Origin of the sequence: Pseudomonas sp. Teo4, from assembly GCF_034387475.1 — a bacterium.
Taxonomy (GTDB): Bacteria; Pseudomonadota; Gammaproteobacteria; order Pseudomonadales; family Pseudomonadaceae; genus Aquipseudomonas.
Genome location: NZ_JAXCIL010000002.1, coordinates 115,344 through 227,557 on the forward strand (window position 1 = coordinate 115,344; position 112,214 = coordinate 227,557).

The 112,214-nt window shown below is 61.3% G+C and carries 106 protein-coding genes, 2 tRNA genes and 1 riboswitch (2 of these 109 cut by a window edge); of the genes, 51 read left to right on the top strand and 57 right to left on the bottom strand.

The annotated features are described in order from the left end of the window. From PspTeo4_RS16885 to PspTeo4_RS16895, 3 genes are all read right to left on the bottom strand, one after another. Positions 1-439, bottom strand: partial view of an NADH:flavin oxidoreductase gene (locus PspTeo4_RS16885; protein ID WP_322365019.1) — the start only. The gene continues 665 nt to the left of window position 1, outside the view; the window shows 439 of its 1,104 coding nt (coding positions 1-439); the start codon lies at positions 437-439; the stop codon falls past the left edge of the window. Between the two features lie 151 nt (positions 440-590). Continuing rightward, a complete protein-coding gene (locus PspTeo4_RS16890; protein ID WP_322365020.1) occupies positions 591-1,073 on the bottom strand; it encodes a glutathione peroxidase in 483 nt (160 codons plus the stop codon). Between the two features lie 145 nt (positions 1,074-1,218). Then, the gene (locus PspTeo4_RS16895) at positions 1,219-1,704 is read right to left on the bottom strand and encodes a peptidylprolyl isomerase (RefSeq protein WP_322365021.1); all 486 of its coding nucleotides are present in this window, start codon (positions 1,702-1,704) and stop codon (positions 1,219-1,221) included. A 14-nt stretch (positions 1,705-1,718) separates the two neighbouring features. Between PspTeo4_RS16895 and PspTeo4_RS16900 the strand changes: the two genes are divergently transcribed. Both PspTeo4_RS16900 and pta read left to right on the top strand, forming a co-directional pair. After that, entirely contained in the window at positions 1,719-2,006 is a 288-nt protein-coding gene (locus tag PspTeo4_RS16900) for a DUF3565 domain-containing protein (RefSeq protein WP_322365022.1), read from the top strand. Positions 2,007-2,037: 31 nt separating this feature from the next. After that, the gene (pta, locus tag PspTeo4_RS16905) at positions 2,038-4,125 is read left to right on the top strand and encodes a phosphate acetyltransferase (protein ID WP_322365023.1); all 2,088 of its coding nucleotides are present in this window, start codon (positions 2,038-2,040) and stop codon (positions 4,123-4,125) included. 126 nt (positions 4,126-4,251) lie between these two features. Here the strand turns inward: pta and PspTeo4_RS16910 are convergent, their stop codons facing one another. The 8 genes from PspTeo4_RS16910 to PspTeo4_RS16945 form a co-directional block, all read right to left on the bottom strand. Then, the gene (locus PspTeo4_RS16910; RefSeq protein ID WP_322365024.1) at positions 4,252-4,971 is read right to left on the bottom strand and encodes an OmpA family protein; all 720 of its coding nucleotides are present in this window, start codon (positions 4,969-4,971) and stop codon (positions 4,252-4,254) included. A gap of 109 nt (positions 4,972-5,080) precedes the next feature. Beyond that, the gene (locus PspTeo4_RS16915) at positions 5,081-5,722 is read right to left on the bottom strand and encodes an MBL fold metallo-hydrolase (protein WP_322365025.1); all 642 of its coding nucleotides are present in this window, start codon (positions 5,720-5,722) and stop codon (positions 5,081-5,083) included. A 342-nt stretch (positions 5,723-6,064) separates the two neighbouring features. Next, on the bottom strand, positions 6,065-6,757 hold the full coding sequence (locus tag PspTeo4_RS16920) for a HAMP domain-containing sensor histidine kinase (RefSeq protein ID WP_322365026.1): 693 nt from the start codon (positions 6,755-6,757) through the stop codon (positions 6,065-6,067). Further along, positions 6,754-8,361, bottom strand: coding sequence for a response regulator (locus PspTeo4_RS16925; RefSeq protein WP_322366880.1), 1,608 nt, complete (start codon positions 8,359-8,361; stop codon positions 6,754-6,756). Before PspTeo4_RS16925 ends, PspTeo4_RS16920 begins: the two co-directional genes overlap by 4 nt. Positions 8,362-8,523: 162 nt before the next feature. Continuing rightward, positions 8,524-11,241, bottom strand: coding sequence for a LuxR C-terminal-related transcriptional regulator (locus tag PspTeo4_RS16930; protein ID WP_322365027.1), 2,718 nt, complete (start codon positions 11,239-11,241; stop codon positions 8,524-8,526). A 260-nt stretch (positions 11,242-11,501) separates the two neighbouring features. Further along, positions 11,502-12,866: a DUF1329 domain-containing protein gene (locus PspTeo4_RS16935; RefSeq protein WP_322365028.1), complete on the bottom strand. Its 1,365-nt coding sequence runs from the start codon at positions 12,864-12,866 to the stop codon at positions 11,502-11,504. Positions 12,867-12,883: 17 nt separating this feature from the next. Then, the gene (locus PspTeo4_RS16940; RefSeq protein ID WP_322365029.1) at positions 12,884-14,821 is read right to left on the bottom strand and encodes a DUF1302 domain-containing protein; all 1,938 of its coding nucleotides are present in this window, start codon (positions 14,819-14,821) and stop codon (positions 12,884-12,886) included. A 331-nt stretch (positions 14,822-15,152) separates the two neighbouring features. Next, positions 15,153-16,835 (bottom strand): fatty acid--CoA ligase, encoded by a 1,683-nt coding sequence (locus tag PspTeo4_RS16945; RefSeq protein ID WP_322365030.1) that lies wholly within the window; start codon positions 16,833-16,835, stop codon positions 15,153-15,155. Between the two features lie 158 nt (positions 16,836-16,993). On the opposite strand from PspTeo4_RS16945, the gene PspTeo4_RS16950 reads away from it, so the two are divergent. From PspTeo4_RS16950 to PspTeo4_RS16960, 3 genes are all read left to right on the top strand, one after another. Beyond that, complete coding sequence (locus tag PspTeo4_RS16950) at positions 16,994-17,959, top strand: 2-hydroxyacid dehydrogenase (RefSeq protein ID WP_322365031.1); 966 nt, start codon at positions 16,994-16,996, stop codon at positions 17,957-17,959. Positions 17,960-18,011: 52 nt separating this feature from the next. After that, positions 18,012-19,010, top strand: a complete 999-nt coding sequence (locus PspTeo4_RS16955; protein ID WP_322365032.1) for a class I SAM-dependent methyltransferase — start codon at positions 18,012-18,014, stop codon at positions 19,008-19,010. A 39-nt stretch (positions 19,011-19,049) separates the two neighbouring features. Then, positions 19,050-19,169, top strand: a riboswitch (yybP-ykoY riboswitch). 91 nt (positions 19,170-19,260) lie between these two features. Then, the gene (locus tag PspTeo4_RS16960; RefSeq protein ID WP_196172254.1) at positions 19,261-19,842 is read left to right on the top strand and encodes a TMEM165/GDT1 family protein; all 582 of its coding nucleotides are present in this window, start codon (positions 19,261-19,263) and stop codon (positions 19,840-19,842) included. A 329-nt stretch (positions 19,843-20,171) separates the two neighbouring features. Here PspTeo4_RS16960 and PspTeo4_RS16965 read toward each other — a convergent pair whose 3' ends face one another. From PspTeo4_RS16965 to PspTeo4_RS16980, 4 genes are all read right to left on the bottom strand, one after another. Then, positions 20,172-20,987, bottom strand: coding sequence for a M48 family metallopeptidase (locus PspTeo4_RS16965; protein ID WP_322365033.1), 816 nt, complete (start codon positions 20,985-20,987; stop codon positions 20,172-20,174). A 74-nt stretch (positions 20,988-21,061) separates the two neighbouring features. Next, the gene (locus PspTeo4_RS16970) at positions 21,062-21,682 is read right to left on the bottom strand and encodes an SOS response-associated peptidase (RefSeq protein WP_322365034.1); all 621 of its coding nucleotides are present in this window, start codon (positions 21,680-21,682) and stop codon (positions 21,062-21,064) included. A 15-nt stretch (positions 21,683-21,697) separates the two neighbouring features. Continuing rightward, entirely contained in the window at positions 21,698-21,958 is a 261-nt protein-coding gene (locus tag PspTeo4_RS16975; protein ID WP_322365035.1) for a putative signal transducing protein, read from the bottom strand. Continuing rightward, positions 21,958-22,143, bottom strand: coding sequence for a CPXCG motif-containing cysteine-rich protein (locus PspTeo4_RS16980; protein WP_322365036.1), 186 nt, complete (start codon positions 22,141-22,143; stop codon positions 21,958-21,960). Before PspTeo4_RS16980 ends, PspTeo4_RS16975 begins: the two co-directional genes overlap by 1 nt. A 122-nt stretch (positions 22,144-22,265) precedes the next feature. Between PspTeo4_RS16980 and PspTeo4_RS16985 the strand changes: the two genes are divergently transcribed. After that, positions 22,266-23,435, top strand: coding sequence for a 1-acyl-sn-glycerol-3-phosphate acyltransferase (locus PspTeo4_RS16985; RefSeq protein ID WP_322365037.1), 1,170 nt, complete (start codon positions 22,266-22,268; stop codon positions 23,433-23,435). Between the two features lie 77 nt (positions 23,436-23,512). On the opposite strand, the gene PspTeo4_RS16990 is transcribed toward PspTeo4_RS16985, so the two are convergent. Beyond that, the gene (locus PspTeo4_RS16990) at positions 23,513-23,773 is read right to left on the bottom strand and encodes a hypothetical protein (protein WP_322365038.1); all 261 of its coding nucleotides are present in this window, start codon (positions 23,771-23,773) and stop codon (positions 23,513-23,515) included. 205 nt (positions 23,774-23,978) lie between these two features. Continuing rightward, entirely contained in the window at positions 23,979-24,563 is a 585-nt protein-coding gene (locus PspTeo4_RS16995) for a YajG family lipoprotein (protein ID WP_322365040.1), read from the bottom strand. A gap of 145 nt (positions 24,564-24,708) precedes the next feature. Here PspTeo4_RS16995 and PspTeo4_RS17000 point away from each other — a divergent pair, with 145 nt between their 5' ends. Then, a complete protein-coding gene (locus tag PspTeo4_RS17000; RefSeq protein WP_322365042.1) occupies positions 24,709-24,942 on the top strand; it encodes a hypothetical protein in 234 nt (77 codons plus the stop codon). Positions 24,943-25,545: 603 nt separating this feature from the next. Next, positions 25,546-27,051, top strand: a complete 1,506-nt coding sequence (gene mqo / locus PspTeo4_RS17005; protein WP_322365043.1) for a malate dehydrogenase (quinone) — start codon at positions 25,546-25,548, stop codon at positions 27,049-27,051. Positions 27,052-27,201: 150 nt separating this feature from the next. Here mqo and PspTeo4_RS17010 read toward each other — a convergent pair whose 3' ends face one another. The 4 genes from PspTeo4_RS17010 to PspTeo4_RS17025 form a co-directional block, all read right to left on the bottom strand. Next, positions 27,202-27,492 (bottom strand): PA4642 family protein, encoded by a 291-nt coding sequence (locus PspTeo4_RS17010; RefSeq protein WP_322365045.1) that lies wholly within the window; start codon positions 27,490-27,492, stop codon positions 27,202-27,204. Positions 27,493-27,560: 68 nt separating this feature from the next. After that, positions 27,561-28,031, bottom strand: coding sequence for a hypothetical protein (locus PspTeo4_RS17015; RefSeq protein WP_322365047.1), 471 nt, complete (start codon positions 28,029-28,031; stop codon positions 27,561-27,563). Positions 28,032-28,170: 139 nt separating this feature from the next. Next, positions 28,171-28,644, bottom strand: a complete 474-nt coding sequence (locus PspTeo4_RS17020; RefSeq protein ID WP_322365049.1) for a WbuC family cupin fold metalloprotein — start codon at positions 28,642-28,644, stop codon at positions 28,171-28,173. A gap of 2 nt (positions 28,645-28,646) precedes the next feature. Continuing rightward, positions 28,647-29,204 carry a hypoxanthine-guanine phosphoribosyltransferase gene (locus PspTeo4_RS17025; protein ID WP_322365051.1) on the bottom strand — a complete coding sequence of 186 codons (558 nt, stop codon included), beginning with the start codon at positions 29,202-29,204 and terminating at the stop codon, positions 28,647-28,649. Between the two features lie 162 nt (positions 29,205-29,366). Between PspTeo4_RS17025 and upp the strand changes: the two genes are divergently transcribed. Further along, positions 29,367-30,005, top strand: coding sequence for a uracil phosphoribosyltransferase (upp, locus tag PspTeo4_RS17030; protein ID WP_023382340.1), 639 nt, complete (start codon positions 29,367-29,369; stop codon positions 30,003-30,005). Between the two features lie 2 nt (positions 30,006-30,007). After that, a complete protein-coding gene (locus tag PspTeo4_RS17035) occupies positions 30,008-31,282 on the top strand; it encodes a uracil-xanthine permease family protein (RefSeq protein ID WP_322365054.1) in 1,275 nt (424 codons plus the stop codon). Between the two features lie 121 nt (positions 31,283-31,403). Here PspTeo4_RS17035 and hemH read toward each other — a convergent pair whose 3' ends face one another. After that, complete coding sequence (hemH, locus tag PspTeo4_RS17040) at positions 31,404-32,417, bottom strand: ferrochelatase (protein ID WP_322365056.1); 1,014 nt, start codon at positions 32,415-32,417, stop codon at positions 31,404-31,406. Between the two features lie 13 nt (positions 32,418-32,430). Next, on the bottom strand, positions 32,431-33,336 hold the full coding sequence (locus PspTeo4_RS17045) for a TIGR01777 family oxidoreductase (RefSeq protein WP_322365058.1): 906 nt from the start codon (positions 33,334-33,336) through the stop codon (positions 32,431-32,433). A 199-nt stretch (positions 33,337-33,535) separates the two neighbouring features. On the opposite strand from PspTeo4_RS17045, the gene PspTeo4_RS17050 reads away from it, so the two are divergent. The 5 genes from PspTeo4_RS17050 (at position 33,536) to PspTeo4_RS17070 (ending at position 38,614) form a co-directional block, all read left to right on the top strand. Further along, the gene (locus PspTeo4_RS17050; protein ID WP_322365060.1) at positions 33,536-34,522 is read left to right on the top strand and encodes an NAD(P)/FAD-dependent oxidoreductase; all 987 of its coding nucleotides are present in this window, start codon (positions 33,536-33,538) and stop codon (positions 34,520-34,522) included. Between the two features lie 106 nt (positions 34,523-34,628). After that, the gene (locus PspTeo4_RS17055; RefSeq protein WP_322365062.1) at positions 34,629-35,597 is read left to right on the top strand and encodes a DUF523 and DUF1722 domain-containing protein; all 969 of its coding nucleotides are present in this window, start codon (positions 34,629-34,631) and stop codon (positions 35,595-35,597) included. Then, positions 35,587-36,483 (top strand): MerR family transcriptional regulator, encoded by an 897-nt coding sequence (locus PspTeo4_RS17060; RefSeq protein WP_322365064.1) that lies wholly within the window; start codon positions 35,587-35,589, stop codon positions 36,481-36,483. The genes PspTeo4_RS17055 and PspTeo4_RS17060 overlap by 11 nt, the downstream gene beginning before the upstream one ends. Next, the gene (phrB, locus tag PspTeo4_RS17065; RefSeq protein WP_322365066.1) at positions 36,474-37,916 is read left to right on the top strand and encodes a deoxyribodipyrimidine photo-lyase; all 1,443 of its coding nucleotides are present in this window, start codon (positions 36,474-36,476) and stop codon (positions 37,914-37,916) included. Before PspTeo4_RS17060 ends, phrB begins: the two co-directional genes overlap by 10 nt. Then, on the top strand, positions 37,913-38,614 hold the full coding sequence (locus PspTeo4_RS17070; protein WP_322365068.1) for an SDR family oxidoreductase: 702 nt from the start codon (positions 37,913-37,915) through the stop codon (positions 38,612-38,614). Before phrB ends, PspTeo4_RS17070 begins: the two co-directional genes overlap by 4 nt. 59 nt (positions 38,615-38,673) lie before the next feature. On the opposite strand, the gene PspTeo4_RS17075 is transcribed toward PspTeo4_RS17070, so the two are convergent. From PspTeo4_RS17075 to hemA, 6 genes are all read right to left on the bottom strand, one after another. Then, a complete protein-coding gene (locus PspTeo4_RS17075; RefSeq protein ID WP_416196959.1) occupies positions 38,674-39,201 on the bottom strand; it encodes an acyloxyacyl hydrolase in 528 nt (175 codons plus the stop codon). A gap of 97 nt (positions 39,202-39,298) precedes the next feature. Beyond that, on the bottom strand, positions 39,299-40,096 hold the full coding sequence (gene murI / locus PspTeo4_RS17080) for a glutamate racemase (protein WP_322365072.1): 798 nt from the start codon (positions 40,094-40,096) through the stop codon (positions 39,299-39,301). Continuing rightward, positions 40,089-40,844, bottom strand: a complete 756-nt coding sequence (locus tag PspTeo4_RS17085) for a molybdopterin-synthase adenylyltransferase MoeB (protein ID WP_322365074.1) — start codon at positions 40,842-40,844, stop codon at positions 40,089-40,091. Before PspTeo4_RS17085 ends, murI begins: the two co-directional genes overlap by 8 nt. Next, the gene (prmC, locus tag PspTeo4_RS17090; RefSeq protein WP_322365076.1) at positions 40,838-41,668 is read right to left on the bottom strand and encodes a peptide chain release factor N(5)-glutamine methyltransferase; all 831 of its coding nucleotides are present in this window, start codon (positions 41,666-41,668) and stop codon (positions 40,838-40,840) included. The genes PspTeo4_RS17085 and prmC overlap by 7 nt, the downstream gene beginning before the upstream one ends. After that, positions 41,668-42,750: a peptide chain release factor 1 gene (gene prfA, locus PspTeo4_RS17095; protein ID WP_322365079.1), complete on the bottom strand. Its 1,083-nt coding sequence runs from the start codon at positions 42,748-42,750 to the stop codon at positions 41,668-41,670. The genes prmC and prfA overlap by 1 nt, the downstream gene beginning before the upstream one ends. Beyond that, positions 42,747-44,024, bottom strand: a complete 1,278-nt coding sequence (hemA, locus tag PspTeo4_RS17100) for a glutamyl-tRNA reductase (protein WP_322365080.1) — start codon at positions 44,022-44,024, stop codon at positions 42,747-42,749. The genes prfA and hemA overlap by 4 nt, the downstream gene beginning before the upstream one ends. A gap of 187 nt (positions 44,025-44,211) precedes the next feature. On the opposite strand from hemA, the gene PspTeo4_RS17105 reads away from it, so the two are divergent. The 14 genes from PspTeo4_RS17105 (at position 44,212) to PspTeo4_RS17170 (ending at position 57,636) form a co-directional block, all read left to right on the top strand. Beyond that, positions 44,212-45,933, top strand: coding sequence for a tetratricopeptide repeat protein (locus PspTeo4_RS17105; RefSeq protein WP_322365082.1), 1,722 nt, complete (start codon positions 44,212-44,214; stop codon positions 45,931-45,933). A 4-nt stretch (positions 45,934-45,937) separates the two neighbouring features. Continuing rightward, positions 45,938-46,555: a lipoprotein insertase outer membrane protein LolB gene (lolB, locus tag PspTeo4_RS17110; RefSeq protein ID WP_322365084.1), complete on the top strand. Its 618-nt coding sequence runs from the start codon at positions 45,938-45,940 to the stop codon at positions 46,553-46,555. A gap of 4 nt (positions 46,556-46,559) precedes the next feature. Next, positions 46,560-47,420: a 4-(cytidine 5'-diphospho)-2-C-methyl-D-erythritol kinase gene (gene ispE / locus PspTeo4_RS17115; protein ID WP_322365086.1), complete on the top strand. Its 861-nt coding sequence runs from the start codon at positions 46,560-46,562 to the stop codon at positions 47,418-47,420. Between the two features lie 19 nt (positions 47,421-47,439). Then, positions 47,440-47,514, top strand: a tRNA-Gln gene (locus PspTeo4_RS17120). A gap of 47 nt (positions 47,515-47,561) precedes the next feature. Next, positions 47,562-48,503 carry a ribose-phosphate pyrophosphokinase gene (locus PspTeo4_RS17125; RefSeq protein ID WP_003247410.1) on the top strand — a complete coding sequence of 314 codons (942 nt, stop codon included), beginning with the start codon at positions 47,562-47,564 and terminating at the stop codon, positions 48,501-48,503. 121 nt (positions 48,504-48,624) lie between these two features. Further along, a complete protein-coding gene (locus PspTeo4_RS17130) occupies positions 48,625-49,218 on the top strand; it encodes a 50S ribosomal protein L25/general stress protein Ctc (protein ID WP_322365088.1) in 594 nt (197 codons plus the stop codon). A gap of 78 nt (positions 49,219-49,296) precedes the next feature. Beyond that, positions 49,297-49,881, top strand: a complete 585-nt coding sequence (pth, locus tag PspTeo4_RS17135; protein ID WP_322365090.1) for an aminoacyl-tRNA hydrolase — start codon at positions 49,297-49,299, stop codon at positions 49,879-49,881. Positions 49,882-49,903: 22 nt separating this feature from the next. Beyond that, positions 49,904-51,004 (top strand): redox-regulated ATPase YchF, encoded by a 1,101-nt coding sequence (gene ychF, locus PspTeo4_RS17140; RefSeq protein WP_322365092.1) that lies wholly within the window; start codon positions 49,904-49,906, stop codon positions 51,002-51,004. 408 nt (positions 51,005-51,412) lie between these two features. After that, entirely contained in the window at positions 51,413-52,585 is a 1,173-nt protein-coding gene (locus PspTeo4_RS17145; RefSeq protein WP_322365094.1) for a hypothetical protein, read from the top strand. Between the two features lie 22 nt (positions 52,586-52,607). Next, complete coding sequence (locus tag PspTeo4_RS17150) at positions 52,608-53,171, top strand: adenylyl-sulfate kinase (RefSeq protein ID WP_322365096.1); 564 nt, start codon at positions 52,608-52,610, stop codon at positions 53,169-53,171. After that, positions 53,168-53,917 (top strand): class I SAM-dependent methyltransferase, encoded by a 750-nt coding sequence (locus tag PspTeo4_RS17155; protein ID WP_322365098.1) that lies wholly within the window; start codon positions 53,168-53,170, stop codon positions 53,915-53,917. Before PspTeo4_RS17150 ends, PspTeo4_RS17155 begins: the two co-directional genes overlap by 4 nt. 5 nt (positions 53,918-53,922) lie before the next feature. Further along, positions 53,923-56,238 (top strand): PEP-utilizing enzyme, encoded by a 2,316-nt coding sequence (locus tag PspTeo4_RS17160; protein WP_322365100.1) that lies wholly within the window; start codon positions 53,923-53,925, stop codon positions 56,236-56,238. After that, the gene (locus PspTeo4_RS17165; protein WP_322365102.1) at positions 56,235-56,852 is read left to right on the top strand and encodes a gamma-glutamyl-gamma-aminobutyrate hydrolase family protein; all 618 of its coding nucleotides are present in this window, start codon (positions 56,235-56,237) and stop codon (positions 56,850-56,852) included. Before PspTeo4_RS17160 ends, PspTeo4_RS17165 begins: the two co-directional genes overlap by 4 nt. Before the next feature lie 70 nt (positions 56,853-56,922). Then, positions 56,923-57,636 carry a phosphocholine cytidylyltransferase family protein gene (locus tag PspTeo4_RS17170; protein WP_322365103.1) on the top strand — a complete coding sequence of 238 codons (714 nt, stop codon included), beginning with the start codon at positions 56,923-56,925 and terminating at the stop codon, positions 57,634-57,636. 100 nt (positions 57,637-57,736) lie between these two features. On the opposite strand, the gene PspTeo4_RS17175 is transcribed toward PspTeo4_RS17170, so the two are convergent. Further along, positions 57,737-59,152, bottom strand: coding sequence for a DUF726 domain-containing protein (locus PspTeo4_RS17175; RefSeq protein WP_322365104.1), 1,416 nt, complete (start codon positions 59,150-59,152; stop codon positions 57,737-57,739). A gap of 27 nt (positions 59,153-59,179) precedes the next feature. Continuing rightward, positions 59,180-59,896 carry a hypothetical protein gene (locus tag PspTeo4_RS17180; protein WP_322365105.1) on the bottom strand — a complete coding sequence of 239 codons (717 nt, stop codon included), beginning with the start codon at positions 59,894-59,896 and terminating at the stop codon, positions 59,180-59,182. A gap of 263 nt (positions 59,897-60,159) precedes the next feature. Between PspTeo4_RS17180 and PspTeo4_RS17185 the strand changes: the two genes are divergently transcribed. Further along, the gene (locus PspTeo4_RS17185) at positions 60,160-62,571 is read left to right on the top strand and encodes a TonB-dependent siderophore receptor (RefSeq protein WP_322365106.1); all 2,412 of its coding nucleotides are present in this window, start codon (positions 60,160-60,162) and stop codon (positions 62,569-62,571) included. Positions 62,572-62,765: 194 nt separating this feature from the next. Then, positions 62,766-64,487, top strand: coding sequence for a SulP family inorganic anion transporter (locus PspTeo4_RS17190; protein ID WP_322365107.1), 1,722 nt, complete (start codon positions 62,766-62,768; stop codon positions 64,485-64,487). Between the two features lie 78 nt (positions 64,488-64,565). Here PspTeo4_RS17190 and PspTeo4_RS17195 read toward each other — a convergent pair whose 3' ends face one another. The 6 genes from PspTeo4_RS17195 to ppk2 form a co-directional block, all read right to left on the bottom strand. Further along, on the bottom strand, positions 64,566-65,591 hold the full coding sequence (locus PspTeo4_RS17195; RefSeq protein ID WP_322365108.1) for a DUF2955 domain-containing protein: 1,026 nt from the start codon (positions 65,589-65,591) through the stop codon (positions 64,566-64,568). After that, complete coding sequence (locus PspTeo4_RS17200; protein WP_322365109.1) at positions 65,581-66,684, bottom strand: HlyD family secretion protein; 1,104 nt, start codon at positions 66,682-66,684, stop codon at positions 65,581-65,583. The genes PspTeo4_RS17195 and PspTeo4_RS17200 overlap by 11 nt, the downstream gene beginning before the upstream one ends. Beyond that, positions 66,681-68,195, bottom strand: a complete 1,515-nt coding sequence (locus PspTeo4_RS17205) for a TolC family protein (RefSeq protein ID WP_322365110.1) — start codon at positions 68,193-68,195, stop codon at positions 66,681-66,683. Before PspTeo4_RS17205 ends, PspTeo4_RS17200 begins: the two co-directional genes overlap by 4 nt. Positions 68,196-68,207: 12 nt before the next feature. Then, positions 68,208-69,305, bottom strand: coding sequence for an AI-2E family transporter (locus tag PspTeo4_RS17210; protein WP_322365111.1), 1,098 nt, complete (start codon positions 69,303-69,305; stop codon positions 68,208-68,210). 82 nt (positions 69,306-69,387) lie between these two features. Next, on the bottom strand, positions 69,388-71,121 hold the full coding sequence (locus PspTeo4_RS17220) for a monovalent cation:proton antiporter-2 (CPA2) family protein (protein WP_416196960.1): 1,734 nt from the start codon (positions 71,119-71,121) through the stop codon (positions 69,388-69,390). Positions 71,122-71,220: 99 nt separating this feature from the next. After that, a complete protein-coding gene (gene ppk2 / locus PspTeo4_RS17225; RefSeq protein WP_322365112.1) occupies positions 71,221-72,039 on the bottom strand; it encodes a polyphosphate kinase 2 in 819 nt (272 codons plus the stop codon). Between the two features lie 552 nt (positions 72,040-72,591). Between ppk2 and PspTeo4_RS17230 the strand changes: the two genes are divergently transcribed. The 5 genes from PspTeo4_RS17230 to PspTeo4_RS17250 all read left to right on the top strand — a co-directional run bounded on the left by PspTeo4_RS17230 (position 72,592) and on the right by PspTeo4_RS17250 (position 77,172). Next, positions 72,592-72,795: a hypothetical protein gene (locus PspTeo4_RS17230; RefSeq protein ID WP_322365113.1), complete on the top strand. Its 204-nt coding sequence runs from the start codon at positions 72,592-72,594 to the stop codon at positions 72,793-72,795. A gap of 68 nt (positions 72,796-72,863) precedes the next feature. Next, positions 72,864-73,730 (top strand): McbB family protein, encoded by an 867-nt coding sequence (locus PspTeo4_RS17235; RefSeq protein ID WP_322365114.1) that lies wholly within the window; start codon positions 72,864-72,866, stop codon positions 73,728-73,730. Beyond that, on the top strand, positions 73,727-74,518 hold the full coding sequence (locus tag PspTeo4_RS17240; RefSeq protein ID WP_322365115.1) for a SagB/ThcOx family dehydrogenase: 792 nt from the start codon (positions 73,727-73,729) through the stop codon (positions 74,516-74,518). The genes PspTeo4_RS17235 and PspTeo4_RS17240 overlap by 4 nt, the downstream gene beginning before the upstream one ends. Before the next feature lie 3 nt (positions 74,519-74,521). Then, entirely contained in the window at positions 74,522-75,715 is a 1,194-nt protein-coding gene (locus PspTeo4_RS17245) for a YcaO-like family protein (protein WP_322365116.1), read from the top strand. A 749-nt stretch (positions 75,716-76,464) separates the two neighbouring features. Beyond that, entirely contained in the window at positions 76,465-77,172 is a 708-nt protein-coding gene (locus PspTeo4_RS17250; RefSeq protein WP_322365117.1) for an ATP-binding cassette domain-containing protein, read from the top strand. A 119-nt stretch (positions 77,173-77,291) separates the two neighbouring features. On the opposite strand, the gene ycaC is transcribed toward PspTeo4_RS17250, so the two are convergent. Further along, the gene (ycaC, locus tag PspTeo4_RS17255; protein WP_322365118.1) at positions 77,292-77,912 is read right to left on the bottom strand and encodes an isochorismate family cysteine hydrolase YcaC; all 621 of its coding nucleotides are present in this window, start codon (positions 77,910-77,912) and stop codon (positions 77,292-77,294) included. 339 nt (positions 77,913-78,251) lie between these two features. Further along, positions 78,252-79,271 carry a transporter gene (locus tag PspTeo4_RS17260; protein ID WP_322365119.1) on the bottom strand — a complete coding sequence of 340 codons (1,020 nt, stop codon included), beginning with the start codon at positions 79,269-79,271 and terminating at the stop codon, positions 78,252-78,254. Between the two features lie 227 nt (positions 79,272-79,498). On the opposite strand from PspTeo4_RS17260, the gene PspTeo4_RS17265 reads away from it, so the two are divergent. The 3 genes from PspTeo4_RS17265 to PspTeo4_RS17275 all read left to right on the top strand — a co-directional run bounded on the left by PspTeo4_RS17265 (position 79,499) and on the right by PspTeo4_RS17275 (position 82,927). Continuing rightward, on the top strand, positions 79,499-79,888 hold the full coding sequence (locus PspTeo4_RS17265) for a YybH family protein (protein ID WP_322365120.1): 390 nt from the start codon (positions 79,499-79,501) through the stop codon (positions 79,886-79,888). A gap of 95 nt (positions 79,889-79,983) precedes the next feature. Next, complete coding sequence (locus PspTeo4_RS17270; protein ID WP_322365121.1) at positions 79,984-81,483, top strand: purine-cytosine permease family protein; 1,500 nt, start codon at positions 79,984-79,986, stop codon at positions 81,481-81,483. Between the two features lie 13 nt (positions 81,484-81,496). After that, positions 81,497-82,927: an aldehyde dehydrogenase family protein gene (locus PspTeo4_RS17275; protein ID WP_322365122.1), complete on the top strand. Its 1,431-nt coding sequence runs from the start codon at positions 81,497-81,499 to the stop codon at positions 82,925-82,927. A gap of 131 nt (positions 82,928-83,058) precedes the next feature. Here PspTeo4_RS17275 and PspTeo4_RS17280 read toward each other — a convergent pair whose 3' ends face one another. Both PspTeo4_RS17280 and PspTeo4_RS17285 read right to left on the bottom strand, forming a co-directional pair. Beyond that, on the bottom strand, positions 83,059-83,580 hold the full coding sequence (locus tag PspTeo4_RS17280; protein ID WP_322365123.1) for a hypothetical protein: 522 nt from the start codon (positions 83,578-83,580) through the stop codon (positions 83,059-83,061). After that, positions 83,538-83,828 carry a DUF1778 domain-containing protein gene (locus tag PspTeo4_RS17285; protein ID WP_322365124.1) on the bottom strand — a complete coding sequence of 97 codons (291 nt, stop codon included), beginning with the start codon at positions 83,826-83,828 and terminating at the stop codon, positions 83,538-83,540. The genes PspTeo4_RS17280 and PspTeo4_RS17285 overlap by 43 nt, the downstream gene beginning before the upstream one ends. Before the next feature lie 222 nt (positions 83,829-84,050). Between PspTeo4_RS17285 and PspTeo4_RS17290 the strand changes: the two genes are divergently transcribed. Then, the gene (locus PspTeo4_RS17290) at positions 84,051-85,268 is read left to right on the top strand and encodes a DUF3422 domain-containing protein (protein WP_322365125.1); all 1,218 of its coding nucleotides are present in this window, start codon (positions 84,051-84,053) and stop codon (positions 85,266-85,268) included. Positions 85,269-85,466: 198 nt separating this feature from the next. On the opposite strand, the gene PspTeo4_RS17295 is transcribed toward PspTeo4_RS17290, so the two are convergent. From PspTeo4_RS17295 to PspTeo4_RS17305, 3 genes are all read right to left on the bottom strand, one after another. Next, positions 85,467-87,869, bottom strand: a complete 2,403-nt coding sequence (locus PspTeo4_RS17295) for a DUF3772 domain-containing protein (protein WP_322365126.1) — start codon at positions 87,867-87,869, stop codon at positions 85,467-85,469. A 56-nt stretch (positions 87,870-87,925) separates the two neighbouring features. Continuing rightward, positions 87,926-88,984, bottom strand: coding sequence for a bifunctional DNA-binding transcriptional regulator/O6-methylguanine-DNA methyltransferase Ada (ada, locus tag PspTeo4_RS17300; RefSeq protein WP_322365127.1), 1,059 nt, complete (start codon positions 88,982-88,984; stop codon positions 87,926-87,928). Between the two features lie 262 nt (positions 88,985-89,246). Next, positions 89,247-89,873 carry a DNA-3-methyladenine glycosylase gene (locus PspTeo4_RS17305; protein WP_322365128.1) on the bottom strand — a complete coding sequence of 209 codons (627 nt, stop codon included), beginning with the start codon at positions 89,871-89,873 and terminating at the stop codon, positions 89,247-89,249. A gap of 174 nt (positions 89,874-90,047) precedes the next feature. On the opposite strand from PspTeo4_RS17305, the gene PspTeo4_RS17310 reads away from it, so the two are divergent. Together PspTeo4_RS17310 and PspTeo4_RS17315 are read left to right on the top strand one after the other, a co-directional pair. Continuing rightward, positions 90,048-90,563, top strand: coding sequence for a sigma-70 family RNA polymerase sigma factor (locus PspTeo4_RS17310; protein ID WP_322365129.1), 516 nt, complete (start codon positions 90,048-90,050; stop codon positions 90,561-90,563). After that, on the top strand, positions 90,550-91,506 hold the full coding sequence (locus PspTeo4_RS17315) for a FecR domain-containing protein (protein WP_322365130.1): 957 nt from the start codon (positions 90,550-90,552) through the stop codon (positions 91,504-91,506). Before PspTeo4_RS17310 ends, PspTeo4_RS17315 begins: the two co-directional genes overlap by 14 nt. A 6-nt stretch (positions 91,507-91,512) precedes the next feature. On the opposite strand, the gene PspTeo4_RS17320 is transcribed toward PspTeo4_RS17315, so the two are convergent. The 3 genes from PspTeo4_RS17320 to PspTeo4_RS17330 all read right to left on the bottom strand — a co-directional run bounded on the left by PspTeo4_RS17320 (position 91,513) and on the right by PspTeo4_RS17330 (position 94,294). Further along, complete coding sequence (locus PspTeo4_RS17320; RefSeq protein ID WP_322365132.1) at positions 91,513-92,673, bottom strand: MFS transporter; 1,161 nt, start codon at positions 92,671-92,673, stop codon at positions 91,513-91,515. Between the two features lie 84 nt (positions 92,674-92,757). Further along, entirely contained in the window at positions 92,758-92,901 is a 144-nt protein-coding gene (locus tag PspTeo4_RS17325) for a hypothetical protein (RefSeq protein WP_176512188.1), read from the bottom strand. 178 nt (positions 92,902-93,079) lie between these two features. Continuing rightward, the gene (locus PspTeo4_RS17330; RefSeq protein WP_322365135.1) at positions 93,080-94,294 is read right to left on the bottom strand and encodes an MFS transporter; all 1,215 of its coding nucleotides are present in this window, start codon (positions 94,292-94,294) and stop codon (positions 93,080-93,082) included. A 181-nt stretch (positions 94,295-94,475) separates the two neighbouring features. Here PspTeo4_RS17330 and PspTeo4_RS17335 point away from each other — a divergent pair, with 181 nt between their 5' ends. Continuing rightward, a complete protein-coding gene (locus PspTeo4_RS17335; RefSeq protein WP_322365137.1) occupies positions 94,476-95,408 on the top strand; it encodes a FecR family protein in 933 nt (310 codons plus the stop codon). 95 nt (positions 95,409-95,503) lie between these two features. Beyond that, positions 95,504-95,580: transfer RNA gene (locus PspTeo4_RS17340), tRNA-Met, on the top strand. A 61-nt stretch (positions 95,581-95,641) separates the two neighbouring features. Here the strand turns inward: PspTeo4_RS17340 and PspTeo4_RS17345 are convergent. Continuing rightward, positions 95,642-96,253 carry a LysE family translocator gene (locus PspTeo4_RS17345; RefSeq protein ID WP_322365139.1) on the bottom strand — a complete coding sequence of 204 codons (612 nt, stop codon included), beginning with the start codon at positions 96,251-96,253 and terminating at the stop codon, positions 95,642-95,644. 317 nt (positions 96,254-96,570) lie between these two features. Here PspTeo4_RS17345 and PspTeo4_RS17350 point away from each other — a divergent pair. Together PspTeo4_RS17350 and PspTeo4_RS17355 are read left to right on the top strand one after the other, a co-directional pair. Next, a protein-coding gene (locus PspTeo4_RS17350) for an IS3 family transposase (RefSeq protein WP_322362364.1) occupies positions 96,571-97,928 on the top strand; the annotation gives its coding sequence in 2 pieces (ribosomal slippage) (positions 96,571-97,039 and positions 97,039-97,928; 1,359 coding nt in all). A 102-nt stretch (positions 97,929-98,030) separates the two neighbouring features. Continuing rightward, entirely contained in the window at positions 98,031-98,936 is a 906-nt protein-coding gene (locus PspTeo4_RS17355; protein ID WP_322365141.1) for a LysR family transcriptional regulator, read from the top strand. On the opposite strand, the gene PspTeo4_RS17360 is transcribed toward PspTeo4_RS17355, so the two are convergent. From PspTeo4_RS17360 to PspTeo4_RS17375, 4 genes are all read right to left on the bottom strand, one after another. Then, positions 98,876-99,451, bottom strand: a complete 576-nt coding sequence (locus PspTeo4_RS17360; RefSeq protein ID WP_322366882.1) for a D-Ala-D-Ala carboxypeptidase family metallohydrolase — start codon at positions 99,449-99,451, stop codon at positions 98,876-98,878. The genes PspTeo4_RS17355 and PspTeo4_RS17360 overlap by 61 nt on opposite strands. 109 nt (positions 99,452-99,560) lie before the next feature. Further along, positions 99,561-100,199, bottom strand: coding sequence for a carbonate dehydratase (gene can, locus PspTeo4_RS17365; protein ID WP_322365142.1), 639 nt, complete (start codon positions 100,197-100,199; stop codon positions 99,561-99,563). 52 nt (positions 100,200-100,251) lie between these two features. After that, positions 100,252-100,707 (bottom strand): ribosomal protein S18-alanine N-acetyltransferase, encoded by a 456-nt coding sequence (rimI, locus tag PspTeo4_RS17370; RefSeq protein WP_322365144.1) that lies wholly within the window; start codon positions 100,705-100,707, stop codon positions 100,252-100,254. Then, positions 100,704-101,492: an energy transducer TonB gene (locus tag PspTeo4_RS17375; protein WP_322365146.1), complete on the bottom strand. Its 789-nt coding sequence runs from the start codon at positions 101,490-101,492 to the stop codon at positions 100,704-100,706. The genes rimI and PspTeo4_RS17375 overlap by 4 nt, the downstream gene beginning before the upstream one ends. 429 nt (positions 101,493-101,921) lie before the next feature. On the opposite strand from PspTeo4_RS17375, the gene mksB reads away from it, so the two are divergent. Genes mksB through mksF form a run of 3 tightly spaced genes read left to right on the top strand, consistent with a single transcriptional unit; the run spans position 101,922 to position 106,724 of the window. Beyond that, on the top strand, positions 101,922-103,199 hold the full coding sequence (gene mksB, locus PspTeo4_RS17380; protein ID WP_322365147.1) for an Mks condensin complex protein MksB: 1,278 nt from the start codon (positions 101,922-101,924) through the stop codon (positions 103,197-103,199). Next, the gene (gene mksE / locus PspTeo4_RS17385; protein WP_322365148.1) at positions 103,189-103,896 is read left to right on the top strand and encodes an Mks condensin complex protein MksE; all 708 of its coding nucleotides are present in this window, start codon (positions 103,189-103,191) and stop codon (positions 103,894-103,896) included. Before mksB ends, mksE begins: the two co-directional genes overlap by 11 nt. Next, entirely contained in the window at positions 103,893-106,724 is a 2,832-nt protein-coding gene (gene mksF / locus PspTeo4_RS17390) for an Mks condensin complex protein MksF (protein WP_322365149.1), read from the top strand. Before mksE ends, mksF begins: the two co-directional genes overlap by 4 nt. Before the next feature lie 128 nt (positions 106,725-106,852). Here mksF and PspTeo4_RS17395 read toward each other — a convergent pair whose 3' ends face one another. From PspTeo4_RS17395 to rplU, 5 genes are all read right to left on the bottom strand, one after another. Next, positions 106,853-107,314: a CreA family protein gene (locus PspTeo4_RS17395; protein ID WP_416196961.1), complete on the bottom strand. Its 462-nt coding sequence runs from the start codon at positions 107,312-107,314 to the stop codon at positions 106,853-106,855. Further along, positions 107,311-108,429: a glutamate 5-kinase gene (gene proB, locus PspTeo4_RS17400; RefSeq protein ID WP_322365150.1), complete on the bottom strand. Its 1,119-nt coding sequence runs from the start codon at positions 108,427-108,429 to the stop codon at positions 107,311-107,313. Before proB ends, PspTeo4_RS17395 begins: the two co-directional genes overlap by 4 nt. A gap of 87 nt (positions 108,430-108,516) precedes the next feature. Beyond that, positions 108,517-109,743 (bottom strand): Obg family GTPase CgtA, encoded by a 1,227-nt coding sequence (cgtA, locus tag PspTeo4_RS17405; RefSeq protein ID WP_322365151.1) that lies wholly within the window; start codon positions 109,741-109,743, stop codon positions 108,517-108,519. A gap of 189 nt (positions 109,744-109,932) precedes the next feature. Further along, positions 109,933-110,190: a 50S ribosomal protein L27 gene (gene rpmA, locus PspTeo4_RS17410; RefSeq protein WP_023382395.1), complete on the bottom strand. Its 258-nt coding sequence runs from the start codon at positions 110,188-110,190 to the stop codon at positions 109,933-109,935. A gap of 37 nt (positions 110,191-110,227) precedes the next feature. Next, entirely contained in the window at positions 110,228-110,542 is a 315-nt protein-coding gene (gene rplU, locus PspTeo4_RS17415; RefSeq protein WP_003247466.1) for a 50S ribosomal protein L21, read from the bottom strand. Positions 110,543-110,787: 245 nt separating this feature from the next. Between rplU and PspTeo4_RS17420 the strand changes: the two genes are divergently transcribed. Further along, positions 110,788-111,756: a polyprenyl synthetase family protein gene (locus tag PspTeo4_RS17420; RefSeq protein ID WP_322365152.1), complete on the top strand. Its 969-nt coding sequence runs from the start codon at positions 110,788-110,790 to the stop codon at positions 111,754-111,756. Positions 111,757-111,937: 181 nt separating this feature from the next. Further along, on the top strand, positions 111,938-112,214 hold the 5' portion of the coding sequence (locus PspTeo4_RS17425; RefSeq protein ID WP_322365153.1) for a zinc ribbon domain-containing protein YjdM. The gene runs 65 nt beyond the window's last position; the window shows 277 of its 342 coding nt (coding positions 1-277); it begins with the start codon at positions 111,938-111,940; the stop codon falls past the right edge of the window.

A 112,214-nucleotide genomic window follows, 5' to 3' on the forward strand; every position in this document is an offset into this window, starting at 1 on the left:
CCTCGCGGATGTCATCGTGGCTCATGCCGTGGACCAGCACCTGGCCGTCCTTGACCTTCTCGCTCGGGCCATAGCCAGGCACGCTGGCATCCGGTTCGGTGCCCAGACGGCGCACCGCACCCACGTGCCAGAGCTGCGGCACGATGCGCCCGCCTTCGGCGTGCACCGCGTCGACGACCTGCTTCCAGCCCGCCAGGGCATCCACACCATAGAATCGCGGAACGTTGGGGTAGCCATTGGCCGCCCGATGGCCAACCGTGGTGCCCTCGGTGATGATCAGGCCCACACCTGCAGCGGCACGGCGCCGGTAGTAATCGACGACGCCGTCGTGAGGAACGCCACCTGGGCAGAAGGTGCGGGTCATGGGGGCCATGACGACACGGGTCGGCAACTCGAGCGCGCCGAGGGTGAAGGGTTGGAACAGTGGGTTGGTGGGCATGGGGCGCGTCCGTCTGGGGAGGAATTGCGCCTGAGGTTAGGGGGAGCGGGAAGACTGGCCCAGCATTATTGATCTGGGTGATTCTGGGGTATCGCTTGCAAGCCGGCCTCTACGTTTTTTGTAGGAGCCGGCTTGCCGGCGATAAGAAACTTCAAACCAGCGCTTTCTCGATGGCTTGCACTACCGATGGATCATCCGGCGCGGTACGTGGAGCGAAACGGGCCAACACCCGTCCATCCTTGCCCACCAGGAACTTCTCGAAGTTCCAGGTAATGTCGCCAGGGAACTCGGCGCCCTCACCCGCCAACAGGCGATACAGCGAATGCCGTTGCGGCCCGTTCACTTCAAGCTTGCCACCCAAGGGGAAGCTGACACCGTAGTTCAGGCTGCAGAACTCCTGAATCTCCTTTTCGCTGCCCGGTTCCTGGCCGGCAAACTGGTTGCACGGCAGCCCAAGCACGTTGAAACCTTTGTCCTTGTAGTCCTGGTAAAGATTCTCCAGGGCTTTGTATTGCGGCGTCAGACCACATTTGGAGGCAACATTGACCACCAACACCACCTGGCCCTTGAACGGGGCCAGGGGCAGGTCCTCGCCGTTCAACGCCTTCAACGTCAGGTCGTGAAATGCACTCATGATGAATCCCCTCTCAGGTTCCTGGTTGCCGCTGGGGCGAATCCCGCCCACTAAAAAGGCGCTCGTTCAAGCCGTCCACCTTCCATTCGGAAGGCCAGTCGGCTTGCCCGAGCGCCTGGCGACTTTCTGAGCTTAGCGCAGAAAATCAGTGGTGATGGCCACCTTCACCGTGGATGTGACGGTGAGCGATTTCTTCGTCGCTGGCATCACGCACGGTAACGACCTTGACCTTGAAGTTCAGGCGCTGGCCAGCCAGTGGGTGGTTGCCGTCGACGGTGACGTCGTCGCCGTCGATGTCGCGGATGGTGACGATCTGCATCTGGCCGTCCGGCGCCGAAGCGTGGAACTGCATGCCGACTTCCAGCTCGTCAACGCCTTCGAACATGCTGCGGTTCAGGGTGCTGACCAGCTCGGCCAGGTATTCGCCGTAGGCTTCTTCCGGCTCGATGGCAACTTCCAGCTCGTCGCCGGCTTGCTTGCCTTCCAGGGCTTTTTCCAGGCCCGGGATGATGTTGGCGGCGCCGTGCAGGTACACCAGCGGTGCACCGCCGACGGAGCTGTCGATGACCTCACCGGCGTCGTTGGTCAGGGTATATTCGATGGAGACAGCCTTGTTGGCGGCGATCAGCATGGGGGCAAGACCTTTTGCAAAAGTATGTAGAGGCCACAAGTGTAACCAAGGCACCGTCCGAATGCGAACGCACGGCGGACGAGGGGCGGCCCATCAGTCGGATCACCGGCTTCCACCAGGACGAAGAAGGCCACTGGGTGGTCGAGTTGTCCTGTGGCCACACCCAGCACCTGCGCCACCAACCGCCGTGGCAGGCACGCCCCTGGGTGCTCGACGCCGAACAGCGCCAGCAGCGCATCGGCCAGGCTTTCGCATGCGGCTGGTGCGCACAAGGGGCCGATAGCGCTACCCTTGGCCGTTGATTCCTTGCACCGCTTATTTCGAGAAGCACGCATGCAGACATTTTTCATTGCGCCGACCGACTTCGGCGTAGGCCTGACCTCCATCAGCCTGGGCCTGGTGCGCACGCTGGAGCGCGCAGGCCTGAAGGTGGGCTTCTTCAAGCCCATCGCCCAGCCTCACCCAGGTGATACCGGCCCCGAACGCTCCAGCGAGCTGGTGGCCCGCACCCACGGCATCAAGCCGCCCGTGCCGCTGAGCCTGGCCCATGTGGAACGCATGCTCGGCGACGGCCAGCTGGACGAGCTGCTGGAAGAGATCATCCGCCTTTACCAACAAGCCTGCGTCGGCAATGACGTGGTGGTGGTCGAAGGCATGGTGCCGACCCGCCACGCCAGCTACGCGGCACGGGTCAATCTGCACCTGGCCAAGAGCCTGGATGCCGAAGTGATCCTGGTTTCGGCACCGGAAAACGAAGTGCTCAGCGAGCTGTCCGGCCGTGTCGAATTGCAGGCCCAGCTGTTCGGCGGCCCGCGCGATCCGAAGGTGCTTGGGGTGATCCTCAACAAGGTGCGCACCGACGAGAGCATGGCCGACTTCGCCACCCGCCTGCGCGAGCATTCGCCCTTGCTGCGCGGCAATGACTTCCGCCTGCTCGGTTGCATTCCCTTCCAGCCCGAGCTCAATGCCCCGCGCACCCGCGACGTGGCCGAGCTGTTGGGTGCGCAGGTGCTCAACGCCGGCGATTACGAACAGCGGCGCATGAACAAGATCATCATCTGCGCCCGCACGGTGGCCAACACCGTGCCCTTGCTGACACCCGGCACTCTGGTGGTGACACCGGGCGATCGCGACGACATCATCCTCGCCGTGAGCTTGGCAGCGATCAACGGCGTGCCCCTGGCCGGGCTGCTGTTGACCAGTGACAGCAAGCCCGACGCTCGCATCCTCGGGCTGTGCCGAGGTGCTCTGCAAGCCGGCCTGCCGATTCTGTCGGTCAGCACCGGTTCATACGACACCGCCAACCAGCTCAATTCGCTGAACCGCGAAATCCCGGTAGACGACCGCGAGCGCGCCGAGTTCATCACCGACTTCGTGGCCAGCCACCTCGACGCCAGCTGGCTGCACCAGCGTTGCGGCACGCCACGTGAGCTGCGTCTGTCACCAGCGGTGTTCCGCTACCAGCTGATCCAACGCGCCCAGCAGGCCAACAAGCGCATCGTTCTGCCTGAAGGGGCCGAACCGTTGCTGGTCCAAGCGGCCGCCATCTGCCAGGCACGCGGTATCGCCCGCTGCGTGCTGCTGGCCAAGCCCGAGGAAGTCGAAGCCGTGGCTCGGGCCCAGGGCATCACCCTGCCGGCAGACCTGGAGATTCTCGACCCGGAACAGATTCGCGGCCGCTACGTCGAACCGATGGTCGACCTGCGCAAGAGCAAGAACCTCAATGCCCCCATGGCCGAGCAGCAACTGGAAGACCCGGTGGTGATCGGCACCATGATGCTGGCCCTGGATGAAGTCGACGGCCTGGTTTCTGGCCTGGTGCACTCAACTGCCAACACCATCCGCCCGGCCCTGCAGTTGATCAAGACCGCGCCGGGGGCCAGCCTGGTTTCTTCGGTGTACTTCATGCTGTTCCCAGAGCAAGTGCTGGTATACGGCGACTGCGTGATGAACCCGCACCCCAGCGCCAGCGAGCTGGCCGAAATTGCCCGGCAGAGCGCCGAATCGGCACAGGCCTTCGGCATCGCGCCACGGGTGGCGATGATCAGCTATTCGAGCGACTCGGCGAGCGATGATGAGGTGGACAAGGTGCGTGAAGCGACGCGCCTTGCGCAAAGCGTGGAGCATGACCTGCTGATTGACGGGCCGCTGCAGTATGACGCCGCAGCCAACCCCGAGATCGCCCGCCAGCTGGCGCCGGACAGTGCGGTGGCCGGGCGTGCCACGGTGTTCGTGTTCCCTGACCTGAATACCGGCAACACCACCCACAAGGCGGTGCAGCGCAGCACCGACGGGGTGAGCCTGGGGCCGATGCTGCAAGGGTTGCGCAAGCCGGTGAACGACTTGCCGCGAGGTGCACAGGTGGACGATATCGTGCACACCATCGCCTTGACGGCGATTCAGGCCAGCAACGTCCGCTGAATGTGTCGGGGCCGCTTTTGCGGCCCAATCGCCGGCAAGCCGGCTCCCACAGGTACTGCGGCGATCTTTGGCACCTGTGGGAGCCGGCTTGCCGGCGATTGGGCTGCAAGGCAGCCCCAAATTCAGTTAGGGATACTGCTGAACCTGGCCTTGCTGGTCATACTGCTGGCCAGGAATCGGCTTCAGGTTCACCTCTACACGACGGTTCTGCGCCCGACCATTGGCATCGGCGTTGCTGGCGATCGGCTGGTCCGGGCCCATGCCACGTACCGTGACGCGCGATGCATCGACACCCTGCGAGGTCAGGTAGCTGCTGACTGCCTGGGCGCGACGCTGGGACAGGTCCATGTTGTGCTGGCGGCTGCCGGTGCTGTCGGTGAAGCCGACCACTTCGATGGTGTTCTGATTGAACTGCTTGAACGAGCCGGCCAGGTTGTTCAGCGGCGAGTAGAAGCTAGGCGCGATGTTCGCCGAATCGGTAGCGAAGGTGATGTTGCCTGGCATGATCAGCTTGATCTGGTCACCCTGACGCTGCACTTCGACGCCGGTATTGGCCATTTGCGCACGCAGCGCAGCTTCTTGCTTGTCGGCGTAGTAGCCATAGCCCGCGGCAGCGGCACCGACGGCAGCGGCGCCAATCAGTGCACCTTTGCCACGGTTGTTGTGGTCGATGGCGGCACCGGCGATGGCACCAGCCAATGCACCCAGGCCGCCGTATTTGGCGGTTTTGCTCATCCCGGTGGAGCCCTGCGCCTGACCCTGGCTGTCATAGGGGTTCTGGTTGGCACAGCCGGCCATCAGGGCCGCGGCGGTTGCGACGATAATCAGACGACGCATGGTGAACATGGACAAGCTCCTACTGAAATTCATGTGTACGGCAGAGCGCGAATGGATCTTCGCCAGCCTTGGATGGGTAATTTACGGAAAAATTCCATGAAAGGCTTTTCATACAGACTCACGCCCGCACGAAAGGGTTCTCGCGCATCTCGTCGCCAAGGCGGGTATCAGGGCCGTGGCCGGTCACCACAATGGCTTCTTCATCCAGGCGATACAGCCGCTCCTTGATCGAGCGCACGATAGCCCGCTGGTCGCCACCCCACAAATCGGTGCGGCCAATTCCACGGCGGAACAGCGTGTCGCCGGCCACCAGCAGCTTGGCCTCGGCAAACCAGAAACTCATCGAGCCGGGCGTGTGCCCTGGGGTGTGCAAGGCAACTCCACAGCCGCAGGCCAGCTCTTCGTCGTCACCCAGCCAGCGGTCCGGCGATGGCACCGGCGTGTAGGGCACACCGAACATCTGGCACTGCATTTCCAGGTTGTCCCACAGTGGCTGGTCGTCCTTGTGCAGGTGCAAGGTTGCGCCGGTCAACTCCTTGAGCTTGCCCGAGGCAAGGAAGTGGTCGAAGTGCGCGTGGGTGTGGATGATGCTCACCAACGTCAGGCCGTGGGCCTGCAGGCGGGCGAGAATCTTGTCCGGGTCACCGCCTGGGTCGACCACGATGGCTTTCTTGGTGACGGGGTCGCCGATCAGGGTGCAGTTGCACTGCAAGGGGCCGACGGGGAAGGTTTCGCGGATGAGGGTGGTTTGGGGATGCATCTTGGTTACCGGTGCAAATCGAGACTAGAGCCTACCATCAGTTTTGCGGTGAGGCGCAGATCGAGCGCCGCCCGCGCGGCGCATCGCGAGCAAGGCTCGCTCCTACGCTTGTTCCGGGCCAATTATTTCAGTGAGATTCGCGCGCGACCGCTTGGGTGCATGGCGCAATAACACGTCTTACAAACAAGGCGGTCGCGCGGGTCTGCCACTGGCGTTACTGGCCAAAAACAAACGTAGGAGCGAGCCTTGCTCGCGATGCGCCGCGCGGGCGGCGCTCGATCTCCCAGGCGCTAAAAATCCACCAGCATCCCCCAACGGCCCCAACGCAACTCCCAACCAGCCTCAAGGCAAATACAACCTGAACAACCCTCCCCCAAGCGCCCCGCCATTGGCAATCTCGATCCGCCCACGCACGCCATTGCGTTCATGCAACGCCGCAATCCTGGCCGCGAAGTACAGGCCGAGCCCGGTGCTGCCACTTTGCGCATCGATCCCCTGCACATAGTCCAGTTGCCGTTCGAGCATGCGTGGCGGATAACCCGCACCGTCATCGTTGACACTGATCACCAGCTGCTCGCCCTCTTCCTCGATACTGATCAGCAGGGCGTGACCGGCATATCGGATGGCGTTGGTAAGCACATTGGCCACCACCGTGGCGACCAGTTCACGGTCGAAGAAGCCCAACGGGCTTTCACTTTCGATACGCCAGGTGGCGAGGATATCGCGGTGCTTGAGCACCTCTTCGTGAGCGGCGAGCTGGGCTTCGATGAAGTCGTCCAGCTCGTGGTAGTCCGGGCACACCGGCAACTGGTTGACGCCCAGTTTGTAAAGACCCAGCAGTTGCACCAGCATGCCGTTGAGATGACGAAACTCGTGCTCCATCACCCCTTGCTCGGTGCCACCGCGCAGCTCTTCAGGCAGGCGCGCCAGCCACTGGTCGTGCGCCTGAATCAACGCTGAAAGCGAATTCTTGACGTCATGCACGGTGGAGGCGATCACCGAAGAGAAATCCAGCCCCTGATTGTCCTGACTCATGCGCCGAAAATCCGGATGTGCAGTTTGCGGTAGCGGTCGTAACGGCTGTCACTGGCCGGGATGCCGGCCACGCTGCTCAGGCAACTGCGGCACTCTTGCATGATGACGGGCGACGGGTTCTCGCCGCCGATGCGCAACAATGCCTGGGCGGTGTTCAGCGCGATACTGATGTTTTTCGGCTGCAAGCCCAGGGCCTTGCGGAACATATCGAGCGCCTCGTTCAATTGGCCGCCCTGGTAGCTGCGCACCCCTTGACGATTGAGGTCGACAGCCTCGGTGACGGCGCCGAGTACCGTTGGGTCGTCGGTCAGCTTGGCGACACTTTGCATGACCTTGGGGTCGTCCCCGTAGGTTTCCACGCAGCCCTTGAGGATCGCGCCGCCCGCAGCCTCCTGACCAAGCGATTGCAACTGCTTGGCCACGGTAAGGGCAGCCTCCACCGAGAAGAACTGCTCCATCTTGTCCAGACGCTGCATGGCTTGTTCGGTCAGTTTGGCGGCGGTTTCGGCATCACCTGCCTGCTGCAGGCTGGCGGCCTTCATCAGGCGGGCACGCACCTGCAGGCCCTGGTCCTCGACGTTCTCCTTGGCCACCTCGCTGAGCACCGTGTTGATCTCGACGCGGGTGCGGGCATCCAGGCCGAAACCTGTGTTCTTGCTCATCAACGCCTGGACCAGGCCGAGGTTGCTTTCGGCATCCTTGTAGCGCGAACTCTGGCCCTGATTCACCGCGTGACGGTAGGCCTTGGAAGCGCTTTCAAAATCTTCGTTGCCCAGTGCCAGCTTGCCCAGTGCAGCCTGGCGCCTTACCGCGAGCGGCGACAGGCGCACCGCTTCTTCCAGCATGTGCTGGGCGCGCTTGGTCTCTCCTTGGGCCACCAGCACCTCGGCCATGCCATCGTACAGCGCCGGCATGATCGGGAAGGCCTTGAGCGCCTGCTCATACACGCCTTGGGCCTGGGCGTGCTGGCCACGCTTGTGCAGCAGGCTGCCCAGGGCCGAATAGGCCCACGGCTGGGGCCGGCTGGCGAGAATGGCCTTGAGGAACTTGTCCAATTCGTCGAAGCGGCCAAGGTCGCGCAGGGCATCGGCCCGGAAGCGCAGGCACAGCGGGGCGAAGCGTGGGTCCTGCTTGCACAGTTCAGCGCACGCAGCCAGCACCTCGGCCGGGCGACCACGGTCCAGAGCCTGGAGAATCGGCTTGAGCAAGGTCTTGCGCTGCACCAGTTTTTCCAGGCGCTGAGCCAGACCTACGCGGTTGAACGGCTTGGTCAGGTAAGCGTCGGGCTCATGCTCGATTGCGCTGAGTACGATGGCCTGGCTGCTTTCGGCCGTGACCATGATGAACACGCACTCATGGCTGATCAGCTTGTCGAGAATCAAGTCCTCGAGCACCTGCTGGCCGTTCTTCTTGCCGTCACCCAGGTGAAAGTCCTGGAGGATGAAGTCGTAGCGCTTCTGCCCGCACATGCGGATGGCCTGTTCGCCGCTGTCGGCGGTGTCTACGTCGCGCACACCCAGCTCACGCAACATGGAACGGGTCGACGTGCGAAAGTCGGTGAAGTCGTCGACGATCAGAAAGCTCTTTTGCCCGTACTGCAGCATCAACACGACCTGTCTTGGGATAATTGGAAAATGGCGCGTGGCGATGCGTACCGCCGAATTTTTTATCGGCAGCACTTCAGGAAAGATGAGCCCAGAGAACGCGACGCCCAAACAATGGCACTAGGCCATTATTTTATCGGGCAACAGCCCACAGAGCCAGCGTCAGGCCAGCAAGCCCAGCGACTTGGCCTTGGCCACGGCCTGAGTACGCCGTTCCACCCCCAGTTTGCTGTTGATATGGCTGGCGTGGGTCTTGACGGTATGCAAGGAAATGAACAATCGCTCGCTGATCTGCTGGTTTGAGCAACCTTGGGCAATCAGCTCCAATACCGCCAACTCCCGGCTGCTCAGGGCTTCCCCACTGCCAGCGCTGGCCAACGGCAGTTCGGGCAAACGCGCCATCAACTCAGCTTGGGCATAGCCGCCAGCATTCGCCAGCAGCTGTTCACGCAACCACAGAGGGTGCGCCTCGATCAGACGCTGGAAGGGTTGCAACACGCCCCCTTGTGCGGCCTTGAGCGCTTTGGGCAACAGTGCCGAGGCTTGTACCTCCTGCCCTTGCTCCAGCAGCAGGGCGATCCACTGGCACAACGCGAACACCGTGAGCATCATCCCGCCACTGGCCTGGCCTTGCTCGACCAGGTTCGAAAGACGCCGCACCGCGTCTTCGCTGCGTGCCTGGATACGCTCGAGCAGTGCCTGCTGCAGCTCAATGTGCAACGGCAACAAGGGGTGGAACTCCGGAGCGGCTGCCGGTTGTTCGCCGCCATAGGTCTGCCCCAGGCGCAGCAGCCACGACTCTGCCAGGTCGGTGCGCCCTTGGGCCAACCACAACTCGCATTTCACCAGGGTGATCATGGCCAGGTAGTAGATCGGCGGCACGTCCCAGATGTGCATCAACCTTTCAGCCTCGGCCAGTTCGGCGAACGCTTCGGCAAACTGGCCTTCACGGCCATCGAGCGAGGCGATGACGCAGTGCCCGATCAGGACGCTGATATCGCGACAGGCTCGCGCCTCGCCGAGCCCTGCCCGCAAGCGCGCACGCCCTTGGGCTGGCTGCATGCACGACGCCAGCAGGTAGCCTTCGTACAGCGTCAGCCGCGCCCGAACGGCATACAAACGCTGGGCAGACAGCCCTTGTAGTCGCATCAGTCCCTGGCGAACCTCGTCCAGGGCCCGAAGCACCTCGCCACGGGCATGCAGGACACGAGCACGGTCGTAATAGGCCAATGCCTCGAACAACGGGTTTCCGACCCGCTGGGCCAGCTCAAGCGCTTCGCGGTTCCAGCCCCGAGCGCGCCAGAAATCGGCATCGGCGACGGCCAGGTTGGAAAGGGTCGAAAGGCAAACCAGACGTTGGCCGTAGCGCTTGCTTGGCAAGCTCTGCAATGCCTCCCCGCAATAGGCCAACGTGCGCCCACGGTCACCACGGCCACGGGCAATTACGCCGCTCAGAGCCAACCATTGGGCCAGCATGGATTTCTGCGCAGTGGCCGAAGGTGCCGGCAGGAATCGGCTGAGATAACCCGCCAGTTCCTCAGCGGCATCCAGCTGGCAGGCCAGCCCCAGCGCCCAGCTGTACAAAACGATCAGGCGTGGCGTGCTGATCAGCAGGCTGTCCGGCAGGTCCATCTTCCAGCGCAGCAACATGCCGACGTTCTGTTCGGCCAGCAGCTGTTCTTCCGACAGGCTCTGCACCAAGTCGGCGGCCACATCGAGGTGACCGGCGCGCAGGGCTTGCTCCACCGCTTCATCCAGCAGGCCTTGGGACTGGAACCAGCGGCAGGCGCGCAAATGCAGGCGAGCCGGGGGTTCACTGGCCTGGCGACTGCGCAGCAGGTCAGAGAACAGGTGATGGTAGCGGAACCAGTGGCCATGCTCGTCCAGGGGCACCAGAAACACCTGGTGGGCCTGGAGGAAGCGCAAAATCGTGGCGCTGTCGTGGCGCTCGCGCAAGGCGTCGCACAGCTGGGCGCAAAAACGTTCCTGGCAGGCGGTGTCGTAAAGGAAGGCTTGTACGTCCGCCGGCAGAATGTCGATGACCTCCTCCAGCAGATAATCGCGGATCAGCCCCTCACCGCCATGCAAGGCCTGGGGCAAGGCATGTTCATCGCCGGACTCACTGGCCGCCAGTTGCCAGAAGCGCAGCCCCGCCACCCAGCCATCGCTGCGCTGGATCAGGTTATCCAGGGCTTGGCCACGCAACCCTGTGGGTTGCCGGCCAATCACCGCGAGGGATTCGTCCGGCGTCAATCGCAGCTCTTGCTCATTGAGTTCGACCAGTTGCCGCGACAGGCGAAGGCGCGCCAGGTGCCAGTCTGGCCGCTGACGGCTGGTGATCAACAGCACCAGCCCATTGGGCAGGTGGTTGAGGAAGAACTGCAGGCAGCGGTCGAGCACCGGCCCCTGCGCCAGGTGATAGTCATCCAGCACCAGCAGCAACGGGGTATCGGGTTGCAGGTACAACGCCAGTTCGTCGAGCAGGCCGTCGATCCATTCCTCGAACGCGAACGGCTGATGGCGCTGACGCATTTTCAACAGCCCCATGGCCTGGCCGCCCAGCGCCGGGCAGAACTGCTGCAGGCCCTCGAGCAGGCGTTCGAGAAAACGCCCGGGGTCAGCGTCACGCCGGCTCAAGCCGAGCCAGAGGCTGCGCCAGTGGTCAGGCAGTGCCTGGCTGAATTCAATGGCCAGCGAGCTTTTGCCAAACCCGGCCGGAGCATTGAGCAACAACAAGCGCCCCGCCAGCCCTGCGTGCAAACGCTGGCACAAGCGAGGTCGCGGTACGTGACCATCCGGCAGCGGTGGCCGGAAGAAACGCCCGTCCAGCAGGCCCAGGGCCTGGCTGGCGAATCCATGCGTACGGGACAAATCTGTCATGGCCGGCTCGTTCTAGTGGGAAGACTACGGCAGTACGGATTGTTGCGAGACTAGCGGGTAACTTGGCGCATTTGAAGATGATGGGCGCCATTGGCACAAAAAAGACTACAACAAAAAGCAACAATGCCGATGGACAGGGCCTGTGGCGGGGGTTTGGCGGGATATTCAGCAGAGTGATTGGCCTGTTCCCGCCAAGAACAGAAACGCCCCGGCAAGCCGGGGCGTTCTGGGAGGTTACAAGGCGTTGATCTGGTTGACGGTCAGCGTACCCCCGCCTGGCGCAGCGCTGCTGGCTGGAAATCAGCCTTGCTGGCACTGAAGCCGAAGTCGTAGGCGCGTTTTTCTTCGTTCTTCATGCCCAGCGCCAGGTAGCGGCCCGACTGCAGGTCATAGATGGCTTCCAGCGTGTACCACGGCACCTGCACGTTGTAGTAATCCTGGGAGTGAGCCTCGGACACCCGCCACAGTTGGCCACGACCGTCGTACTGGTCGATCACCGCAGCTTGCCAGGTGTCTTCGTCGATGTAGAAATCACGCTTGGCGTAGATGTGGCGCTGGCCTGGTTTGAGGGTTGCAACCACATGCCACACCCGACGCAGCTCGTAGCGCGCGAGGTCCTGGTTGATGTGGCCGGCTTTGAGGATGTCGGCGTACTTGAGTTTCGGGTCGTCGAGCTTGTAGGCGTTGGAGGCGATGAACATCTCCTTCTTGCCTTCGAGCTTCCAGTCGTAACGGTCCGGTGCGCCGTTGTACATGTCCAGGTTATCCGAGGTACGCAGGCCATCGGCCGCAGTACCCGGGCCGTCGTAGGACACCTGTGGCGCCTGGCGCACACGACGTTGGCCGGCGTTGTAGATCCAGGCCTTGCGTGGCTCCTTCACCTGATCGAGGGTTTCGTGCACCAGCAGGACCGTGCCCGCCAGACGCGCCGGCGCCGTCACTTCCTGCTTGAAGTAGAACAGGATGTTGCCGGGGTTGTTCGGGTCGTAGTCCTTCATCTTGTCACGGAAGACGAACTGGTCGGCGAAGTACACCAGGCTGTAGGAGCCGTTCTGCTGTGGCGTAGCCTGGGTCACCAAGCGGCTCACGCTGCCCCCGCGGTAGCGGGTGATATGGTTCCAGACCACCTCCAGGCCACTTTTCGGAATCGGGAAAGGTACCGCGGTCCTGAAGTTGTTCAGACCGTTACCGCCTTCGACCAGGGTAGTCTTGGTGGCGTTTTCCTTGATGGCGGCAAACACGTCATCCGGCACGGTGGCGCCGCGATGGGTCGGGTAGACCATGATCTTGAAGGTGTCGGGGTAGCGTTTGAACATCGCCACCTGGCCAGGGGACAGCTTGTCCTTGTACTGGTCGACGTTCTGCGCGGTGATGGTGAACTTGGGCTTTTCACTGCCGTACGGGTCGGACAGGAAACCTTTGGCGTCGACGCTGCCGGCAGTCTTCGACAGCGGTTGCCAGGCGGTGATGGAGCCGTCGGCGTTTCCGGCCTTCTCGGCGCCCATCGGCGTCAGGGTGCTACCCAGCTTGGCCGCTTCGTCGGCGGAAACCGCAGCCATGACGCTGGTTGCCAGCAGGGACAGGCCCAGCACACCGGCTTTCAGCAGACTTTTGGTTGTGTTCATTGTCTGTCTCGTCCTGATTAGAAGTTCATGCCGAAGCTGAGGGCGACGAAGTCGCGGTCATCCACGGTGGTGTACTTGCCGTCGAAGAAGTTGGTGTACGACAGGCTGGCGGTGTAGGTGTTCTGGTACTCGGCGTCCAGGCCCAGGCTGACGGCCTTGCGGCCTTCCTCGAAGTTGCCGCCGGGGCCTGGCGAGTAACCGTCGACGTCGTGGGACCACGCCACGCTGGGGCGCAGGTTCACGCCAGCGAAGACGTTGTTGTAGTCCCAGATGGCGCGAACGCGATAACCCCAGGAGTCGGTGGTGGTGAAGCCATCGTTTTCGCAGTAGCGCGACAGGTTGTTCTGTGCACCACCCGCCAGCGTGCTGGCGTTGAGCGTCTGGCAAGTGCCATTGGGCAGCGGCCCTGGGCCGTACACCGGGTCACGCCCGTAGCGCAGCTTGGAGGTGCTTTCCAGGCCACCGACGTGGGTCCAGCCCACCTCGCCCACCATGGTCAGACGCTCCGCCCCCATCACCTGGTCGAAGAAGTGAGTGAAGGTGGTTTGCAGTTGGGTGATTTCCTTGCGGCGATAGCCAGGCTGGTCGGTGTCGGCCTGCCCCTGCAAGACCGATGCATCGGGGTTGAGCGGCGTCAGGCCCGAATACAGGATATCGGTGGTGTTCAGCTGCACTGGCGCGTTCGGCCGGTAGCTGATCTCGCCGCTCCACGCCGTGCCGGTGGGCAAGGTGGTAGAGAAGCTCAGGCCATACAGGCGAATGTCCTCGGGATACTCCACGTAGTAGCTGGAGTTGCCCGCCACATACAGCGGCATCAGCGCCTGGAGCAGTGCCGGGTTGGTCGCGGCGGCAGCTGGAACCCCGGCGGCGATCAAGGCCCCGGCCAGGTTGCCCGGCTGGTAGAAGCCGGCCGCGGCGCCACGACCGCTGAAGATCGGCGCACGGCTGTGATAGTTCATGAAGTAACCACCGAACTCGGTGTTCAGCGGTTCGTACATGTAGCGCAGGGCTACGCCGAACTGGCCGCTGTCACGGGCATCACGGTCGGCACCACGCCTTACGATCACACCCTCGTCAGGTGAGCCCCAGGTTACGCCTTGCCCGGCCAGTGCATTCATGGCCGGCCCGGCGAACGGACCGATCTGTGCGCCAAGGCGGCTCGCCACGGCATCCTGCGTGGCCAGTACTGCCAGGTTGTTGTTGCAGCCATCGGCGATCACGTCAGGCTGGGAGAAGAACGTACCGCAGTTGTCGACGACGGTCTGGTCCCACTCCAGCTGGTAGAAGCCTTCCATGGTCAGGTTGTCGGTGACGCTCTGCGACAGGTAGAACATGTTGACCGGAATCAGGCCTTCCTTGATTTCCGCACCTGGACGGCGGAAGGCCGAGACATCGATCGGGTTGATGGCGTTGATGCCGCCGCCGATGAAGGTACTTTCGCCCCAGCTCACCACCTGTTTGCCGAAACGGACGGTGCCGGGCAAGTCACCCAGGCTGTAGTTGTGATAGATGAACGCGTCGAGGATTTCCCCGCCCGCAGACTTGGCGCCTTCCTTGCGGTTGGAGTCACTGATGTCCTTGAACTCGCGGTGTTCGTCCTTGAGCTCGAAGTCGTACCAGTACTTGCCGCGCACGAACACACCTGTGTCACCGTACTTCAGTTCGAGGTCGTGGATACCCTTGAAGATCTTCGAGAAGGTCTCGCCCTTCTTGAAGTTCAGATGCCCGTCGTCGGAGGTCTGCGACAGACCATGGCCACCGTTGTTGACCCCGATGAGGTTCTTGTTGGGGTTGGCGGTCGACCAGCTGGCGCCAATGGAGAGCGACGAGTCGAACTGGCCTTCGATTTCTCCGATGTTGAAACTGACCGCGAAAGCTGGACTTGCGAGCGTAGAAGCGAGGCTGACGGCCAGGGGCAGCTTGGCCCGGCGCCAGAACAGGTTTGCAGATTTCATCGACGCTACTCCATGTACTTTTTTGTTATGGCAGTGAGTCCTTTCAGAAACGGCCCGTGCGACCGGTTTGCAGGTGTTTACCTGCGGCGACACGTGTTGCGCATGTCGCCCTCCCCCATTCCTGAAAAATCCCCTGGCCTCGACTATAGCCAGCAGGCACAGGTGCTTGATCCCTCTAAAGTGTGATTTGCGTTCCGTGCCGCCAACGCGTCCCGCGGTATTGCGCACGACACCCCGGCAGTGCTGAAGCATGGCGCATTTTCATCGTTTGGCAAGGCTCTACCGCTCTAGCATGCGGGTCGCAACCACAGGGAAGCGACCCGCGAGGGTGTTACAGGGTCGACAGGAACGCACTGTTACTGGCTTGCCACTGGACGATGTCCTGGCGAATGCGCTTCTTGTCGAGTTTGCCGACACTGGTCTTGGGAATTTCAGTAACAACGGCGATCTGGCTTGGAATGGCCCACTTGTTGATGTGCCCTTCCTCGACAAATGGCTTGAGATGCTCCTTGAGGCCTTTGGCGTCGATCGCCTGCCCATCGCGCACCACCAGCAAGGCAAACGGGCGCTCGCCCCATTGCGGGTCGGCAACCCCCACCACAGCCACTTCGCGCACGGCGGGGTGGCGGCTGATCAGGTCTTCCAGGTCCAGCGAGGAAATCCATTCGCCGCCGGTCTTGATCACGTCCTTGATGCGGTCGCGGATATCGATGTAACCCATGCCATCAAGGGTCGCCACATCGCCGGTATGCAGCCAGCCACCCGCCCACAGCTCCTGGCTTTTTTCCGGTTCCTTGAAGTAGCCCATGGTCAGCCATGGCGCACGCAGCACCAACTCGCCCTGGGTTTCACCATCGGCGGGGAGGAAGTTGCCATCGCCATCGACGATCGCCGCCTCCACCAACGGTACCGGCACACCGGCCTTGATCCGGTAGGTGACACGCTCGTCCTCGCTGCCGGCCTGCAACTCGTCGTTCAGGTGCGCAGCAGAGATCAGCGGGCAGGTTTCGGACATGCCGTAGGCAGCCGTGAGCTGAATGCCACGGGCCAGGGCGGCGTCGTACAGGGAGCGGTTGAGCGCGCTGCCGCCGATGATGATTTTCCAACCACCGAAATCCTGGCCTTGCGACGAAGGGCAGTTGAGCAGCATCTGCAAAATGGTCGGCACGCAGTGGGAGAAGGTGACCTTTTCCTCGCGCCACAGCTTGACCAGCATGTCCGGCTCGTAGCGCCCCGGATACACCTGCTTCATGCCAAGCATGGTAGCCGCGTACGGAATGCCCCAGGCATGCACATGGAACATCGGGGTAATGGGCATGTACACATCATTGCTGCCCAGCAGCCGCACGCTGTCGATGCTGCCGGTGACCGAGGCTTCGGCCAGGGTGTGCAGCACCAGTTGCCGATGGGTGAAGTACACCCCCTTGGGGTTACCGGTGGTGCCAGTGGTGTAGAAGGTGGTGGCCACCGAATTCTCGTCGAAATCGGGGAAGTCGTAGTGTGGGCTGGCGGCTGCCAGCAACTGTTCATATTCACCGACCAGGTTGGGCAAGTCGGCAGTCTTGTCCGGGCCGTCGGTCAGCAGCAGCGTCTTGTCGACCGTGGTCAGCTGCCCCGCAATGGCCTGGTAAAGGCCAACGAAATCACTGTTGACCAGCACGAAGCGGTCTTCGGCATGGTTCATGGTGTAGAGGATTTGGTCAGGCGACAGTCGCACGTTGATGGTGTGCACCACCGCACCAATCATCGGAATGGCGAACATGCACTCCAGGTAGCGGTGGCTGTCCCAGTCCATCACCGCGACGGTGTCACCGGCTTTGACCCCTGCGGCAGTCAGCACATTGGCCAGCCGGGCAATGCGTTCATTGAGCTGTGGATAAGTCAGCCGCAGCTGGTCGCGATAGACGATCTCGCGTGTCTTTTCATAGCGGCTGCCCGACATCAGCAGGCGTTTGATCAACAACGGGAAGGTGTAGGCGCCCTCGGCGGGCTTGATGATGCGGGTCTGCAACATGGGGATCCCTTTTCTTGAAAGCGTGTCGGACAACTCTGAAACCAACTCTAGTCGGCCAATGTGAGGGCTAAATCAGCCAAAGGAATGATTTGGCGCAACGCAGGTATGAGTGGCATTGTTCGGATGTTGACCCTCCTCAACCCCACCGGAGCTTTCTGATGCCCAGCCCGCGTCGCGCCGTGTTTCTCGACCACCTGTCACTGGACCTAGGCGACCTCGACCTGTCGCCCCTGCAAAGCCAGTTCGACGAATTCCAGCTGTTCGATTCAACCCGTCCGGAGCAGGTCGCAGAGCGCCTGCAGGGCGCCGTCGCGGTCGTCAGCAACAAGGTGCTGCTCGACGCCGCGACCCTGGCAGCCAACCCACAGCTCAAGCTGATTCTGGTGGCAGCCACCGGCACCAACAACGTCGACCTGGAGGCGGCACGCGCACAAGGCATCACCGTCTGCAACTGCCAAGGCTATGGCACCCCCTCGGTAGCACAGCACACCCTGGCCCTGCTGCTGGCCCTGGCCACGCGACTGTGCGACTACAACCAGGCAGTGGCCAACGGCCAATGGGCCAAGGCCAGCCAGTTCTGCCTGCTGGACTTCCCGATCGTGGAGCTGGAGGGCAAGACCCTCGGTTTGCTCGGCCACGGTGAGCTGGGCGGGGCAGTGGCGCGCCTGGCCGAAGCCTTCGGCATGCGCGTGCTGAGCGGGCAGATCCCAGGCCGCCCGGCACGTGACGACCGCCTGCCGCTGGACGAACTGCTGCCGCAGGTCGATGCCCTGACGCTGCACTGCCCGCTGAACGAGCACACCCGGCACATGATCGGTGCCGACCAGTTGGCCCTGCTCAAGCCCGGCGCCCTGGTGGTCAACACCGCCCGTGGCGGCCTGATCGATGAGCAGGCCCTGGCCGACGCCCTGCGCAATGGCCACCTGGGCGGCGCGGCCACCGATGTGCTCAGCGTCGAACCACCGGTCGACGGCAACCCGCTGCTGGCCGGCGACATCCCTCGTCTGATCATCACCCCGCACAGTGCCTGGGGTGCCGTGGAGTCGCGCCAGCGTATCGTCGGCCAGTTGAGCGAAAACGCCCAGGCCTTCTTCGCCGGCCAGCCTCGTCGCGTGGTCAGCTGAGCGCAGCCCCCACCTCTGTTACACTTCGCCCCTTTTTCAGGAGGCGTCGTCCATGGACCCGCGCAGTGAAGTATTGCTCCGCCAGGCGGACCTGTTCCAGGGTCCGCTGCTGATCGCCGGCGCCCCCGCCGACGGCCTGCTTGGCCAGTTGCCAGGGGCCCATGGCTGGACCTGGCATGCGGGCGACCAGACGATGCTCGAAAGCCGCTTCCCGGGGCGCAGCCATTACGCTGTCGACGCGCCCCAAGTGGCGTTCGACGCGGCGGTGTTGTTCCTGCCCAAGTCCCGCGAACTGGCGGCCTACCTGCTCAACGCCCTGGCTTCGCGGCTGCAGGGCCGCGAGCTGTATCTGGTCGGCGAAAAACGCGGCGGCATCGAGGGCGCGGCCAAGCAGCTTCAAGCCTTTGGCAAGCCACGCAAGCTCGACAGCGCGCGGCATTGCCAGCTGTGGCAGGTGACAGTGGACAATGCCCCTGACGCCAAACCTCTGGAATCCCTGGCCGAACGCTTCGAGCTGGCTCTGGAAGATGGCCCCTTGCAGGTGGTCAGCCTGCCTGGTGTGTTCAGCCACGGCCGGCTGGATCGAGGCACCGCTCTGTTGCTCAAGCATCTGGATCAACTGCCGGTTGGCAATGTGCTGGACTTCGGTTGTGGCGCTGGCGTACTGGGGGCCACGGTCAAGCGGCGCTACCCGCAAAGCCAGGTCACCCTGCTCGACGTGGATGCCTTCGCGGTGGCCGCCAGCCGACTGACCCTGGCAGCCAATGGCCTGGAGGGTGAGGTGATCAGCGGTGATGGCATCGACGCAGCGCCCCGTGACCTGAGCCTGATCCTGAGCAACCCACCGTTCCACACCGGCGTTCATACCAATTACCAGGCATCAGAAAACCTGCTGAAAAAGTCGGGTGAACATCTGCGAAAAGGTGGCGAAATTCGCCTTGTCGCCAACAGCTTCCTGCGCTACCAGCCATTGATCGAAAGCGCTCTTGGCCACTGCCACACCCTCGCCGAAGCCGACGGGTTCCGAATCTACAAAGCAACACGCGGATAAAAACAGGGCTTGCCGAAACCGTTTCGGCTAGGCAGAATCCGCACCGTCCTAGGGGAGTAGTCTCCCGCGAGCGCCCTGCTCGCCCGGTACGCGTCAACACACTTGGCCCACAGGCCATGGCGCGTGCGACCCACGATCTGCGCAGACAGATCCAGGGTTTGACAAGACCTATGACACGCACACCTTACCCGGGGCGGGGAGGCTGTACGTGTCATAGCCGTGTCGACCCGCCCCCGTAGGAACCCTGATGCTGGAATCTCTGCTCGTCCCCACCGCAATCGTTGCCCTCGCCGAAATTGGCGACAAGACGCAATTGCTCGCGCTCATCCTCGCTGCACGCTTTCGCAAGCCATGGCCGATCATCGCCGGCATCATCGCTGCCACCTTGGCCAACCATGCGGCGGCTGGCGCCGTGGGCGCATGGGTCAGCGGGTTCTTCAGCGAGACCATGCTGCACTGGATTCTGGCGGCAAGCTTCACCGCCACGGCCCTGTGGACCCTGGTGCCGGACAAGATGGACGACGATGAAAACCCGGCCCGCCGTTTCGGCCCGTTCCTGACCACCTTGATCGCCTTCTTCCTGGCCGAGATCGGTGACAAGACTCAGGTGGCCACGGTAATGCTGGCAGCCCAGTACCCACACCTGATCATGGTTATCATCGGCACCACCTTGGGCATGCTGATTGCCAACGTGCCGGTGGTGCTGGCGGGTAATTTCGCGGCGGAGAAACTGCCGCTGGCACTGATTCGTCGACTGGCGGCTGCCGCGTTCTTCGTGCTGGCGGTCGTGGCCGTGTACTCGGCGATGAAGGCCAGTGGTTGGGTGGGGTAAAAAGTGGGCCCTGGGGCCGCCTTGCGGCCCAATCGCCGGCAAGCCGGCTCCCACATGGACCGCGCCGACCTTGAGTTCACAGCAGTACCTGTAGGAGCCGGCTTGCCGGCGATGGGGCCGGTACAGACAACACAAGACAGTTGCTCCCACAACAACCGCGCCGATCTTGAGATTACCGCGACCTGCAGGAGCCGGCTTGCCGGCGATGGGGCCGGTACAGACAACACAAGACAGTTGCTCCCACAACAACCGCGCCGATCTTGAGATTACCGCGACCTGCAGGAGCCGGCTTGCCGGCGATGGGGGCTGCACAGCAGCCCCCGCTCTCGCTATTTCTTGGCAGCTTCGTACAGCGGCATCACCTTCGGAATGGCCGCCTGCAGCGATGCAATCCGGCTGCTGGACGCCGGGTGAGTGCTCATGAACTCAGGCGGTGCGCCCTCGGAAGCCTTGCTCATCTTGTTCCACAAGGTGATCGCGGCATTCGGGTCGTAGCCGGCACGGGCCGACAGCTCCAGGCCAATCAGGTCGGCCTCGTTCTCGTTGGAGCGGCTGTTGGGCAAGGTCATGGCGTAGTTCACCACGGCGTCGGCCATGGCCATGCTGCCCTGGCCAAGGCCGAACAACGCGCCGGCACCCTGACGGGCCATCTCCACGCCATAAGCCTTGGACATCGCTTCGCGGCTGTGCTCACGCAAGGCGTGGGCGATCTCGTGGCCGACCACGGCGGCGATCTCGGCGTCGGTCAGCTTGAGCTGATCGATCAGGCCGGTGTAAACGATGATCTTGCCACCTGGGCCACAGTTGGCGTTGAGCTCATCGCTCTTGATCACGTTGACTTCCCATTGCCATTGAGCGGCATCTGGTCGGAAAAACGGAGCCTGGGCGATCAGACGGTCAGCAATGGTACGGACCCGCTTGGCATCGCTGCTGGACTTGTCCAGAACGCCTTTGTTCGAGGCTTCACCAAGGGTCTGCTGGTACGACTGGGCGTACATCTGATTGACCTCATCGGTCGAAAGCATACTGAACATGTACTGCTGGCGCTGGACACCGACGGCACCGCCGCTGGTGGTGTTCACCGCCTGGCAGCCGGCCAGCAGGATGCCAGCACTCAACAGGCTGACAACGAACGACTTACGCATGAAAACACTCCCTTTTTACATGCGGCGTATCCTAGGCCGAGTCCCCTGCCCCCCGCCATAGCCGCAGGTAAGATTTATGCCGGAGTCAGACACTCGGGCGCATCCAGTTTCGGGTCATTGACGAAGTTCGCCAGCGCCCGTTCGCGCAAGGTGGCCGGCGGGCTCGCCAGCAATTCGTGCAACCGTGGCACAGGTGTGTCAGGGTCAAGCCAGGCCGCCTGCCCTGCGGCGTCCAGAATCAACGGCCGACGCTGGTTCATGGCCGCTTGGGTCACTACCGCGCAACTGAGCCACACCTGATCCTGCACCGGGTAAGCCTCCCAGACGGCAGCGAAATACAGCGACGCCCCCTCACCCGGCGTCAACCAGTAGGGGCGTTTGCGCACGCTGCCACGCCACTCGTAGAAGCCGTTGGCCGGCATCAGGCAGCGGCGCTGACGGAACGCCTCGCGGAACATCGGCTGTTCGGCGAGCGTCTCGGCGCGAGCGTGGGCTGGGGTGCGGGACAAATCAGTGAGCCAGGCCGGCGTCAGCCCCCAGCGCGCCTTGTCCAGTCGCTGCTCGCCTTCCAGCTGGCGCTGGATCAGCACCGAAGCGCCGGGCGAGATGTTCCATTGGGCCGGCTGGCCGGCGGGGAAGCCTGGCAGGTTGGCAAGCGCCTGGGGCCAGCGAAACAGGGCGTAACGTCCACACATGGGCGAATTCAGAACCTAGCAGATCAAGGTACCGGGAAAACTCTCCGGTTCGTCGCCGGCAAGCGGCTGGGCATCATTGTACGCCTCGATCAGATGCCGTGCGTAACCAGCCTGCTCGTCAGGCACGGCAAGGCCAAGCAACCCTTGCACCGGCAGCTCACCTACGCCGCCCATCAGGTCGCGCCCCACCAGGTGCACCTCGACACCTTCGCTGGCCAGCATTCCCAGCAGCATCTGCGCCTCCAGCAGGCTTTCCGGATCGTAGATTCGCTGCATCAGGCATCATCCTCACGTCTGACTTCGAGCATCCATTCGTCACCATGCACCTGCAGAATGAACACCACAGGCTGGCAGCACACCTGGCAATCCTCGGTGTAGACCTGGTCGCCACCGGACAGATCGACAGTAGTTTCCACGCGTTCGCCACAATAAGGGCAATCATAGAAGTCGATTTCCAGCATCGCGGCCTCCGCAGTGACTTATGCGTATAATTGCCGGTCTGTTTACAGGGCCTGCGAGTGTCCGAGCCGTTTTTCGGACCCCGTCCCTACTTTATTACCCTAGCCGTTTCCAACAAGAGAGCATGATGGGCGAATTCGATGCCATCCGACCGTACGACGACGCTGAGGTCCCTGCCGTTCTGGCACGCCTGCTCAGCGACCCGGCATTCCTCGATATCCTCACCCACTTCCGCTTCCCGCGTGCGGCGGGCCCGCTCGGCTGGCTGCTCAAGCCGCTGATCGCCCGTCGCCTGCGCAAGGAGTTCGCTGGCGTCACTTGCGTCGCGACCTTGCAGGACAAGGTTGAATACTACGTCGACCACACCATCGAACGCGCCACCGATGGCGTGACCTATTCCGGCGTCGAGCAGCTCAAGTCCGGTACGGCGTACCTGTTCCTGGCCAACCACCGCGACATCGTCATGGACCCGGCCTTCGTCAACTACGCGGTGTACCACGCCGGCCTGCCGACGCCGCGCATCGCCATTGGCGACAATCTGCTGCAAAAGCCCTTCGTCAGCGACATGATGCGCCTGAACAAGAGCTTTATCGTGCACCGCTCGCTGAGTGGTCGCCGCGAGAAACTGGCGGCCTACCAACTGCTCTCGGCCTACATCAATCATTCGATCCGCAATGACTGCGTATCGATCTGGATTGCCCAGGCCGAAGGCCGCGCCAAGGACGGTGACGACCGCACCGACTCGGCGATCCTCAAGATGTTCCACATGAGCCGCAAGGACGAGCCGTTCGGCGCGGTGATCCAGGGCCTGAACCTGATTCCGGTCTCGATCAGCTACGAATACGACCCTTGCGACCTGGCCAAGGCGCGCGAGCTGTACATCCGTGCGACCACCGGCACTTACAAGAAAGCGCCCGGCGAGGACGACAACAGCATCGCCAAGGGCATCACCGGCTACAAAGGCCGCGTGCACATCAACTTCGCGCCGCCGGTGACCGAGTATTACGAGGACACCAAGCAGTTGGCGCAGGAAATCGACCGGCAGATCCTCGGCGGTTACCGGTTGTTCCCGGTGCACTACCTGGCCTATGCCATGTGGGCAGAGAAAGATGAAGCACTGCAGGTGCCGAGTGCCGAGCAGGTGTTCCCGGCAGAAGAACTGGCCAAGGCCAAGGAAGAATGGCAGCGCCGTCTGGAGGCGTGCCCTGAAGAACAGCGGCCTTACCTGGTATTGCAATATGCAACACCGGTGCGCAACCAGTATCAGGTCAAGCAGCAGGCGCAGGTCGCCTGATCAAAGAGGGCTGCTATGCAGCCTGATCGCCGTGGCGACGAACCGCGGCGATTGGGCTGTGCATGCACCCTTGCCGGCTAGAGCCAGGTGCTGAACCAGGACAGCAGCAGTGCCATGGCCAGGCACGAAAAACCAAGAATGTAGTAATAGCGCGGCACCCGCTGATCGAAGGCATCCACCACACCCTCGTCGACCGCCAGGCTCTCACGGGCAACCACTTCGCGGCGCCGGGCGCTTTGCAGCAGTAGTCCACCTGGGCACGTCATCAACAGCGCCAGCAGGTTGATCAGCTTGGTCGGGTGGGCGGCCAGGAAGCCCCAGAGCACTTGCAACGACATCACGCAACCTCGGTTTGAACGACAGCGAAGGCCGGCATTCTACCCAAGTCCGGTTGCGTCGCTCGGCCGAGGCGACAAAGTGTCATTTAATTTCATCTGTCACACGCTCGTCATTGGCAGGCCCGCGAAAGGGTCGGCGCAGACAACAAAAAAGCCCGCAACCTGAACACAGGCGGCGGGCTTTCTTCACTCAGCCAAGCAGTGCTTATTCGCCAAGCACCTGGCCGATGGTCGGGTCCTTGAACAGACGCGTCAGGGCATCGCTCAGCACATCGCTCACCAGCTTGGTGTTGGTTTCCTGGTTCGGCGCCATGCCGAAACGCTGGTCCAGCGACGCGCCATAACGGCCGCTGTAGCGGCGGTTGGCGTTGGACACGTCGGCACGGAAGGTGGCACCGATGGTCGCCTCGGTCACATACAGGTTCTCCTTGGGCGACTGGTATTTCAGTTCGGCCAGGGTCACGGTCAGCTGCGGTGCATTGTAGGCATTGGGGGTGGGGGTGAAGCCGAGCAGGCGCACGGCCGCTTCTGCCTGGGCTTGCAGCTTGGGCACGATGTCGTTGCCGCTGACGCTGATGGTGCTGGTTTCAGGGTACATGCCACCGCGGGTACCCAACGATTGCGAAGCCCGGCCATCGACGACCTTCACCACCACGGGCTGGCCATGGCCGACCGGCGCGAGCTGGGCAGTGAGCTTGGGTTGCGGGCTGAGTTGTTGCGGGCTGTGGGCACAACCGACCAGACTGAGGCTGGCCACGGCGATCAAACCGAACAACAGACGTTGCAACATGCGCGTTTCTCCAGAAAATGCGGCAAAGGCCCACAGTATACCCAGCCAGACACTGACCAGTCATCGGCCAGCCCCAGTTGTCACAATCGTTTCACCCCCCGCCATTATCCTTGCCCCAAGCCCGAACAGATCAGGACTCACCAGCATGACCTCGCTCTGGAACCTGCTATTCAAAAATCCGCGTCGCAACCGCTACGCACGCCTCGACGTCGACGGCAAATGCCTGGCCTTCAAGGAATGCCAGCAGCCTCCAAGCGGTCACGACTGGGTCCAGGTCAGCGAAATCCAGATGGCCTGGCTGGGCCATCCGCTGCCCGCCAATGCCCGGGTTTGCGCCCACGCAAGCAGCCGCTGGCAGCAGCGCACCCTGCCGGCCTGACAAACGCTGCAATAAAAACTACGAATAACGACCTTTCTGCCCGCGACATCGCTATAATCTCCCCCCGATTATAAGGACGTCTCCTGATCGGGCCCCGCATTTGCCGATTGACCCCGGCACCTTCAACGCTTCGCCCACAGAGAGCCTTCCACTCAGGTCTTGCATCGGCTGTCGTGCCTGCTTTTCCGGCCCTTCGCACTGCATGAACCTGTGGGTTGCCATCGCGCAGTCCCCTTTTGAGGTTCACGTCTCCAAAAGAGCGTGAAAAAACGGTTTTTCACAACTTCACGAGAGTGTGGCGAGCAAATGAACAGTCTGGCATGTGTAAAAGCGGCAGATGTGTCCCGAACAGCCCTGAACAGGCGGCTAACGCGTTCATCCCGGATGGATGTCTGAGGTCGTTCCATAACGCACGCACGACACCTTGACCATAAGTCGAATTGCCGCACCTGTGGCAAACGGCGTTCAATACCCGAACCCGAAGACTGATTGGCGGTGTCCGCGGAAGTTGCAAGAACTGCGAAAAGTCGGACATGGCGATCCTGGCAACCCTGGGGTCCTATGCTGTCAATTAGGTAGCTGTAGATTGTGGAGACGCGTTAAATGGCGCAGAACGAATCGGTTGATGTAGTACTGGTAGGCGCGGGCATCATGAGTGCCACCCTGGCCGTACTGCTCAAGGAGCTTGACCCGACCCTGAAGCTTGAGGTCGTCGAGGCGATGGACTCCGGAGCCGCGGAAAGCTCCAACCCCTGGAACAACGCCGGGACCGGCCATGCCGGCCTGTGCGAGCTGAACTACACGCCCCAGGCCGCCGATGGCAGCATCGACATCAAGAAGGCCGTGCACATCAACACCCAGTTCGAGGTCTCGCGCCAGTTCTGGGCCTACCTGAGCAAGAAAGGCAGCTTCGGCTCGCCGCGTGCCTTCATCAACCCGGTGCCGCACCTGAGCTACGTCGAAGGTGACAAGGGTATTTCCTTCCTCAAGAAGCGCTTCGAGCTGCTCAAGCAGCACCATGCCTTCGCCGAGATGGAATACACCGAAGACCAGTCGGTGATGAAAGAGTGGATGCCGCTGATGATGCCGGGCCGCCCGGCCGACCAGCGCATCGCCGCCACCCGCGTGCTCAAGGGTACCGACGTCAACTTCGGCGCCCTGACCAACAAGCTGCTCAAAGTGCTGGGCACAAGCCCGGACGCCCAGGTCAAGTACAGCAAGAAAGTCGTCGGCCTGCGCCGCAACGGCAGCAACTGGACCGTCAGCATCAAGGACGTCAACAGCGGCGGCAGCCGTGAAGTGGACGCCCGCTTCGTGTTCCTCGGCGCCGGTGGCGCGGCCCTGCCGCTGCTGCAAATGTCCGGCATCCCGGAAAGCAAGGGCTTCGGCGGCTTCCCGGTGAGCGGCCAGTGGCTGCGCTGCGACAACCCGGAAATCGTCAAGCAGCACCAGGCCAAGGTTTACAGCCAGGCCGCGGTTGGCGCCCCGCCCATGTCGGTACCGCACCTGGATACCCGCGTGGTCGATGGCAAGAAATCGCTGCTGTTCGGGCCATACGCCGGCTTCACCACCAAGTTCCTCAAGCACGGTTCGCTGATGGACCTGCCGCTGTCGGTTCGCATGGGCAACATCGGCCCGATGCTGGCCGTGGCCCGTGACAACATGGACCTGACCAAGTATCTGGTCAGCGAAGTGATGCAGTCGATGGAGCAGCGCCTGGAATCCCTGCGTCGCTTCTACCCGCAAGCCAAGGCAGAAGACTGGCGCCTGGAAGTGGCCGGTCAGCGTGTGCAGATCATCAAGAAGGACCCGAAAAAAGGCGGCGTTCTGCAGTTCGGTACCGAGCTGGTCTCGGCCCAGGACGGCAGCCTGGCAGCCTTGCTGGGTGCATCGCCGGGCGCTTCGGTGACCGTGTCGATCATGCTCGAGCTGATCGAGCGCTGCTTCCCGGAGCAAGCCAAAGGTGCCTGGGCAGCCAAGCTCAAGGAGATCTTCCCGGCTCGCGAGAAGACCCTGGCGAACGACGCCGCGCTGTACCACAAGATCAGTGCCGACAACGACGTGGCACTGGAACTGGAAGAAAGCAGCCCGGCCAAGCATTACGCCTGATCTGGTTGAAACGAAAAAACGCCCCTCGGGGCGTTTTTTTGTGCCTGGATCTTTGTCGGCCTGTACCGACCTCTTCGCGGGTAAACCCGCTCCCACAACTACCCCTGTGGGAGCGGGTTTACCCGCGAAAGGGCCGGTACAGGCAACCAATCAGCCCCGGGCTTTCTCGATGATCTCGATGTACTCAGGCGCATTGCGCTGGTCGGCGATCTGCTCGACGAAGGTCTTGCCGTGTTCGTCCTTGCCGTTCAGGTCGTAACCCGCCTCGACGAAGAAGCCGACAAAACGCTCGAAGTCGTCGACACGCAGGCCGCGGTAGGCCTTGACCAGCTTGTGCAGCGACGGCGAGGTCACGCCATCGGCCGGCTCGAACTGAAGGAACGACTTCACGTAGTCGTCGCTGATCTCGTCACCAATTACCTGCTTCTTGTCTTTACGCATTGCCGGCTCCAACTGGACCATCACGAAATTTCGAAGGCCGGCAGTTTACCCCCCTCGGGCGACACGCCTCAACGCGTACGTACGGTTCCGGTGTGCAGGTCGGCCCAGATATGGCCATTGGCGTAGGTCAGAAACTGCACATAGACGGTTTCATTACGCAGCAGGTCCATGACTACGCGGTAGTCGCTGACTGGGTAATTCAGGCTCAGGGTGCGGGTCTTCTCATCGTACACCGGCTTCTTCAGGCTCTTGCCAGGCTCACCATCGAAGGTGAGCAACACCTGGCCGATGGTCGCGCCCTTGCTCAACGGCTTACCCTTGAGGCGCATCTGCAACGAGGCCGTGATCGGAATCGGCTGCTGGTCGGACTGACGCTGGGCGCCCACCACCACCGAGTAGTCGGTCACTTGCAGCAATTGTTGGCCGGTCGGCGCTTCCTGGCGCAGGGACTGGTCATCGGGCGGGAGGAACTGGCTGTGCAACGGTGCGGCGGAAAGAGGCAGGCTGATCGCCAGCAGCAGGGGAAGAATCGCACGCATGTGAGGCTCCTTGGCATGAAGGAGCACTCTAGCATGCCGAGTTTTGCCTGTACCGGCCCTATCGCCGGCAAGCCGGCTCCTACAGGTAGTGCACAGACACTGTGGGAGCCGGCTTGCCAGCGATAGAGCCAGTAGCGGCTCAGTTGAACTGCGCGAGCATCCAGGCCAGATACTCGGGCACACCCTCTTCGCCTTCAAGCGGCGCCCACTGGGCGCGCTCACCCTCACCCAGTGCTCGGTAAGGCCCGGCCTTGCACTCGAACAGAATGCTGTCCGGCTCCAACACCACCAACCCATGGTAGAGACCGGGCGTGAGGTCCACACCCAAGCATTCGCCACCAGCTTGCAACACGCGCTTTTCGGTCACCCGGCCTTCTTCATCGAAAATCAGCAGGCCCAGGCGACCCTTGAGCACCAACAGGGTTTCAGCCTTGTCGGCGCTCAGATGCCGATGCGGCGCAATGTAGGTGGAGGGCTGCAAACCGACCGCCACTCGATGGCAGGGCTCATCCATTTCATGGAAGGTGTGGTGATGCCGCTGGCGCGGAACCTCGGCGGCTTGCTTGGCCAACCTGGCGAACAGCGCTTGGTCGATGAACGCAGGCTGGCGCATGGTTACATCCCCTTGACCGCGAAGATGCCATTGGCGTTACGCCAGTAGCCCTTGTAGTCCATACCATAGCCGAAGATGTAGCGGTCGACGCACGGCAGACCGACGTAGCTGGCCTTGAGGTCCGGGCTGGCTTTGCGGTCGTGGTCCTTGTCGATCAGCACGGCGGTGTGCACCGAACGGGCACCGGCGTGCTTGCAGAACTCGATGATGGCGCTGAGGGTGTGGCCTTCATCAAGAATGTCGTCGACGATCAACACATCGCGGTCGATGAACGACACTTCCGGCTTGGCCTTCCAGAACAGCTCGCCACCGCTGGTCTGATTGCGGTAGCGGGTAGCGTGCAGGTACGAGGCTTCCAGCGGGAATTGCAAGTGGGTCAGCAGTTTGCCGGCGAAGATCAGGCCGCCGTTCATCACGCAGAAGACCACCGGGTTCTTGTCGTGCAGGTCCTTGCAGATCTGCTCACCGACCTTGGCGATGGCCGCTTCGACCTCGGCTTCGTTGTACAGGCAGTCTGCCTCGCGCATGACTTGACGGATGTGCTCGAGATCAGCGGACATGGCGCTCTCCAGGGGGTGCATTTTGGAAAAGCGGGCAAAGGTACGCATCCGCTCGTCCCGAATCAAGCATTTATGGACTAACGTCCAGAATGACTGCACGACAGCACAGGCTGAATAGATTAATCTAGCGCGGTTTTTTTGCCCGCCTTTCGGAGCCCCCCTATGCCCACTCGTGAGATCCGCCATCCGCTGATCCGCCACAAGCTCGGCCTGATGCGCCGTGCCGATATCAGCACCAAGAATTTTCGCGAACTCGCCCAGGAAGTCGGCGCACTTCTGACCTACGAAGCCACCCAGGACCTGCCGCTCGAAACCTACGAAATCGACGGCTGGTGTGGCAAGGTTCAAGTGGAAAAAATCGCCGGCAAGAAGATCACCGTGGTGCCTATTCTTCGTGCTGGCATCGGCATGCTCGACGGCGTGCTCAGCCTGATTCCGGGCGCCAAGGTCAGCGCCGTGGGCGTTGCGCGTAACGAAGAAACCCTGGAAGCGCACACCTACCTGGAAAAACTCGCGCCGGACATCAACCAGCGCCTGGCCCTGATCATCGACCCGATGCTGGCCACCGGCGGCTCGATGGTCGCCACCATCGACCTTCTGAAAAAGGCCGGTTGCAAGGAAATCCGCGCCATGGTTCTGGTCGCGGCACCAGAAGGCATCGAAGTGGTGGAAAAAGCCCACCCTGACGTGCAGATCTACACCGCCTCGATCGACCAGCACCTGAACGAGCATGGTTACATCGTCCCAGGCTTGGGCGATGCCGGCGACAAGATCTTCGGCACCAAGCAGAAGGACGCCTGATCATGCAGGACGGCTTCAACGACCCGCTCTGGCGCCAGGTCGTTTCGGGCGCGCAGATGCTCTTCGTGGCATTCGGCGCGCTGGTGCTGATGCCACTGATCACCGGCCTCGATCCGAACGTCGCGCTGTTCACCGCGGGTATCGGCACCTTGCTGTTCCAGTTGGTCACCGGCCGGCAAGTACCGGTATTTCTGGCCTCGAGCTTTGCCTTCATCACCCCGATCATCCTCGCCAAGGGCCAGTTCGGCCTGGCCGAGACCATGGGCGGCGTGATGGCCGCAGGCTTCGTCTACACCTTCATGGGCCTGATGGTGAAGATCAAGGGCACCGGTTTCATCGACCGTATGCTGCCGCCCGTGGTGATCGGCCCGGTGATCATTTCCATCGGCCTGGCCATGGCGCCCATCGCTGCCAACATGGCCATGGGCAAGGCAGGTGACGGCAGTGTGCTGCTGCCCTACAAGACCGCCATGATGATCTCCATGCCGGCACTGCTGACCACCCTGATCGTCGCCGTGTTCGGCAAGGGCATCTTCCGCCTGGTGCCGATCATCGCCGGTGTATTGGTGGGCTTTGCCCTGTCGTTCGCCTTCGGCGTGGTCGACACCGCCAAGATCGCCGCCGCGCCGTGGCTGGAACTGCCCAACTTCACCGCACCCGCCTTCAACTGGCAGGCCATTCTGTTCATCGTGCCCGTGGCCTTGGCCCCGGCCATCGAACACATTGGCGGCGTGATTGCCGTGGGCAGCGTGACCGGCCGTGACTACCTGAAAAAACCTGGCCTGCACCGCACCCTGCTGGGCGATGGCCTGGCGACCACCGCAGCCGGCCTGTTCGGCGGCCCGCCCAACACCACCTACGCCGAAGTGACCGGCGCGGTGATGCTGACCAAGAACTACAACCCGAAGATCATGACCTGGGCGGCTATCTTTGCCATCACCCTGGCCTTCATCGGCAAGTTCGGCGCGCTGCTGCAGAGCATTCCGGTTCCGGTGATGGGCGGTATTCTCTGCCTGCTGTTCGGCTCGATTGCGGCGGTGGGCATGAACACCATGATCCGTCACAAGATCGACCTGGCCGAGGCGCGCAACCTGGTGATCGTTTCGGTGACGCTGGTGTTCGGTATCGGTGGCGTAATGATCGGCAGCGGCGACGGCCCGGACGATTGGGGCCTGAAAGGTATCGCGCTGTGCGCCATCGTGGCCATTGCCCTGAACCTGATTCTGCCGGGCAACGACGGTTGGAAGAAAAAACAGCTGGATGATCAAATGCCGTGATTGGCTGATCAGGCCCTATCGTCGCGGTTCGTCGCCACGACAAGCCGGCTCCCACAAGTGCTTCGGCAACTCTGTAGGAGCCTGCTTGCTGGTGATGAGACCAGCTCAAACAAGCAAAACCTCAAACCTTCTCGCACATCCCCGCCAGCACCCGCACCCACTCCGGGTGGTCATTAAGGCACGGCACCAGCACCAGTTCCTCACCGCCCGCCTCGACGAACTGCTCCTTGCCCCGATCGCCGATCTCTTCCAGTGTCTCGATGCAATCGGCGACGAACGCCGGGCACATCACCAGCAGCTTCTTCACCCCTGCCTTCCCCAGTTCGTCCAGACGCGTTTCGGTGTAGGGCTCGATCCACTTGGCGCGCCCCAAGCGGGACTGGAACGACACCGACCACTTGCCATCGGCAATACCCATGCTTGCCGCGAACGCCTTGGCCGTGGCCAGGCACTGCCCGCGGTAGCACACCGCACGCATCTCGGCGCTGGCATCCTTGCAGCAATCGGCGGCCTGGAAATCATGCTGGCCGGTCGGGTCGAGCTTTTTCAGGTGCCGTTCCGGCAGGCCATGGAAACTCAGCAACAGGTGATCGTAGTCCTGCTCCAGATACGGTTTGGCACTGGCAACCAGGGCGTCGATGTAGTCCGGGTGGTCATAGAACGGCTGCAGCACGCGCATTTGCAGGGGCAACTGGCGCTCGGCAATCGTCTGGTTCGCCAACGCCACCACGGTGGTGACCGTGCTGTCGGCAAATTGTGGATAAAGCGGCGCCAGGGTTACCTTGCGCACACCCTGCGCAGCCAGCCGCGCCAGCACATCCGGCAAGGCCGGCTCGCCATAGCGCATGGCAATTTCAACGGGGCCATGGGGCCAGTGCTCGACCATTGCCGCCTGCAGACGCCGGGTCAGCACCACCAGAGGCGAACCCTCGTCCCACCAGATCGAGGCATAGGCATGGGCCGACTGCTCCGGGCGCTTGATCAGGATCAGCGACACCAGCAGACGCCGCACAGGCCACGGCAGGTCGATCACATAAGGGTCCATCAGGAACTGGTTGAGGTAACGGCGCACATCGGCCACCGAGGTGGAGGCCGGTGAACCCAGGTTGACCAGTAGCAGGGCGTGATCGGTCATGCAGCGTCCTATGTCAGAGGCGGCTGGACAGACTGCCCAGCGCCGATTGCAGATCGTTGTAACGGAACGTGAAACCTGCGGCCAGCAAGCGCACCGGTCGTGCCCGCTGGCCGCCGAGCAGCAGGGTCGACAGCTCGCCCAGGCCCGCCTTCAGCAGCAATCCGGGCACCGGCAACAGCGCTGGCCGGTGCAGAGCCCGGCCCAGGCGCCTGGCGAACTCGCGGTTGCGTACAGGCTCTGGCGCGCAGGCATTATAAGGACCGCTGGCGTCCTTATGCTGCAAGAGAAAATCAATGAGGGCGATTTCATCGTCTATATGAACCCAGGGCATCCACTGCCGGCCATCGCCCAACGGCCCGCCCAAGCCGAGTTTGAACGGCAGGCGCAGGCGTGACAAAAAGCCGCCATCGGCGGCCAATACCAAGCCGGTACGCACCAGCACCACCCGTATGCCAAGGGCCTGGGCACGCATGGCGGTTTCCTCCCAGGCAATGCACAGCTGGCTGGCAAAGTCTTCACGCACTGGCGGCGAAGCTTCGGTCAGCTCGCGCTCACCGCCGTCACCGTACCAACCCACCGCAGACCCGGATACCAGCACCTCGGGACGTTGTTCCCGGGCTTCAAGCCACGCCAGCAGTTGCTCGGTGAGGGTGACCCGACTGGCCCACAGCAGGTTGCGCCGAGCCGCGGTCCAGGGCCGGTCGGCGATGGGCGCGCCGGCCAGGTTGACTACCGCATCCAGCGCCTCGTCGTCGCCCAAGTCCTCCAACCGGGCGATACCGCGCACGCCGCTGCCACATAATCTGGGGACCTGTTCGGGGCGGCGACTCCACACGGTGAGACGGTGGCCCTGGCTTCGCCAGAGCTGGCACAGGTGCTGGCCAATCAAGCCGGTGCCGCCTGTCAGCAATATATGCATGGCTGTGTCCTCGTGGAGTGCGCCTGTGGTCTATTTTTAAGATCAAGGCACTTTGCTTACCAGATGTTTGACCCAACGCTTTCGTTAAACATAGGCCAACCTGCTCCATGAAGCGGAATAACCTTATACAAACATTGTGCATTGTACAGGTTTGCCTGACAGCGTAGTCTGCATAACAGCAAGGTTCGAAGAGGCCATCATGACAGTACCAATCGCTATCATCGGTGCCGGCATTGCCGGCCTGTCCGCCGCCCAGGCCTTGCAGAAGGCCGGGCAGGCCGTCCACTTGTTCGACAAGGGCCACGGCAGTGGCGGTCGCATGGCCAGCAAACGCAGCGAAGCCGGTGCGCTCGACCTGGGCGCCCAGTACTTCACCGCCCGCGACCGACGCTTTGTCGAACAGGTGCAACAATGGGTCGCCAACGGTTGGGCGGCGCAGTGGAAGCCGCAGCTGTACAACTACCGCGACGGCGAACTGACCCCATCCCCTGACGAGCAAACCCGCTGGGTTGGCGTGCCACGCATGAGCGCAATCACCCGTGGCCTGCTCAAGGATGTGACGGTCAATTTCGGCTGCCGCATCGCCGAAGTCTTCCGCGGCAAACAGTTCTGGCACCTGCAGGACACCGAGGGTTGCAGCCATGGCCCCTACAGCCGCGTGGTGATCGCCGTGCCGGCCCCTCAGGCGACGCCGCTGCTTGCGGCCACACCCAAGCTTGCCGCCGTGGCGGCAGGGGTGACGATGGAGCCTACCTGGGCCATCGCCCTGGGCTTCCAGACACCACTCGACACGCCCATGCAAGGCTGCTTCGTTCAGGACAACCCGCTTGACTGGCTGGCCCGCAACCGCAGCAAGCCAGGGCGAGACGAGCACCTCGATACCTGGGTCCTGCACGCCACCTCCAACTGGAGCAGACAGCACATCGACCTGTCCAAGGAAGAGGTGATCGAACAGTTGTGGGGAGAATTCGCCGAATTGATCGGTTGCGTGGTGCCCGCCCCCACGTTCGCCCTGGCGCACCGCTGGCTGTACGCCCGCCCGGCCGGCAACCACGAATGGGGCGCTTTGGCCGATGCCGACCAAGGGTTGTATGCCTGCGGCGACTGGTGCCTGTCCGGCCGTGTCGAAGGCGCCTGGCTCAGTGGCCAGGAGGCTGCCCGCCGCCTACTGGAGCACCTCGACTGAGCGAGCGCTAAACCTATACAAAAATACTAGGTTGCATAAATTTCTGGTTGTGCTGGAATGAACTTGTACACGCATTTTTTTATGTACAAGGTCTCTGGAGACAGCCATGCACGACCCTTCCGTCCACAGTAAGCCTCGCATCGGCATCAGCGCCTGCCTTACCGGACACAACGTGCGTTACAACGGCGGGCACAAGGCGTCCGATCTGTGCCTCGGCCAGTTGGAAGACCATTTCGAATGGCTTCCTGTATGCCCCGAAGTGGCCATCGGCCTTGGCATTCCACGAGACCCCATTCGCCTGGTAGGCAACCCTGAACACCCCGAAGTGGTGGGCACCCGCAACCCGGGTACCGACCTATCGGGCCCCTTGCGCGCGTACGGCGAGCAGATTGCGACACAGCTGCACGACATCTGCGGCTATATCTTCATGCAGAAATCCCCGTCCTGCGGCCTGGAACGGGTCAAGGTCTATCAAGAGGACGGCCACCCTGCGCGCAAAGGCGGGCGAGGTGCCTTCGCTGCCGCCTTCTGCGAACGTCGCCCAGACCTGCCGGTTGAAGAGGAAGGCCGCCTGCACGACCCCGTGCTACGCGAGAACTTCATCAGCCGCGTGTATGCCTACGCCGACTGGCAACGGCTGCTGGCCGCGGGCTTGAGCCGCGGCGCACTGGTGCGTTTTCACTCGCGCTACAAGTACCTGCTGATGGCCAACAACCCCCAGGCCTACCGCGAACTCGGCCGCCTGCTCGGCACCCTGCGCAAGGAAGACGACCCGTTGGTGGTTGGACCGCGCTACTTCAGCCTGCTCATGCAGGCCCTGCGTCGCTGCGCCAGCCGTGGCACCCACGGCAATGTCCTGCAGCACCTCAGCGGCTACCTGAAAGACGCGCTCAGCTCGCAGGACAAAGCCGAGTTGCAGACCATCATCGGCCAGTACCAGCAGGGTGTGATACCGCTGGTGGTTCCCCTGACCCTGCTCAAGCACCATTTGCGCAAGCACCCGGACCCTTACTTGCTGCAACAAGCCTACCTGCAACCACACCCTGAGGACCTGGGGCTGCGCAATGCTGTCTGAGCTGCTGCCCATCGGCGAACTGGCCCGCCGCACCGGCGTCAACCCAGTCACCCTTCGCGCGTGGGAGCGGCGCTATGGCTTGCTCAAGCCGCAGCGCACCTCCAAAGGCCACCGCCTGTATCCGCTTGACCAACTCGAACGCGTCGAGGCCATTCTTGCCTGGCTGGAACGCGGTGCATCGGTCGGCCAGGTACGCGAACTGCTCGATCAACCTGCAAACAGTGCCCCCCAAGGCGACTGGCAGGCCCGTCAGGAGCAACTGATCGAGGCCATCGCCAGCCTCTCGCAACGCGCACTCGATCAGCAGCTCAATCAGGTGATGGCGCTTTACCCGGCCATCACCCTCTGCGAGCAGTTGCTGCTGCCCTTGCTCGACAGCCTTGCCCAACGCTGGCGCAGCTATTTCAACGCACGTCTGGAGCAGGTGTTCTTCCACACCTGGTTGCGCAGCAAGCTGGGGGCACGGGTCTATCACGACAACCAACTGCTGCCTGGGCCACCTGTACTTCTTGCCGAAGACAGCGAACGGCCTTTCGACATCAGCCTGTGGCTGTATGCCTGGCTCTTGAGCAGCAACGGCATCGCCGTGGAGGTGCTCGAATACCCGGTCGGCGCAGCGGAACTGCAGCGCGCCGTCACGGCCCTTCGCCCCCGCGCACTGCTGCTGCACCTGGGGCCGCGCATCGACCTCAAAACCCTGCAGCGGACCCTGGCTGAGGTGGACGGGGTGAAGTTGTTGGGTGGCCTAACCGTTGCCCTGCATGCAACACAGTTGCAGGCGCTGAACCTTGACCAGCTGTTCCTGTTCGATACCCCACAGGCGGCCCTGCGCGTGCTGCAACGCCAAGGCCGCCCGCCTGAAGAGTTGACCCCGTCATGCAATTGATCTGGCTGCGCACCGACCTGCGCATCTCCGACAACACCGCCTTGAGCGCCGCCTGTGAGCGCGGCCCGACCGTGGCCATCTGGCTGGCCAGCCCCGGTCAGTGGCTGGCCCACGACGATGCCGCGTGCAAGGTCGACTTCTGGCTGCGCAACCTGCGCGAGCTGCGCCAGTCGCTGGAAGCACTCAACATTCCGCTGCTGGTCCGCACGGTCGACAGCTGGGATGAAGCCCCTCAGGCGCTGCTCGACGTCTGCAAGCAACTTCAAGTCGACGCGGTGCACTGGAACGACGAATACGGCATCAATGAAAACCGTCGTGACGAGGCAACACGCCGGCTGCTGAAGCAGTCCGGCATCCATGCGCACAGCTATCTGGACCAACTGCTTCTGGGCCCCGGCACCGTCCTCACCCGCAGCGGCCACTATTTCCAGGTGTTCAGCCAGTTCAAGAAAGCCTGTCTTGAGCGGCTGTACCTGAGCCTGCCAACGCTTGCTCGCCGCGTGCAACGCCAGGCCCCACTGAACATCCCAAGTGACCCGATTCCGGAGCGAATCGCAGGTTTCGACACACCGACCGACACCCTCAGAGCACTCTGGCCTGCCGGAGAGCATGAAGCACAGGCGCGGCTTGGCCGTTTTCTCGACGAAACGGTCGAGGACTACCAGCACCTACGCGATCTCCCCGCGCAGCCCGGCACCAGCCAGCTATCCGCCTACCTGGCCGCTGGCGTGATCTCGCCACGGCAGTGCCTGCATGCGGCGCTGGCCCACAACCGCGGCGAACTCGACAGTGGCAGCACAGGGGTGCAGACCTGGATCAACGAACTGCTGTGGCGGGAATTCTACAAACACATCCTGAACGGTTATCCACAGGTCTCCCGACACCGCGCCTTCCGCGACCAGACAGAAGCCCTGCCCTGGCGTGACGCCCCCGACGATCTCGCCGCCTGGAAAGAAGGCCGTACCGGTTTTCCGATCATCGATGCCGCCATGCGCCAGCTGCTGGAAACCGGGTGGATGCACAACCGCCTGCGCATGGTCGTCGCCATGTTCCTGAGCAAGAACCTGCTGATCGACTGGCGCCAGGGCGAACGCCACTTCATGCGCCACCTGATCGACGGCGACCTTGCGGCCAACAACGGCGGCTGGCAGTGGAGTGCATCCACCGGCACCGATGCCGTGCCGTATTTCCGCATCTTCAACCCGGTCTCCCAGTCACAGCGCTTCGACCCACAAGGGCGCTTCATTCGTCACTGGTTACCGGAATTATCGGGGTTGGACGACAAAAGGATTCACGAGCCCGTGAAGTCGGCCGATCTTTTTGCTAATAATTCTTATCACAGTCCGATCGTAGATCTCGGAAGCAGTCGCCAGCGCGCCCTGGAAGCCTTCAAAAGCCTTCCGCGCCGGCAGGATCAGAGGGCAGTATCTTGAACAACTCACGTATTTTTTGGGTTACGGGGGCCAGTAATGGACTGGGTCTGGCCTTGGTTGAACAGTTGCTCGATGCCGGGCACTGCGTTGCTGCAAGTGGCAAGGAAAGCGACACGCTGGATGCCTTGGCCGTAGAGCATGGCCGTCGTTTGCTGCGCCTGCCCTGGCAGTTGCAGGAGGAAGACCAGGTAACCAGTGCCTGCGAGCAGATCTGCCGTACCTGGTGCGCACTGGACAGCCTGATCCTCAACGCTGGCACCAGCGATTATCTGCCCGACACTGTGGCGGACGCCGACCTGTTCGAGACGATCGTCAACAGCAACCAACTGGCTGGCGAACACTGCCTCACCCACGCCCTGCCGCTGCTGGCACAGGGCACGACGCCGCAGGTAACGGCGATATTCAATCGCTACTCGGCCCTGCAGCTGCACGCGCCAACACAAGTGACCGCGGGCTGGAACAACATGCCGCAGTGGTTGCGTGAGCAGCGTGAAGAGCTGAAGCGACAGGGTATTGATTTGACGGTGGTGGCGCCGCAGTCACTGAAGACGCACGTGACCTCTGCCCAGGCTGTTCCAGAACCATGGACGCCGGACACCGCGGCCCAGGAACTGATCCAGCGGTTGCCATTGCGGGAACCGGAGCTGGTACTGGAGGCGCTCGACCTCAACAGCCTTTGGCCGTTGCCGAGCAGGTAAACACCTTGTCAGCACCGCCCCCATTGCCGGCGAGCCAGCGATGGGGGCGTGCGACCAACTCAAAGCGCCATCCGGTAATCCAGGCTGTAGCTTTCAACCCCATCGTTGGGTTGCTTGATACCCGCATTGGAATAGTGAATGGCGCGCACACCAATCTCATGCCCGCCTGCAAAGCGCAAACCAAAGCCGATACGGTCCTCGAACTGGAACGACGATCCCAACTCGTTGCTCTCCAGTTCGGTACTGGAAAACGCCGCCACACCGATACCGGCCTCGATGTAAGGTTTGACCGACTCCCCGGCGAACTCATAAACGAAAACCGGCGCAAACGACAGGCTATGGTTGCTCGCGGTATCGTCGCCGTCCCAATAGCTGTAGGCACCATCCCAGTACCCTGTCAGCCGGCCAGTACTGCTTTGCCACCAACTTGCGTCCCAGTTCGATTGCAGCCCCAGGCGATAGACCTGGGTGGAATCACTGGTCTGCCCCACCGAAAACGAAATATCGGCTGCCTGCGCCGACACCATATGCCCCAGAAACCATGCGGCAGCCGCCGCCAAGCCAAGCCGTTTCTTCATGAGAAACATCCTTCTTCCTGATGCTGTTATGAGTGTTCGCCTTGTGTCAGGCAAATCGGTAGAAATCGGCGGTAGTACGATAGTTCAGCTTTATTCCGCGTAGCTTTTACAACGGAAAGCTTTGCACACTGTCGGACTTATGCCACAGCAAAGGCAGGATATTTCTCAAGACTTGTGGGTCGGCACTGCTCCAGAAGCGCGCGGCCTGCGCCGGCCCGTCGGACAGCAATTCCCGAGCGGCCAGCAAGCGCTGCAACTGCCGTGCAACCGCGGCGCCGGTATCGATGATCGCAACATCCGCTGGCACCATTTCGGCCAGTAGCGGGCGCAGGAAGGGGTAATGGGTGCAACCCAGAATCAGCGTATCGCAGCCCGCCTCCAACAGCGGCTGCACATAGCCCAGCAGCAACTGGCGCAACTGCGGGCTGCCGAGGTCACCGGTCTCTATCCGCTCGACCAACCCTGGGCAGGGTTGGGTAATCACTTGCACGTCATTGGCGAAGCGGTCGAGCAACGCGGCGAACATGGCACTTTGCAGCGTGCCGGTGGTGGCCAGTACCCCGACCACGCCGGAACGGGTCGCCGCCGCGGCCGGCTTTACCGCAGGCTCCATGCCCACCAACGGCCAGTTCGGGTAGCGCTCACGCAGGTCGGCCACCGCCGCCACCGTGGCGGTGTTGCAGGCCAGGACCATGGCCTTGGCCCCCTGGGCATGAAAGAACTCGGCAATGCGCCGACAACGATCGCGGATGTAGTCTGCCGATTTCTCACCATAGGGCACATGGCCACAATCGGCGACATACAGCAACGACTCGCTGGGCAGCTGACGCTGGATCTCGGCGAGCACCGACAAACCGCCGACCCCCGAGTCCATCACGCCGACCGGCGCCGAGCGCTCAGCCATGCCGGTTACCACACACCGCGCAGGCCGGGTCGCGCTTGACCCGCAGCTCACGCATGCGCGTGCCCAGGGCGTCGATCAGCAACAACCGCCCCACCAGTGGCTCGCCGAACCCAGCCAGCAGTTTCATGGCCTCCAGTGCCTGCAAGCTGCCCACCAGCCCCACCAGCGGGCCGATCACACCGGCCTCGCTGCAGGTCAGCTCAGCCTCAGTACCGTGGCCATACAGGCAGTGGTAGCAAGGGCTGTTGTCGCGGCGCGGGTCGAACACCGAAAGCTGCCCTTCCAGGCGAATGGCGGCGCCGCTGACCAGCGGCTTGCCGGCAGCCACACAGGCCGCGTTGACGGCTTCGCGGGTGGCGAAGTTGTCCGAGCAGTCCAACACCAGGTCCACCGCAGCTACCGCCGAGGCTAAGGAGTCTTCGTCCAGCGCCTGGCGATGGGCAACCAGCCCCACTTCGGGGTTGATGGCCTGCAGACGCTGGATCGCCGAGTCCACCTTGCTCATGCCGACGCTGGTGCTGTCGTGAATCACCTGGCGCTGCAGGTTGGTCAGGTCGACGGTGTCGAAGTCCGCCAGATGCAGTTCGCCCACCCCTGCCGCAGCCAGGTACAGCGCCACCGGCGAACCGAGGCCGCCAAGGCCGACGATCAATGCCTTGCCGCGCTTGAGCCGCAGTTGGCCATCGATATCGACTTGGGCCAGCAACACCTGCCGGCTGTAACGCAACAGCTCCTGATCACTCAACATGGCAGACGCCCCACAGTGATACGTTCGTGGCCGCCCAGGTCCTTGCGGCTGGCAACCTCGGTAAAGCCCCGCGCAGTCAACAACGCCTGCACCGAGGCAGCTTGATCATAGCCGTGTTCGAGCAACAGCCAACCGCCTGGCAGCAGGTGCTCCGGCGCCTGGTCGATGATTACCCGAAGGTCATCCAGGCCATCGATGCCCGCCACCAGCGCGCTGCTGGGCTCGAAACGCACGTCGCCCGCCACCAGGTGCGGGTCCTCGGCAGCGATGTAGGGCGGGTTGCTCAGAACGAGGTTGAAGCGCTGCCCTGCCAGGCTGTCGAACCAATGGCTGGCCAACACTTGGACGTTGTTCAGCCCCAGGCGCTGGCGGTTGCGTTCGGCCAGTGCCACGGCCTCGTCGACCCGGTCTACCGCCGTCACCTGCCAGGCCGGGCAATCGCTGGCCAAGGCCAAAGCGATGGCACCGGTGCCGGTGCCCAGGTCGAGTACCTTGGCTGGCGAAGCTGGCTGCAACTCCAGAGCGGTCTCGACCAGCAATTCGGTATCGGGGCGCGGGATCAGGGTGTGCGGCGCGACTTCAAGGTCAAGCTTCCAGAAGCCCTGCTGCCCCAGGATGTAGGCCACAGGCTCTCCAGCACGGCGGCGCTCAAGGTAACCGGCGAAAACTTCCGCCGCCTCGCTGCTGACGATACGCTCGGGCCAGGTGTGCAGGTAGCTGCGCGACTTGCCGATGGCCGCGGCCAGCAACAGTTCGGCATCCAGGCGCTCGGTGGGCGAGTCTGGCAACTGCGCGTTGCGCAACAAGCTGGCGATGATGGTCATTATTCCCCCAGGGCTGCCAGTTGATCGGCCTGGTACTCGGCCAGCAACGGTTCGATCACGGCCTCCACGCCACCGGCGAGGATTTCGTCGAGGGAATACAGGGTCAGGTTGATGCGGTGATCGGTTACCCGGCCCTGTGGATAGTTGTAGGTGCGGATCCGCTCGGAGCGGTCGCCCGAGCCGACCAGCAGCTTGCGCTCGCTGGCGATGGCATTCTGGGCGGCACTGGTTTGCATGTCGTTGAGTTTGGCCGACAACCAGGACATCGCGCGCGCACGGTTCTTGTGCTGCGAACGCTCTTCCTGGCACTCGACCACGATACCGGTGGGCAAGTGGGTGATCCGGATTGCCGAGTCGGTCTTGTTGACGTGCTGGCCACCGGCGCCCGAAGCGCGATAGGTGTCCACCCGCAGATCGGCAGGGTTGATCTCGATAGCCACTTGCTCATCAGGCTCAGGCAGTACCGCCACCGTGCACGCGGAGGTATGGATACGGCCCTGGGATTCGGTTTCCGGCACCCGCTGCACGCGGTGTGCGCCAGACTCGAACTTCAGTTTGCCGTAGACGCTGTCACCTTCGACGCGGGCGATGATTTCTTTGTAGCCGCCGTGCTCGCCCTCGTTCTCCGAGAGAATCTCCAGACGCCAGCCGCGCCTTTCGGCATAGCGCGAATACATGCGGAACAGGTCGCCGGAAAAGATCGCCGCTTCGTCACCACCGGTACCGGCGCGAATTTCCAGGAACACGTTGCGACCGTCGTTGGGGTCCTTGGGCAGCAGCATGCGCTGCAGCTGGGACTCGAGCCCGACCAATTGTTCCTTGGCCTCGCGCACTTCTTCCACCGCCATTTCGCGCAGGTCGGGGTCGGCATCCTTGAGCAGCGCCTGGGCGCCTTCGAGGTCGTCCTGAACCTTGCGCCACTCTTTATAAGCAGCGATGACCGGCTCGACTTCGGCGTATTCGCGGGAATAGGCGCGGAAGCGGGTCTGGTCGGAAATGACTTCGGCGTCACCGAGCAGTGCGGTGAGTTCCTCGAAGCGGTCCTGGAGCGTGTCCAGTTTGTTCAGCAGCGACGCTTTCATTGCGGGGTTTTGTCCGTCGAGCCCTCGTTGAGGGCAAAGAGTTCCTGGGCCATGGCCAGCGCATCGAGGCGGCCCTCGGCCGAGAGCTTTTTCAACTGCACGCTGGGCGCATGCAGGAGTTTGTTGGTCAGCCCCCGGGCCAGTTGGGCCAGTACATCTTCGGGGCTACCGCCATTGGCCAGCAGACGCTGGGCCTTTTGCAGTTCTTCGTCACGCAGGCGTTCGCTTTGCTGGCGATAGGCACGCAGCACATCCACCGCTGCCAGCTCGCGCAGGCGCACCATGAAGTCCTCGGCACCCACCGAGACCAGCTCTTCAGCAGCCTGCGCTGCGCCCTGGCGGCTCTTGAGGTTTTCCGCGACCACTTCGTGCAGGTCATCGACCGTGTACAAGTAGACATCATCGAGCTCGCCGACTTCGGGCTCGATATCCCGTGGCACGGCGATATCGACCATGAAGATCGGCTTGTGCCGACGCTGTTTCAGCGCACTTTCCACCGCGCCTTTGCCGAGGATCGGAAGCTGGCTGGCGGTGGAACTGATGACGATGTCGCTGTTGGCCAGTTCCTGCGGGATATCGGCCAGCAGTACGGCATGGGCACCGAACTGTTCGGCCAGGATGCTGGCCCGTTCCAGGGTGCGGTTGGCGACGACGATCCGGCGCACGCCTTGCTCGTAGAGATGGCGGGCGACCAGGGTGATGGTCTCGCCAGCACCGATCAACAAGGCCTGGCTGCGCCCCAGGTCACTGAAGATCTGCCGCGCCAGGCTGACGGCGGCGAAGGCCACCGACACCGGGTTCTCGCCGATCGCGGTGTCGGTACGCACTTGCTTGGCGGCACTGAAGGTGGCCTGGAACAGGCGCCCGAGCAACGGCCCGATGGTGCCCGCCTCGCGGGCCACGGCATAGGCCGACTTCATCTGGCCGAGAATCTGCGGCTCGCCGAGCACCAGCGAGTCTAGGCCAGAGGCCACCCGCATCATGTGTTTCACGGCATCGTGCTCTTCATGGATGTAGGCGCTGGCGCGCAGCTCATCCAGGCTCAGGCGGTGATAGTCGGCCAGCCACTGCAGAACGGCGTCGGCTGACAGGTGGTCCTGCTCTATATAGAGCTCGCTACGGTTGCAGGTCGACAGAATCGCCGCTTCGCGGCTGGCGGTCAGTCGGCAGAGCTGCTGCAGGGCGTCTACCAGCTGCTCTGGGGTAAACGCCACGCGCTCGCGTACGTCTACCGAGGCAGTCTTATGGTTGATACCAAGTGCAAGAAAGGCCATGCAAGGTCGCTGGTTGTGACGAGAAGCCGATAATTGTCCTCTTTCACAGGTTTTAGAACAACCACCGTTCGCTATTGTCCCAATAATCCCAGGCCATCCCTGTAAACCGCGACCTTCGCCGGTGGGTTTGCCCCCGCGCTTGTGTCATCATGCTCCGACCGCCGGTTAGTCCTTCTAAGCCTCATTTATGAACAGACCCTACGCATTGCTGCTTGCCCTCGCCCTGCTCCAGGGCTGCCAGAGCCTGGCCCCGCAACAAGCCGAACCGCCCGTCGCCGAGGCTGGCAAGGCTGAGGCCGACAAGCCCGTGGTGTATGGGTCGTTCACACAGGACACGCTGTATAGCCTGTTGGTGGCAGAGCTGGCCGGCCAGCGCAATCGCTTCGACATCGCCCTGGCCAACTACACCGACCAGGCCGAGAAGACCCAGGACCCCGGCGTTTCCGAGCGTGCCTACCGCATCGCCGAGTACCTGGGCGCGGATGAGCCGGCCCTGGACAGTGCGCTCATCTGGGCCCGCAACGACCCACAGAACCTCGACGCCCAACGCGCCGCCGCTGTCCAGCTGGCACGCGCCGGCCGCTATGACGACTCCATGGCCTACATGGAAAAGGTGCTTCAGGGCCAGGGCGATACCCACTTCGACTTCCTCGCCCTGTCCGCCGCCGAAACCGATCAAGGCACCCGCGACGGCCTGATGCAAAGCTTCGAGCGTCTGTTGGTCAAATATCCTGACAACAGCCAGCTGGTGTTCGGCAAGGCCCTGCTGCTCAACCAGGACGGCAAGCCCCAGCAAGCTCTCGACCTGCTTGAAGCGCACCCACCGCAGAACGGCGAAATAGCCCCGATTCTGCTGCGCGCGCGCCTGCTCCAGGCCCTCGACCGCGGCCCTGAGGCCTTGCCACTGTTGCGCGGTGCGATCCGCGACAACCCGGACGACAAGCGCCTGCGTCTGACCTACGCCCGCACCTTGGTCGAGCAGGACCGCATCGCCGACGCCAAGGGCGAATTCCTCAGCCTGGTCCAGCAATACCCGGAAGATGACGAGTTGCGTTACTCCCTGGCGCTGGTGTGCATGGAGAACAAGGACTGGGATGAAGCCGAAAGCTATCTGCAAGAGCTGATCGAGCGCGACAGTAATGTCGATGCCGCCCACCTCAACCTGGGACGCATCCGTGAGGAACGCCACGACCCCGAGGGCGCCCTGCGTGAATATGCCCTGGTCGGCACCGGCCCCGACTACCTGCCGGCGCAACTACGCCAGGCCGATATCCTGATCGCCAACGGTCGCGGCACCGAGGCCTCGCGCCTGCTTGCCGAAGCCCGTGAAGCCCAGCCGGACCTTGCTATCCAGCTGTACCTGGTGGAGTCGGAAAGCTACAGCAACAACAACAAGGACGCCCAGGCCGACCAAGTGTTGCAACAGGCCCTCAAGCGCTTCCCGGATGACCTCAACCTGCTTTACACCCGCGCCATGCTGGCCGAAAAGCGTGATGACCTGCCGCAAATGGAACAAGACCTGCGCGCCATCATCGCTCGCCAGCCGGAAAACGCCATGGCGCTGAACGCGCTTGGCTACACCCTGGCCGACCGCACCACTCGCTACACCGAGGCCAAGGCACTGATCGACAAGGCCCACCAGCTCACCCCGGACGACCCGGCCGTGCTCGACAGCCTGGGCTGGGTCGCCTACCGCCTGGGCAACCTCGATGAAGCCGAACGCTACCTGCGCCAGGCCTTCGAGCGCTTCCCCGACCATGAAGTGGCTGCCCACCTGGGCGAGGTGCTGTGGGCCAACGGCAAGCGCCGCGAAGCTCGCCAGGTCTGGGCCAAGGCCTTCGAAGCTCAGCCCGACAGCCCTATCCTGCGCAAGACCGTCTTGCGCCTGACCGGATCCGAGACCCTTTAACGCCATGTTCCTGCGCCATTGCATCACCTTTTCCCTGATCGCCCTGCTTGCCGGCTGTGCTGGCTTCGGTTCCCGCGAAGCCCTGCATGGCCAAGGCAACCCACAGCAGTGGCGTGCCCATAAAGAACAGCTGAGCACCCTCGACGGCTGGCAGATCAACGGCAAGGTCGGTATTCGCGCCCCGCGCGACTCCGGCAGCGGCACACTGTTCTGGCTGCAACGCCAGGATTACTACGACATCCGCCTGGCCGGCCCGCTTGGCCGTGGTGCCGCACGCCTGACCGGCCGCCCGGGTGGCGTGGTACTGGAGGTCGCCAACCAGGGCCGCTTCGAGGCAGACAGCCCCGAGGCTCTGCTCGAAGAACAACTGGGCTGGCAATTGCCGGTCTCGCACCTGGTGTGGTGGGTGCGTGGCCTACCGGCCCCGGACAGCAAGAGCCAGCTGACCCTGGATGACGACAGCCGCCTGGCCAGCCTGAATCAGGACGGATGGCAAGTGCAGTACCTGAGCTATACCCAGCAAAACGGCTACTGGCTGCCCGAACGCATGAAGCTGCACGGCGAAAACCTCGACGTGACCCTGGTGGTCAAGGACTGGCAGCCACGCCAGCTGGGGCACTGAGCCCATGTCAAAGCTCACCCTGCCCGCCCCGGCCAAACTCAACCTGTGGCTGCATATCGTCGGTCGCCGTCCAGACGGTTACCACGAACTGGAAACCGTATTCCAGTTCCTCGACCACGGCGACGAGTTGAGCTTCGCCCTGCGTGACGATGGCCAGATCCGCCTGCACACCGAGATCGACTCGGTACCGCATGACAGCAACCTGATCGTGCGCGCCGCCCGTAAACTGCAGGAACAGTCCGGCACCGGCCTGGGGGCCGACATCTGGCTGACCAAGGTCCTGCCAATGGGCGGAGGCATTGGTGGCGGCAGTTCCGATGCAGCGACCACTCTGCTGGCACTCGACCATCTGTGGCAACTGGGCTGGGATGAAGATCGCCTGGCCACCCTGGGCCTGTCCCTGGGTGCGGATGTGCCAGTGTTCGTTCGTGGTCATGCGGCGTTCGCCCAGGGCGTGGGCGAGCAACTGACTCCGGTCGACCCCGAAGAGCCTTGGTATGTCGTGCTGGTGCCGCAAGTCTCTGTCAGCACTGTAGAAATTTTTTCGCATCCACAGTTGACACGTGATTCGCTCCCCCTTAAGATGCGCCCCGTTCCCGAGGGAAACAGTCGAAATGACTGCCAACCGGTGGTAGAGCAGAGTTACCCAGAAGTTCGCAATGCGTTGAATTCACTAGGTAAATTCACTGATGCTCGATTAACCGGCACTGGAAGTTGTGTGTTTGGGGCCTTCCCAAGCAAAGCCGAAGCTGATAAAGTTCTGGCCCTTCTTTCAGCGACCCAAACAGGGTTTGTGGCGAAAGGAAGCAATGTTTCGATGTTGCATCGTAAGCTGCAAAGTCTGGTCAAGAAGTCGAGTGCATAGCGCTCGCAGCAACAGATACAGGGGCGTCGCCAAGCGGTAAGGCAGCAGGTTTTGATCCTGCCATGCGTTGGTTCGAATCCAGCCGCCCCTGCCATTTTCTTTATACTCATCCAGGTTACCCTCAGCCTTCAGGTACTGCGCGTGTCCAAGATGATGGTCTTTACGGGGAACGCCAACCCCGATCTGGCTCGGCGTGTCGTACGTCAGCTGCATATCCCTCTCGGTGACGTCTCTGTCGGTAAATTCTCCGACGGCGAAATCAGCACTGAGATCAATGAAAATGTCCGCGGTAAAGACGTCTTCATTATTCAGCCGACTTGTGCCCCGACCAACGATAACCTGATGGAACTGGTAGTGATGGCCGATGCCTTCCGCCGCTCCTCAGCATCCCGAATCACCGCCGTGATTCCTTACTTCGGATATGCCCGCCAGGACCGCCGTCCGCGTTCGGCACGTGTAGCCATCAGCGCCAAAGTCGTCGCTGACATGCTCACTGTCGTGGGTATCGACCGTGTTCTCACCGTCGACCTGCACGCTGACCAGATCCAAGGCTTCTTCGATATCCCCGTCGACAACATCTACGGCTCGCCCGTACTGGTCGACGACATCGAAGACCAGCGTTTCGAGAACCTGATGATCGTCTCCCCGGACATTGGTGGTGTCGTGCGCGCACGTGCCGTCGCCAAGTCCCTGGGTGTCGACCTGGGTATCATCGACAAACGCCGCGAGAAGGCTAACCACTCCGAGGTTATGCACATCATCGGCGACGTCGAAGGACGCACCTGCATCCTGGTAGACGATATGGTCGACACCGCCGGCACCCTGTGCCACGCGGCCAAGGCCCTGAAAGAACACGGCGCTGCCAAGGTTTACGCCTACTGCACGCACCCTGTCCTGTCGGGCCGCGCGATCGAGAACATCGAGAAGTCGGTACTGGACGAGCTGGTGGTGACCAACACCGTTCCGCTGTCCGCCGCTGCTCAAGCCTGTGACCGTATCCGCCAGTTGGATATCGCACCGGTTGTCGCTGAAGCGGTACGCCGCATCAGCAACGAAGAATCGATCAGCGCGATGTTCCGCTAAGCGGAACACCTGCTGACGAAAAGCGCCCCGCCCCAACACTGGTTGTTGGGGCGGGGCTTTTTTGCCATCCCCGTTGGCGCTGGTCGCAAACGCCCTCGGGAGGCTATTTTGGAGATACAAAATGACTGACTTCATCCTGAACGCCCAAGCGCGTACTGACCTGGGGAAAGGTGCGAGCCGCCGCCTGCGTCACTCCGCCAACATCCCTGCCGTTGTTTACGGTGGCGATAAAGAAGCCCAATCCCTGACCATCCTGGCCAAGGAAATCGCCAAGCTGTTCGAAAACGAAGCTGCCTTCAGCCACGTTATCGAACTGAACGTCGACGGCGCCAAGCAGAACGTCGTGGTCAAGGCCATGCAGCGTCACCCAGCCAAAGGCTTCATCATGCACGCCGACTTCGTTCGCGTCGTTGCTGGCCAGAAACTGACCGCTAAAGTACCGGTTCACTTCATCAACGAAGAAGCTCCGGTCAAGAAAGGCGGCGAAATCTCCCACGTAGTGGCTGAGGTTGAAGTTTCCTGCGAAGCCAAAGACCTGCCTGAGTTCATCGAAGTCGACCTGGCCAAGGCTGAAATCGGCACCATCATCCACCTGTCGGACCTGAAAGCTCCGAAAGGCGTAGAGTTCGTTGCTCTGGCCCACGGTGATGACAAAGCTGTTGCCAACGTTCACGCTCCGCGCGTTGCTCCAGAAGCTGAAGGCGCTGCCGAGTAATCCACTCGCACGCCGGTGTTGATCGGGTTACAGTGCCCCGCGCCTGTAACCCACCAACTCCAAGGAAGAGCCCCTGACGTGACCGCCATCCAGTTGATCGTTGGCCTGGGTAACCCCGGCCCCGAATACGAACAGACCCGGCATAACGCAGGGGCTCTTTTCGTTGAACGCATTGCCAGCGCCCAGCGCGTTTCGCTGACCGCTGACAAAAAATATTTCGGCCTGACGGCTAAATTCAGCCATCAGGGCAACGACGTTCGTCTGTTGATCCCGACCACCTACATGAACCGCAGCGGCCAGTCCGTGGCGGCATTGGCCAATTTCTTCCGGATCAAGCCGGAGGCCATTCTGGTGGCGCATGACGAACTCGACCTGCCCCCGGGCGTTGCCAAGCTCAAGCGCGGCGGCGGCCATGGTGGGCACAACGGCCTGCGCGACATCATCGCGCAGCTCGGCAACCAGAACGACTTCCACCGCCTGCGGCTTGGCATAGGCCACCCGGGCGACGCCAAACTGGTCTCCAACTTCGTCCTGGGCCGCGCGCCGCGCGCCGAGCAGGAGAAGCTCGACGCCAGCATCGATTTTGCCCTCGGCGTGATGCCGGACGTGCTTGCCGGCGACTTCGCCAAGGCGATGCGCGAACTGCACAGCCAGAAGGCCTGATTTCCTAGAGAGGGGAACACCCATGGGTTTCAATTGCGGCATCGTCGGCCTGCCCAACGTCGGCAAGTCCACCCTGTTCAACGCCCTGACCAAGTCCGGCATCGCGGCGGAGAACTTCCCTTTCTGCACCATCGAGCCGAACAGCGGCATTGTGCCGATGCCTGACGCGCGCCTGAATGCGCTGGCGGAAATCGTCAAACCTAACCGCATCCTGCCGACCACCATGGAGTTCGTCGACATCGCCGGCCTGGTGGCGGGCGCCTCGAAAGGTGAAGGCCTGGGCAACAAGTTCCTGGCCAACATCCGCGAAACTGACGCTATCGCCCACGTGGTGCGCTGCTTCGAAGACGAGAACGTGATTCACGTTTCCAACAGCGTCGACCCCAAGCGTGACATCGAGATCATCGACCTCGAACTGATCTTCGCCGACCTCGACAGCTGCGAGAAGCAACTGCAGAAGGTTGCCCGCAACGCCAAGGGCGGCGACAAGGAAGCCCTGGCGCAGAAGGCCATTCTGGAGAAGCTGATCCCTCACTTCACCGAAGGCAAGCCTGCGCGCAGCCTGATGAAGAACATGGCTGACGACGAAAAGGCCGTTATCCGTGGCTTCCACCTGCTGACCAGCAAGCCGGTCATGTACATCGCCAACGTTGCCGAAGACGGCTTCGAGAACAACCCGCACCTGGACGTGGTCAAGGCCATCGCCGAGGAAGAAGGCGCGGTCGTGGTGCCAGTGTGCAACAAGATCGAAGCGGAAATCGCCGAGCTGGATGAAGGCGAAGAGAAAGACATGTTCCTCGAGGCCCTGGGCCTGGAAGAGCCAGGCCTGAACCGCGTGATTCGCGCCGGCTACCAACTGCTGAACCTGCAGACCTACTTCACTGCCGGCGTGCAGGAAGTACGCGCCTGGACCGTCCGCGTCGGTGCCACTGCGCCGCAGGCTGCTGGTGTGATCCACACCGACTTCGAAAAAGGCTTCATCCGCGCTGAAGTGGTGGCCTACGACGACTTCATCCAGTTCAAGGGTGAAGGCGGCGCGAAGGAAGCCGGTAAATGGCGTCTGGAAGGCAAGGACTACATCGTCAAAGACGGCGATGTGATGCACTTCCGCTTCAACGTCTAAACCGTCATCAGGCCTAGCCGGAGCCTGATGAACCCGAAACCCCTTGAGGATCACCGCCTCAAGGGGTTTTTCTTTTCCAGCGAAGTCTCAGAAGACCTGAAAAAGAATGGCAAGCAACTCTATGCAACTCGAATGGCAATAGTCTGTAGACGCACGAGAAACAATTCCGTTCGAGATAGTGGCAGATTCACATACTGCATGGTAGGATCAAATAATTTCTAAAATACAAGCTTAACCATTTATTTTTTAAAGAAATTCAATACTACTTTAGCTGATTTACGCTTGGTAGCCAGTGTGCGTAAGCAACGAAGGGAGATAGGCGTGGGGCATGATCGAATAATCCTTAGCCTTGACTTATCCGACTAAAAATTATTACGTCCAGGACGACTTTAAAGTACGATTTTTACCATGAAAAACATTTACCTGATAAACAATGTACAGAATGGTGGAAAAACATATCTCGAATATTTACTGCCACCTCTAAAAGCGCTTCGAGACAAATACAACTGCATAGTTCTCACCACAAAGCTTACCGGCGTAACCAAGAGCGAAGCAGAGCAGACGTTAGGCCACCCAGTTGAAGAAGTTGAGCTCGACTACATCGTACAACTAAATTCACAAGTAATCATCTCGAATGACGCCTTTATTGGAAGAGCGCTAGACGAGTCAAACTTTGCAGTATTTATCTCGCATGGTAACGTCGGCATGCCCATCAAGGATAAATATTATGCCTCCAGTTTGATGTCACTTTTTGACGCGATTGTTTCCCCATCCAGATCGTTTTTTGCTTTGCTGCAGAAAGGTCTACAGCTCTACAGACATGACAGAAATACATTTCTATCATTCGACTATAAAACACTACGCTCTGACCTTCGAAAAACCAGCGCCATCTCGACGCTACCTGTCAAGATCCCCGAAATCTTAAACTCCCCTCCCGCCTTTTTGCGAACGCCTGGCAAATATGTTGTTGGTATTCTTCCAACGCAAAAAGGGATCTGCCCAAGCGGCGCTTCTCTATTTGAAAACATGGTAGAGGTCATAAACGCAGTCAAGGCCCAAGTCCCTCACGCGAGTATTATTTTACGGCCTTACATGACTGATTTCGAACATCCTTATATTAAAGAGATGTGCGAACAGCTTTCCCAGTATCCGTGGATTAAAATAGATGAAACCAAGGGGCGTAGTGAGGAATTTTACCGACAGTGTGACACGGTAATCACCGATGCTTCGAGCGGGGGCGTTTCATTTATGCTCAACACCTGCAGGCTGCCCATTTATTACGTTCCATCCGACAGTGAAAGTCACCCTATCGTCAATGCGTGGCTCGAGCAAACTGGCAATTTTCTACCCATCGCTAAAAATGGCAATGAACTGAAAGACCTGTTACATGGATTTGAACTGCTCTCCCCCGAACAACATTACGCCATTTACAAAGCATTTTACGAGTCTGAGTTCGGGGGCTTCCATCATCCGGAGGAAGTCTTCCAGGACCTGGTTGAAAAACAGCATGATTCCGTTTTTTGCTACTTTGCAATGGCTGCTAATGGCGACGCAATCAAAACCATAAACAACGTACTGTAACAGCCCTACTTATAGACTGCATATGAACCAGGTCGATATGAACGTTGACTTCACCGGGCAAGTGGTATGGATTACAGGGTTGTCGGGGGCGGGAAAATCAACACTAGCCCGAGAGGTTGTTGCCGGGCTTCGACACCAAGGCAACTCGGTAGTCATGCTGGATGGGGATGAACTGCGCGATGTATTTGGCACGACGGCCATCCGCCCGCAAAACTACGACAGAGAGGCGCGTTTGGCGCTGGCCATGCAATACGCTCATCTGTGCAGGGTCATTGCTGCTCAAGGGCACATCGTGGTGATCGCAACCATTTCGCTTTTCCGCGAGATTCATGCATGGAACCGAGCCCACTTGCCCGGCTATTTCGAAGTCTACTTGAAAGTCCCGGTGGAGGAACTGCGTCGCCGGGACCCCAAGGACATCTATCGACGATTTGACGCAGGTGAGTTACACAACGTCGCGGGGCTCGACTTGCCAATTGATGAACCAGGCTCGGCAGATTGGGTGGTGGAGTTTGAGCCACACCGCACGTTAAAAACGCTAACTCATGACTTACTGGACCGTTTTTATAAAAGGAAATTGGTATGAAAACCGAATGGGACTACACCATCCTGGCTGACGCTTACCTTGAGCGTCCTGACTACGCCGATGCTGCGATCGATGCGATGCTGTCAATTGCAGGGACCAAGAAAGGCGACAAGGTCTGCGATGTCGGAGCAGGCGTAGCACACCTGACCATGATGCTGGCCGCTCGCGGCATGGACGTCATGGCCGTAGAACCCAATGATGCCATGCGACGCAACGGCATCAAGCGCACCACCGACCTGGCCAATGTCAGTTGGTATGAAGGCACTGGTGAATCCACCGGACAAGCCTCCAAAGCGTTCGATATGGTTACCTTTGGCAGTTCCTTCAACGTCTGCGACCGCCAGCAGGCACTCAAGGAGACTGCACGGATTCTCAAACCCCGAGGCTGGTTCGCCTGCATGTGGAATCACCGCCATCTTGATGATCCTATCCAGGCCCGGATCGAAGCCATCATTAAAGAGCACGTACAGGGCTACGGCTATGGCACCCGTCGTGAAGATCAAACTGCAGTCATAGATGCGAGCGCACTTTTCGGTCCTGTTGTACATCTGGATGCGCGTATCACTCACCAACAAACGATCGAGCAGTGCCTGGAAGCCTGGCGTTCGCACGCGACGCTGGAACGCCAAGCCGGGGCGAAATTCCATGAGGTGATTAGCGCAATCGAGGATTACCTGAGAAGTCTTGATACCGCTTCGATCCAGATTCCGTACTCGACCAATATTTGGATTGCCCAGTTGAGATAATGCCGATGGCGCTGCATTTCTCTACCAAGGCCGGCACATTGATCAGCCTCCAGGAGCGACTCCAGTCAGCTCGCATTGCGCGCTTGCTGTCGTTCACCGTCAGCGACTGGCAGATGGGGCGGCATGCCTGTTTTCGGGATATCCGTGGACGGCTGGGAGACGGTCCATGGATCGTGCGCTCCAGTTGCCAGCGTGAGGATGGTACACAAGCGTCCAGTGCCGGCGCTTTTCTCTCGATTCCTGATGTCTATGAAGCAGACTTGGAATCAGCGATCGAAAGGGTGATCGCCAGTTATGGCGATGCGCACCAGGCTGACGAGGTACTGATTCAGCCGATGCTGGAGAAAGTCGTGCGCTCCGGCGTTGCCTTTTCCCACGACCCGAATACCTGTGCCCCCTATCGAGTGGTGAACTGGTCGGAGGGCAATGACACCGCATCCGTCACTGGCGGTATGGGCGGGCGGTTATGGCAGCAGGCAGCACTTAGCAAACTCCCACCTCCGCCAAGCCTCGCGCCAACCATCGTTTTGCTCGAAGAGTTGCTGGAACTGTTTGGTGGCGTTCCGATCGATTGCGAGTTCGCAGTCACGCGCGAAGCAGAAGGCGAAGTGCTGTGGCTGTTGCAAGCCCGTCCGTTGATTTTGCCAACCGCTGCGGAGTCCGAATCTGACCAAGCCACTCGGTTGGACGGTATTCAGCGTAAGGTGGCGCGGGGTATGCAACCGCACCCATTCTTGATGGGCCAACGTACCGTTTACGGCGTGATGCCGGACTGGAATCCCGCCGAAATTATCGGCATCCGTCCCAAGCCGCTGGCACTCTCACTGTATCGGGATTTGGTAACCGACTCTATCTGGGCCTACCAGCGTCATAACTATGGTTACCGGAACTTGCGCAGCTTCCCATTGATGCCGCATTTTTTCGGGTTGCCCTATATCGATGTGCGTTTGTCGTTCAACTCGTTCATTCCAGCGGACCTTGATGAGGGTCTAGCCGGGCGGCTGGTTGATCACTACATTGATCGGCTGCTGGCCGAGCCGACACTACACGACAAGGTGGAGTTCGAAATTGTTTTCTCGTGCTACACACTGGACTTGTCGCAACGACTGGAGCGTTTGGCCAGTGCCGGTTTCCTGGAACACGAACTGGAGGCCATCAGCACCAGTTTGCGCAAACTGACCAACCGCATCGTTCACCCCAAAGATGGCTTATGGCGAGCCGATGCCAACAAGCTCGAAACGCTCAACAAACGGCGCGAGGAGTTGCTGGCCTCCAACGCTGACCCTCTGGACCGTATTTACTGGCTGCTGGAGGATGCCAAACGTTACGGCACCCTGCCATTTGCCGGTCTAGCCCGAGCCGGCTTCGTCGCGGTGCAGATGCTCAAGTCCCTGGTCACGGTAGGCGTGTTCTCTCAGGCTGATTACGACAGTTTCATGGGAGGGGTTTCAACCGTCAGTGGTCAATTGGCACGCGATCGGGCAACACTGGACAAGGCGACCTTTCTGGCGCGCTACGGCCACTTGCGCCCCGGTACCTACGACATCCTCTCACCCCGTTACGATGAGGCACCGGACCTCTACTTCGACTGGGCTCAGCGTCCATCCGCCCCTGAACCGGTAAAGCCCTTCTCACTGACCCTTCCTCAGATGCGAGAAATCGTGAAACTGTTGGAGGAGCATGGATTGCAACCAGACGCGGTCGGTTTGCTGGACTTCATGCAATCCGGAATAGAACTACGCGAACTGGCCAAATTCCATTTCACCCGCAACCTTTCGGATGCCTTGGCATTGATTGCCGAAGTGGGCGCCCAACACGGTATAACCCGTGAAGACATGGCCTATTGCGACATCAATGTCCTGAAGGAATTGCACGTTGCTGCAACAGATCCGAAGGAATTGCTGTTGCGCAGCATAGAGCAAGGCAAGGCCCGCTATGAGAGAACTCTCAAGATATCGCTGCCGCCAGTCATTACTCGACCGGAGGATGTCTGGTCCTTCGAGTGGCCCGATGCTGCACCCAACTTCATCACCCAGAAACAGGTGACAGCACCTGTGGTCGGCGGTGAAGACCGAGATATGCTTGCCGGCGCGATTGTCTGTATTCCCAATGCAGACCCAGGGTTCGACTGGTTGTTTGCCTACCCGATTGCCGGCCTGATAACAGCATGGGGCGGCGCTAATTCGCACATGGCGATTCGTGCCGGTGAGTTGGGTCTGCCAGCGGTTATCGGTGCCGGAGAGGTGCTCTATCGTCGCTGGTCGGCGGCTCAGCGCTTGCACCTGGACTGCTCTGGGCGTTGGGTGGAGGTGTTGGCATGAAGGTAGTAGCTATTAGTCAGCGAGTGGATGAGATTGCTAAGCGCGGCGAGTGTCGGGATGCACTCGACCAGCGACTGGTCAACTTTCTACTCGTTGCCGGATATTTACCGGTGCCGGTGCCCAACGAGTTGTACCTGCAAACACTCGGCCAGGGCGCGACTCATGATGCCTTGCATGACTGGTTGAATGCACTTTCGCCGCAGGCCATTGTGCTTTCGGGAGGGAATGACATCGGCCAGTACCCGGCGCGTGATACTACCGAAGGCAGATTGCTTGATCATGCACGATCCCACCGCCTGCCAGTACTCGGTCTTTGCCGGGGTATGCAAATGATCGCGCACTGCTTTGGTGGCCAGCTGAAACCGGTGGTGGGCCATGTGCGAACTCGGCATCAACTGTCAGGACAGATTGTTGCCGAGGTGAACAGTTATCACGGTTTCGCACTTGCCGATTGCCCGGAAGCGTTTGAAATACTGGCGCGCAGTGAAGATGGGGAAATCGAAGCTATTCGACACCTGAGCCTGCCCTGGGAAGGCTGGATGTGGCACCCGGAGCGAGAGCACGTTTTTGCACCACATGACATTCATCGATTGAGAATGTTGTTCGGTGAGTGAACGGCTCTGAAGTGAGACTGCACAACTCGCCAAGGCGAACACCATACGAATTTCATGAGGTGGAACTGTTGTGAAAGCCATTATTTTGGCTGCCGGACGTGGCAGCCGCATGAAAAGCCTTACGGACGAGCGTCCGAAGTGCATGGTCGAATTGCGAGGCAAGCCATTGTTGGAGTGGCAACTCGCAGCTCTGCACGATGCAGGGATTAGCGACATAGCCATCGTGACGGGTTACAAGCGAGAGCTATTGGCAGACCAAGGGCTGATCGAGTTTCATAATCCACGCTGGGCGCAAACCAATATGGTGTCGTCATTGGCGTGTGCTGAGTCCTGGTTGCAAGATGAGCCTTGCATCATCAGTTACTCCGATATCTTCTACAGCGCTGCGGCGGTCCAGTCGTTGATGGCGTGCACGGCATCCCTGGCAGTCACCTATGACCCGAATTGGCTGGCGCTGTGGACGGACCGTTTTGGCGACCCGTTACTGGACGCTGAAACCTTTTGCCTGACACCTGCTGGTACTCTGGCCGAAATCGGCAACAAGCCGACATCGGTACACGATATTCAGGGCCAATACATGGGGCTTCTGCGTTTCACACCTGAGGGATGGGCAGAAGTCGTTCGGCTACGCTCAACAATGCCTCCGGAACAATGCGACAAAGTGCATATGACCCACACGCTTCAGCAAGTCATTGATGCAGGGCGGATCCCGATACATGCCCTCGCCTATGCCGGCGAATGGGGTGAGGTGGACTCTTCTGAGGATCTTCTTCTGTATCAATAAATGGGGATACCAGGAAAGCCGCGACACAAAAAACCCCTTGGGCAGAAATGCCCAAGGGGTTTTCTTTTGGCCACATGGCAGGGCTGTCAGTCTAAACAGGTCAATTGTTCAGGTACTGCTTACTCAGCTTCACCCGGGCATGGAAGATGATCGCCACCGTCGGAATCAACGCCGAATAACCGGGTTTCAAGGCAGTCAGCAAGTTGGTGACGACACGCCCGAATGTCGAGGCCGCTCGCTCCGCCACCTGGGCAGCGCTGACCGCTGCGACGGCCTGGCCAGAGTCCTTGGTCGCCGGTGTCTTCTTGACGTAAGAGGCCAAGGTAAGGCGCTCGGCCAATACGTCTACCTGCTGAAAGTACTCATCTGCCGACAGCCCTTTCACCACCGTCAAGGTATCGGTGCACAACGGGTGCCCCTCCGGAAAACTGTGCTCGAAAAACTTGCGAACCAACGCCGCCTCGACCTCAAGAACAGAGGCGCAATCGTGCAGCGCCTTGCTCAGGTCGAAATGGCTGACCAGCATCTCCAGGGCATCGGCGTACTGCAAGCCGCGTCTGCGAGCAAGATTAGCCAGACAATGACCAGCGACTAACTGAAATTCACGGGTAAAGCCGTAGAGCCGGTCCTGGTGATCGAGGCGTGCCCAACTGCTGGTTTGAAGATGCTTGATGGCTTCGTCCAGTACCTTGGGCGGCGAGAGTTCGATAACGTCATGCAACAGATAATCGTCACGGACAGGGTCTGCACCTGAGGCGTCAGCCTGGCCAAGCGGGGCCGGATACTGCTGGCCCTTGAACCCCGCAAAACCACTTTTGGTCAGCACTTCATGCAGTTTCGGCCAGTAATCCGTGTGCCCGAAGCCGTCCATCGAAACGTTTTCGAAATGCTCAACCGCTTTACGACCAAGGCACGCTTCATCGATGCACATGCGCAAGGTTTTGTCGTTGGCAGACCAGGCGTTGTAGAGCGTGCCCTTGATCTGGGACTTGAGTTGCAACGCTTCTTTCGCACTGACTTCGACGGCGGCGGCCATCAGCAATACATCACGAATGGGCAGGTCGAAGCTCCCAGGTTGAAGCGCCATCTTACGCAGGGCACTTACCACCACGCGCCCACCAAGAGAATGACCAACCAGATTCACCGAGGCCACATACGGATGATGCTTGATCAGATAGCTGTCCAGCTCGGCGAGCAGAGCGTGGCCCATGGTCTCGGCCCTAAGGCGACTGCGGGTGAAGTGCCGGACCCGGTCGCTCACAAACCCCATCACCCCCTGAGCGGTGTTTCCCAGGCCGCCAGCCATGGACTTCACGGTCTCCCAGTCCATCTCCAGAATGTGGCCCGAAGGCCAAAAGCCAAAGATGTTGAGGCCGTCTTGGAAAGTCGTGGGAATGCTCCTGGACAACGACCGCCGGTCCCGCAGATCGTGCCCGGCGCTATAGCCATGGATGAATACATTGGCCACGGTACCGTTACCATGCGGCAATGTCAGAAACTTGAAATGCGTATCCAACGGTGAAACTCCAGCACACTGGCTCGCTCAGTAGAAGAAATTCGCTTCGGTTTTCTTGTCCCGGCCGACTACCACGCTCTGGTCGATCCGGCAGGCCGTCGGGGTGTCATTAGCCCCCCAGTGCTGGCAGTAGAAGCGGCCTTCGTTCACCGCCTCGCCTTCCTCCGTGAATACTTCGATCACGGCGTTCCACAGAGACACCCGCGGGGCATCGCTGGTGGGGTCGAGGCAAAGCAGATGCGTGATCTGCAATTCGTCCTCGTCGTTGGCCTGGTAGCCTTGGTAACCGATCACCAGCAGCCAATGCCCGGAACCGCCCTCCCAGTCGACGCCGACGATGGGAATCTTGCGATCATCGATGGCATCGGCGATGTTCCGGATGGTCTTCTTGCGCCGCGAGGCCACTTCCAGCACCTCGGTCGTAACTCCGACCCGCTTGAAGCTATCGACCAGCCACTCCACATCGAAGTCGTCGGTACCATCGGAAACCAGGGCACCGAAGATGGCGAGCGATTCGCGAAAACGCCCCAGACGCGTCCGCCCATCGAAGCTGTCCAATGATCGCGCATCTTCGCGCGTTATCACACCCAGTGCGATCAGAGTCATCACGACACAGTAGGGCCCACAGGCACCGTCCATTTCGCCTTGGCGCAGGTGAACCAGATCATGGGATTTCGGATGGGCAAATGTCACCGGGCCATTGGGCGACACGGAAAGCCATGGGCTTACGAACATGCGATTCATGCAACATCAGTCCTTGAAGGGAAACCGGCAGCCGCCACGGGCAACGGCAAGAGCGAGGCAATATGCCACCCCCTAACTTGCGCTTACAAGCTCAACCCCCGGAATCGCTTGGCGATACGGAGGTTTAACGCTCGAAGGCAAAGCCCCGGCAAATGTTTTCCACAAATTTGAAAATAAAATGATGTAATTTCTCATTCTCGTTCGACCTGTAAGGAAGGCCGGAATACAGGCCAATCTGCCGACCCCTTCCACGGAGCGAGAATATGAGTTCGTCACCTGTTCCACAGCGCCATCCCTTGAGTCGTGCCATTCAGGCTGCGGCCTTGGGGTTGATCGTCAGCAGCTACGCACTGGCGTCGCAGGCGCAACCTTCGAGCGCTGATCACAGCCAACAGGTTCATCAGTGGAACATCCCTGCCGGCCCATTGGCACCGGCACTTGACCGCTTTGCGCGTGAGGCAGGCATCAGCCTTTCCTTCGATGCGCCAAGCGTGGCGAACCGCAATACTCCGGGCGTCAGCGGCGCGCTCGATACACCGACAGCGCTGTCGACGCTGCTTCAGGGCAGCGATTTGCAGAGTGCACAGCAAGGTCCAACGTCCTACCTGCTGATACCTGCCGAAAAGCCTGACGGCCCGCTCGACCTTGGAGCATCCGCAACAGAGGATTACCGCCTCGCGCCGGTCATCATCAACGCCAAGGTCAAGGCCAGCGCCGATGACGACAGCAACTCGGTGGTGGCCAAGGAACTCTGGGTCGGCGGCAAGGTGGCGACCAGTATCCTCAACACCCCCGCCTCTGTGTCCGTGGTCACCCGCAAGGAAATGGAGCAGCGCAGCGTCAGCACCACAGAAGAGGCCCTGCAATACACCCCGGGTGTGGTCAGCGACTATTACGGCACCGACGACCGCAACGACTACTTCCAGATCCGTGGTTTCCAGGCCACCACCTACCGTGACGGCTTGACCCTGAGTTCGATGCGCGGTGTGCGTGAAGACCCTTTCGCCTATGAGCGCATCGAGATTCTGCGTGGAGCCAACTCCACGCTGTTCGGCCCGGCAGACCCGGGAGGCTCGGTGAACTTCGTGAGCAAGCAGCCGCGCTTCGAGTCTTTCGGCCAGGGTTACGTGACCTACGGCTCCTTCGACCACGCCGAGACAGGCATCGATGTCGGAAATGCGCTGAACGACGACAACACCCTGGCCGGCCGCTTCACCGCCAAGGTGCAGAACAGCGACCGCGAGTACGATCACTCGCAGGATGACAGCCGGCTGGTGATGGGAGGCCTCACCTGGGCGCCCACTGACTACACGTCGGCCACCATGGTGCTGGACTACCTGAAAACCAACAGTTCGCCTAACAGCGGTGGTTATCCACTGGACAAGGAATACGACCGCAGCGACTTCTTCGGTGAACCCAGCTACAACTTCCACGATGTCGAGCGCACCAGCCTCAGCGGCAACATCACCCACGACTTCGACAATGGCTTCGTGCTGCGCAGCAACCTGCGTTACAGCGAACTCACCGATGACTTCGGTTATGTCTACCTGAGCGACAGCGCCTCGCGTGTCGGCACCACGATTCCTCGCTACGTCTTTGGCACCGACAGCGACTCCAATCAGTTCAACAGCAACCTGATGCTGCAATACGACGCCCAATTCGAGCACGTCGACAGCAGCACCCTGGTGGGCGTGGAGTACCTCGATTCGTCGAGCAAAAGCAGCTCCGTCTACGACGTGACGTCTTCCATCGACATTGCCAACCCCGTGTTTACCGGTGTTCCAGGCGGCATAACGCCCTACACCAGCGAGAAGAACGACGCGACAACCAAGGCTGTGTTCCTCCAGCAGAACTTGTCGTTCTACGATCGTTTCATCGTCACGGCTGGTGTGCGCAACGACTCCATGGACCTGTCCAGCAAGGGCTACAACCTGTTCTCCAGCCCGGTGCAGTACGACAACAGCGACAGCTTCTCCGAGACCAGTTACCGCGGTGCGCTGACCTATATCGTCAACGATGAGGTCTCCACCTATGTGAGCATGGTGGAGTCCGTCTCGCCTCCCGAAGTTGGCGTTACCCCCCAGACAGGCAAGCAGTACGAAGTGGGCGTGAAGTATTCGCCCATGGGGATGGACGCACTGTTCTCGGCAGCCGTTTATGACCTGACCCAGGAGAACGTCACCATCGCCGTGGTACTGCCTAGCGGCATCATCGAGCAGCAGACCGTCGGCGAGTCGCGAGTACGCGGCCTCGATCTGGAGGCCAAGGCACAGGTGACGGAGAACGTCAGCCTGGTCGGTGGTTATTCCTACATGGACTCCGAGGTCGTACGCGGCACGTTGTACGACGGCAGCTCGATCAAGGGCAACGCGCTGACCACTGCACCGAAACATTCCGCTTCGCTGTGGACCTACTACGACGTGCCCGGTACTGACGTCAGCGTTGGCTTGGGCGCACGCTATGTCGGCGCCTATTACATGGATGCCGCCAACGACAAGAAAACCGATGGCACCACACTGTTCGACGCCGCGTTCAACTACGAGATCGCCAAGGGCACCAACCTTGCCGTGAATGTCAGCAACCTGTTCGACGAGCAGCACGTGGTCGGTTCCGGCACGGCGAACTACTACAACCCGGGCCGTGAAGTGACTGCCAAGGTGAGCTACAACTGGTAAGCCACCGTTAACCAGCATCACGAACCAACCCCTTGAGAGCTGAAGCTTCAAGGGGTTTTGTTTTTTATCGACTACCCGTTCGGCAAGCGTCTTGCCTATCGCAAGCTTTGCCAGCTCCCTCGGGACTCAGCATCTAAGCTAGTTCAGAGCGGGCTTCCAAGCGATTCCTGCGCTCATTTTCCGGAGCCAGCACCATGCACGAAACGCCCCCCTCCTCTCGCTTCGACTGGCAACGCTGGCTGCCCGGTCTGGCCACCCTGCTGCACTACCAGCCCGCCTGGCTGCCCAAGGACATCGCCGCCGGCCTGGTCCTGACCACCATGCTGGTCCCGGTGGGCATCGCCTATGCCGAAGCGTCCGGCGTACCGGGCATTTATGGTCTGTACGCCACCATCATCCCGTTGCTGGCCTACGCCCTGTTCGGCCCCAGCCGCATTCTGGTGCTAGGCCCAGATTCGGCACTGGCGGCGCCCATCCTCGCTGTTGTGGTGCAATACGCCGCCAGCGACCCGCAGCGGGCCATCACCATTGCCAGCATGATGGCCCTGGTGGCCGGCGCGTTCTGCATGATCGCTGGACTGCTGCGCCTGGGCTTCATCACCGAACTGCTGTCCAAACCGATCCGCTATGGCTACATGAACGGCATCGCGCTGACGGTGTTGATCAGCCAGTTGCCCAAGCTGTTTGGCCTTTCGTTCGACAGCCAAGGCCCGTTACGCGACCTCTGGCAACTGGCCCAGGCCTTGTTTGCCGGCCAAGGCCACTGGCCGAGCTTCGCCGTGGGTGGCGCCAGCCTGGCGTTGATTCTGCTGCTCAAACCCTACAAGCGGATCCCGGGCATCCTGATCGCGGTAATGCTGGCAACCCTGGCGGTGAGCTTGCTGGGCCTGGATGAAAAGGGCGTGAAAGTGCTTGGCGAGTTGCCGCAAGGGCTACCCAGCTTTGCCTTCCCATGGTTGAGCGACATCGACCTGGTGGAGGTGCTGCTGGGCGGTATCGCCGTGGCACTGGTGTCGTTCGCCGACACCAGTGTGCTGTCGCGCTCCTACGCTGCCCGCCTGAAGACATCGGTGAACCCGAACCAGGAGATGTTCGGCCTGGGGGTGGCCAACCTGGCATCCGGGCTGTTCCAGGGTATTCCCATCAGCAGCAGCTCATCACGCACTCCGGTTGCCGAAGCCGCCGGCTCCAAAACCCAACTGACCGGCATCATCGGCGCGCTGGCGGTCACGCTGTTGTTGCTGGTGGCGCCCAACCTGATGCGCCACCTGCCCAACAGCGCCCTGGCGGCAGTAGTGATCGCCGCCGCGCTGGGGCTGTTCGAGTTCGCCGACCTCAAGCGCATCTTCCGTATGCAGCAATGGGAGTTCTGGCTGTCGTTCACCTGCTTCGTCGGCGTGGCCGTGTTTGGCGCCATTCCCGGTATCTGCATCGCCGTGGTGATCTCGGTGATCGAATTCCTCTGGGACGGCTGGCGTCCGCATTTCGCCGTGCTCGGTCGCGTGGACGGCACCCGCGGCTACCACGACGTACAGCGCCACCCGAACGCCCGGCGTATACCTGGGCTGGTGTTGCTGCGCTGGGATGCACCGCTGTTCTTCGCCAACGCCGAACAGTTCCAGAACACGGTGCTGGCGGCTATCGACGAGTCACCGACCCCGGTTCAACGACTGGTGATTGCGGCAGAGCCTGTGACCAGCATCGACATCACCTCTGCCGACATGCTCGCCGAACTGGACCGCATTCTCGAATCTCGCGGCGTGGAGCTGCAATTTGCCGAGATGAAAGACCCAGTGAAGGACAAGATGAAGCGCTTCGAGCTGTTTCATCGCATTGGTGCAGAGGCGTTTCACCCCACGGTTGGCGCTGCCGTGGATGCTTATCTCGAAGACACGGGGATCGACTGGCAGCCCTAGGCTAGCCGTCCCGGCCTCTTCGCGGGTAAACCCGCTCCCACAGGGTCGGTGCATGGTTCAAGGGATGTGGGAGCGGGTTTACCCGCGAAGAGGCCGATGCGGTTCGACACGGCGCCTGTCGATCCAGATCAACATCCCACTGGCATACAGCGACACCGCCACAAACAGCGCCATCCGCACGGCAAACGCCCGGTAAACATCCTGCCCTGCCGCACTGTCCTGCACCGATTGCCCTAGCAGAATCAGAAAGGTCGTCAGGCAGCTGACCCAGTACGCCGGGCTCTGCCGTGTCAGCACCGCCTGGTAGAGCCTTCGCGCCTGCCACAGGCACAACAGCAACACCCACAGGAAGAACATCCACAAGTGCACGAACAGGCCAAGTGCGCCCCACACCAGAATCGCCAGCACCCCGGCCAGTAAAGTCGAGCCGATCAACTCGCGGCTGGCATGCCGGGCGCGGGTCTCGCCAGCTTGCTGGCCCAGGCTCACCGACTTCATGATCAGCGGCATGTACTGGTCCGGTGCGATCAGCGCCAACAGAAACGCCGGCATCACGATCAGCGTGGCGCGCAGGGCCACCCAACCGACCTCGTCGCCGCTCAGGCGCGCCGGGGCGGGTGGCGCAGGCGCGTCGGCGGGCTCCGGGAACAGCAGGTGCACGAAAGCACAGCCCAAGGTTGCCAGGAGCATGCCCTTGGCCATGGCCTCGACCACCGACAACGCCAGGGTGAAGTCGCTGGTACCCGCCGCCGCGATCATGGTCAGGCCGATGACCAGCAGGTTGGCCAGCAAACCGTTGCCGCCCTGCAAGGCATAGCGCAGCACCAGGTACACGCCCACGCCGACCAACAGCACCCCGCTCACCGGGGCATGACGCAGCAACGGAATCAGCAGCAGGCCGCTGCCACAACTGAGCAATACCAGCAGCGCCAACAACGGCGCGGCGCGCAGCGGCAAGGGTTGGCTGCGCATGGCCAGCAGCAGCACGGCAAACACCGGCGCCAGAATCGGCACTGGCAGGGCCAGACCGAAACTGATCGCCAGGCACAGCGCAGTGCCCCAGGCCAGGCGCAGTGCACGCAGGCGCCGCAACTCAATAGGCATAGGACATCCAGCTCATCAGCCACATGAACACCCTGCCCAACAGGTTCAAAGGGTTACCCTCGCTGGGCAACGCCATGACTTCGGCCTGGCCGCCAACCCGCAGGCCGGCTGCGCTTTGCAGCTGATCGCGCTCCAACTCGACGATCACCGGGAAACGTTGCGCCGAACGCAACCACTCGCGGCTGTTCTGCACGGTCGGCAAGCTGCCGGGCGGAGTGCTCTGGCCGACGCTCACGCCACGGCCGATGCTGCGCACACGCCCGCGCAGCACGCTGCCGGGTAGCGCATCGAGCACTACCAGCACCGGCGTTCCGGGCTGCAGGTGGCCGAGGTTGTTCTCGGTCATGTCGGCACTTATCCACAGGTCATGGATAGCGATCAGGGTCATCATCGGGCTGCCTGCCGCGACGTAATGGCCCACGTCGGTACGCAGGTCGGTGATCAGGCCGTTGGCATCTGCCCTCACCACGGTGCGGGCCAGGTCCAGACGGGCCTTTTCCACGTTGGCCGCCGCGCTGCGCATTTGGGCGTTGTCCGCCTCTGCGCCACCCTGCTGTTCACGGGCACGCTCGACTTCCGCCCGGGCCGCCGCCACCTGGCTGATAGCTTGGTCACGGGTCGCCTGCGCGCCTTCCAGGCGCCGCACTGACACCGTGCCGGGGTCTTCGTCGATCAGCCGCTTCAACCGTTCGGCATCCTGCCGCGCCTTGCGCTCGTTGGCCTGGGCGGCCACCAGAGCGGCCTGGGCCGAATCGATGCCGGCGGTGTGAGCGCCGATCTGCCGACGCGTGGTGTCCAGGTCGGCTTCGGCTCGTGCCAGGGCGATGCGGTACTGCTCCGGGTCCAGCTCGAACAGCACATCGCCCCTTCGTACTTCCTGGTTGTTGCCTACCGCCACACGCTTTATCTGGCCGGCCACCTCGGCACTCACCGGCACCACATAAGCCTGCAGGCGAGCCTGCTGGGTGTAGGGCGTGAAGCGGTCAGCCAGCAGGTACCAGAGCAAACTCACGGCGATCAAAAGCAACACCCAGCGCATGCCCCGGTCCGGCGCGGGCGCTTGCTTCGGCGGTGTACCCTGGGCGTCGCTCATGGTTGCTCACCTGTCTTCTGATTTTCAGGGGCCGGCTCGTCGAGCAGCGTTCCCCAGTCGGTGCGTTGCTGCATCTGCTGGCGGGTTTGCGCCGGGATGGGCTGGCCAACCTGCTCCCATCCGCCGCCGAGCGCCTTGTACAGGTTCACCAGGCTGCTGACGGCGTTACCCCGGCTGACCAGGTACCCGTCCTGCTGCTGCAACAGCAATTGCTGGGCATCGAGCACGCGCTGAAAGTCAGCGAAGCCCTCGCGGTATTGCGAACTGGCCAGGGTCAGCGAACGCTGCGCGGCTTGCGACGCCTGCTCTCGAATGCCCGCGCTTTCCAGCGAGCGCACCAGGCCGCTGGCGGCATCGTCCGCCTCGCGTGCGGCATCGCGAACACTCTGCTGATACAACTCGATCAACTGCTGCAGACGCGCATCCTCCACCCGCACGGCATTCTTGCGCCTGCCGTAGTCGAACGGGTTCCAGATCAGGCTCGGCCCGGCAGCCAGGTCGAACGTGTCGGGCAAGTGGTTGGCCGTGACGAAGCTCCAGCCGATGCTGCCGAGCAAACTCAGCGAGGGATAAAGATCCGCCTCGGCAACACCGACAAGCGCCGACTGCGCGGCCACTGCCTGCTCGGCGGCGCGTATATCCGGGCGGCGTTGCAACAGGCTGGCCGGCACGTCCTGCAGAATCGCCTGGCCTGGCAGCGGCAGCTGGCCGTGACGCGCCTCAAGCTCCGGCAACGGGCCAGGCGGCCGGCCGATCAACGAGCAGAGCACGTTGCGCAAGGCATTGACCTGGTTCTGGAACTCGGGAATGGTCGCCTGGGTGGCCAGGTACTGAGTGCGCGCCTGTTGCCAGTCGAGTTCGTCGTGCTCGCCATGGCGGAACAACCGCTCGGTGATTTCCAGGCTGCGTGCCTGGCGCCTGGCGTTCTCCTCGGCAATGGCCAGGCGCGCCTCGGCGGTGCGCAGGCCGAAGTAGGTATCGGCCACCTGCGCGCGCAACAGCACCATGGCGTCGGCATAGTTGGCCTGGGAAGCGAAGTACACGGCATCGGCCGACTCGATGGCGCGGCTGAAGCGCCCCCAGAAGTCCACCTCCCAGGCAATGTCGAAACCCAGGCTGGACTGCCAGAACACCGAGTCGCGGGCGGTCGGGGTGCCGGACTGGTCCTGCTTCAGGTACAGGCTCTGCGCACGCAGCTGCTGCAACTGGGGATAGCGCCCGGTCTGGACGATGGCCAACTGCGCACGTGCCTCGACGATGCGCAGGCCTGCCACCCGCAGGTTGGTGTTGTGTGCATCGGCCTCGGCAATCAGCGCGTCCAGCGTCGGGTCGGCGAACACCGCCCACCACTGGCGCAGGTCCGGTGTTGCTGCCGTGTGCCCCGCCCGCTCCAGCAGTGGCGTGCTCCAGCCATGCAACCACGGGGCCTGCGGCTGTTCGAAATCCGGGCCGACCTGGCTACAGCCGGCCAGCGCCAGCAGCAGGATCAGGCCATGGCAGCGCGTCGCCATCGCAGGCCTGGCTCATGCCGCTGGTGGCACAGGTTGCTCCGGCACCTGCAACGCCACCCACTGCCAGAACAGCACATAGGTGACCCCAAGGATCACCGGGCCGATGAACAAACCGATGATGCCCTTCACCACCATGCCGCCCAGGGCTCCGATGAGCACCACCGGCATCGGCACGTCCACCCCGCGCCCCAGCAGCAGCGGTTTGAGCACGTTGTCGGCAAGCCCGGCGACGAAGGTGTAAACGGCGAAGATGATGGTCGCCGCAGTAAAGCCCTCGACGTTGAACACGTAGATGATCACCGGAATGGTTACCAGTGTCGCTGGCGCCTGGGCGATCCCCAGCATCAGTACGACAATGGCCAACATGCCCGCCCCTGGCACGCCCTTGATCACGAAACCAACGCCGATCAGCAGCATCTGGATAAAGGCAATGCCGATCACGCCCTGGGCTACCGCACGTATGGTCGCAGTGCACAGGTTGGCCAGCGGCTTGCCGCGCTCCTCACCGGATACGCGCATGGCGATGCGCTGCGCAGCGATCTCGCCACGCTCGCCAAAAGCCATGATCACGCCGGATATGATCACTGCGCCGATGAACAACAGGAACGCCCCGCCCGCGCTCGCCGCGGCCCCCAATACGGTGAGCCCCGCGCCTTTGAGGTGCGGCATCAGGTTGTTCATCACCGGGGCCAGACTTTCGGATGCCGACTGCCAGAAGGCATACAGCCGAGGCCCGATCAGTGGCCAGCCTGCCACCGACTCCGGTGGCGCAGGCACGCTCCAGCCCCCCTCCTTGAGCAGCGCAACCAGGCTCTGGACGGACTCGCCAATCGAAACCACCACCAGGTAGATCGGTACCAACAGCACCACCAGCACCAGCAAGACCACGAGCGTGGCGACATAACCGTTCTTGAGCCCAGTCCGCTGCTTGAGCCGGCCATACAGCGGATACAAGGTGACCGCCAGTATCACCGCCCAAAGCATCAACTCCAGAAACGGCTGGAACACCTGGAAGGCAAAGATCACCAAGGCTGCCACCAGCCCAGCCTTGATCAGCACGTCGAGCAGCCCTCGCGAGAGGGCGCTGTCCAGCTTGAAACCCGACTGCATGATTCACCTCCTGGCCGCATTCAGCGGATTGAGCGATCAGTGCGCCGCATGGCGCGGTGTCTGCTACGAGCTTTCATGGCGCTCAGCGAGCGTTCGGGAAATCACCACCGGAACCGTCCTGCCATTGCCGCTGCTCCTGCAAGCGGCGCGCCTCTTGCCGACTGTAGCGGTGTACCCAGGCAGCCGCCTGCTCTTCGCTGTAGCCCAGCATGATGAGGGCACGACGTGCCATCTCCAGGCTGGAGTGAAAGGTTTCGCGTACCGGGTCGGCGCCCATGGCGAGCAGGCGCTGGGCTTCCTGGCTGTCACGTGCGGCAGCGATTACCGGGGTCTGTGGATAAAGATGCGCCAGCACATCGGCAGTCTTGAGGTTGGACTGCGGGTCATCGGTGGCGACGATCACCAGCCTGGCCTGGTCGACCCTGGCTGCACGCAGGATCTCTGAGCGTGAGGGGTCGCCAAAGAACACCAACGGGCCATCTTTCTCACTGCCTTGCACCACCGCATCGACCGAGGCGTCCAACGCCACCAGGCGCACACCTTCACCATGCAGCATGCGGACAATGGCCGCGCCCATGCGCCCCAGGCCAGCCACCACCACCTGCGGCATTTCTTCGACATCCGGCAACGCTGCGGCGGCTGCAGCGACCGAGGCGTCGTCGCGCAACTGGCGGGCCAGGGCCATCATCACCAACGGCACCACGGCCATCGACAGGGTGATGGCCAGCACCAGCAAGTCATGCACCCGCTGCTCCAGCACCTGATGCTGCAGCGCCAGCTTGAACACGACGAAAGCGAACTCGCCGCCCGACGCCAGCACCACCGCCAGACACAGTGCCTGGGCCCGTTCCAGACCTCCGGCGAAGCGCCCCAGCACGAACAACAGCGGTAACTTGACCCCCACCAGCAACACGGTGAGCCCCAACACTTGCAGCGGCATGCTCAGTAGCAGACGCAGGTCGGCGGTCATCCCCACGCCAACGAAGAACAGCCCCAGTAGCAGCCCCTTGAGCGGCTCGATCTGCGACTCCAGCTCATGGCGAAACGGCGAATCGGCCATCACCACGCCCGCAAGGAAGGCGCCCAGGGCCATGGACACCCCGACATGCTCCATCACCCAGGCGGTGCCCAGCACCACCAGCAATGCAGTGGCAGTCGACAGTTCGTGCAGCCCTGAGCCGACAGTCCAGCGGAACACCGGCTGCAGCAGGTAGCGACCGGTGACGATCACCACCCCGACGCCCAATGCCACCGCCAGCAAGGGCCAACTGCCCTCCTCCGGGGGGCTCATGCCGGTGCCCAGCAGCGGCACCACGGCAATCAGCGGAATGGCCGCGATGTCCTGGAACAGCAGGATGCCCACGGCCAACCGCCCCTGCGGCTTGCCCAGCTCCCTGCGCTCGGCCAGCACCTGCAGGCCAAAAGCGGTGGACGACAGTGCCAGGCCCAGGCCCAGCACGATCGCCGCCTGCCGCGACTGGTCGAACAGCAGGTATGCCAGCAACCCCAGCACCACGGCGGTCAGCCCAACCTGCAGCGAGCCCACGCCAAACAGCGACCGGCGCATGGTCCACAGTCGGCGCGGCGAAAGCTCCAGGCCAATCACGAACAACAGCATCACCACACCCATCTCGGACAGGCGAGCAACGTTGTCGGGTTGTTTGATCAGGCCCAGCAATGAGGGGCCGATAAGAATACCGGCCAACAGATAGCCCGGTACCGCCCCCAGTTTAAGACGCTGCGCCAGCGGTACCAGCAGCACCACGGCCAGCAAGAAGACCACTGTCGCCTGTAGCAGACTGCCGTCATGTGGCATCGTCGCTCATCCCCTGGCTCCTTCGGGGTCGAACCCCGAATGTCGATACGGACCCTCTTGCCCAGGCCGACTGCCAACTGACGGGCTGTTAATCAGTCATCAAAAACGCTCCGGCACCACCTTGAAGGGGTAGTCCACAGCCTTGTACTTGCCGATCTTGCCGCGCTTGGGCAGCTTGACGATCTCTTCGCGGGTCACATCCTTGTACTCGATGCGCGACAGCAGGTGGCTGATGATGTTCAGCCGCGCACGCCGCTTGTCGTTGGAGTGCGCCATGAACCAAGGCGCCCAGGACGAGTCCGAGGCGGCGAACATCTCGTCGCGGGCACGGGTGTAGTCGTCCCAGCGCGAATAGGACTTCAGGTCCATCGGCGACAGTTTCCACAGCTTGCGCCCGTCGTTGATACGGTCCTGCAGGCGGCGGGTCTGCTCCTCGGCACTGACCTCCAGCCAGTACTTGATCAGGATGATCCCCGACTCGACCATCATCTTCTCGAACAGCGGCACCACGGTGAGGAACTTGCTGGCCTGCTCGTCGCTGCAGAACCCCATCACCCGCTCGACCCCGGCGCGGTTGTACCAGCTGCGGTCGAAGATCACTACCTCGCCAGCGGCAGGCAGATGCCTCAGGTAGCGTTGCACGTACATCTGCGATTTCTCGCGCTCGGTGGGTGCCGGCAGCGCAACCACCCGGAACACCCGCGGGCTGACCCGCTCGGTGATAGCTTTGATGGTCCCGCCCTTGCCTGCTCCGTCGCGGCCCTCGAAGACGATGCACACCTTCAGGCCCTTGGCCACAACCCATTCCTGAAGCTTGACCAGCTCGACGTGCAGCGGCTTGAGCGCTTTCTCATAGGCCTTGCCGCCCAGCTTTTCGTCGGTTGCCTGGGTGGCTTTCTTTTTGGCCGACTTGGACATGACCTTCTCCTGAAGGCGAATGAAGACTCAGTATGGTCGATTCATGGGGGTTTGCTGGTTGGCTTGCAATTGGGTGCAACTCGTTGTGAGGGGGTACTCATGTGCGCTATGGCTAGCTGAAGGTATGGAGACAGCCGAGATGTGGTGCAGGAGAGCAGTAGCATTCAAGGCTTGAGCGACACTCCAAAGTCATGAAATCCAAAAAAACTTGCTATCAGCAAAAAAAATTTAAACCCTTCTCAGCACCAGTCTCAAACTAAAAAAAGAATTGCCTTTCAAGAAAAACGAAAATTCGTACCGGAAAGCCAGAAAGATACTTAATTAATCTGCGGACTTTCACAAAGAAGCTGGGATTTCTGAAATATCCTACAGCGCATTCAGAGCATGCCGAAAGTTTAAACTTAAGAACAATCCGACAAACAGCCTAATAAAATAAACACAATAAACAAACATTCAGGCCACCCCCAAAAACCGCCAGTTGACGAGTTCTCCAATGCAAACTAAAACTTGATAACCCCGACAAAACGGGGCAATCATCCAAGGAGAAAAACTATGGAAACCGAATACGGCGTTACATTGCTTACATTCAAACCAAACAATGAAGAAAACTTGGAATCCGAGTTCTTCGGTGGTTCTGGAGGTGCAGGAGGCTGTGGTGGTAGCGGTGGATGTGGAGGCGGCGGCGGGTGCAGTGGAGGCAGTGGTGGTTCTGGCGGTAGTGGTGGGAACAATGGCATTAGCCTTGAACAATCCTGAGCTTAACTAGATGAGATACGCTCACGCTAAGTATACCTGCGGGAGCGTATCTCCCAAAGGAGAAATACATGAAAGCTTTAAGAGTATGTAATTATGAAGTTCTTAACTTCGAAACTGACCATTTAGTCTATTCCGCCAGCGGCATAACTAAAATCAAAAATAACAGCCTGACAAACGCGCTCAAGCAGCTAATAAAACTCAAGAAAACAGAAGTAGCCTACAAAAAAATTCAAGACATACTCCACAGCCAAGGCCTTTGCAGTGAGAGCACGGTAAAATTTTTGAGAGAAATATCTGTCCTCGGTGATCCACCAAGCAGTACTTACTTCGAAAAGGCTGTGATTTACTGCGATTGGGAGATTCCTCTCAGCGAAGCGAAAGCCTTGAAGCAGAGATCAAACTACAAATTAGAAATAAAACCATTAACAATCCCTACACACATAAAAAGCGCAACCCCAATACTTTTTATACTAGCCAGCCTAAGCTTTGACCTGCAAAAAGTAAGGGAAATCTACGACCAACTGGCTGACAATTATCCATCAAGCGGAATAAGCGTTGGGTTTGTCAGTGGCGCACACTTCCATCTTACCGAACCTTACATCCCCACACTCAAAAACCCTTGCGCCTTTTGCACCATAGACCGAGTAATTCATTATGAATCATTACGATCCAGCCACCATCACTGGAGTAGGCTTTTGGGGTTTTGCAACACCAATAGACTTCCCATGCCGAAAGCAGAGATAGATGAACTCCAGCATGCCCTAATTATAGGAGCCATTTCAAGATCCATAAAAAAACTAACAACGCATCAACCAATAAAAATGACCCAAGACAAAACCCTGCACTCTACAACCATAAACTTGGACACAGGAAATATAACAGAGGACGTTAGCGTGCACTGGCCGCTTTGCCGGTGCTTGGAGAGACGCGCATGAGCATACCTCATGATTACTATTTAAAATTTATTAGCAATGAAGTTCTAGACGACACCCTGATCTACCACAACAAAGGAAATTTTGTCATCCATAAAGCCACCCAGCACTTTAGCACGCTTCACCACATCCCCAACAAAGAACTAGAACAACTTACAGGAAACGAGCTAAAACTTAACATAAGTCAAAGCACAAGCAGTTGTCAAAATCTATCGCTCCCCGTACTACCTGTAGAGCATCACTTAAGAAGAAATGATTCATGCGCAAAATTTGACAATGGGCCTCTCGACTTTTGCAAAGTGCAAGCGCTACTCGCGCCTTTGCTGAAAAAGGAAAATTGTGGCTATAACCGGGGGTACCCTAGTGGAGGCGCTCTCTATCCTGTCGAGGTTTTCTGCTGCAACCTAAACAACCAGGTTAATCACTGGCCTACCGACAGTAACTGCCTGCACCTACTGCCAAGTTCTAGGAAGTTTGAAAACTACAGCCCAGAGATAAATATTCATGAACTACAAAAGTCTTTAATCCCGGAACCATTTGACTTGGGCACTCCATCCATTGCACTCATTTACTGCATTTACCTACCCAAAGCAATTTTTAAGTATAGATATCGCGGTTACCGACTCGCTCACATGGAAGCTGGCTCAATGTATATGTTGGTAGACCTGCGCTGCAAAGAATTGCGCCTGGAGAGCCGTCTTTGGTCCGGCTTCAGTGATCATGAGTTAGCGCAGCGGTTAAATCTTAACCCAACCTTATTTCTTCCGGCCTGCATTCAATTTATAGGGTAGGAAATGAACAACTACAATGAAATACACTTTCCAGTCAGACCTGACTTCCAATGCTCCCAACCAAACGCTGTCAAACACTTTCCACACAGCGTCGAATCCGGTAGCCGATGGAGCACTTACGGATCTAGCAGTGGATGGACGTCAGAAATCATAAAAGCAGCACATGGGGAATATCGAGAACGAACGCACTTCTATCTCGACATTGCCGTAGCAGAAAAAGCCACCCTAAACTCAAACTTATCTTTAGAGGAAGTATCTGAATTTACAAAAGCACTTGCTCAGACATCGATCAATGCGCCATGCAACTCAATCGAAGAGCACAGATTTGATTTAACTCACGCCTTTAGAATAAGCGACTTCAGCCCATGTAAAATCCCAACAGCCTGCATATCAATATCTCCAAGCAATAACGAATCCGACAACAATTTCTACCCATTCAGAGACACCTGCGGGTGCAGCACTCATGAAACCATGGAGAAGGCAATACATGGCGCGCTGAAAGAGTCACTTGAAAGACAGTTTCTTTTAAAATTTTGGCTGACAAAAACACACTCACACAGGATCCTTCATACAGTTGCACTGTTCACTTTACGAAACTCACCTTGCCAAAACCTCCTTAAAGAACTTTTGAAATGCGGAGAGTTGTGCATCTTGGATTTAACTGACAGAAACTTTCCCGGAAGCTGCATACTAATCTGCTACGGAAACAAAACCTCATCGAACACCGAAGTTAAATACTGCGCTGGAATGGCTTACAACAAGGATATTCTCAGTGCGTTGGAAAAAGCTCTGGTAGAGCTCTGGCAAACTTATCGTTTCATGCAGTCCTTCGCTGCTCGAAAAAGAAGCATCAAGGAGGTGGAAGACCCTTACCTGCGCCATTTTTTAGAATGCAACAGCTACAGCACCTACGAAGCAATACTTTGCACTGAAAACGCTTACCATCAAGATCTAAACACAAAAGAATTTACAAGCCGCAATCTGATCAAGTCGCTGAGAGAACTAAAACTCAACGGCTACCTATACCTTTACTCCCCTCCGACCGCACCCACCACGCATTTTTGCAAATACATATCCCCCAATTTATTTCTCCACATGAACAACTCATCAAAGCTCAACCTAATCAATCGATACTCGGAAAATTTCTCCCATAACATCAAACCCGAGCAATGCAGTAAAATGGTACCTTTCCCATGAAAAAAGACAACATTTCGCAAACCGCAAAGAGAATTTTCAACATATCAAAAGTGCTCACCATCGAGCAATGGAAAGAGCCAACCGCTTTGATCTGGACGACGTTATCGCCGTCTGCGCTGTTTATTTTATTACTTACTTCCCGAGAAACGACCACCCTAGTTACTCACGACTACATAGCCTCAGCCTCATGGTTCTACGCATACATTTCATCAAGCGTTGCCATGTTCGGCCTGAGTCTTTATCTCATTGGAAGAAGAGAAAGCGGGTTCGTCAGGTCTTTCATATACCAAAGACAGTCGCTCACTCTATTTCTTACTTCGCACTTACTGAGTTACTCCTTTACAGGCCTGATTCACTTCACCACTTTTTATCTAATCACAAGACCTCTATATGGTGCTTACGCCATGGACGAATACCTCCACTTGATAGCTTGCGCATATATAAGCTATCTGTATTTTTCCTGTGCCGGCCTAGCCATTTCGCTGCTACCCATAAAATTCACAACTGCCAATACGCTATTCTCAATAATCTCTTTCGCAATGCTTTCACTGGGATACATGGGGGCGACGTATGTCAACTCCTCTGTCTCGGGACTGAAAAGCTCCAACCCATTAGTACTGAGCACCAAAATATTTCTCGGAGAAATTCCGTTAGCGCACAGTGCCAGCATTGCTTTTGCACTACTGTCCATCTGTATTTTTTTCACTCATCGCTACTTCAGGATACAACCTATTTGGAGCAGATATTAGATGAACCTATTACGTATTTCTGACGTCAGTTTTGAAGCCAATAACAAAACACTATTCAAACATGTAAACTTCAACGCCAAAAAAGGTGAAACTATCGGACTACTGGGTCCAAACGGCGCCGGAAAAACAACATTGATGGACCTGATTTGCAATATTAAGCAGCCACACATGGGCGTCATTAGCAATGCCGCATTACGCCCAATTTATTTATCTCAAACACTTTCTGCTCCCCCATCTTTAAGGATGGGGGACATTCATACTCTGATCACAAATCTGAGCAGCTCAACCCCTCCAAGCAAGACAGAAACGCTTAACAAGCTGAAGCACTGGTCGCCGACGCTTCATGAACGCTACTCAACCATCTGGATGAAAAAACCTTCGATTTGTAGTTACGGTGAAATACGCAGTTTCTTTACCCTTAGCTTGCTGTCCATGGACAGCGATCTGCTGATACTGGATGAGCCTACTGCAGGTGTAGACCCGGAGTTTCGCCACTACATTTGGTTGGGCATCCAGAATGCTTGTAAAGAAGGTGCTACCGTCATTGTGTCCTCTCACTACATCCAAGAGATCATCAATCATTGCCATCGCTTCTACATGCTGGCAAGACAACAACTGGAGCCGTTCGCTAACGCAGATGACTTTTTAAATCGCCATCACGCCAGCACGCTGGACGAGGCCTTTATCAAGGCCTCGTCGATCAGCTAGGTGTGTAGGTACAAACGCATTTCCAAATTTCAGCGTCTGTATCGTTAAGACATACAGCAAGCCTGCACCCATAGGTGTCATAAGCTCTGTGTGAGCAGCCTTGCTGTATGGCGAATCTTCTATTTCGCAAGTTTGTTGTAACTGGTCATCAGGTTGCGATAGTCCGGTATGTGGTTGGAGAACAGCGTGCCCAGCCCTTCGATGTCGTTGCGCCAGTCGCGGTGCAGCTCGCAGGCCACGCCGAACCAGGTCATCAACTGGGCGCCGGCCGCTTCCATGCGGCGCCAGGCCGAGTCGCGGGTCAGTTCGTTGAAGGTGCCGGAGGCGTCGGTGACGACGAACACGTCGAAACCTTCTTCGAGCGCCGACAGCGCGGGGAAGGCCACACAAACCTCGGTCACCACCCCGGCGATGAGCAGTTGCTTCTTGCCGGTCGCTTTCACGGCCTTGACGAAGTCTTCGTTGTCCCAGGCATTGATGTTGCCGGGGCGTGCGATGTACGGGGCGTCGGGGAACTGCTCTTTCAACTCGGGCACCAACGGGCCGTTGGGGCCGGTTTCGAAGCTGGTGGTGAGGATGGTTGGCAGCTTGAAGTACTTGGCCAGGTCCGACAGGGCCAGCACATTGTTCTTGAAACGGTCAGGGTCGATGTCGCGAACCAGCGACAGCAGGCCGGTCTGGTGGTCGACCAGCAGGACAGCGGCATTGTTCTTGTCCAGACGCTTGTATTGGAAGGCCATGGCGGAACTCCTTGCTTCTGTGCGTGGGAGTTTCAGCGTAGGCAAGGATGGGGGGGTGGGATGACCGCCAGTCGGGTGGAATCGGCAGGTACTGTAATCGACTCAAGATCTGCGCGGCCATTCTGGGAGTTGGCTTGCCGACGATGCAGGCAACGCGATGTATGGCACCGGCTTCGCCGGTGATCGCCGGCAAGCCGGCTCCCACATGGACCGCGCAGATCTTGAGGTCACTGCAGTACCTGTAGGAGCCGGCTTGCCGGCGATGAGGCCGGTACAGGCAACACAAGACAGTTGCCCCACATGGACCGCGCCAACCTCTAGATCGCACCAGTGCGGCACTCAATACTCGCGGCGCTTGCGGAACGCCCAGCGACCAACCAGCACGGTGAACGTCGCCACCAGCGCCACCAGCACCCAGAAGCCATGCGGGTCGTCGGCCAGGGGCACGCCGCCGACGTTCATCCCGAAGAAGCCGGCGATGATGTTGATGGGCAACGCTAGCACGGTAACCACGGTCAGGGTGAACAGGGTGCGGTTGGTCTGTTCGTTGAGCTTGGCGGCGATCTCTTCCTGCAAAAGTTTGATCCGCTCGCCCAGCGCCGTGAGGTCGCTGATCACCAGGGTGAATTCCTCGGTCGCCGCACGCAGCTGGCGCATGTCCTGCTCACGCAACCACTCCGGGGGCCGATTCAGCAGGCGCAGCAGTGCGCCGGGCTCCAGCGCCAGCAACCGCTGCAGACGCACCAGTACCCGACGCATGCTACTCAGCTCGGCACGGTTGTCGCTCAAGCGCTGGGACAGCAGCTGGTCTTCGATGCGATCGACGCTGGTGGTGGTCTCGCGCACAATCTGGGTCAGCACGTCGCCCTGGTCGCGCAACAGGTGCACCAGCAACTCGATGGGCGAATGGAAACGCTCGCCCCGTTTGACCGATGAACGCAGCTTGTCCACCGAGTGCAGTGGCTGCAGGCGCGCACTGACCAACAGGCGGCTGCTGGCGCAGGCCCACATTGTGGAAATATCTGACGACACCAGGCCGAAGTTGAATACCACATCGTTGACCACCGCCAGCAACGCCGAGTCGGCATGTTCGATACGCGTGGAGCGCGAGCCTTCGCGCAGGGTTTCGAAAAAGGCGTCTGGCAAGGCCAAGTGAGTACGTAACCAACGCTCACAAGCGGCATGGGCGAGGTTCAAATGAAGCCAAAGAAACTGGTCAGGATCCGCGGGTTCGTTAAGCAGGCGCAAGGCCTGGGCCGAGTCGATCTCGCGGCCGGGCTGGCCTTCGCGGAAGACAAAGCCGTAGAGAAGACCAAACAGGTCTTGATCGTGCTGAGCGTGTAGTGCGGTATGAGCCATTCGCGCTCGCAATGAAGCTTGAGACGGATGACTGAAATGTTGCACTGCAAGATGACTGTTCGATGACAACGCCTGCATGAGCTGATCGGCTGCGCAGAACTCGGGGTCAAGAAAAACCGCTTCACTTCACAAATTCCTGAACTAATTATTTCCCCAGCGATTTTTCCCACCGCCCACCCCCACCAGAATCGCATCACCACAATCACAAAAACCGTGAGGCCACTCCCGTGGACCAGACACTCCAGGTACGGCAGGCCGCTGCCGACCTCGTTGCCGCCTTCGCCAGCAACGACACCGCCCGCTACTTCGCCTGCTTCAGCGAAGACGCCACCTTCCTCTTCCACACCTTGGCGCAGCCGCTGTTGTCCCGTCGCGCCTATGAAGACCTCTGGGCTCAATGGCAAGCCGAGGGCTTTGCCGTGCTGGCGTGCCAGTCGAGCAATGTCCACGTGAGCCTGCAAGGCGATGTGGCGGTGTTCATGCATGATGTCGCCACGCATATCCGCATGGCCGGTGAAGAGCACCAGTTGGCCGAGCGCGAAACCATCGTGTTCCGCCGCGAAAGCGAACGCTGGTTGGCCTGCCACGAGCACCTGTCCGTCGTCACGGGCGCCTGAATCACACTTTTACGCGGCCTTGCCGCCCTGCCATCGCACCCACAAGAGGGTCCGCGCACCGCGCCGACCTACAACAACCGCGCTGGAGCATCACCATGAGCCACTCGACCGGTATCGAGACCAATGGCGTCGAACAGATCCCCAACGATCAACGCGACGCTTCCCCACTGGACCTGTTCCGCCTGATTTTCGGCGGCGCCAACACGTTCGCCACCGCCGTACTAGGCAGCTTCCCGGTGCTGTTCGGGCTGTCGTTCCAGGCCGGGGTCTGGGCGATTCTGCTGGGCGTCGGCGTCGGGGCGCTGATCCTCGCACCCATGGGCCTGTTCGGCGCGCTCAACGGCACCAACAATGCGGTGTCGTCGGGCGCGCACTTCGGCGTGCACGGGCGCATCGTCGGTTCGTTCCTCTCGCTGCTCACGGCGGTCGCGTTCTTCTCGCTGTCGGTGTGGAGTTCCGGTGACGCCCTGGTGGGTGGCGCCAAACGCCTGGTCGGGTTGCCGGAGACCGACCTCACCCTGGGCCTGGCCTACGGCTTGTTCGCCGTGCTGGTGCTGGTGGTGTGCATCTTCGGTTTCCGCTTCATGCTGTGGGTGAACAAGATCGCCGTGTGGGCGTCGAGCCTGCTGTTCCTGCTGGGTATCTTCGCCTTCGCCGGGCCGTTCGACGCGGGCTTTGCCGGTACCGTCAACCTTGGCCAGGCCGGTTTCTGGGCAGCCTTCGTCGGCGCGGCGATTCTGGCCATGAGCAACCCGGTGTCGTTCGGCGCCTTCCTGGGCGACTGGTCGCGCTACATCCCGCGCGAAACGCCCAAGGCACGCATCATGCTGGCGGTCATCGCTGCCCAGGTCGCAACACTGATCCCGTTCCTGTTCGGCCTGTGCACCGCCACCCTGGTAGCCAGCCAGGCGCCGGACTACATCGCTGCCAACAACTACGTCGGCGGCCTGCTGGCGATCTCGCCCAGCTGGTTCTTCCTGCCGGTGTGCCTGATTGCCGTGATCGGCGGCATGTCCACTGGCACCACCGCGCTGTACGGCACCGGCCTGGACATGTCCAGCGTGTTCCCGCGCCTGCTCAGCCGCGCCGCTGCGACACTGCTGATCGGTGTTCTGGCGATCGGTTTCATCTTCATCGGCCGCTTCACCTTCAACCTGGTGCAGAGCGTGTCGACCTTCGCCGTGCTGATCATCACCTGCACCAGCCCCTGGATGGTGATCATGATCCTCGGCCTGATCACCCGCCGCGGCTTCTACCACGCCGATGACCTGCAGGTGTTCACCCGCGGCCAACGTGGCGGCCACTACTGGTTCCTGCACGGCTGGAACTGGCGTGGCATGGGTGCATGGATCCCAAGCGCGGCGGTGGGCCTGTGCTTCGTCAACCTGCCTGGTCAGTTCGTTGGCCCGCTGGGCGACCTGGCCGGCGGCATCGACCTGAGCCTGCCAGTCACCCTGGGCCTGGCCGGCGTGCTGTACCTCATTCTGCTCAACCTGTTCCCTGAACCTGCAGGCGTGTACGGCCCGAATGGCCCACGCTGGGTGCGCTGCAAAAGCGCCCCGCACCTGCCCGTAACCACTGCCGAAATGGCCTGACCGGAGTCCGACCATGACCCATTCCCACTACATCGCTGGCCGCTGGGTCGAAGGCCAGGGCAGCGACTGCATCACCGTCAACGACCCTTCGCTCGGCCAGCCGTTCGCCGAGTTGATGGCGGCCAGCGTGGCCCAGGTCGACCAGGCGGTGGCAGCCGCCCGCCAGGCCCTGCCTGCCTGGAAAAGCGTCAATGCCAGCGCGCGCGCGGCCTACCTGCGCGGCTTTGCCGAGCAGCTCGGCCAACGCCGTGAAGAACTGATCGGCTTGCAGATGCGCAACAACGGCAAGCCACGTCACGAGGCCGAAATCGATCTGGACGACGCCGTGGCCACCTTCGCCTACTACGCCGACCTCGCCGAGCAGTTGCCGGAAAAGAACCGCGACGTGCCCCTGGCCGCGCCCGGCTTCACCGCCCGCACGCGCCTGGAGCCGGTGGGCGTGGTGGGCCTGATCGTGCCGTGGAACTTCCCCTTGGTGACCAGCGCCTGGAAGCTCGCCCCGGCCCTGGCCGCTGGCTGCACCGTGGTGCTCAAGCCTTCGGAGGTAACGCCGCTGATCGAACAGGCCTACGGCCAGATCGCCGATACCCTGGGCCTGCCTGCCGGTGTACTGAACATCGTCAACGGCAAGGCCGAAACCGGCGCCGCCTTAAGCGGCCACAACGGCCTGGACAAGCTGTCGTTCACCGGCAGCAACAGTGTCGGCAGCCAAGTGATGCGCAGTGCTTCGGCGCAGTGCCGGCCGGTGACCCTGGAGCTGGGTGGCAAGTCGGCCATCGTGGTGTTCGATGATTGCGATGTCGACCAGGCGGTGGAATGGATCGTCGCCGGCATTACCTGGAATGCCGGGCAGATGTGTTCGGCCACTTCGCGCTTGCTGGTGCAGGACGGTATCGCCGATGCGCTGCTGCCGCGTCTGCAGCAAGCCTTGGAAAAACTGCGCGTCGGCAACCCGCTGACCGAAGAAGTGGACATGGGTCCGCTGACCAGCCAGGCGCAATGGCTGAAAGTGGCCAGCTACTTCGCCACGGCGCGCGAAGAAGGTTTGCAGTGCCTGGCTGGCGGCAAGGCACTGGATCGCGACGGTTGGTTCGTGAGCCCCACGCTGTACACCGAGGTGCCGACGGACAGCCGCCTGTGGACCGAGGAAATCTTTGGCCCAGTGCTTTGTGCACGCCGTTTCTCGACTGAAGCGCAAGCGATTGCCGAAGCCAACGACAGCCGTTTTGGCCTGGTCGCTACCGTGTGCTCCGCCGACCTGGAACGCGCCGAGCGCGTGGCCGATGCGCTGGAAGTCGGGCATGTGTGGATCAACTCGGTGCAGGCAGTGTTCGTCGAGACGTCCTGGGGTGGCACCAAGGGCAGCGGGATCGGCCGGGAGCTTGGGCCTTGGGGGTTGTCAGGGTATCTGTCGGTCAAGCATGTGACGCGCTGCCTGGGTTGATCAAGGCAAGGGGCCGCTACGCGGCCCAATCGCCGGCAAGCCGGCTCCCACAAGAACCGCGCTGCCCTTGAAATCACTGCAATACCTTTAGGGGCCGGCTTGCCGGCGAACAGGCCGGCAAAAGCGACACATCACCGAAGAGACATCATCATCGTTTTTGGCGAAAGCTCTGGACACAGCCGGAAGCCTGCATACTTGGCATAGAACTGCTCCAGCCGCTCGGTGAGCGGATGAACGATCATTGCAACGCAACCGACCATTTCCGACGCCACCAGCGACCTCTCGATCGCGTCTTGCAACAGGTCTGTTGCCACCCCCTGCCCGGCAGCTTGCCGGGTAACGCCCATGCGCCCAAGTATGATCACAGGCAGGTCATCGGGGGCATTACGGCGCAGCCTTGCCGGTACGCCATGAGCGCGAGCCACCGACCCATTCGATAATGTGTAGAAGCCGGCAACGCTATTGCTGCCCTTGAAGCAGGTGACATACACCACAGCGTGCTTGCCTTGCTGAGCCTTCAGGGCCTTTTCCCACAGATAACTGTTGATCGACGCCTCGCCACAGTCGAAACAGCTCAAGTCGTGAGACATGTTCAGTATCTGCGGAGCGCTCAACTCCAGCGCTTGGGCCTTGCCAACAGCTTCTTCACGCATTCGTTACTCCTGATGGGATTGTCTTCCAGTGCTTGCGTGAACGTGTCGAAGGCTTGGTCATCGAGCAGGAACAAACGTCGCTCCATCAGCACTTCCTCGGCACGTTTGCACGCAGCTTCCAGCACAAAACTCGTGCGATCTCCCCCGACGATTTCCACGGCTGCGTCGATCAGGTCCCGCCGGTGCTCGGCGACCCGCATGTTCAATGGAACCGCTTTGCTGCGATCCCTTGACGGCACTGCACTCATTGATGACTCCTCGCCCGTTCCACGCGGGCAATTGAATCGACCCATTCTGTCGACATGCCAAGAGGCTACAAAACTGTAACGCATATGTATAGCTGTAAATCCATCTGCGTTACGAACGGTCGCATCTTTACCGATCAGAGGTTGTGCACGTGACTTTCCAACCCTGCGGCAAAGTCCCACTCCCTGGTACCCCCACAATCACAACACCAGGCCGGACCACCCATGCACCCTCAACGCGCCACCTTGCACAACGAACTGCACGCTCGTCCGTCGCTGTATTTCGACGAGCCGGCCCATGTCTTCCACCTGGCCGTGCTCGGCGGCGATGAGGCCTGCGCCGCGCTGTTGCGCCGTTGCTGCCCGCACGCCAGCGACACCGAAGCAGCCCAGGGCATCACACGCCTGGACGGCCACCCGTTCAAATGGGAACGGCACGCCGAGTTCTTCACCCTGACCCTGGTGGTGCCTTGCGCGTCGGCGAACACCGACTGGAAAACCCTGCCAGCGGCACTGGCCGAAGCCATCGCTCCACATGCCGACAAGGTCATCAACTCCGTGCAAGTGCTGGTACGCGACGACAACGACCTCGACCTGCCGCGCTATGGCTTCAAGGACCCTGCCGGCTCCTGCGTCGGCGGTGGCGATGCGGTGGTGTGGAGCGATTTTCGCCTGACCGAGGACGGCACCAACCGCTTCCTGTTCATCAACCGCCGGCTCAATGCTTACCGCCAGGGGCGAATGATCCGTCGCCTGCTGGAGATCGAGACGTACCGCATGATGGCGTCATTGACCCTGACCACGGCCAAGGCCCTGGGCCAGGAACTGGATGCATTCGACAAAACCCTGGTGAGCCTGTCCGAACGCAGCGCCAGTGGCGACCAACGTGACTCCAAGTCATTGCTCGATGCCATCGCCCACCTGTCACGCCAGGTGGTCAGCCGCACGGTGAAGAACCGCCACCGCTTCGGCGCCACCCAGGCCTACGCGCAACTGGTGTTCGAACGCCTGGGCGAATTGCGCGAAACCCATGTGGGTGACTGCCAACGGCTGGGGGTGTTCATCGAACGCCGCTTCAAGCCGACCGTGCGTTACTGCGCGGCGACCGAGCAACGCCTGGAACAACTGGCCAAGAACGTCGCCAACCTGGGCGATTTGCTGCAAGCGCGAGTACAGGTGGAAATGGAAGAGCAGAACGCCGAGATTCTGCGCAGCCTCAATGCCCGGGCTGATGCCCAGGTAAAGATTCAGCGGGCGGTGGAGGGGCTGTCGATCATCGCCATCACCTACTACCTGCTGAACCTGTTCAAGCTGCTGTATGGCGGGCTGAATGTGCTGGGCGCCGGGTTGACGGCGCGGGAGGCGCTGCTGGGCATGGCGCCTCCGGCATTGTTGGTGCTGCTGGTGATTCTGATGAGAATCAGGCGGGCCAAGCAGCATTGAATTCAATGACTTCAGCGCCGGCTCCAACAGGTACTGCAAAGTCAGCGCGGTCCATGTGGGAGCAACAGTCTTGTGTTGGCTGTACCGGCGTCATCGCCGGCAAGCCGGCTCCTACAGGAACTGCAGTGATCTCAAGATCGTCGCGGTCCATGTGGGAGCTGGCTTGCCGGCGATTGGGCCGCGTAGCGGCCCCAGCCCTCACACCGACTCGTCAGCCGGACGCGCCCCTTCCTGCACCAGCACCATGCTCTGCGGCGAAGACAGGGGAATCCCCTCGTCACGCAAGCGGCCAAGGATGGTGAACAGCAGATCACTGCGCGTACCGGACACCTGCCGCGGCCCCGCCACATAGCCACTGACCGCGATCACCATACCGCTGGCGGTAAGGTCCTTGAAGGTCACCGAGCTGGCCGGCGCATCCAGAATCGCCTCATGCTCGTGATAAGCCGCCAGCAACAGCTCGCGCACGTGGCTGGCATCGGTTTCCAGCGGCAGGGTCAGGGTGATGCCGACCACACCCAAGGCATTGCCCATGGTCACGTTGCGCACGTTCTGCGAAATGAACTGCGAGTTGGGCACGATCACCGTGGAACGGTCAGACATCTGGATCTCGGTGGCGCGCACGTTGATGCGGCGGATATCACCCTCGACCCCGGCCAGGCTGACCCAGTCCCCCACCTTGACCGGGCGCTCGGTGAGCAGGATCAGGCCTGAGATGAAGTTCTGCACGATCTGCTGCAAGCCGAAACCGATACCGACCGACAAGGCACTGACCACCCAGGTCAGGCTGGTCAGGTTGATACGCAGGGTCGACATCACCAGCATGGCCAGGAACAGGAAGCCCAGGTAACCGACCAAGGTCACCAGGGATGCGCGCATGCCGGCGTCCATGTCGGTTTCCGGCAACAGGCGCTCGCTCAGCCAGCGTTTGACCACCCGAATAGCGAACAGGCCGCCGAAGAACATCACCAACGCCAGCAGGATGTCCTGCGGCACGATGTTCAGGTTGCCCAGCACCTTGCCGCCCGTGCCGTCCCAGTCGCCCAGGCTCATCAGCAGCTCGCCCGGGCTGGTCCCAGACGGCATCAGCGCCAGCAACAACGCCAGGAACAGCAGCGCCGTGCGGCCGATACCGGCCAGCACCGTGCTGGCCTGGGCCTGGTGACGCGGCGCCAGGCCCAGCGCCGAGGCCAGGGCCAGGCCGCCTGGCTGGCGTGGCGACAGCAAGGTTTCGCAGAGGTCACCCAGGAAGGTGGTCAGCAGGTAAGCGCAGGTGGCCACCACGCTGATCCACAGCAACTTGGCCGTAAGGAAGTAGGCCAGGGTCAGGTAGCCTGCGAGCAGCGTCAGCAGAATCAGACCGACCCACACCACGATCACGAACGGAATCAGCCCGGCCAGGCCCGTCGGGCGCTCCAGCTTGTGCGTGCGCAGGGTGCGACGGTAACGCAGCAGCGCTGCCGAGAAGATCAACGCCACCACCAGCGCAGTCAGGCCATTGGTGGCCACGGTCAGCGCCAGGCTGGAGCCGATCACACTGTTGATGCGCTCCTGGGTCAACAGCACCATCAGTGCCAAGGCCAGCAGCTTGGGGAACCAACCCAGGGCACTGGCAACTTCGTCGTGAATCGGCGGCAAGCGCCAGGAGGGGCGTTGCAGCATCAGCATGGCGCGGCCCAGCCCTGAAATGAAGGCGCTGAACACCACCAGAGTGAGAATGTGATTGGTCAGGCTGGCCAGGTCCGAGCCCAGCTCGGCACTGCTTTCCAGGCCCCAGCGCAGTAGCGAGACGGAACCGGCGATGGTGCCGAGGGTGGCCAGACTCACGCTCAAGGCCAGTGCACTGCGACGCAGGCGACCTTCAGGCAACCAACGGACCATGGCATCGGCAAGCAGACGCTCGATCAATCGACGAACCAGCGTCCAGACCAGAATCGCGGCCACCAGGCTGGTGATGAACAACCAGCGGTGGTCGGCACTGAATGCACTGGCCACTGCGTCGGACGCTTCGCTACGCAGGTCACGCAGGCGCAGCACATCCTCTTCGGTGGGGCGGATCAGCGTTTGCCAGAAGGCCGGGCTCAGTGGGCTGGCGGCGCGGCTGGTGACCTGCGAGTTGAACTGGCTGCGACGCAGGTTGACGATTTGCGTGGACAGGTCACGGGCCGACTGGGTCAGCTTGGTGGCCTGCTCCTGCTCGGCCAGCACTGCCTTGTGTTCGGCTTCAAGCTGCTTGCGCTGTTGGGTCAGGCTCTGGGCTTCGTCGGGTTGCACGGGGCCGATGACCTTGAGCTGATCATCCAGCTTCTGCACATCGGCGGTCCGTTGCGAGCTCAGCGCATCGGCCTGACGCTGCACCTGGATGGCGGCTTGGCGCAACTGCGACAGCAGGTCATCGTTGGCATTGCTGGTCACGCCCTGGCGAATGAAATCGAGCCGTTCGTTCAACTGTTCAAGGCTGGCGTCTTCCGCCAGCACAGGCAATTCGCCTGCAGCCAGGTTCGAAACCGGCGTGGCCGGTGCCGACCAGGCCGGGGTGGCCAGCGCCATCATCAGGGCAAGTACGCCCAGGCAATAACGGGCAAGGCTGACACGCCTCATCGAAAATTCCTCTTCACAACGCAATTTGGCGGGGAATTCTACGCTGCTCGAGGCAATCAGGAGAGTGCCGTTTCTCGCTCCAATAGTTGAACCTTGCGCTCGACCCCCCAACGGTAACCGCTGATATCACCGTCGCGGCGCACCACCCGGTGGCACGGAATGGCCACTGCAATGTGGTTGGCCGCGCAGGCTTGGGCCACCGCGCGCACGGCCTTGGGCGCGCCAATGCGTTCGGCGATGTCGGTGTAGCTGACCCGGCTGCCCGCCGGAACTTCGCGCAGGGCCTGCCAGACCCGTTCCTGAAAAGCCGTGCCCTGGACGTCCAGGGGTAACGCCAGGCCCAGGGCGGGGGCTTCGACAAATCCGACCACTTCAGCGACCAGACGCTCGAATTCAGCGTCGCCCCCCACCAGGTGGGCCTTGGGGAATTGGTCTTGCAGGTCTTGCAGCAGCGCCTCAGGGTCATCGCCCAACAGAATCGCGCAAATACCCTTCTCGCTCTGCGCCACCAGAATCGCCCCCAGCGAACACTCCCCCACTGCAAAGCGGATGGTCGCGCCCGCACCACCAGCCTTGTAGGCCTTGGGCAGCATGCCAAGGCGCTGGCCGGCGCTTTCGTAGAAGCGGCTGTTGGAGTTGTAGCCGGCCTGGTAAATGGCCTCGGTCACCGAGCGTTGCTCATCACCCAGCTGTTCGCGCAGCGCACGGGCACGGTACGCCGAGGAATAGGCCTTGGGGGTAAGGCCGGTCTCGGCCTTGAACAGGCGATGCAGGTGAAACGGGCTGACGGCCAGTTGCGCAGCGAGTTGGTCGAGGTTGGCTGCACTGTCACCGGCCTCGATCAGGCGGCAAGCTTGGGCAACCAGACGGGTGCGACGGGCCACGGTGCGGGTGTTGTCGGCTGAGCAGCGACGACAAGCCCGGTAGCCGGCGGCTTCAGCAGCAGCGGCATCGTTGAAGAACTCGACGTTCTCACGCTTGGCCATGCGCGACTTGCAGCCAGGTCGGCAGTACACCTTGGTGGTGCGCACGGCGTAGACGAAATGCTCGGCGGCGTTGCTGTCGCGGCTTTGTACGGCCTGCCAGCGTTGGGTATCAGTGGTGTAAGGGTTCATGGTTACCTCTGTCAGTTCCTGCCTTATCGCCGCGGTTCGTCGCCACGGCAAGCCAGCGCCCACAGGCACAGCGATGACCTTGAGGTCGACGCGCCCCATGTGGGAGCCGGCTTGCCGGCGATACAGGCGACGCGGTGTCTGGCACCGGCTTCGCCGGTGATCGCCGGCAAGCCGGCTCCCACATTTTCCCTACTGACTCAGGAGTTGCGCATCGCTCCATGAGAGCCGGCTCGTTGTGGCGACGAACCATGACGATGGGCTTTCATGCCCGCCACAGGTACCACGACGCCACCGTCCGATAGGGGCTCCAGCCACCGCCAAGCGAACGCAGCTGTGCGGGGGTCGGTGCTTTTTCCAGACCTTTGAGCCGACGGTACCCCTCGCGCACGCCGAAGTCGTCCACCGGCAGGATGTCCGAGCGCTCCAGGCAATAGATCAGCAACATTTCCACCGTCCAGCGCCCCACGCCGCGCAAGGCGACCAGCCGCTCGATCAACACCTCATCCGCCAAGCTCAGCGCTTCCTGTCGGCTGGGTATCACGCCCTCCAGGCTGGCCTGCGCGATGCCATGAATGGTCGCCAGCTTGCTGGCGGAAAAACCGCACGCACGCATGGTTTCAGGCGTGGTCGCCAACAATTGCGCCGGCTCAGGAAACGCCACGTCGGGAAACAACGCGAGCAACCGCGCAAGAATCGCTTCGGCAGCGCGGGCATGCAGCTGCTGGTAGGCAATGGCCCGTACCAACGCCTCGTAGGGCTCGCGCTCGGGCGTGGCCTGGTGCAGGCACGGCCCGGTCGCGGCAATATGTCGCGCCCAGTCAGGGTCGAGCGCGGCCAGGTAGTCGGTGGCCTCGCGGAAGGCTTCAGGCGAAAGATCGGCCAGGATCATCAGGGGCTCCAGAGGGTCCAGTGCAGGTCCAGCTTAGTTCAACCGTTCATCGGGGAAACGCCGGATCTTGCGCGGCTAATTCTTGGCATACCATTGCCCCGCGCCCGGCTCCCCGCATAGAATTGAGAACTATTAACAATCGCATGCACTTCACGGAACCAGGCCTTCGTCACGATGCAGATGAACGACACGCTCAAGCCGACCGAGGTCGCTCAACTGTATCAGTCCCACCATGCCTGGCTTCGCGGTTGGTTGCGCAACCGGGTTGGTTGCCATGAGCACGCCGCCGACCTGGCTCAGGACACCTTCGTGCGCCTGCTGCGTGCCCGCCAGGTTTCACCGCTGAAGGAACCCCGCGCCTACCTCAGCAGTATCGCCCGCGGCCTGATGATCGACCAGTTCCGCCGCCGCGCCCTGGAACGGGCCTACATGGAAAGCCTGGGCAACCTGCCAGAAGCTGAAGTACCCAGCGAAGAACACCGGCTCGTCATCCTCGATACCCTCGAACGCCTCGACCGCGCCCTGCACCAGCTCAAACCCCGAGCTCGGCAGGCCTTTCTGCTGGCTCAGCTCGATGGCCTGAGCATCACCCAGATCGCCCTGCGCCTTGACGTATCGCGCGCCACCATCGAACGCGACCTGGCCACGGCCCTGGGCGTCTGCTACCGGTTACGCTATGCCGACCTCTGACAACGCCCCGGCTCAGGCCCAGGTCGACCAGGCCATCGATTGGCTGGTGCGACTGCGCTTCGACACGCCCTCCCCGCGCACCCGGCAGCAATTCGAGCAGTGGCTGGCCAGCCACCCGCACAACGAGCGCGCCTGGGAGCGGGTGAGCAACCTCAGCGACGAGCTGGCCGGCCTGCCCAGCGAGCTGAGCCGCCGAACCCTGGAGGGCCGCCAGCGTCAGCGCACCAGCCGCCGCGACCATCTCAAGCTTTTGGGCGTGCTGGCGGTGGGTGGCAGCCTGGGCTGGGCGGCCCATGAACCGCTGGGCTTGCCGGCACTGCTGGCCGACACACACACCGGCACCGGCGAACGCCGCCAACTGCAAGGCAGCGACGGCAGCCGTATTCAGCTCAACACCGCCAGCGCCATCGACCTGCGCTACAGCAGCACACAGCGCGAGCTGAGGCTGGTGCGCGGCGAAGTCAGCCTGGCTTGCAACGCCGATGACAATCGCCCGTACCAGCTCGACACCCATGTCGGCGCCTTGAGCACCCGCGACGGGCACCTGTTGCTGCGCGAGAACGGCCAGGGCCTGCTGCTGGCGGTGCGCAGCGGCGAAGTCACGCTGTTCCCGTCTTCGAGCGCAGCGCGCCGGGTTGAGCCTGGCGAGGTGCTGCAAGTGTCCCCCGCTGGCAGCTACCACCCCGCGACCCTGCACGCCGACCCATGGGGCTGGACCGATGGCGTGCTCAGCGTGCAGCAGATGCCGCTTGGCGAGTTCGTCGCCGAACTGTCGCGTTATCGCCCGGGAGTGCTGCGCTGTGCACCGGAAGTGGCAGGCCTGAAAGTGTCCGGCACCTACCAGCTGGCGGACACCGAGCAAATCCTGCTGTTGCTGGCGCGCAGCCTGCCGGTGCGGGTCGACTACCGCACCCGCTACTGGGTCAGCATCGGCGCCGTTTGAATACCCTCAGTCCGCAACCGCCCGCAACTTGCCCACCCGCCGATACGACTGCCGGGCAAAGCACACGAACAGCCCGGCCATCAGCGCCAGCGCCATCGGCAAGCCGTGCGGCGCCACATCCATGGCCGCGCCACTGACCAACGGCCCAACCAGGCTGCCAACACCCCACAGCAAGCCCACGCTGGCATTGGCCGTTACCAGGTCCTGCCCCTTGAAGCGCTGCCCGATCAGCACCAGTGCCAGGGTATAGATGCCCCCCGCCACCGCGCCCAGCACCACCAGCAGCGGCCACAGCAACCAGGTCATCTGCAGCAACCACGGCAGCGCGATACCGATCGACATCGCCACCAATCCGCACACCAGATGCAGCCCGGTACGCTCGACCCGGTCGGCCAGCCAGCCCAGCGGCAGCTGGAAGACCATGTCGCCGGCGAACACCACCGTGACCATCAGCGCCGCCACGCCCACGGCAAAACCATGGCTGGTGGCATACACCGGCAGCAGCGACAGCACCACGGCATCGAAGAACGAGAAGAACAGCACCGCCACGCACAGGGCCGGCGCAACGCGGAAGAACCCCGCCAAACCGAAGCTTTTCTCACCCTCGTCGCCATGTTCGACATGGTCGTTGGGCACGGTGAACAGAATGCACAGCAAGGCCAGGCCATAACAGGCGGTGACCACACCGGTGATCCACGGGCTGTTGGCACCGATGACCGCCAGCATCGCCGGGCCCAGCACCTGAAAACCGGTGAAGCTGGTGGCGTACAGGGCCATGATCTTGCCGCGGTTGTGGTCCGGGCACAGTTCGTTGACCCACGATTCGCCCAGGATGATCGCGATGCCCATGCCGACGCCCAGCGCCAGGCGCAGCAACGCCAGTTGCCACATTGACGCGAAGGCAGGTTCGAGCAAGGCGATGCTGACCGCGCACAGGCTGAAGCACAGCAGGTAGATGGTGCGCCGGGTCAGCAGCCGGCAGCAGGCATCGACCATGAAGGCCGAGAGCATCATGCCTGCGGCGGGAATGGCCGAGATGATGCCGATTTCCAGTGTTCCGGCACCTGCCTCATGCAGACGCAACGACACCAGCGGCAGGCTGGCCCCCAGGCTGAAGCCCACCACCGAAACGGCGAACAACAGGCCCACCAGCAAACGCATGTTCATGTACCACTCCTAGCAAACCGAAAAGACGCGCAAACGCAGGCGCCCAGGCGCACACCGGGACGGTGGACGGCGCAGGGGCGCGGGTCAGTTCAGGGCAAGGTGTGGCGAGAAGGTGAAGGCGAACAGCACACTGCGCCGACGCTTGAGTACCGTATCGCTCGGCCACGCGCGACGCATGGCCTGGAGGGCAGGCTGGCGGGCGTGAGGGAGGCTTTGGGTACGGCGCATTGCTTTGACTACTACGCAGGTGTGTCGAAAAAAGAGGCGGCACTCTAGGCCAAGGCAGGCTTGGTCGTCAAATGTCGGCAAGCCAGCTCCCACAGGTACTGCAATGATCTCAAGATCTGCGCGGTCCATGTGGGAGCCGGCTTGCCGGCGATTGGGCTGCCAAGCAGCCCCAATACTCTCAACGCTTACCGGTATTCGGCAAAAACACCGCCAACAACCCAAACAACGGCAGGTACGAGCAAACGCCATACACATACTCGATACCACGCAAGTCCGCCACATACCCCAGCAGCGCCGCGCCAATGCCGCCAAAGCCGAACATCAGCCCGAAGAACACCCCGGCGATCATGCCCACGCTGCCCGGCACCAGTTCCTGCGCATACACCACAATGGCCGAGAACGCCGACGCCAGGATGAAGCCGATCACCACGCTCAGCACCGTGGTCCAGAACAGGTCCGCATAGGGCAGCGCCAGGGTGAACGGCGCCACACCAAGAATCGAGAACCAGATCACCGCCTTGCGCCCGATACGGTCGCCGATCGGCCCGCCAAAGAAGGTGCCGGCGGCCACGGCGCCAAGGAGCAGGAACAGATGCAGTTGCGAGCTGGCCACCGACAGGTCGAACTTCTCGATCAGGTAGAAGGTGAAGTAACTGGTGAAGCTGGCCATGTAGAAGTACTTGGAGAACACCAGCAGGCCGAGCACGATCAACGCCGCGATCACCCGCTGGCGCGAGATGCCATGGGTCGCCTGCACCGCCTTGCGCGCCTTGGCCTGGTTGAGATGCTCCTTGTACCAACGACGCAGCATCAAGGTGACCGCGAAGAAGAACAGCCCCGCCAGGCCGAACCAGGCAACGTGGCTCTGGCCGAAGGGAATCACGATGGCCGCCGCCAGCAACGGGCCGAATGCCGAGCCTGCGTTGCCACCGACCTGGAAGGTCGACTGGGCCAGGCCAAAACGCCCGCCCGAGGCCAAGCGAGCGATTCGCGAAGTTTCCGGGTGGAAGGTCGACGAGCCGATACCCACCAGCGCCGAAGCCAGCAGAATCATCGGGAAGCTGCCGACGAACGCCAGCATGACGATGCCCACCAAGGTACACACCGTGCCCATCGGCAACAGGTTTGGCGTCGGCCTGCGGTCGGTGAAGAAACCAACCCAAGGTTGCAGCAACGACGCGGTGATCTGGAACGTCAGGGTGATCAGGCCGATCTGGGCAAAGCTCAGGTTGTAGTTGGCCTTGAGCATCGGGTAGATCGCCGGCAACACCGACTGGATCAAGTCGTTGATCAGGTGCGCCAGGGCGCAGAAGGCGATGATGCGCATCACCAGCGGGTTGGCTTGGGTAGCCGAGCCGCTGGCTGAGGCGGTTGGGGCACTGCTGGTGGCCATGAACTGGTGTCTCCGTCGGCAGGTTGGGATCCGATTATCGGAAAACAAATAGATACATAGCTACCTTTTTATCACCTTGTCGCCATGTACTTGTAAATGGTTCTCAATATATTTAGTATCCTCAGCCTACATTCCCGTTGTCGCTGGGCGAAACCGCCCTCTTCACGAGCTGACCGACACCATGAGCCCCATGCCCGCCCAGCAGATCCAGCCCGATGCCCAGCAAGAAGCGCTGGAGTGGTTCTCGCGCATGCGCCAGCCGGGCTGTGACGATGTCGAACGCCGCGCCTTCGCGATCTGGTGCCAGGACCCGCTCAACGCCCATGCCTACGCTGAACTCGAAGCCTTCTGGCAGCAGTTGCAACCGCCGCCGGCACGTCCACGCCCGCAACAGGTAAAGCCCCGCCGTAGTCACTTGGGCAAAGTCATGGCGTTGCTGTTCCTGTTGCTGCTCGGTGCGTTGGTGTACCTGTATTGGCCGCTGATGCAACGCTGGGGCAGCGAATTGCACACTGAGGTCGGCGAACGCCGCAGTGTGCGCCTGGCCGATGGCTCGACTCTGCACCTGGATAGCGCCAGTGCGATGAACGTCGACCTGCGCAGCCGCACCCGCCAACTGCATCTGGTGCAGGGCCAGGTCTACCTTGAAGTGATGCTCGATGGCCGGGCCATGGAGTTGCAGGTCGACGACGCACGCATCCAGGTGTACGGCAGCCGCCTGATGGTTGCGCGCCATGCAGACCACGACGAGCTGGTGGTGATCAACGGCAAGGCCCTGGTCATTCAGGGTGGGGATCAACGCATGGTCTCGGCGGGCGAGCGCGTGACCTTCAACGAAGCACGCATAGATGCCGTGCAGAAAATCGACATCAACCGCGCCTCGGCCTGGCGTAACGGTGACTTGCGCGTTACCGACATGCCACTTGGCCAGGTTCTGGAACGCCTGGCCGGCTACCAGGGCAAACGGGTCTGGCTGATGGATCAGCAGACCGCCTATCGGCATGTCAGTGGTGACTTCAGCCTCGACCGGGCTGGTGAAAGCCTGGATAAACTTGCCACCGAGCAGCAATTGAAGCTCAACGGCCTGCTTGGCCACTGGCTTATCGTCCGCTGAAACCGGGCTTTGCGGCTAAGTTTTTGAAAGCGTGCAAATTTTTTTTGAAATGAGTGTTGACACAGGGTCATCACAAGGGAATAATGCGCGCCATCGGCTACATAGCTCAGTTGGTTAGAGCATAGCATTCATAATGCTGGGGTCCGGGGTTCAAGTCCCTGTGTAGCCACCAAACAAGTCAAAGGGCTTACCGCAAGGTAGGCCCTTTTTCTTTGCCTGCAATAAATACCCTCTCAGCGCACACCGCTAATGGCAACCGCCAATCCCAGCCCGATCAGCGCCACACCTATCAGTCGGTCGACCACCCGCTGACGCTCGATCATCGCCCTGCGCAAGCTCGCACTGGAAAAGAATACCGCCACCAGGCTGAACCAGGCCCAGTGGGCGAACGACATGAATGCGCCATAGGCGAAATCCAGCAGCAGTGGGCTGCCCGGCTGCACGACCTGGGTGTAGGCGCTGATCACGAACAGCATGGTCTTGGGGTTGAAGGCATTGGTCAGGAAACCCGTGCGCAGTGCCTGCAACACGCCGGCACGGGTGCCATCGCCTTCGAGGCGGATACGGCGGGTGTTGATCAACGACTGGTAACCCAGATAGATCAAGTACCCCGCCCCCAGCACCTTCATGCCCACAAACAACGTTGGGCTGTGGCTGATGATCACCGCGATGCCCAGCACCGTGTACAACACATGTACCTGCACGCCCAGGGCAATGCCCACTGCAGCGGCCAGCCCCGCCTTGCGGCCTTGTGCATAACTGCTTCGGGTGACCATGGCGAAATCGGCACCGGGACTGATGACGGCGAGAAGGGTAAACAGTGCTACAGCGATGAGTTCGGTCACGGGAAGGCTCTCGATAGACGATGGAATTGCACAGATGCGCGAATTATCGATGGCCTGTTAACCGCGAAAAATCGATTTATAGTAGGGCTTATCTGTCAGTTTTTTTCACAAAGGTGTATTGCCAGTACCGGCCTCATCGCCGGCAAGCCGGCTCCCACATGGACCGCGCAGACCTTGAGATCACTGCCGTACCTGTGGGAGCTGGCTTGCCAGCGATGAGGCCGGCACAGGCAGCGCAATACAGTTGCTCCCACATGGACCGCGCAGATTGGACTGCCCCCAAGAAGTTGGACACAAATCCAACCCTTGGGGGATCTATGGGCAAGTACACCGAGCAGTTCAAGCTCGCTGCAATCACGACCTACCTAACTGGCAGTGATGGTTTCCGAAAGGTGGCCAGGCATTTCGGGCTCGATGTCAGTCTGTTGAGACGGTGGGTGGCGAGCCATCAGGCCAGTGCAGGTCTTGGCCCGCGATCACACGGACAGCGCTACAGCGATGACTTCAAGCGGCAGGTGTTGCAGTACATGCTGGAGCATCGGCTTTCGATGCGCCAAACGGCGGCACATTTTGGTTTAGGGCAATCTTCTCAGGTAGGCATCTGGCAGCGGCAATACTACAGTGGCAGCCCTACCGTCCTGACAGCTATTCAACAGAGAAAGCCGACCAACGTGGCCAAGAGAATCAAGCCAGCCAAACCCACGGACTCCAACGACACGGAGAAATCCCGAGAACAGCTGATGGCTGAACTCGAATACCTGCGCATGGAGAACGCTGTCCTAAAGGAGCTCAAAGCGCTGCGAGAGGAAAAGGAGCGAACACGGGCGAAAAAGCCCTGATTGTCTCCCAACTCAAACGCAGATTTCCGTTACCAGACCTTCTGGAATTAGTAGGCCTGGCGCGCAGCACGTTCTATTACCAGATCAAAAGCCAGCAGAAGCCGGACAAGCATGCCGCGCTCAACGAGTTGGTGCAGCGCGTTTATCACAAGGAGAGGGGGCTGTACGGCTATCGGCGTGTGGCGTTGGCGATCAGAAGCCAAGGGACCCTGGTCAACAAAAAAGTTATCGAACGGCTAATGGCTCGGCTCGGCCTGAAATCTGTGGTGCGCCCGAAAAAATACCGCTCCTACCGGGGGTGCGTCGGCAAAGTGGCCAAGAATCTGCTGGAACGCAATTTCATCGCTCAGCGACCTAACCAGAAATGGGTAACCGATGTCACTGAGTTCAAGGTAGCTCAGCAAAAGCTCTATCTGTCGCCAGTGTTGGACTTGTACAACGGAGAAATCATTGCCTATGAAACGGCCAGCCGGCCCAGCTATAGCTTGGTTGGAAATATGTTGGAGAAAGCTCTCAATCGCTTGGGAGAAAAGCCCAAGCTAGTGATCCACTCTGATCAAGGCTGGCACTACCAGCAAGCTCAATACCGCCACAAGCTCAATGAACGTGGCGTAAAGCAAAGCATGTCTCGCAAGGGCAATTGCCTGGACAATGCAGCTATGGAAAGCTTCTTCGGCACACTCAAGGCTGAATTTTTTTATCTGAAGCGATTTGAGAGTGTTGAGGAGCTGAAGGCAGGTCTGGAAGAGTACATCCATTACTACAACCATGACCGGATCAAACTGAAGCTCAATGGCCTGAGCCCTGTCGATTACAGGACTCAGGTCACTGGCTGAAACTGTCCAACTTTTGGGGGGCAGTCCAGATCTTGAGATCACTGCAGTACCTGTGGGAGCTGGCTTGCCGGCGATGAGGCCGGTACAGACAAGACGACAAACATGAAACTGCCGCCACTCAACACATTGCGCTACTTCGACATCGCCGCCGAAACGGAAAACTTCGTACGCGCTGCCGAACGCCTGCACGTCACCCACGGCGCCGTCAGCCGCCAGGTGCGCCTGCTGGAAGAAAGCCTTGGCGTAGAGCTGTTCGAACGCCGCAACCGGGCCATCTTCCTCACGCCCGCAGGCCGCGAGCTGCATGGCACCACCCAGGCCATCTTCGAACAGCTCGAACATGCACTGCAGCGCCTGCAGCAGGAAGACAACAACGTACTGGTACTTTCCTGCGAACCCACCATCGCCATGCGCTGGCTGATCCCGCGCTTACCACGCTTTCACGCCGCCCACCCCGACCTGCAACTCCACCTGGTCGCAGCCGGTGGCCCGCTGGATTTCGACCGCAGCGGCATCGACCTGGCATTGCGCCGTGACGACTTCCACTGGGAGCACGCGCTGCATAGCGTGAAAATCTGTGATGAGTGGATCGGCCCGGTAGGCCGCCCCACCGCTACCGAAAGCCAGCGTCTTCTGCACAGCAGCACTCGCCCTGGCGCCTGGCCAACCTGGCTGCGCCTGAGCGGCCGGCCAATCAGGCACACCGAACGCAGCGACTACGAACATTTCTACCTGTCGATCCAGGCCGCCAGCGCAGGCTTGGGCCTGGCCATCGCTTCAGCCCTGATGGTGCGTGACGAGCTCGACAGCGGACAGCTGAAAGCCCCCTTTGGCTTTCTGCGCGACGGCTCTGCCTACCACCTGCTCAGCCCACATCCGCTCGACGATGGCGGCAAACGCCAACGTTTCGCGCAATGGGTGATCGACGAGTGCCATGGCTGCCTGACTCAATTGGGCTTGGTGCAGAACGACGAACCGGCACGACCATCTCCACCCCAAGTGCGGTAGCCAGCGGTATCGATGTGAATACGCCCGGTCGGATAACGCCCCAGCCCCATGTTCCAGCTCTGACCGTGCTGTTGCCAGAAACGGCATAGCGGTTGAGGGTCGGCCCAGCGCGGCAACAGGACATCGACCGCGAAAGCACGGGTATGCGCACTGCCCACGGCGCCGCCCGCGCAGGCGTTCAGGCTTGGGTCCCGGTAGGCCGAGACCACCTCGTACTGGCGCAGGATGCCCTGCTGATCGAGTGTCTTGAGTAACGACAGAGTGGAGCGCACAGCCGGCCAGTTGCTGGCTGGCGGTACCGCAAAAGGCGATGCCCGGCACATACGCCAATCCGAGGCCGAACGCAGCAACTGGGCGATCGGGACGACGCCGTACAAGCGGGCGTCCACCAGCATCTCGCGAAACGGCCGAGTCTGATGGTCCCCGGCCCACTGGGCGAACATCCACAGGTCGCGCTCATCGGCCTGGCTGGCGCTGGCAATGGTTGCCACGGCCGCCACCAGCACCCACTTCATGCTTTTCATTCCCACCCCCTCACTGGCAAGCCGACCCCCATCGTGGGAGCTGGCGCCAGCCTGCGATGGGCTGCAAAGCAGCCCCCTGCTCCACAACGCTCCAGTGAGTTTATTCCAACGGCCGCAACCGGTACTGCGGCGGCAGCTGGGCAAACCCGCTGATGGTGGTGTCCAGGCTTTTCCAGCGGCCATCCTTGATGCCATAGATACAGCCATGCACCGACAGCTCCTGCCCCCGGTGCCAGGCATTCTGGACGATGCTGGTATGGGCGACGTTGGCCACCTGCTGGATCACGTTCAGCTCGCACATTCGGTCGACCTTGGCTTCTTCGCTATCGAGCTTGGCCAGCTCGCCACGCTTCTCGTAATACAGATCGCGAATCGACCGCAGCCAACCGTCGATCAGGCCCAACTGACGGTCCTGCATGGCCGCACGCACGCCACCGCAACCGTAGTGGCCGGTCACCAGGATATGGCGCACCTTGAGCACCTCGACCGCATACTGGATCACCGACAGGCAGTTGAGGTCGGTGTGCAGCACCACGTTGGCCACATTGCGGTGCACGAACAGGTCGCCCGGCAACATGCCGACGATCTCGTTGGCCGGCACGCGGGCATCGGAGCAGCCGATCCAGAGAAACTCCGGGGTCTGTTGACGCGCCAATTTGGCGAAGAAGTCCGGGTCGCGCTGGTTGATGGCGTCGGCCCAGCGGGCGTTGTTATCGATCAGTTCCTGCAGGTCATGCATGGTCGTTGCCTCATCAGGGGTTGCCCGTGTGACCGACCCGCCACCCGAAAGGTCACTCTTCGAGCAAGGTGCAGGCCATCACCAGGGCATCTTCGCGGCCACCCGCGACCGGGTAATAGTCCCGGCGTCGGCCGATTTCGTTGAATCCGTAACGCTCGTACAAACGATAGGCCGACTGGTTGCTGGCACGCACTTCCAGGAAGCATTCGCGGCCGTTGAGCTGATAGGCACGCGCCATCAGGTGCTCCAGCAGGCGCAGCCCCAGGCCACACCCCTGGTTCTCGGGCTTGACGGTAATGTTGAGCAGGTGCGCCTCGTCGATGATCACATTGATCACCCCGTGGCCGACTTGCTGCTGGCCGTCGAACATCAGCCAGACCTCGTACGATTTGAGCGCATCCTGAAAGATCCCACGGGTCCAGGGATGACTGAACGCGGCATATTCGATCTTAAGCACGGCATCCAGATCCGCCTCGGTCATCGGGCGGAAGCTGATCGAGTTACTCATTCAACGCTCTTCCAGCGCGCCATCAGCTGGCGCATCGCTTGCCAGACGTCCGCCTTGCGCTGCGGCTCGTCCATCAACAGTTCAAGGCCTGGCAAGGCCCAGGCATCGCCCAGGCCCTCGACCTTCAGTACTTGGTAATAGGCCTCGCCGTCGACATTGCCGGCAAAGCGCAGCGCCGGCAGGCCAACCAGCCACAGGCAGGTGCACGGCGCTTCTTCCAGGCGTGCCTGGATGAAGCCCTGAACGAAATCGCGGGCGGCATCCGGGCCCTGGTCCATATTGCCGCGCACCAGCAGCGGCCAGCGTACCGGTTCGCCGATGATCTGCGGAGCATCGGGCAGGCCGGCAGCGCGCAGCATGTCCTTGAGCAGCAGGTAGGACGGATCGCGACTCTGGAAAGGCTGGCCGGTGGCCAGCTCGACCAGCAGCAGACAACTGCCAGCGCGCAGCAGCTGCAGCGCGAAACGTGGCGGCGGCACCGGGGCCGGACGCGGCGCAGGGGCGGCTTCCTCTGCCTCTGCCGGCTTGGCAGCGGGCTTGGGTGCACTGCCCGGGCGCGGGATTTCGATTTTCGGCCGTTCGCCCGAGCGGGCCTGTGGCGTGACCGGCGCTTCGTTGGCGACGGGCGCGGATGGCCTGACCTCGAATTCGACTTCCTCGACCGGCACCTGCGGCAGCAGCAGCTCGGGGCGCGACGGGGCGGCGAACGGCAGTTCGGCACGCGGCAGCCAGTGCACCACTTGCATGGCGGAAAGATAGGCGCGGCGGCGGGGTTCGGTGAGCAAGGCGCGGGTGTCCGGGGGTGAAAACAGCTGAGTATTCTAACGTGTATGCCTTAGTTTTTGCAGGGCCTGTGAGATCGAGCGCCGCCCGCGCGGCGCATCGCGAGCAAGGCTCGCTCCTACGTTTGTTTCGGGCCAGTTATGCCTGCGCGATTTGCGCGCGACCGCCTTGGTGCACGACTCGATATTGAGTCGTACAAGCAAGGCGGTCGCGCGCGTCTGCCACAGACGTTATTGGCCGTAAACAAACGTAGGAGCGAGCCTTGCTCGCGATGCGCCGCGCGGGCGGCGCTCGATCTCACCGGCGACAAAACTACCCCGCCATACACACAAAAAAATAAAGGTTATCCCTCATTACAGACCAAGGGGTGAAATCCTCCCCCAAGGATGCAGTACAATCGCCCCCTTTTATTTGGCAACGAGTCGACGCCAATGATCGAACCCAAGCGCGTCCTGCGCGCCCTAGCCGAACACTGGGCCTTGATCGAGCCGCTGTGCGAGCGTTTCGACCAGGGCACCCTGAGCCTGGTCGAACTGCGCCAGCAGCTGGCCCGCCAGCAAGTCGAAAGCACGCCGCAGGACATCACCCAGCTGCTCGACGTGTGGATCCGCCTGGATATCCTGGTCCCGGTGGCCAAGAGCCCGAACCGCTTCGAGCTCAACGCCCAGATCCACGACTTCCTCGCCTACCTGCGCCGCGAGCACCGCCTGGGCCTGTGCCTGGAGATCGAGGCTTACCTGCGCCACCTGGAACGCCTGGCCGGGCATATCCAGGATGCCTTCGACAACCGCGACAGCGACGACCTGGCGCGCCAGCTGCGCCTGCTCGACATGCGCGTGCGCGACGTACTCAAGAAGCTCGACAACGACGAACAGGCCCTGGTGGCCGTTGCCGAACGGGCCAAGACCAGCAATCGCCAGATCCCGCTGCGCCAACGTTATGCCGAGGTCCTGGCGACCTGGGACGAGTACGTCGAGCCGATGATCCAGCTGGTGAACGCCGACGGCGCCTTCGAACAGGGCGTGCGCAAGGTCGAGACCGTACTGCTGAAGCTGCTGGGCGAGCAGGCCCGCCTGGGCCACCTGGTCGACGACGACATGCTGCTGCGTACCCACGCGCGCATTCTCGAAATGCAGACCAGCGCCCAGCTGACCCTGCGCCATGCCCGTGAGCTGCTGCTGCCACTGCGCGAAGAAGCGCGCCGGCACAACGCTGTGACCCGTGGCGCGGCACTGGCCCTGTCGGTGATCCGACGCAAGGGTATCGACGCCGTGCCCCACGCCGCCATGCCGCTGTTCACCCGCCCGCAGAGCACCTTCCTCGGCAGCGCCAGCCAGGTCGAGGCCTATGTTTACGCCCTGGCCCGCTTCGAGCCGAAACCGGCCAAGTTCCCCAAGGCGCACAAGACCCAGAAAGGCCCGCTGCCGCGCGCGCCACGCACAGTCAAGGAAATGCTTGAGCGCTGCGAAGACGCCCTGCCGCTGCCCGACCTGATGGTCTGGCTGCTGGAGCAGGAGCCCGAAGGCGCCACCGACGAATTGCTGTACTGGTTCTCGCGCCTGTCGCGGGAAAAGCGCTTCAAGCGCGAGCGCCTCGATCGGCGCGAGTACACCACCCAAGAACACCTGGTCAGCCTGCGCTCGTTCGCCCTGACGTCCAGCCGCGAACCATCGCCTGAAACCAACGCGAGCCCAGCCAATGCATCTTGATCTTTCCGAACTGTCCCAGCTCGCGCCGATCTTCCGCGAGCTGTTCAAGGGCTTCCACGTCAGCCGCCGCGCCCCTGAAATGTACGGCCAGCTGTCGAACTTCCAGGACCAGTACCGCACCCTGTTCAAGGCCCTGGGCTTCGAGCTGGTGTGCGACACCCGTGGTTTCTACTACTTCGTGCCCGAGCAGGCCGCCGCGCAGGTCAACAAGACCGCCCAGCGCCTGTCGCTGTTCACCTTCATCATCGTCGAGCACCTGGCCGACCAGGGCCGTGACCCGATGGCCGTGCTCGACGGCGGCAGCATCGGCCGTGACGAGCTGCCCTCGCTGCTGGACAAGTACCGCGACCTGTTCCTGCAGGCCGAAGTGCAGACCGTCGACGAGCTGGAAGAAAAGATCATGCGCCGCATGACCCAGCTCGGCTTCGCCCACGAGGAAGGCGGCATCTACCGCTTCCTGCCGCCGATGCACCGCTTCCTCGACGTGTGCCTGTCGGTGCAGCAGGACCGCGACCTGGCGGCCAGTCTGCACAGCGACCTGCCGCTGCCGACCCCGGTGCTGGTCGAGGAAGAAACCCCGGAGCAACTCAACCGCACCGACGACCCGCTGGACCTGGCGCCGTTCGACGACGAGGAAAGCGAAGAGGACGCCCTGGCCCGGGCCATCCGCGAAGAGCAACAGGAGATTGACGCATGAGCCAGGAACGCTACGGCATCCGCCGCTTCGCACTGCTCAACACCGCCGGCTACAGCCTTGGCCTGTTCCCGCTGGAACACCCGCTGTCGGTCTACGGCGCCAACAACCTGGGTAAATCGGCATCGATCAACGCCCTGCAATTCCCGATTCTGGCGCGCATGTCGGACATGAGCTTCGGCAAGTACAGCCTGGAGCAGTCGCGCCGGTTCTACTTCGCCAGCGACACCTCCTACATTCTGTGCGAACTGAACCTGCCCCACGGCCCGCACGTGATCGGCGTGGTCGGCCGCGGCCCGGGCGGCGGCTTCGGTCACCAGTTCTTCGCCTACAAGGGCGAGCTGGACCTGGCCCACTACCAGAAGAACGACACCTGCCTGCGCCAGAAAGAGCTGTTCACCAACCTCGAGCGCCTGGGCCTGAAGGCCTATGAACTCAAGCCGGACGAACTGCGCCGGCTGCTGGTCGGCGGCCACACCTCGGTGCCGCTGGACCTGACCCTGATCCCGCTGCGCTCGACCAGCGAGCAGAGCCTGAAAACCTTCCGCGCCCTGTTCATCAACCTGCTGCACATGCGCGAAATCACCGCCGCCAAGCTCAAGCAGCTATTCCTCGATGCCTTCGAGCACAGCCTGCGCTCGGGCAGCGTCGACTACATCGCCGCCTGCGAAGAAGCCTTCCGTGACGTGCGCCGCATGGAGCAGGACTACAACGCCCTGGTCGCGGCCGGCCCATTGGTCGAAGCCCTGGCTGGCGGCGTGGCCCAGCGCGACATCCTGCGCGGCAAGCTGCACCGCCTCTCGCCTCTGCTCGACAACCTGCTGGGCACCTGGCAGGAATACGCCATGGCGCGCAAGGAAGAACTGGTCATCCAGGCCGAGCACTTCCGCGGCGAGCAAGACCGCCTGCAGAACGATCAACGTGGCGGCACCCAGGAGCTGATGCGCCTGGAACGTGAGATCACCGGCATTCAGCGCTGGCTTGGCGAGCTGTCGGTGCTCAAGCACCGCTTTGCCCTGGTCGACGACGTCAAAGTCCTGGAACAGCAGTTGCTGGCCGCCAAGGACGCCCACGACGAACTGGCCGGCGCCCTGGCCCAATCGCGCCAGTTCTCCGCCGAAGACCTCGACGAGCGCGTGCGTGACCTGGAAAAACGCCTGAAGCAGGTCAAGCAGCAGCTCGACCACGCCGACAACAACAGCTACGCCCGCCTGCGCGAAGAGTTCTCGCAGCAGGACGTCGACCGCCTGATGCGCCTGTTCAACGGCGCACTGTTCAGCCTGCCGCTGGGTGATCGCGGCATCGAACTGGACGACAGCGACCTGTGGGTAAAATCCCTGGAAGCGGTGCTCGACGGCTTCAAGGGTGAGCGCTTCGAGGCACCCGGCCTGTCCATCGACCTCACCCACATCGACCCGCCGGCCCTGCAGGCCCTGGCCGACCGCGCCGCCCTGCGCGACCAGAAGGATCGACTGGAGCGCGAGCTCAAGCAGCTCAAGACCCAGCAGGCCGTGGCCGCTGACCGCTCGGCGTCGAAAGCCCAGACCGAAGCGCTGTACCAGCAAGTGCTGGATGCCCAGAAAGCCCTGGAAGACTTCCGCCGCAGCGAAACCCTGGCGGCTGAAGAGCCGGAGAAAATGGAGCAGCTGGCGCAACTGGAAGCCGCCCAGGACGAACTCAAGCGCTCCAGCGACGCCTTCACCGAACGCGTCCAGCAACTGTCGGCCAAGCTGCAACTGGTGGGCCGCCAGATCGGCGATCTCGAATCCAAGCAACGCACCTTGGAAGATGCCCTGCGCCGTCGCCAACTGCTGCCCGCCGACCTGCCCTACGGCACGCCGTTCATGGAAGCGGTCGACGACTCGATGGACAACCTGCTGCCGCTGCTCAACGACTACCAGGACAGCTGGCAGGGCCTGCAGCGTGTCGACAATCAGATCGAGGCGCTGTACGCCCAGGTTCGCCTCAAGGGCGTGGCCAAGTTCGACAGCGAAGACGACATGGAGCGCCGCCTGCAGCTGCTGGTGAACGCTTACGCGCACCGTACCGACGAGGCCCTGACCCTGGCCAAGGCGCGTCGCGCTGCAGTCACCGACATCGCCCGGACCCTGCGCAACATCCGCAGCGACTACGACAGCCTCGAGCACCAGCTGGCGCTGTTCAACCGCGAGATCAACAAGCGCCAGGTGTCCAACCTGGAAAGCTTCCGCGTGGTCCTGGCGCCGAACAAGGAAGCGCTCAAGCACATCGACCAGATCATCCACAGCGCCGGCCAGTACGAGGAAGGCGAAACCCTGTCGGTGTTCGACCTGACCCAGAGTGCCGAGCAGGACCACAAGAACGAAGAGGCCAAGGAGTACCTGGCGCGGCTGGTGGCGGCCAACCACAACCAGCTGGGCCTGAAAGACCTGTTCGAGCTGGCTTTCGAGATCACCAAGGTCAACAGCCAGCCGGTGATCCACGCCGACATCGACGGCGCTGCGTCCAACGGCACCACCATGACCATCAAGGCACTCACCAACATGTACTTGTTGCTGCACCTGATGGACCGCGACCTGGCCGGCCGCATTCGTCTGCCCTACTACCTCGACGAGGCGGCGGACATCGACGAACGCAACCAGGCGGCACTGTTGGAGACCAGCTTGCAGCTGGGCTTCGTGCCGATTCTGGCGAGCGTGAAGCCGCAGGTATCGGCGCGGGTGGCGATCGACCTGGAAGGTGGCAGCGGGCCGAATGGTATCTACATCGACGAGGCGGACTGGAAGTACATCAGCCGCCTGGATGTGGAGAAGGCGATCGTGCGCGAGGATGAGGCCGAGGAATTGGCCTGATTCGGTGGGAACGGGGCCGCTTTGCGGCCCATTCGCCGGCAAGCCGGCTCCCACAGTATCTCCACAGCCCTCAAGAGCGGTAGATATCCTGTGGGAGCCGGCTTGCCGGCGATGGCTTCAACGCGGTGTTACTTGGCCCACGGCAAGATCGGAATCGCTGTCACCGCATTCTGCGGGCTGCCCTCGATCAAGCGGTCGCTGTACACCAGATACACCAGCGTATTGCGCTTCTTGTCCAGGAACCGCACCACCTGCATGGTCTTGAACACCAGCGAGGTGCGCTCCTTGAACACCTCCTCGCCGTCCTTCAACTCACCCTTGAAGCTGATCGGCCCAACCTGACGGCAGGCAATCGAGGCCTCCGCACGGTCTTCCGCCAGCCCCAGCCCACCCTTCACGCCGCCAGTCTTGGCGCGCGACAGGTAGCAGGTCACACCGTCGACCTTGGGGTCATCGAAAGCCTCGACCACAATGCGGTCGTTCGGCCCGAGGAACTTGAACACGGTGGACACCTGGCCGACTTCTTCAGCCCCGGCCAGCATTGGCAGCGCCAGCGCCACCACGGCAATAGCCCGCTTCAGCATGCTCATACCAGCACCAGATTGTCGCGGTGTACCAGCTCTGGCTCGGCGATGTAGCCCAGCACGGCTTCGATGGCATCGGACGGCTGGCCGATGATCTTCTGTGCTTCCAGCGCGCTGTAGTTGGCCAGGCCGCGCGCCACCTCGACGCCATCCGGGCCGACGCAAACCACCATTTCGCCACGGCGGAAGCTACCCTGCACGGTCTTCACGCCCACCGGCAGCAAGCTTTTGTTGGCCGCTCGCAGCGCTTGCACGGCGCCAGCATCGAGCACCAGCGTGCCACGTGTCTGCAAGTGACCAGCCAGCCATTGCTTGCGTGCCGCGAGCATGCCGCGCTCAGGCGACAGCAGCGTACCCAGGCGCTCACCGGCCTTCAGGCGGTCGAGCACGCGCTCGATACGCCCACCGATGATGATGGTGTGTGCGCCGGAACGGGCCGCCAGGCGCGCTGCGCGCAGCTTGGTCTGCATACCGCCACGGCCCAGGGCGCCACCGGTACCACCGGCCACGGCATCCAGCGACGGGTCATCGGCACGGGCTTCGTAGATCAGCTGGGCTTCGGGGTTGTTGCGCGGGTCTGCATCGAACATGCCGTCGCGGTCGGTGAGGATCACCAGCAGGTCGGCTTCCACCAGGTTGGCCACCAGCGCGGCCAGGGTGTCGTTGTCGCCGAAGCGGATCTCGTCGGTGACCACGGTGTCGTTCTCGTTGATCACCGGCACCACACCCAGGTCGACCAGGGTGCGCAGGGTGCTGCGGGCGTTCAGGTAACGCTTGCGGTCGGACAGGTCGTCATGGGTAAGAAGGATCTGCGCGGTGTGCTTGCCATGCTCGCCGAAGCTCGACTCCCAGGCTTGTACCAGGCGCATCTGGCCAATGGAGGCTGCGGCCTGCAGCTCGTTCATCGCACTCGGTCGCGAGGTCCAGCCAAGCTGGCTCATGCCGGCAGCCACGGCCCCGGAGGAGACCAATACCAACTCCACGCCCGCTTCGCGCAGCGCCACCATCTGCTCGACCCAGACAGCCATGGCGCCGCGGTCGAGGCCCTTGCCATCGGCCGTCAGCAGCGCGCTGCCGATCTTCACGACCCAGCGCTTGGCGCCTGTCACCTTGCTTCGCATCTTCTCTTCCAACCTATGTCGAATCTGTAGATACCGTAGATACCAAAACGCCGCTTGAAAAAGCGGCGTTCAGTGTACTGCAACCGGTCAGTCGCGCACGTAAATGATTTCCGGACCGTCTTCGTCGTCCTCGAAATCATCATCCCAATCGTCATCGTCGCCGATGTCGTGCACGCTCTTGACGCCGGTGCGACGCAGGGTACGGGCGTCGTCCAGGGCCTGCAGCTGGGCACGGGCTTCGTCTTCGATGCGCTGATCGAGGTCAGCCAGCTCTTCGGCGTAGTCCGGGTCGTTGGCGATGCGGTCGGCACGGTCTTCCAGGTAACGCATCAGGTCGTGGCTGAGCTGCTCGGTGCCCTGCTTGGAGATGGCCGAGATCACATAGACCGGGCCTTCCCACTGCAGACGCTCGACCACTTCCTTGACGCGCTCGTCGCGCTCGTCGTCCATGATCATGTCCGACTTGTTCAGCACCAACCAGCGCTCACGCTCGATCAACGACGGGCTGAACTGCGCCAGCTCGTTGATGATCACTTCGGCGGCATCGGCCGGGCTGCTTTCATCCAGCGGCGCCAGGTCGACCAGGTGCAGCAGCACGCGGGTACGGGCCAGGTGCTTGAGGAAGCGGATACCCAGGCCAGCACCGTCGGAGGCGCCTTCGATCAGGCCGGGGATGTCGGCGATGACGAAGCTCTTCCAACGGTCGACGCTGACCACGCCCAAGTTCGGCACCAGGGTGGTGAACGGGTAGTCGGCGACTTTCGGCTTGGCCGCCGAAACCGAACGGATGAAGGTGCTCTTGCCAGCGTTCGGCAAACCGAGCAGACCGACGTCCGCCAGCACTTTCAGCTCCATCTTCAGGTCACGCTGATCACCCGGCTTACCCGGCGTGGTCTGGCGTGGCGCACGGTTGGTGCTGGACTTGAAGCGGGTGTTGCCAAGGCCGTGCCAGCCGCCCTGGGCGACCATCAGCTTCTGGCCCGGGGCGATCAGGTCACCGATCACTTCCTGGGTCGAGGCATCGATCACGGTGGTGCCGACCGGCACGCGCAGGAACAGGTCATCGCCCTTCTTGCCGGTGCAGTCGGTGCTGCCACCGTTGGAGCCGCGCTGGGCCTCGTGGTGACGGGTGTAGCGGTAGTCGACCAGGGTGTTGAGGTTTTCGTCGGCCACCATGTACACCGAGCCGCCATCACCACCGTCGCCGCCGTTGGGGCCGCCGTTTTCGATGAACTTCTCGCGACGGAAGCTCATGCAACCGTTACCGCCGTCACCGGCCTTGACCCGAATGGATACTTCGTCAACAAACTTCATTCAAAACCGCCTCTCGTCAGACGACGAGTTGAATACTTAAAAAACCTGAGGCTCTTGCAAAAATGAGCGCGGCGGCCCCGTACGACCGTAGAAACCAACGCCGGCAGCCCATACAAACAGCTTTGCAAGAGGCTCACCACAAACGAAAAAGCCCCGTCGCATGACGGGGCTTCTGGAGCGACGTCGCGATTAGGCTGCGACGATGCTCACGTAACGGCGGTTGAACTCGCCTTTCTTCTCGAACTTGATCACGCCTTCGATCTTGGCGAACAGAGTGTGATCTTTGCCCATGCCAACGCCGTAGCCGGCGTGGAATTGGGTGCCGCGCTGGCGGACGATGATGTTGCCGGCCTTGATGACCTGGCCGCCATACATCTTCACGCCAAGGCGTTTCGATTCTGAGTCGCGACCGTTACGAGTACTACCACCAGCCTTTTTGTGTGCCATGGTTCAATTCTCCAATAAATTCAGGGGATCGAGGGGATTAAGCCTGGATACCGGTGATTTTGATTTCGGTGAACCACTGGCGGTGGCCCATACGCTTCATGTGGTGCTTACGACGACGGAACTTGATGATACGTACTTTGTCGTGACGGCCTTGCGAAACGACTTCGGCAACCACTTTAGCGCCGGCGACGACTGGAGCGCCGATGGTGACTTCTTCACCGTTGGCAACCAGCAGAACGCGATCGAAGGTAACGGATTCGCCAGTGGCGACTTCCAGTTTCTCGATCTTGAGGAATTCACCTTCAGCGACTTTGTACTGCTTGCCGCCGGTAACGATTACTGCGTAAGACATGGGTATTTCTCCGATAATCCTGCTCACCCAGCGCTTTATATGATGAGTATTGGCTGGCATGGCTGCACTAGGCTGGAACGGCCCTGTGCAATTGCGTAAGGCAGGTGCTGCCCAGGAAGTTAGGGTGCGCGATTGTACGCAACCCAGGTTTGCCTTGCAAGTACCGCCCCCGGCCCACGGGCAGCGCGCCTTGACACACCGGGACCTGCGACCTAGCATGCCGCGCAACCTCAATGGAGCAGCCGATGCAACCCCAATCCTTCTACCGCGCGGTGGCTGACGATTTCAGCGCCGTCGACGAGATCATCAAGAAGCAGCTGACCTCGCGCGTGCCGCTGGTATCGAAGATCGGCGACTATATCACGTCCGCTGGCGGCAAACGCCTGCGCCCCTTGCTGGTGCTGCTGTGCGGCAAGGCACTGGGCCGTGAGGGCGACGACCTGCGCCTGCTGGCCGCCACCATCGAGTTCCTGCATACCGCCACCCTGCTGCACGACGACGTGGTCGACATGTCCGGCATGCGCCGTGGCCGCTCCACCGCCAACGCCCTGTGGGGCAACGCACCGAGCGTGCTGGTGGGCGATTTCCTCTATTCGCGCTCGTTCGAAATGATGGTCGAACTGGGCTCGATGCCGGTCATGAAAATCCTCTCCCAGGCCACCCGCGTCATCGCCGAGGGCGAGGTGCTGCAGCTGTCGCGCGTGCGCGATGCCAGCACCACCGAGGAAATCTACATGGACGTCATCCGCGGCAAGACCGCGATGCTGTTCGAAGCCTCGACCCACAGCGCCGCAGCGCTGGCCGGTGCCACCGACGAGCAGCGCGAAGCACTGCGCACCTTCGGTGACCATCTGGGCGTGGCCTTCCAGCTGGTCGACGACCTGCTCGACTACGAAGGCGACGCAGAAGCCCTGGGCAAGAACGTCGGCGACGACCTGGCCGAAGGTAAACCGACTCTGCCATTGATCTACACCATGCGTGAAGGCACGCCGGAGCAAGCGGCGCTGGTGCGCAAGGCGATCCAGAAGGGCGGCCTCGAAGACCTGGAGCAGATCCGCGAAGCGGTCAAGGCTTCGGGTGCGCTCAAGTACACGGCCGAACTGGCCCGTGATTATGTGAAGCGTGCCATTGCCTGCCTGGAAGTGCTGCCCGCCAGCGAATGCCGGGATGCGCTGGTCGAGCTGAGCGAGTTTGCGGTCGCGCGTACGCACTGACCACCGCGTCGCCTCTTTCGCGGGTAAACCCGCTCCCACAGATACAGCGCAAATCCTTGATTCCGCGCTGAGCCTGTGGGAGCGGGTTTACCCGCGATGCATTTGTGCGGACAAAAACACTTCCTCGGCAAAACCTTATACAATATGGGTCTTTAACCGTCCGTCTGTTTAAGGAACCGAAGTGAGCACTCTGCCACCCTGCCCCAAATGCAACTCCGAATACACCTATGAGGATGGCACCCAGCTGATCTGCCCTGAGTGCGCCCACGAGTGGTCGGCCAGCGGCGATGCCGAAGCGGCCAGCGACGATGTGGTGAAGAAGGATTCGGTCGGCAACGTCCTGCAGGACGGCGACACCGTCACCGTGATCAAGGACCTCAAGGTCAAAGGCTCTTCCCTGGTGGTCAAGGTCGGCACCAAGGTCAAGAACATCCGCCTGTGCGACGGCGACCACGATA

Coding starts and splice junctions, on each gene's coding strand:
- PspTeo4_RS16890 (WP_322365020.1), bottom strand. CDS start 1,073: ATGAGTGCATTTCACGACCTGACGTTGAAGGCGTTGAACGGCGAGGAC.
- PspTeo4_RS16895 (WP_322365021.1), bottom strand. CDS start 1,704: ATGCTGATCGCCGCCAACAAGGCTGTCTCCATCGAATATACCCTGACC.
- pta (WP_322365023.1), top strand. CDS start 2,038: ATGCAGACATTTTTCATTGCGCCGACCGACTTCGGCGTAGGCCTGACC.
- PspTeo4_RS16910 (WP_322365024.1), bottom strand. CDS start 4,971: ATGTTCACCATGCGTCGTCTGATTATCGTCGCAACCGCCGCGGCCCTG.
- PspTeo4_RS16915 (WP_322365025.1), bottom strand. CDS start 5,722: ATGCATCCCCAAACCACCCTCATCCGCGAAACCTTCCCCGTCGGCCCC.
- PspTeo4_RS16920 (WP_322365026.1), bottom strand. CDS start 6,757: ATGAGTCAGGACAATCAGGGGCTGGATTTCTCTTCGGTGATCGCCTCC.
- PspTeo4_RS16925 (WP_322366880.1), bottom strand. CDS start 8,361: ATGCTGCAGTACGGGCAAAAGAGCTTTCTGATCGTCGACGACTTCACC.
- PspTeo4_RS16930 (WP_322365027.1), bottom strand. CDS start 11,241: ATGACAGATTTGTCCCGTACGCATGGATTCGCCAGCCAGGCCCTGGGC.
- PspTeo4_RS16935 (WP_322365028.1), bottom strand. CDS start 12,866: ATGAACACAACCAAAAGTCTGCTGAAAGCCGGTGTGCTGGGCCTGTCC.
- PspTeo4_RS16940 (WP_322365029.1), bottom strand. CDS start 14,821: ATGAAATCTGCAAACCTGTTCTGGCGCCGGGCCAAGCTGCCCCTGGCC.
- PspTeo4_RS16945 (WP_322365030.1), bottom strand. CDS start 16,835: ATGTTGCAGACCCGCATCATCAAGCCCGCCGAGGGCGCCTACACCTTC.
- PspTeo4_RS16950 (WP_322365031.1), top strand. CDS start 16,994: ATGCCCAGCCCGCGTCGCGCCGTGTTTCTCGACCACCTGTCACTGGAC.
- PspTeo4_RS16955 (WP_322365032.1), top strand. CDS start 18,012: ATGGACCCGCGCAGTGAAGTATTGCTCCGCCAGGCGGACCTGTTCCAG.
- PspTeo4_RS16965 (WP_322365033.1), bottom strand. CDS start 20,987: ATGCGTAAGTCGTTCGTTGTCAGCCTGTTGAGTGCTGGCATCCTGCTG.
- PspTeo4_RS16970 (WP_322365034.1), bottom strand. CDS start 21,682: ATGTGTGGACGTTACGCCCTGTTTCGCTGGCCCCAGGCGCTTGCCAAC.
- PspTeo4_RS16975 (WP_322365035.1), bottom strand. CDS start 21,958: ATGCAGCGAATCTACGATCCGGAAAGCCTGCTGGAGGCGCAGATGCTG.
- PspTeo4_RS16980 (WP_322365036.1), bottom strand. CDS start 22,143: ATGCTGGAAATCGACTTCTATGATTGCCCTTATTGTGGCGAACGCGTG.
- PspTeo4_RS16985 (WP_322365037.1), top strand. CDS start 22,266: ATGATGGGCGAATTCGATGCCATCCGACCGTACGACGACGCTGAGGTC.
- PspTeo4_RS16990 (WP_322365038.1), bottom strand. CDS start 23,773: ATGTCGTTGCAAGTGCTCTGGGGCTTCCTGGCCGCCCACCCGACCAAG.
- PspTeo4_RS16995 (WP_322365040.1), bottom strand. CDS start 24,563: ATGTTGCAACGTCTGTTGTTCGGTTTGATCGCCGTGGCCAGCCTCAGT.
- PspTeo4_RS17000 (WP_322365042.1), top strand. CDS start 24,709: ATGACCTCGCTCTGGAACCTGCTATTCAAAAATCCGCGTCGCAACCGC.
- mqo (WP_322365043.1), top strand. CDS start 25,546: ATGGCGCAGAACGAATCGGTTGATGTAGTACTGGTAGGCGCGGGCATC.
- PspTeo4_RS17010 (WP_322365045.1), bottom strand. CDS start 27,492: ATGCGTAAAGACAAGAAGCAGGTAATTGGTGACGAGATCAGCGACGAC.
- PspTeo4_RS17015 (WP_322365047.1), bottom strand. CDS start 28,031: ATGCGTGCGATTCTTCCCCTGCTGCTGGCGATCAGCCTGCCTCTTTCC.
- PspTeo4_RS17020 (WP_322365049.1), bottom strand. CDS start 28,644: ATGCGCCAGCCTGCGTTCATCGACCAAGCGCTGTTCGCCAGGTTGGCC.
- PspTeo4_RS17025 (WP_322365051.1), bottom strand. CDS start 29,204: ATGTCCGCTGATCTCGAGCACATCCGTCAAGTCATGCGCGAGGCAGAC.
- upp (WP_023382340.1), top strand. CDS start 29,367: ATGCCCACTCGTGAGATCCGCCATCCGCTGATCCGCCACAAGCTCGGC.
- PspTeo4_RS17035 (WP_322365054.1), top strand. CDS start 30,008: ATGCAGGACGGCTTCAACGACCCGCTCTGGCGCCAGGTCGTTTCGGGC.
- hemH (WP_322365056.1), bottom strand. CDS start 32,417: ATGACCGATCACGCCCTGCTACTGGTCAACCTGGGTTCACCGGCCTCC.
- PspTeo4_RS17045 (WP_322365058.1), bottom strand. CDS start 33,336: ATGCATATATTGCTGACAGGCGGCACCGGCTTGATTGGCCAGCACCTG.
- PspTeo4_RS17050 (WP_322365060.1), top strand. CDS start 33,536: ATGACAGTACCAATCGCTATCATCGGTGCCGGCATTGCCGGCCTGTCC.
- PspTeo4_RS17055 (WP_322365062.1), top strand. CDS start 34,629: ATGCACGACCCTTCCGTCCACAGTAAGCCTCGCATCGGCATCAGCGCC.
- PspTeo4_RS17060 (WP_322365064.1), top strand. CDS start 35,587: ATGCTGTCTGAGCTGCTGCCCATCGGCGAACTGGCCCGCCGCACCGGC.
- phrB (WP_322365066.1), top strand. CDS start 36,474: ATGCAATTGATCTGGCTGCGCACCGACCTGCGCATCTCCGACAACACC.
- PspTeo4_RS17075 (WP_416196959.1), bottom strand. CDS start 39,201: ATGTTTCTCATGAAGAAACGGCTTGGCTTGGCGGCGGCTGCCGCATGG.
- murI (WP_322365072.1), bottom strand. CDS start 40,096: ATGGCTGAGCGCTCGGCGCCGGTCGGCGTGATGGACTCGGGGGTCGGC.
- PspTeo4_RS17085 (WP_322365074.1), bottom strand. CDS start 40,844: ATGTTGAGTGATCAGGAGCTGTTGCGTTACAGCCGGCAGGTGTTGCTG.
- prmC (WP_322365076.1), bottom strand. CDS start 41,668: ATGACCATCATCGCCAGCTTGTTGCGCAACGCGCAGTTGCCAGACTCG.
- prfA (WP_322365079.1), bottom strand. CDS start 42,750: ATGAAAGCGTCGCTGCTGAACAAACTGGACACGCTCCAGGACCGCTTC.
- hemA (WP_322365080.1), bottom strand. CDS start 44,024: ATGGCCTTTCTTGCACTTGGTATCAACCATAAGACTGCCTCGGTAGAC.
- PspTeo4_RS17105 (WP_322365082.1), top strand. CDS start 44,212: ATGAACAGACCCTACGCATTGCTGCTTGCCCTCGCCCTGCTCCAGGGC.
- lolB (WP_322365084.1), top strand. CDS start 45,938: ATGTTCCTGCGCCATTGCATCACCTTTTCCCTGATCGCCCTGCTTGCC.
- ispE (WP_322365086.1), top strand. CDS start 46,560: ATGTCAAAGCTCACCCTGCCCGCCCCGGCCAAACTCAACCTGTGGCTG.
- PspTeo4_RS17130 (WP_322365088.1), top strand. CDS start 48,625: ATGACTGACTTCATCCTGAACGCCCAAGCGCGTACTGACCTGGGGAAA.
- ychF (WP_322365092.1), top strand. CDS start 49,904: ATGGGTTTCAATTGCGGCATCGTCGGCCTGCCCAACGTCGGCAAGTCC.
- PspTeo4_RS17145 (WP_322365094.1), top strand. CDS start 51,413: ATGAAAAACATTTACCTGATAAACAATGTACAGAATGGTGGAAAAACA.
- PspTeo4_RS17150 (WP_322365096.1), top strand. CDS start 52,608: ATGAACCAGGTCGATATGAACGTTGACTTCACCGGGCAAGTGGTATGG.
- PspTeo4_RS17155 (WP_322365098.1), top strand. CDS start 53,168: ATGAAAACCGAATGGGACTACACCATCCTGGCTGACGCTTACCTTGAG.
- PspTeo4_RS17160 (WP_322365100.1), top strand. CDS start 53,923: ATGGCGCTGCATTTCTCTACCAAGGCCGGCACATTGATCAGCCTCCAG.
- PspTeo4_RS17165 (WP_322365102.1), top strand. CDS start 56,235: ATGAAGGTAGTAGCTATTAGTCAGCGAGTGGATGAGATTGCTAAGCGC.
- PspTeo4_RS17180 (WP_322365105.1), bottom strand. CDS start 59,896: ATGAATCGCATGTTCGTAAGCCCATGGCTTTCCGTGTCGCCCAATGGC.
- PspTeo4_RS17185 (WP_322365106.1), top strand. CDS start 60,160: ATGAGTTCGTCACCTGTTCCACAGCGCCATCCCTTGAGTCGTGCCATT.
- PspTeo4_RS17190 (WP_322365107.1), top strand. CDS start 62,766: ATGCACGAAACGCCCCCCTCCTCTCGCTTCGACTGGCAACGCTGGCTG.
- PspTeo4_RS17195 (WP_322365108.1), bottom strand. CDS start 65,591: ATGCCTATTGAGTTGCGGCGCCTGCGTGCACTGCGCCTGGCCTGGGGC.
- PspTeo4_RS17200 (WP_322365109.1), bottom strand. CDS start 66,684: ATGAGCGACGCCCAGGGTACACCGCCGAAGCAAGCGCCCGCGCCGGAC.
- PspTeo4_RS17205 (WP_322365110.1), bottom strand. CDS start 68,195: ATGGCGACGCGCTGCCATGGCCTGATCCTGCTGCTGGCGCTGGCCGGC.
- PspTeo4_RS17210 (WP_322365111.1), bottom strand. CDS start 69,305: ATGCAGTCGGGTTTCAAGCTGGACAGCGCCCTCTCGCGAGGGCTGCTC.
- PspTeo4_RS17220 (WP_416196960.1), bottom strand. CDS start 71,121: ATGCCACATGACGGCAGTCTGCTACAGGCGACAGTGGTCTTCTTGCTG.
- ppk2 (WP_322365112.1), bottom strand. CDS start 72,039: ATGTCCAAGTCGGCCAAAAAGAAAGCCACCCAGGCAACCGACGAAAAG.
- PspTeo4_RS17230 (WP_322365113.1), top strand. CDS start 72,592: ATGGAAACCGAATACGGCGTTACATTGCTTACATTCAAACCAAACAAT.
- PspTeo4_RS17235 (WP_322365114.1), top strand. CDS start 72,864: ATGAAAGCTTTAAGAGTATGTAATTATGAAGTTCTTAACTTCGAAACT.
- PspTeo4_RS17240 (WP_322365115.1), top strand. CDS start 73,727: ATGAGCATACCTCATGATTACTATTTAAAATTTATTAGCAATGAAGTT.
- PspTeo4_RS17245 (WP_322365116.1), top strand. CDS start 74,522: ATGAACAACTACAATGAAATACACTTTCCAGTCAGACCTGACTTCCAA.
- PspTeo4_RS17250 (WP_322365117.1), top strand. CDS start 76,465: ATGAACCTATTACGTATTTCTGACGTCAGTTTTGAAGCCAATAACAAA.
- ycaC (WP_322365118.1), bottom strand. CDS start 77,912: ATGGCCTTCCAATACAAGCGTCTGGACAAGAACAATGCCGCTGTCCTG.
- PspTeo4_RS17260 (WP_322365119.1), bottom strand. CDS start 79,271: ATGGCTCATACCGCACTACACGCTCAGCACGATCAAGACCTGTTTGGT.
- PspTeo4_RS17270 (WP_322365121.1), top strand. CDS start 79,984: ATGAGCCACTCGACCGGTATCGAGACCAATGGCGTCGAACAGATCCCC.
- PspTeo4_RS17275 (WP_322365122.1), top strand. CDS start 81,497: ATGACCCATTCCCACTACATCGCTGGCCGCTGGGTCGAAGGCCAGGGC.
- PspTeo4_RS17280 (WP_322365123.1), bottom strand. CDS start 83,580: ATGCGTGAAGAAGCTGTTGGCAAGGCCCAAGCGCTGGAGTTGAGCGCT.
- PspTeo4_RS17285 (WP_322365124.1), bottom strand. CDS start 83,828: ATGAGTGCAGTGCCGTCAAGGGATCGCAGCAAAGCGGTTCCATTGAAC.
- PspTeo4_RS17290 (WP_322365125.1), top strand. CDS start 84,051: ATGCACCCTCAACGCGCCACCTTGCACAACGAACTGCACGCTCGTCCG.
- PspTeo4_RS17295 (WP_322365126.1), bottom strand. CDS start 87,869: ATGAGGCGTGTCAGCCTTGCCCGTTATTGCCTGGGCGTACTTGCCCTG.
- ada (WP_322365127.1), bottom strand. CDS start 88,984: ATGAACCCTTACACCACTGATACCCAACGCTGGCAGGCCGTACAAAGC.
- PspTeo4_RS17305 (WP_322365128.1), bottom strand. CDS start 89,873: ATGATCCTGGCCGATCTTTCGCCTGAAGCCTTCCGCGAGGCCACCGAC.
- PspTeo4_RS17310 (WP_322365129.1), top strand. CDS start 90,048: ATGCAGATGAACGACACGCTCAAGCCGACCGAGGTCGCTCAACTGTAT.
- PspTeo4_RS17315 (WP_322365130.1), top strand. CDS start 90,550: ATGCCGACCTCTGACAACGCCCCGGCTCAGGCCCAGGTCGACCAGGCC.
- PspTeo4_RS17320 (WP_322365132.1), bottom strand. CDS start 92,673: ATGAACATGCGTTTGCTGGTGGGCCTGTTGTTCGCCGTTTCGGTGGTG.
- PspTeo4_RS17325 (WP_176512188.1), bottom strand. CDS start 92,901: ATGCGCCGTACCCAAAGCCTCCCTCACGCCCGCCAGCCTGCCCTCCAG.
- PspTeo4_RS17330 (WP_322365135.1), bottom strand. CDS start 94,294: ATGGCCACCAGCAGTGCCCCAACCGCCTCAGCCAGCGGCTCGGCTACC.
- PspTeo4_RS17335 (WP_322365137.1), top strand. CDS start 94,476: ATGAGCCCCATGCCCGCCCAGCAGATCCAGCCCGATGCCCAGCAAGAA.
- PspTeo4_RS17355 (WP_322365141.1), top strand. CDS start 98,031: ATGAAACTGCCGCCACTCAACACATTGCGCTACTTCGACATCGCCGCC.
- PspTeo4_RS17360 (WP_322366882.1), bottom strand. CDS start 99,451: ATGAAGTGGGTGCTGGTGGCGGCCGTGGCAACCATTGCCAGCGCCAGC.
- can (WP_322365142.1), bottom strand. CDS start 100,199: ATGCATGACCTGCAGGAACTGATCGATAACAACGCCCGCTGGGCCGAC.
- rimI (WP_322365144.1), bottom strand. CDS start 100,707: ATGAGTAACTCGATCAGCTTCCGCCCGATGACCGAGGCGGATCTGGAT.
- mksB (WP_322365147.1), top strand. CDS start 101,922: ATGATCGAACCCAAGCGCGTCCTGCGCGCCCTAGCCGAACACTGGGCC.
- mksE (WP_322365148.1), top strand. CDS start 103,189: ATGCATCTTGATCTTTCCGAACTGTCCCAGCTCGCGCCGATCTTCCGC.
- mksF (WP_322365149.1), top strand. CDS start 103,893: ATGAGCCAGGAACGCTACGGCATCCGCCGCTTCGCACTGCTCAACACC.
- PspTeo4_RS17395 (WP_416196961.1), bottom strand. CDS start 107,314: ATGAGCATGCTGAAGCGGGCTATTGCCGTGGTGGCGCTGGCGCTGCCA.
- proB (WP_322365150.1), bottom strand. CDS start 108,429: ATGCGAAGCAAGGTGACAGGCGCCAAGCGCTGGGTCGTGAAGATCGGC.
- cgtA (WP_322365151.1), bottom strand. CDS start 109,743: ATGAAGTTTGTTGACGAAGTATCCATTCGGGTCAAGGCCGGTGACGGC.
- rpmA (WP_023382395.1), bottom strand. CDS start 110,190: ATGGCACACAAAAAGGCTGGTGGTAGTACTCGTAACGGTCGCGACTCA.
- rplU (WP_003247466.1), bottom strand. CDS start 110,542: ATGTCTTACGCAGTAATCGTTACCGGCGGCAAGCAGTACAAAGTCGCT.
- PspTeo4_RS17420 (WP_322365152.1), top strand. CDS start 110,788: ATGCAACCCCAATCCTTCTACCGCGCGGTGGCTGACGATTTCAGCGCC.